This window comes from Faecalimonas umbilicata (assembly GCF_004346095.1).
Classification (GTDB): Bacteria; Bacillota; Clostridia; order Lachnospirales; family Lachnospiraceae; genus Faecalimonas; species Faecalimonas umbilicata.
Genome location: NZ_SLZV01000006.1, coordinates 1 through 115,343, shown reverse-complemented (window position 1 = coordinate 115,343; position 115,343 = coordinate 1). Strand labels below are relative to the sequence as shown.

General features: G+C 41.8%; 108 protein-coding genes, 8 tRNA genes and 1 pseudogene (1 of these 117 running past the window's edge). 14 read left to right on the top strand and 103 right to left on the bottom strand.

The window, feature by feature from the left end:
* The 5 genes from prfA to rho form a co-directional block, all read right to left on the bottom strand.
* Positions 1 to 88, bottom strand: the 5' end (the start) of a protein-coding gene (prfA, locus tag EDD74_RS04365) for a peptide chain release factor 1 (protein ID WP_008974883.1). 983 nt of this gene lie to the left of the window's left edge; the window shows 88 of its 1,071 coding nt (coding positions 1–88); its start codon is at positions 86 to 88; its stop codon lies off the left edge, out of view.
* Between the two features lie 19 nt (positions 89 to 107).
* Positions 108 to 941, bottom strand: coding sequence for a peptide chain release factor N(5)-glutamine methyltransferase (prmC, locus tag EDD74_RS04360; protein ID WP_116441262.1), 834 nt, complete (start codon positions 939 to 941; stop codon positions 108 to 110).
* A gap of 79 nt (positions 942 to 1,020) precedes the next feature.
* The gene (locus EDD74_RS04355) at positions 1,021 to 1,947 is read right to left on the bottom strand and encodes a DUF1385 domain-containing protein (protein ID WP_116441261.1); all 927 of its coding nucleotides are present in this window, start codon (positions 1,945 to 1,947) and stop codon (positions 1,021 to 1,023) included.
* Between the two features lie 127 nt (positions 1,948 to 2,074).
* Positions 2,075 to 2,278: a 50S ribosomal protein L31 gene (gene rpmE / locus EDD74_RS04350; RefSeq protein ID WP_008974880.1), complete on the bottom strand. Its 204-nt coding sequence runs from the start codon at positions 2,276 to 2,278 to the stop codon at positions 2,075 to 2,077.
* A 170-nt stretch (positions 2,279 to 2,448) separates the two neighbouring features.
* Positions 2,449 to 3,774: a transcription termination factor Rho gene (gene rho, locus EDD74_RS04345; protein WP_008974879.1), complete on the bottom strand. Its 1,326-nt coding sequence runs from the start codon at positions 3,772 to 3,774 to the stop codon at positions 2,449 to 2,451.
* Between the two features lie 230 nt (positions 3,775 to 4,004).
* Here rho and EDD74_RS04340 point away from each other — a divergent pair, with 230 nt between their 5' ends.
* From EDD74_RS04340 to EDD74_RS04330, 3 genes are read left to right on the top strand one after another with little or no spacing between them, the layout of a single operon-like run.
* Positions 4,005 to 5,153, top strand: coding sequence for an NAD(P)-dependent malic enzyme (locus EDD74_RS04340; protein WP_116441260.1), 1,149 nt, complete (start codon positions 4,005 to 4,007; stop codon positions 5,151 to 5,153).
* On the top strand, positions 5,153 to 6,079 hold the full coding sequence (mnmL, locus tag EDD74_RS04335) for a tRNA modification radical SAM protein MnmL/YtqA (RefSeq protein ID WP_116441259.1): 927 nt from the start codon (positions 5,153 to 5,155) through the stop codon (positions 6,077 to 6,079). Before EDD74_RS04340 ends, mnmL begins: the two co-directional genes overlap by 1 nt.
* Before the next feature lie 22 nt (positions 6,080 to 6,101).
* Positions 6,102 to 6,614 carry a DUF4364 family protein gene (locus EDD74_RS04330; RefSeq protein ID WP_008974876.1) on the top strand — a complete coding sequence of 171 codons (513 nt, stop codon included), beginning with the start codon at positions 6,102 to 6,104 and terminating at the stop codon, positions 6,612 to 6,614.
* A 174-nt stretch (positions 6,615 to 6,788) separates the two neighbouring features.
* Here EDD74_RS04330 and EDD74_RS04325 read toward each other — a convergent pair whose 3' ends face one another.
* From EDD74_RS04325 to EDD74_RS04305, 5 genes are all read right to left on the bottom strand, one after another.
* The gene (locus EDD74_RS04325; RefSeq protein WP_116441258.1) at positions 6,789 to 8,105 is read right to left on the bottom strand and encodes a replication-associated recombination protein A; all 1,317 of its coding nucleotides are present in this window, start codon (positions 8,103 to 8,105) and stop codon (positions 6,789 to 6,791) included.
* 11 nt (positions 8,106 to 8,116) lie between these two features.
* Positions 8,117 to 8,836 (bottom strand): tRNA threonylcarbamoyladenosine dehydratase, encoded by a 720-nt coding sequence (locus tag EDD74_RS04320; RefSeq protein WP_116441257.1) that lies wholly within the window; start codon positions 8,834 to 8,836, stop codon positions 8,117 to 8,119.
* Positions 8,837 to 8,922: 86 nt separating this feature from the next.
* The gene (locus EDD74_RS04315; protein ID WP_116441256.1) at positions 8,923 to 9,732 is read right to left on the bottom strand and encodes a polysaccharide deacetylase family protein; all 810 of its coding nucleotides are present in this window, start codon (positions 9,730 to 9,732) and stop codon (positions 8,923 to 8,925) included.
* A 17-nt stretch (positions 9,733 to 9,749) separates the two neighbouring features.
* The gene (locus EDD74_RS04310; RefSeq protein ID WP_009262432.1) at positions 9,750 to 10,418 is read right to left on the bottom strand and encodes a flavin reductase family protein; all 669 of its coding nucleotides are present in this window, start codon (positions 10,416 to 10,418) and stop codon (positions 9,750 to 9,752) included.
* Positions 10,419 to 10,430: 12 nt separating this feature from the next.
* Positions 10,431 to 12,086, bottom strand: a complete 1,656-nt coding sequence (locus tag EDD74_RS04305) for a putative manganese-dependent inorganic diphosphatase (RefSeq protein ID WP_008974871.1) — start codon at positions 12,084 to 12,086, stop codon at positions 10,431 to 10,433.
* Positions 12,087 to 12,282: 196 nt separating this feature from the next.
* Here EDD74_RS04305 and EDD74_RS04300 point away from each other — a divergent pair, with 196 nt between their 5' ends.
* A complete protein-coding gene (locus tag EDD74_RS04300; RefSeq protein WP_116441255.1) occupies positions 12,283 to 12,951 on the top strand; it encodes a S1 RNA-binding domain-containing protein in 669 nt (222 codons plus the stop codon).
* A gap of 158 nt (positions 12,952 to 13,109) precedes the next feature.
* On the opposite strand, the gene EDD74_RS04295 is transcribed toward EDD74_RS04300, so the two are convergent.
* The 37 genes from EDD74_RS04295 to EDD74_RS04115 form a co-directional block, all read right to left on the bottom strand.
* On the bottom strand, positions 13,110 to 14,318 hold the full coding sequence (locus EDD74_RS04295) for an ABC transporter permease (protein WP_116441254.1): 1,209 nt from the start codon (positions 14,316 to 14,318) through the stop codon (positions 13,110 to 13,112).
* 3 nt (positions 14,319 to 14,321) lie between these two features.
* A complete protein-coding gene (locus tag EDD74_RS04290; protein ID WP_116441253.1) occupies positions 14,322 to 15,089 on the bottom strand; it encodes an ABC transporter ATP-binding protein in 768 nt (255 codons plus the stop codon).
* A 97-nt stretch (positions 15,090 to 15,186) separates the two neighbouring features.
* A complete protein-coding gene (locus tag EDD74_RS04285; protein WP_243116170.1) occupies positions 15,187 to 18,456 on the bottom strand; it encodes a SpaA isopeptide-forming pilin-related protein in 3,270 nt (1,089 codons plus the stop codon).
* 222 nt (positions 18,457 to 18,678) lie between these two features.
* Positions 18,679 to 20,031, bottom strand: a complete 1,353-nt coding sequence (locus tag EDD74_RS04280; protein WP_116441252.1) for a sensor histidine kinase — start codon at positions 20,029 to 20,031, stop codon at positions 18,679 to 18,681.
* Positions 20,021 to 20,701: a winged helix-turn-helix domain-containing protein gene (locus EDD74_RS04275; protein WP_008974865.1), complete on the bottom strand. Its 681-nt coding sequence runs from the start codon at positions 20,699 to 20,701 to the stop codon at positions 20,021 to 20,023. Before EDD74_RS04275 ends, EDD74_RS04280 begins: the two co-directional genes overlap by 11 nt.
* An 18-nt stretch (positions 20,702 to 20,719) precedes the next feature.
* The gene (gene phoU / locus EDD74_RS04270) at positions 20,720 to 21,382 is read right to left on the bottom strand and encodes a phosphate signaling complex protein PhoU (RefSeq protein WP_116441251.1); all 663 of its coding nucleotides are present in this window, start codon (positions 21,380 to 21,382) and stop codon (positions 20,720 to 20,722) included.
* Positions 21,383 to 21,385: 3 nt separating this feature from the next.
* A complete protein-coding gene (pstB, locus tag EDD74_RS04265; protein WP_008974863.1) occupies positions 21,386 to 22,135 on the bottom strand; it encodes a phosphate ABC transporter ATP-binding protein PstB in 750 nt (249 codons plus the stop codon).
* A complete protein-coding gene (gene pstA, locus EDD74_RS04260; protein WP_008974862.1) occupies positions 22,122 to 22,997 on the bottom strand; it encodes a phosphate ABC transporter permease PstA in 876 nt (291 codons plus the stop codon). Before pstA ends, pstB begins: the two co-directional genes overlap by 14 nt.
* The gene (pstC, locus tag EDD74_RS04255) at positions 22,990 to 23,859 is read right to left on the bottom strand and encodes a phosphate ABC transporter permease subunit PstC (RefSeq protein WP_008974861.1); all 870 of its coding nucleotides are present in this window, start codon (positions 23,857 to 23,859) and stop codon (positions 22,990 to 22,992) included. The genes pstA and pstC overlap by 8 nt, the downstream gene beginning before the upstream one ends.
* A gap of 57 nt (positions 23,860 to 23,916) precedes the next feature.
* Positions 23,917 to 24,834: a substrate-binding domain-containing protein gene (locus tag EDD74_RS04250; RefSeq protein WP_116441250.1), complete on the bottom strand. Its 918-nt coding sequence runs from the start codon at positions 24,832 to 24,834 to the stop codon at positions 23,917 to 23,919.
* A 189-nt stretch (positions 24,835 to 25,023) separates the two neighbouring features.
* Positions 25,024 to 25,905 carry a YitT family protein gene (locus EDD74_RS04245; RefSeq protein WP_008974857.1) on the bottom strand — a complete coding sequence of 294 codons (882 nt, stop codon included), beginning with the start codon at positions 25,903 to 25,905 and terminating at the stop codon, positions 25,024 to 25,026.
* 136 nt (positions 25,906 to 26,041) lie between these two features.
* Complete coding sequence (locus EDD74_RS04240; RefSeq protein WP_009262442.1) at positions 26,042 to 26,698, bottom strand: GTP pyrophosphokinase; 657 nt, start codon at positions 26,696 to 26,698, stop codon at positions 26,042 to 26,044.
* A 166-nt stretch (positions 26,699 to 26,864) separates the two neighbouring features.
* Positions 26,865 to 27,128 (bottom strand): hypothetical protein, encoded by a 264-nt coding sequence (locus EDD74_RS04235; RefSeq protein WP_116441249.1) that lies wholly within the window; start codon positions 27,126 to 27,128, stop codon positions 26,865 to 26,867.
* 28 nt (positions 27,129 to 27,156) lie between these two features.
* On the bottom strand, positions 27,157 to 27,669 hold the full coding sequence (locus tag EDD74_RS04230) for a cysteine hydrolase family protein (protein ID WP_008974854.1): 513 nt from the start codon (positions 27,667 to 27,669) through the stop codon (positions 27,157 to 27,159).
* 159 nt (positions 27,670 to 27,828) lie between these two features.
* The gene (locus EDD74_RS04225; RefSeq protein ID WP_016440891.1) at positions 27,829 to 29,262 is read right to left on the bottom strand and encodes an ABC transporter permease; all 1,434 of its coding nucleotides are present in this window, start codon (positions 29,260 to 29,262) and stop codon (positions 27,829 to 27,831) included.
* Complete coding sequence (locus tag EDD74_RS04220) at positions 29,231 to 30,778, bottom strand: COG1361 S-layer family protein (protein ID WP_116441248.1); 1,548 nt, start codon at positions 30,776 to 30,778, stop codon at positions 29,231 to 29,233. The genes EDD74_RS04225 and EDD74_RS04220 overlap by 32 nt, the downstream gene beginning before the upstream one ends.
* Positions 30,775 to 31,590 (bottom strand): ABC transporter ATP-binding protein, encoded by an 816-nt coding sequence (locus EDD74_RS04215; protein ID WP_008974851.1) that lies wholly within the window; start codon positions 31,588 to 31,590, stop codon positions 30,775 to 30,777. The genes EDD74_RS04220 and EDD74_RS04215 overlap by 4 nt, the downstream gene beginning before the upstream one ends.
* Positions 31,591 to 32,080: 490 nt before the next feature.
* Positions 32,081 to 33,721 (bottom strand): Na/Pi cotransporter family protein, encoded by a 1,641-nt coding sequence (locus tag EDD74_RS04210; protein WP_016440912.1) that lies wholly within the window; start codon positions 33,719 to 33,721, stop codon positions 32,081 to 32,083.
* Between the two features lie 90 nt (positions 33,722 to 33,811).
* A complete protein-coding gene (gene spoVAE / locus EDD74_RS04205; protein ID WP_008974849.1) occupies positions 33,812 to 34,168 on the bottom strand; it encodes a stage V sporulation protein AE in 357 nt (118 codons plus the stop codon).
* 35 nt (positions 34,169 to 34,203) lie between these two features.
* Entirely contained in the window at positions 34,204 to 35,214 is a 1,011-nt protein-coding gene (locus EDD74_RS04200; RefSeq protein WP_116441247.1) for a stage V sporulation protein AD, read from the bottom strand.
* Positions 35,211 to 35,684, bottom strand: coding sequence for a SpoVA/SpoVAEb family sporulation membrane protein (locus EDD74_RS04195; protein WP_008974847.1), 474 nt, complete (start codon positions 35,682 to 35,684; stop codon positions 35,211 to 35,213). The genes EDD74_RS04200 and EDD74_RS04195 overlap by 4 nt, the downstream gene beginning before the upstream one ends.
* A 65-nt stretch (positions 35,685 to 35,749) precedes the next feature.
* On the bottom strand, positions 35,750 to 36,169 hold the full coding sequence (locus EDD74_RS04190) for a stage V sporulation protein AB (protein ID WP_116441246.1): 420 nt from the start codon (positions 36,167 to 36,169) through the stop codon (positions 35,750 to 35,752).
* A 44-nt stretch (positions 36,170 to 36,213) separates the two neighbouring features.
* On the bottom strand, positions 36,214 to 36,849 hold the full coding sequence (locus EDD74_RS04185; RefSeq protein ID WP_116441245.1) for a stage V sporulation protein AA: 636 nt from the start codon (positions 36,847 to 36,849) through the stop codon (positions 36,214 to 36,216).
* On the bottom strand, positions 36,819 to 37,007 hold the full coding sequence (locus tag EDD74_RS04180; protein WP_016440914.1) for a hypothetical protein: 189 nt from the start codon (positions 37,005 to 37,007) through the stop codon (positions 36,819 to 36,821). Before EDD74_RS04180 ends, EDD74_RS04185 begins: the two co-directional genes overlap by 31 nt.
* Positions 37,008 to 37,212: 205 nt before the next feature.
* A complete protein-coding gene (sigF, locus tag EDD74_RS04170; protein WP_008974843.1) occupies positions 37,213 to 37,935 on the bottom strand; it encodes an RNA polymerase sporulation sigma factor SigF in 723 nt (240 codons plus the stop codon).
* On the bottom strand, positions 37,914 to 38,369 hold the full coding sequence (spoIIAB, locus tag EDD74_RS04165; RefSeq protein ID WP_009262453.1) for an anti-sigma F factor: 456 nt from the start codon (positions 38,367 to 38,369) through the stop codon (positions 37,914 to 37,916). Before spoIIAB ends, sigF begins: the two co-directional genes overlap by 22 nt.
* Positions 38,369 to 38,683 carry an STAS domain-containing protein gene (locus tag EDD74_RS04160; protein WP_008974841.1) on the bottom strand — a complete coding sequence of 105 codons (315 nt, stop codon included), beginning with the start codon at positions 38,681 to 38,683 and terminating at the stop codon, positions 38,369 to 38,371. Before EDD74_RS04160 ends, spoIIAB begins: the two co-directional genes overlap by 1 nt.
* Positions 38,684 to 38,771: 88 nt before the next feature.
* On the bottom strand, positions 38,772 to 40,277 hold the full coding sequence (locus EDD74_RS04155) for a tetratricopeptide repeat protein (RefSeq protein WP_116441243.1): 1,506 nt from the start codon (positions 40,275 to 40,277) through the stop codon (positions 38,772 to 38,774).
* Between the two features lie 23 nt (positions 40,278 to 40,300).
* A complete protein-coding gene (locus tag EDD74_RS15470; RefSeq protein ID WP_008974839.1) occupies positions 40,301 to 40,435 on the bottom strand; it encodes a hypothetical protein in 135 nt (44 codons plus the stop codon).
* The gene (locus EDD74_RS04150) at positions 40,429 to 41,727 is read right to left on the bottom strand and encodes a bifunctional folylpolyglutamate synthase/dihydrofolate synthase (RefSeq protein ID WP_116441242.1); all 1,299 of its coding nucleotides are present in this window, start codon (positions 41,725 to 41,727) and stop codon (positions 40,429 to 40,431) included. The genes EDD74_RS15470 and EDD74_RS04150 overlap by 7 nt, the downstream gene beginning before the upstream one ends.
* A gap of 12 nt (positions 41,728 to 41,739) precedes the next feature.
* The gene (locus tag EDD74_RS04145; RefSeq protein WP_116441241.1) at positions 41,740 to 43,992 is read right to left on the bottom strand and encodes an LTA synthase family protein; all 2,253 of its coding nucleotides are present in this window, start codon (positions 43,990 to 43,992) and stop codon (positions 41,740 to 41,742) included.
* A gap of 25 nt (positions 43,993 to 44,017) precedes the next feature.
* Positions 44,018 to 46,666, bottom strand: a complete 2,649-nt coding sequence (locus EDD74_RS04140; RefSeq protein ID WP_116441240.1) for a valine--tRNA ligase — start codon at positions 46,664 to 46,666, stop codon at positions 44,018 to 44,020.
* Entirely contained in the window at positions 46,659 to 46,949 is a 291-nt protein-coding gene (locus EDD74_RS04135) for a hypothetical protein (protein ID WP_116441239.1), read from the bottom strand. The genes EDD74_RS04140 and EDD74_RS04135 overlap by 8 nt, the downstream gene beginning before the upstream one ends.
* Before the next feature lie 202 nt (positions 46,950 to 47,151).
* On the bottom strand, positions 47,152 to 48,858 hold the full coding sequence (locus EDD74_RS04130) for an ABC-ATPase domain-containing protein (RefSeq protein WP_116441238.1): 1,707 nt from the start codon (positions 48,856 to 48,858) through the stop codon (positions 47,152 to 47,154).
* A gap of 77 nt (positions 48,859 to 48,935) precedes the next feature.
* Positions 48,936 to 49,580, bottom strand: a complete 645-nt coding sequence (locus EDD74_RS04125; protein ID WP_008974831.1) for an HAD family hydrolase — start codon at positions 49,578 to 49,580, stop codon at positions 48,936 to 48,938.
* Positions 49,581 to 49,635: 55 nt separating this feature from the next.
* A complete protein-coding gene (locus tag EDD74_RS04120; protein WP_008974830.1) occupies positions 49,636 to 50,643 on the bottom strand; it encodes an asparaginase in 1,008 nt (335 codons plus the stop codon).
* Between the two features lie 34 nt (positions 50,644 to 50,677).
* A complete protein-coding gene (locus tag EDD74_RS04115; protein ID WP_116441237.1) occupies positions 50,678 to 51,217 on the bottom strand; it encodes an HD domain-containing protein in 540 nt (179 codons plus the stop codon).
* A 190-nt stretch (positions 51,218 to 51,407) separates the two neighbouring features.
* Here EDD74_RS04115 and ymfI point away from each other — a divergent pair, with 190 nt between their 5' ends.
* Positions 51,408 to 52,154, top strand: coding sequence for an elongation factor P 5-aminopentanone reductase (gene ymfI / locus EDD74_RS04110; protein WP_116441236.1), 747 nt, complete (start codon positions 51,408 to 51,410; stop codon positions 52,152 to 52,154).
* Positions 52,155 to 52,280: 126 nt separating this feature from the next.
* Here the strand turns inward: ymfI and EDD74_RS04105 are convergent, their stop codons facing one another.
* From EDD74_RS04105 to coaBC, 8 genes are all read right to left on the bottom strand, one after another.
* Positions 52,281 to 53,912 carry a PucR family transcriptional regulator gene (locus tag EDD74_RS04105; protein ID WP_116441235.1) on the bottom strand — a complete coding sequence of 544 codons (1,632 nt, stop codon included), beginning with the start codon at positions 53,910 to 53,912 and terminating at the stop codon, positions 52,281 to 52,283.
* 99 nt (positions 53,913 to 54,011) lie between these two features.
* Positions 54,012 to 55,184, bottom strand: coding sequence for a M20 metallopeptidase family protein (locus tag EDD74_RS04100; protein ID WP_016440925.1), 1,173 nt, complete (start codon positions 55,182 to 55,184; stop codon positions 54,012 to 54,014).
* Between the two features lie 37 nt (positions 55,185 to 55,221).
* Positions 55,222 to 56,586, bottom strand: a complete 1,365-nt coding sequence (locus EDD74_RS04095) for an amidohydrolase (RefSeq protein WP_116441234.1) — start codon at positions 56,584 to 56,586, stop codon at positions 55,222 to 55,224.
* Between the two features lie 33 nt (positions 56,587 to 56,619).
* Positions 56,620 to 57,315 (bottom strand): hypothetical protein, encoded by a 696-nt coding sequence (locus tag EDD74_RS04090; RefSeq protein WP_009262466.1) that lies wholly within the window; start codon positions 57,313 to 57,315, stop codon positions 56,620 to 56,622.
* An 18-nt stretch (positions 57,316 to 57,333) separates the two neighbouring features.
* On the bottom strand, positions 57,334 to 58,077 hold the full coding sequence (locus EDD74_RS04085; RefSeq protein WP_116441233.1) for a DUF5058 family protein: 744 nt from the start codon (positions 58,075 to 58,077) through the stop codon (positions 57,334 to 57,336).
* 165 nt (positions 58,078 to 58,242) lie between these two features.
* A complete protein-coding gene (locus EDD74_RS04080) occupies positions 58,243 to 58,809 on the bottom strand; it encodes a GrpB family protein (protein ID WP_116441232.1) in 567 nt (188 codons plus the stop codon).
* Between the two features lie 12 nt (positions 58,810 to 58,821).
* Positions 58,822 to 59,352, bottom strand: a complete 531-nt coding sequence (locus EDD74_RS04075; RefSeq protein WP_116441231.1) for an isochorismatase family protein — start codon at positions 59,350 to 59,352, stop codon at positions 58,822 to 58,824.
* A gap of 124 nt (positions 59,353 to 59,476) precedes the next feature.
* A complete protein-coding gene (gene coaBC / locus EDD74_RS04070) occupies positions 59,477 to 60,670 on the bottom strand; it encodes a bifunctional phosphopantothenoylcysteine decarboxylase/phosphopantothenate--cysteine ligase CoaBC (protein WP_116441230.1) in 1,194 nt (397 codons plus the stop codon).
* 197 nt (positions 60,671 to 60,867) lie between these two features.
* Between coaBC and EDD74_RS04065 the strand changes: the two genes are divergently transcribed.
* From EDD74_RS04065 to EDD74_RS04050, 4 genes are read left to right on the top strand one after another with little or no spacing between them, the layout of a single operon-like run.
* Entirely contained in the window at positions 60,868 to 61,521 is a 654-nt protein-coding gene (locus tag EDD74_RS04065; RefSeq protein WP_016440931.1) for an ECF transporter S component, read from the top strand.
* Positions 61,522 to 61,544: 23 nt separating this feature from the next.
* Entirely contained in the window at positions 61,545 to 62,318 is a 774-nt protein-coding gene (locus tag EDD74_RS04060) for a type III pantothenate kinase (protein ID WP_116441229.1), read from the top strand.
* Positions 62,319 to 62,331: 13 nt separating this feature from the next.
* Entirely contained in the window at positions 62,332 to 63,051 is a 720-nt protein-coding gene (gene truA, locus EDD74_RS04055; RefSeq protein ID WP_243116169.1) for a tRNA pseudouridine(38-40) synthase TruA, read from the top strand.
* Between the two features lie 49 nt (positions 63,052 to 63,100).
* Positions 63,101 to 63,853: an exodeoxyribonuclease III gene (locus tag EDD74_RS04050; protein WP_008974816.1), complete on the top strand. Its 753-nt coding sequence runs from the start codon at positions 63,101 to 63,103 to the stop codon at positions 63,851 to 63,853.
* 27 nt (positions 63,854 to 63,880) lie between these two features.
* Here EDD74_RS04050 and EDD74_RS04045 read toward each other — a convergent pair whose 3' ends face one another.
* The 8 genes from EDD74_RS04045 to EDD74_RS04010 all read right to left on the bottom strand — a co-directional run bounded on the left by EDD74_RS04045 (position 63,881) and on the right by EDD74_RS04010 (position 70,879).
* Positions 63,881 to 65,215: an alpha-L-fucosidase gene (locus tag EDD74_RS04045; RefSeq protein WP_116441227.1), complete on the bottom strand. Its 1,335-nt coding sequence runs from the start codon at positions 65,213 to 65,215 to the stop codon at positions 63,881 to 63,883.
* A 36-nt stretch (positions 65,216 to 65,251) separates the two neighbouring features.
* Positions 65,252 to 65,704, bottom strand: a complete 453-nt coding sequence (gene nrdR, locus EDD74_RS04040; protein ID WP_035102618.1) for a transcriptional regulator NrdR — start codon at positions 65,702 to 65,704, stop codon at positions 65,252 to 65,254.
* Between the two features lie 58 nt (positions 65,705 to 65,762).
* Positions 65,763 to 66,020, bottom strand: a complete 258-nt coding sequence (locus tag EDD74_RS04035) for a PRC-barrel domain-containing protein (protein WP_008974813.1) — start codon at positions 66,018 to 66,020, stop codon at positions 65,763 to 65,765.
* A 39-nt stretch (positions 66,021 to 66,059) separates the two neighbouring features.
* A complete protein-coding gene (locus tag EDD74_RS04030; RefSeq protein ID WP_116441226.1) occupies positions 66,060 to 66,575 on the bottom strand; it encodes a ferritin-like domain-containing protein in 516 nt (171 codons plus the stop codon).
* 155 nt (positions 66,576 to 66,730) lie between these two features.
* Positions 66,731 to 66,913, bottom strand: a complete 183-nt coding sequence (locus EDD74_RS04025; protein WP_009262478.1) for a ferredoxin — start codon at positions 66,911 to 66,913, stop codon at positions 66,731 to 66,733.
* Positions 66,914 to 67,025: 112 nt separating this feature from the next.
* Complete coding sequence (locus tag EDD74_RS04020) at positions 67,026 to 68,765, bottom strand: ABC transporter ATP-binding protein (RefSeq protein WP_116441225.1); 1,740 nt, start codon at positions 68,763 to 68,765, stop codon at positions 67,026 to 67,028.
* On the bottom strand, positions 68,752 to 70,500 hold the full coding sequence (locus tag EDD74_RS04015) for an ABC transporter ATP-binding protein (protein WP_116441224.1): 1,749 nt from the start codon (positions 70,498 to 70,500) through the stop codon (positions 68,752 to 68,754). Before EDD74_RS04015 ends, EDD74_RS04020 begins: the two co-directional genes overlap by 14 nt.
* 106 nt (positions 70,501 to 70,606) lie before the next feature.
* Complete coding sequence (locus tag EDD74_RS04010; protein WP_242990084.1) at positions 70,607 to 70,879, bottom strand: hypothetical protein; 273 nt, start codon at positions 70,877 to 70,879, stop codon at positions 70,607 to 70,609.
* Positions 70,880 to 71,001: 122 nt separating this feature from the next.
* On the opposite strand from EDD74_RS04010, the gene EDD74_RS04005 reads away from it, so the two are divergent.
* Entirely contained in the window at positions 71,002 to 71,550 is a 549-nt protein-coding gene (locus EDD74_RS04005) for a prolyl-tRNA synthetase associated domain-containing protein (protein WP_116441223.1), read from the top strand.
* A gap of 59 nt (positions 71,551 to 71,609) precedes the next feature.
* On the opposite strand, the gene nrdG is transcribed toward EDD74_RS04005, so the two are convergent.
* From nrdG to EDD74_RS03965, 9 genes are all read right to left on the bottom strand, one after another.
* Positions 71,610 to 72,140 carry an anaerobic ribonucleoside-triphosphate reductase activating protein gene (nrdG, locus tag EDD74_RS04000; RefSeq protein WP_116441222.1) on the bottom strand — a complete coding sequence of 177 codons (531 nt, stop codon included), beginning with the start codon at positions 72,138 to 72,140 and terminating at the stop codon, positions 71,610 to 71,612.
* Positions 72,124 to 72,270, bottom strand: a complete 147-nt coding sequence (gene nrdD, locus EDD74_RS03995; protein ID WP_009262487.1) for an anaerobic ribonucleoside-triphosphate reductase — start codon at positions 72,268 to 72,270, stop codon at positions 72,124 to 72,126. The genes nrdG and nrdD overlap by 17 nt, the downstream gene beginning before the upstream one ends.
* Positions 72,271 to 72,347: 77 nt before the next feature.
* Positions 72,348 to 74,633: an anaerobic ribonucleoside triphosphate reductase gene (locus tag EDD74_RS03990; RefSeq protein WP_039861145.1), complete on the bottom strand. Its 2,286-nt coding sequence runs from the start codon at positions 74,631 to 74,633 to the stop codon at positions 72,348 to 72,350.
* Positions 74,634 to 74,950: 317 nt separating this feature from the next.
* A complete protein-coding gene (locus tag EDD74_RS14995; protein WP_165851563.1) occupies positions 74,951 to 75,097 on the bottom strand; it encodes a hypothetical protein in 147 nt (48 codons plus the stop codon).
* A 216-nt stretch (positions 75,098 to 75,313) separates the two neighbouring features.
* A complete protein-coding gene (locus tag EDD74_RS03985) occupies positions 75,314 to 78,814 on the bottom strand; it encodes an SIR2 family NAD-dependent protein deacylase (protein ID WP_116441221.1) in 3,501 nt (1,166 codons plus the stop codon).
* Between the two features lie 98 nt (positions 78,815 to 78,912).
* Positions 78,913 to 80,463 carry a recombinase family protein gene (locus EDD74_RS03980; protein WP_116441220.1) on the bottom strand — a complete coding sequence of 517 codons (1,551 nt, stop codon included), beginning with the start codon at positions 80,461 to 80,463 and terminating at the stop codon, positions 78,913 to 78,915.
* A 4-nt stretch (positions 80,464 to 80,467) separates the two neighbouring features.
* Complete coding sequence (locus tag EDD74_RS03975) at positions 80,468 to 82,117, bottom strand: recombinase family protein (RefSeq protein WP_116441219.1); 1,650 nt, start codon at positions 82,115 to 82,117, stop codon at positions 80,468 to 80,470.
* Positions 82,118 to 83,776, bottom strand: a complete 1,659-nt coding sequence (locus tag EDD74_RS03970) for a recombinase family protein (RefSeq protein ID WP_116441218.1) — start codon at positions 83,774 to 83,776, stop codon at positions 82,118 to 82,120.
* A gap of 148 nt (positions 83,777 to 83,924) precedes the next feature.
* Positions 83,925 to 84,194: a DUF6870 family protein gene (locus EDD74_RS03965; RefSeq protein ID WP_116441217.1), complete on the bottom strand. Its 270-nt coding sequence runs from the start codon at positions 84,192 to 84,194 to the stop codon at positions 83,925 to 83,927.
* A gap of 397 nt (positions 84,195 to 84,591) precedes the next feature.
* Between EDD74_RS03965 and EDD74_RS03955 the strand changes: the two are divergent.
* Positions 84,592 to 84,981: pseudogene (locus tag EDD74_RS03955) on the top strand (DUF6290 family protein); the annotation flags it as partial.
* 323 nt (positions 84,982 to 85,304) lie between these two features.
* On the opposite strand, the gene EDD74_RS03950 reads toward EDD74_RS03955, so the two are convergent.
* From EDD74_RS03950 to EDD74_RS03910, 9 genes are all read right to left on the bottom strand, one after another.
* Positions 85,305 to 85,808, bottom strand: a complete 504-nt coding sequence (locus tag EDD74_RS03950) for a hypothetical protein (RefSeq protein ID WP_116441215.1) — start codon at positions 85,806 to 85,808, stop codon at positions 85,305 to 85,307.
* A 161-nt stretch (positions 85,809 to 85,969) separates the two neighbouring features.
* Positions 85,970 to 88,630 (bottom strand): ABC transporter permease, encoded by a 2,661-nt coding sequence (locus EDD74_RS03945; RefSeq protein WP_116441214.1) that lies wholly within the window; start codon positions 88,628 to 88,630, stop codon positions 85,970 to 85,972.
* On the bottom strand, positions 88,624 to 89,334 hold the full coding sequence (locus tag EDD74_RS03940; RefSeq protein ID WP_116441213.1) for an ABC transporter ATP-binding protein: 711 nt from the start codon (positions 89,332 to 89,334) through the stop codon (positions 88,624 to 88,626). The genes EDD74_RS03945 and EDD74_RS03940 overlap by 7 nt, the downstream gene beginning before the upstream one ends.
* Before the next feature lie 73 nt (positions 89,335 to 89,407).
* Positions 89,408 to 90,313: a sensor histidine kinase gene (locus EDD74_RS03935; RefSeq protein ID WP_116441404.1), complete on the bottom strand. Its 906-nt coding sequence runs from the start codon at positions 90,311 to 90,313 to the stop codon at positions 89,408 to 89,410.
* A gap of 4 nt (positions 90,314 to 90,317) precedes the next feature.
* Positions 90,318 to 90,992 carry a response regulator transcription factor gene (locus tag EDD74_RS03930; protein ID WP_174704834.1) on the bottom strand — a complete coding sequence of 225 codons (675 nt, stop codon included), beginning with the start codon at positions 90,990 to 90,992 and terminating at the stop codon, positions 90,318 to 90,320.
* A gap of 128 nt (positions 90,993 to 91,120) precedes the next feature.
* A complete protein-coding gene (locus EDD74_RS03925; protein ID WP_116441211.1) occupies positions 91,121 to 91,495 on the bottom strand; it encodes a TnpV protein in 375 nt (124 codons plus the stop codon).
* A gap of 294 nt (positions 91,496 to 91,789) precedes the next feature.
* Complete coding sequence (locus EDD74_RS03920) at positions 91,790 to 93,376, bottom strand: S8 family peptidase (protein WP_242990083.1); 1,587 nt, start codon at positions 93,374 to 93,376, stop codon at positions 91,790 to 91,792.
* 69 nt (positions 93,377 to 93,445) lie between these two features.
* On the bottom strand, positions 93,446 to 94,069 hold the full coding sequence (gene rbr, locus EDD74_RS03915; RefSeq protein WP_116441210.1) for a rubrerythrin: 624 nt from the start codon (positions 94,067 to 94,069) through the stop codon (positions 93,446 to 93,448).
* A gap of 166 nt (positions 94,070 to 94,235) precedes the next feature.
* Positions 94,236 to 95,252 carry a glycosyltransferase family 2 protein gene (locus EDD74_RS03910; RefSeq protein WP_009262493.1) on the bottom strand — a complete coding sequence of 339 codons (1,017 nt, stop codon included), beginning with the start codon at positions 95,250 to 95,252 and terminating at the stop codon, positions 94,236 to 94,238.
* A gap of 131 nt (positions 95,253 to 95,383) precedes the next feature.
* On the opposite strand from EDD74_RS03910, the gene EDD74_RS03905 reads away from it, so the two are divergent.
* On the top strand, positions 95,384 to 96,604 hold the full coding sequence (locus EDD74_RS03905; RefSeq protein ID WP_116441209.1) for a 6-phosphofructokinase: 1,221 nt from the start codon (positions 95,384 to 95,386) through the stop codon (positions 96,602 to 96,604).
* Positions 96,605 to 96,844: 240 nt separating this feature from the next.
* On the opposite strand, the gene EDD74_RS03900 is transcribed toward EDD74_RS03905, so the two are convergent.
* Together EDD74_RS03900 and EDD74_RS03895 are read right to left on the bottom strand one after the other, a co-directional pair.
* Positions 96,845 to 97,960, bottom strand: coding sequence for a protein kinase family protein (locus tag EDD74_RS03900; protein ID WP_242990081.1), 1,116 nt, complete (start codon positions 97,958 to 97,960; stop codon positions 96,845 to 96,847).
* 232 nt (positions 97,961 to 98,192) lie between these two features.
* Positions 98,193 to 99,431, bottom strand: a complete 1,239-nt coding sequence (locus EDD74_RS03895; protein ID WP_008974793.1) for a 6-phosphofructokinase — start codon at positions 99,429 to 99,431, stop codon at positions 98,193 to 98,195.
* 294 nt (positions 99,432 to 99,725) lie between these two features.
* Here EDD74_RS03895 and EDD74_RS03890 point away from each other — a divergent pair, with 294 nt between their 5' ends.
* A complete protein-coding gene (locus EDD74_RS03890; RefSeq protein WP_116441206.1) occupies positions 99,726 to 100,277 on the top strand; it encodes a GNAT family N-acetyltransferase in 552 nt (183 codons plus the stop codon).
* An 86-nt stretch (positions 100,278 to 100,363) separates the two neighbouring features.
* Here EDD74_RS03890 and EDD74_RS03885 read toward each other — a convergent pair whose 3' ends face one another.
* From EDD74_RS03885 to EDD74_RS03840, 10 genes are read right to left on the bottom strand one after another with little or no spacing between them, the layout of a single operon-like run.
* Positions 100,364 to 100,777 (bottom strand): cytidine deaminase, encoded by a 414-nt coding sequence (locus EDD74_RS03885; RefSeq protein WP_008974791.1) that lies wholly within the window; start codon positions 100,775 to 100,777, stop codon positions 100,364 to 100,366.
* Entirely contained in the window at positions 100,778 to 101,608 is an 831-nt protein-coding gene (locus tag EDD74_RS03880; RefSeq protein WP_008974790.1) for a purine-nucleoside phosphorylase, read from the bottom strand.
* Between the two features lie 4 nt (positions 101,609 to 101,612).
* Positions 101,613 to 102,338, bottom strand: a complete 726-nt coding sequence (locus EDD74_RS03875) for a Crp/Fnr family transcriptional regulator (RefSeq protein ID WP_008974789.1) — start codon at positions 102,336 to 102,338, stop codon at positions 101,613 to 101,615.
* A gap of 4 nt (positions 102,339 to 102,342) precedes the next feature.
* Entirely contained in the window at positions 102,343 to 103,458 is a 1,116-nt protein-coding gene (locus EDD74_RS03870; RefSeq protein WP_008974788.1) for a BMP family lipoprotein, read from the bottom strand.
* Between the two features lie 21 nt (positions 103,459 to 103,479).
* Entirely contained in the window at positions 103,480 to 104,145 is a 666-nt protein-coding gene (gene deoC / locus EDD74_RS03865; RefSeq protein ID WP_008974787.1) for a deoxyribose-phosphate aldolase, read from the bottom strand.
* 35 nt (positions 104,146 to 104,180) lie between these two features.
* Complete coding sequence (locus EDD74_RS03860; protein WP_016440949.1) at positions 104,181 to 105,506, bottom strand: pyrimidine-nucleoside phosphorylase; 1,326 nt, start codon at positions 105,504 to 105,506, stop codon at positions 104,181 to 104,183.
* A 21-nt stretch (positions 105,507 to 105,527) separates the two neighbouring features.
* Positions 105,528 to 106,481 carry an ABC transporter permease gene (locus EDD74_RS03855; RefSeq protein ID WP_008974785.1) on the bottom strand — a complete coding sequence of 318 codons (954 nt, stop codon included), beginning with the start codon at positions 106,479 to 106,481 and terminating at the stop codon, positions 105,528 to 105,530.
* A complete protein-coding gene (locus tag EDD74_RS03850; protein WP_008974784.1) occupies positions 106,481 to 107,590 on the bottom strand; it encodes an ABC transporter permease in 1,110 nt (369 codons plus the stop codon). Before EDD74_RS03850 ends, EDD74_RS03855 begins: the two co-directional genes overlap by 1 nt.
* Complete coding sequence (locus EDD74_RS03845) at positions 107,580 to 109,112, bottom strand: ABC transporter ATP-binding protein (protein ID WP_008974783.1); 1,533 nt, start codon at positions 109,110 to 109,112, stop codon at positions 107,580 to 107,582. Before EDD74_RS03845 ends, EDD74_RS03850 begins: the two co-directional genes overlap by 11 nt.
* A gap of 47 nt (positions 109,113 to 109,159) precedes the next feature.
* Positions 109,160 to 110,332 carry a phosphopentomutase gene (locus EDD74_RS03840; RefSeq protein WP_008974782.1) on the bottom strand — a complete coding sequence of 391 codons (1,173 nt, stop codon included), beginning with the start codon at positions 110,330 to 110,332 and terminating at the stop codon, positions 109,160 to 109,162.
* 423 nt (positions 110,333 to 110,755) lie between these two features.
* Between EDD74_RS03840 and EDD74_RS03835 the strand changes: the two genes are divergently transcribed.
* The gene (locus tag EDD74_RS03835; RefSeq protein WP_008974781.1) at positions 110,756 to 111,919 is read left to right on the top strand and encodes an FprA family A-type flavoprotein; all 1,164 of its coding nucleotides are present in this window, start codon (positions 110,756 to 110,758) and stop codon (positions 111,917 to 111,919) included.
* A gap of 66 nt (positions 111,920 to 111,985) precedes the next feature.
* On the opposite strand, the gene EDD74_RS03830 is transcribed toward EDD74_RS03835, so the two are convergent.
* From EDD74_RS03830 to EDD74_RS03785, 10 genes are all read right to left on the bottom strand, one after another.
* On the bottom strand, positions 111,986 to 113,359 hold the full coding sequence (locus EDD74_RS03830; RefSeq protein WP_116441205.1) for an MATE family efflux transporter: 1,374 nt from the start codon (positions 113,357 to 113,359) through the stop codon (positions 111,986 to 111,988).
* Between the two features lie 176 nt (positions 113,360 to 113,535).
* Positions 113,536 to 114,165 (bottom strand): cytidylate kinase-like family protein, encoded by a 630-nt coding sequence (locus EDD74_RS03825; protein WP_016440951.1) that lies wholly within the window; start codon positions 114,163 to 114,165, stop codon positions 113,536 to 113,538.
* 187 nt (positions 114,166 to 114,352) lie between these two features.
* Positions 114,353 to 114,426 (bottom strand) — tRNA-Arg (locus EDD74_RS03820).
* Positions 114,427 to 114,458: 32 nt separating this feature from the next.
* Positions 114,459 to 114,545, bottom strand: a tRNA-Leu gene (locus tag EDD74_RS03815).
* A gap of 22 nt (positions 114,546 to 114,567) precedes the next feature.
* Positions 114,568 to 114,640 (bottom strand) — tRNA-Val (locus EDD74_RS03810).
* Between the two features lie 34 nt (positions 114,641 to 114,674).
* A tRNA-Asp gene (locus tag EDD74_RS03805) sits at positions 114,675 to 114,748 on the bottom strand.
* A gap of 19 nt (positions 114,749 to 114,767) precedes the next feature.
* Positions 114,768 to 114,841 (bottom strand) — tRNA-Ile (locus EDD74_RS03800).
* 50 nt (positions 114,842 to 114,891) lie between these two features.
* Positions 114,892 to 114,964: transfer RNA gene (locus EDD74_RS03795), tRNA-Thr, on the bottom strand.
* A gap of 36 nt (positions 114,965 to 115,000) precedes the next feature.
* Positions 115,001 to 115,072: transfer RNA gene (locus EDD74_RS03790), tRNA-Glu, on the bottom strand.
* A gap of 39 nt (positions 115,073 to 115,111) precedes the next feature.
* Positions 115,112 to 115,184, bottom strand: a tRNA-Asn gene (locus tag EDD74_RS03785).
* Positions 115,185 to 115,343 lie beyond the last annotated feature (159 nt).

Sequence of the window (115,343 nt, the reverse complement as noted above, 5' to 3'; positions counted from 1 at the left end):
GTTCCTGGTCATTTGCAACATCCGGTTCCTGAAGTTCGCCCATGATTTCCTCATAGCGGATCAACAGATCTTCTAATTTATCAAACATATCTATTCCTCCATTTCTCTCATCTATTGTACATGCCGGATACCACACGGTCAAGTCCCGCCAGATCCTTTTTTACCGTTACCTCTGTAAACCCGGCTTTCTCCATCATCTTTGCAACATCCTCTCCTTGATCATACCCGATTTCAAAGAGAAGCCAACCACCCTGCTTCAAATGTTTCCGGCTTTTTTCTGTAATCTTTTTATAAAAATATAATCCATCTTCTTTTCCGTCCAATGCAATCATCGGATCATGCAGTCTTACTTCCTCTTCCAGTTCCTCAATTGCTTTTGTTCGGATATACGGCGGATTGGACACGATCAGATCATATCTCTCAGCAACTTGTTCAAACAGATCGCTTTTCAGAAACGTGACATCAGCATTTAGGCTCTCTGCATTTCTTTTCGCCACCTGAAGCGCTTCATCCGAAATATCTGCCCCAACTGCCCGGATCCCTTTCCGGTAATGTTCCAGACTGATCAAAATACAGCCGGAACCGGTACACATATCCAGCACTTGTTCGTTTCCACTCAAATGAGACAATGCTTCCTCTACAAGTATCTCTGTATCCTGTCGCGGGATTAACACATGTTCATTGACAATAAATGGCAATCCCATAAATTCCTGCTCCCCAGTAATATGCTGAAGCGGAATCCTCTGCGCCCGCCTGCTGATACAGTCAAAATATCTTTCCGCCGCTTGCTCTTCTGCAGTCTCCCCTTGCTTCAGATAATACATCGTCCTGCTGATTCCTGTCACATATTCGAGCAGATACCAGGCATCCAGTTCTGCCTCCGCGATTCTTGCCTGCTTCAGACGAAAAATTCCTTCTTTATATAGTTCCTGTATCGTCATACTGATCCCCTTTTACCAATCCCGTTAGATTTTGTCATCTCTTTTGCAATCTTCTCATTGATTTTGTCCACATCCTGTTCTATGGCTCTTCCGGGAAATTTTCCTTTTGGTATTTCTTCCAGTCAAAGACTGCTTCTACCGAACAGATTGCCACTTCGATCATATCATCATCCGGCTCTTTCGTCGTCAGATTCTGAAGCGCTAGCCCCGGCTTGCTTAACAATTCCACAACTGGATGCTCTGTGTTTCCTGCAAGCCGGATGATTTCATAAGAAATTCCCGCGATTACCGGAAGCAGTGCAATCCGCAGCAACACTCTTAATACCGGAGACTCTGTTGTAATAAAAAAGCAGACGATAATACTGACAAACAGTACGAAAAACAGAAAACTCGTCCCACACCGCTTGTGCTGTTTGGAACTTTTTCTTACGTTCTCCACAGTCAGATCCATCCCATGCTCAATACAATTGATACACTTATGTTCTGCTCCATGATACATAAACACGCGCTGAATATCCTTCATCTTTGAGATCAGCAGGATATATGAGATAAACAGAACAATCCTCACGATTCCCTCTATAACAGTCCTGGCAAATCTGCCCGGCACAAACGGTTTCAAAAGATTTGACAGCAAGTAAGGAAGAACCATAAAGATTGCAACCGCGATCACTATCGAACATGCCATTGTGATCCCCATAATCAAATTTTCCTGCTTCTCCTTTTTCTCCGCTTCCTTCTCGGTTAGTTCTTCTTCCTCTTCTTCCTCGAAGAAACTTGCCGAATAAGAGAGTGTCTTCATTCCCAGCACGAGAGAATCTACAAAACTGAAGATTCCTCGCACAAATGGAATCTTTGTCAGTTTCTTCCATTTGACAATCCCGTCATATACTTCCTTCTGAAGCGCAATCTCTCCGTCCGGTTTTCTGACCGCTACTGCATACTGATCCCCATTCTTCATCATCACACCTTCCAGAACCGCCTGCCCGCCAATATTTGATGACTTCATAGATTCGCTCTCCTTCTATTTTTCAGACAGATTTCCATCAATTCTTTCCCTCTGTCATATCTGTACAATTCTCTACAATGTTAAAAAAGGTTGAGATTTGCACCTCAACCTATTCTCGTCATTCTGATTATTCCTGAATTCCGTATTTCTTGTTAAATTTATCAACACGTCCACGAGCCTGAGCAGCTTTCTGCTGTCCTGTGTAGAATGGATGACATTTAGAACAGATTTCTACGTGGATATCTTCTTTTGTAGATCCTGTTACGAATGTGTTTCCACAGTTACATGTTACTGTTGCCTGATGATAAACTGGATGTATTCCTTCTTTCATGATTTTCACCTCTTCATTTTTATTTCGTGAGGTTATATCGCCCTCACAGCGAATATCTTTGCAATCATCCTACTATCGTAATGACAGAGGAACGCTTGCTTATTATTTGTTAAACAGCTTTTTTATTGTATCATACTTATTTTCACATTGCAAGTTATTTGTAAAAATCATTAGATAATTTTTGTCTTCTTTACCATCTGGATAAACTCTTCGTTATTTTTCGTGCGAGAAAACATATTTAAAATATTATCGACTGCCTCCTCGCTCTTCATTCCATTTAAGGCGCGGCGCAGAGAATATACTGCTTCCTGTTCTTCTGCACTTAACAGAAGATCTTCTCTTCTTGTTCCCGATTTTGGAATATCGATTGCCGGGAACACTCTTTTTTCCTGAAGCTTTCTGTCGAGGACAAGTTCCATATTTCCAGTTCCTTTAAATTCTTCGTAAATGACATCATCCATCTTGCTTCCAGTGTCTACAAGTGCACTTGCGAGAATTGTTAAGCTGCCGCCCTCTCTCATATTTCTAGCTGCACCAAAAATCCGCTTCGGCATATAAAGCGCAGCCGGATCCAGACCACCAGATAGCGTTCTTCCACTTGGCGGAACGGTCAGGTTGTATGCTCTTGCAAGGCGTGTGATACTGTCAAGTAAGATCATCACATCTTTTTTATGTTCTACCAAACGCTTTGCACGCTCAATCACCATCTCCGACACTCTCCTATGATGTTCAGGAAGTTCGTCAAACGTAGAGTAAATGACTTCTACATTTTTCCCGGTGATCGCTTCCCTAATATCTGTCACTTCCTCTGGCCGCTCGTCGATCAAAAGAATCAGGATGTGCATCTCTGGATTGTTTCTCAAAACTGACAACGCCACTTCCTTGATCAAAGTTGTCTTACCAGCCTTCGGAGGAGAAACGATCATTCCTCTCTGTCCTTTTCCGATTGGAGAAAGCAAATCTACAATCCGCATCGCCGTAGAGCTTTTTGGATGTTCCAGGCGAAGTCTTTCGTTAGGAAAAATTGGTGTCATATCTTCAAAATTTGTCCGTCTCGCCGCCTCTGCCGGACGCATTCCATTGACTGTCGTCAAATATAAGAGTGCACTGAATTTCTCCGACTGTGTCTTGATTCTCGTATTTCCAGTCAGGATATCTCCAGTTTTCAGATTAAATCTGCGAATCTGTGACGGTGATACATAGACGTCATTCTCTCCCGGAAGATAGTTATCGCTCCGGATAAATCCATATCCATCCGGAAGCACTTCAAGAATCCCCTGCGCCGTAATTCCGCTGTCCAGCTCTTCAATATCAATGACCCCTGTTTTCTCGCTTTTTACCTCTTCTTTTGCTTCTTCTGCTTTATCCTGCTCGTCTTTTTTCAGCATTAATTCGATGATATCTGCTTTTTTCATTGTCGATACCCCTTTTAATCCTCGCGCTTTTGCGATTTCCTTCAAAGACGTCAACGGTAATGATTCATATTTTTCTCTCATTATCCTACTTCCTTTCGCTATTCATTTGTCTATCCTAATTATTTTAATTATTAATAAGTATCTGCGGGAATATTCGTCTGACATGACTTCTCTTAAGATATACGCATTATACACTATTTTTAGGGAAAAAGAAAGTATTTTTTCAGCAATCCTTGTTGATTTGATTTCACCGGAATGTTATCATAACTTTAGAAGTTTCAAAAATATGAAAAAGAAAAGGTGTGAATAATATGACAACAAACGAAAAGGCATTACAAATGCATGAACAATGGAATGGGAAATTAGAAATCAGTGCAAAAGCCAAAGTAAATTCCAGAGAAGACCTTGCAATTGCATATACACCAGGTGTCGCAGAGCCTTGCAAGGTGATTGCCCAGGACCAGGAAGCTGCTTACAAATATACGATGAAAGCCAATACGATCGCTGTTATCTCGGATGGAAGCGCTGTTCTCGGTCTTGGAAATATCGGCGCTTATGCAGCAATGCCTGTTATGGAAGGAAAAGCCGTTTTATTCAAGGAATTCGGTGGAGTCAATGCAGTTCCGATCTGCCTTGATACTCAGGATACCGAGGAGATCATTCGCACAATCGTCAACATTGCTCCGGCATTTGGAGGCATCAATCTGGAAGATATCTCTGCTCCGAGATGTTTTGAAATTGAGGAGCGTTTAAAAGAACTTCTTGATATCCCGGTATTTCACGATGACCAGCATGGAACTGCCATTGTTGTCCTTGCCGGCATCATCAATGCGCTGAAAGTAACCGGTAAGAAAAAGGAAGCATGTCGGATTGTTGTAAATGGTGCAGGTTCTGCCGGAATCGCCATCACAAAGCTTCTTCTTACTTACGGTTTCTGCCATGTTACCATGTGTGATATCAATGGAATCATTTCCAAAGATTCCCCGAATTTAAACTGGATGCAAAAAAAGATGACAGAAGTCACCAATCTGGACGGGAAGAAGGGAACACTTGCAGATGCATTGCAAGGAGCTGACATCTTTGTCGGAGTATCCGCACCGAATATTGTCACAAAAGAGATGGTTGCTTCCATGAATAAAGATTCTATCTTATTTGCGATGGCAAACCCTGTTCCTGAAATCATGCCGGATCTTGCAAAAGAAGGTGGCGCACGTGTCATTGGAACTGGACGTTCTGACTTTCCAAATCAAGTCAATAATGTTGTCGCATTCCCTGGCATTTTCAAAGGTGCACTGGAAGGACGTGCCACACAGATTACGGAAGAGATGAAACTTGCCGCTGCTGAGGCAATCGCAAGTCTCGTTTCGGATGAAGATTTAAGCGATACCAATATCCTCCCGGAAGCATTTGACCCACGTGTTGCCGATGTCGTAAGCAAGGCGATTAAGGATCTGATCTAATGAAACGCTGGGGCGAAAAGAGATACCACTCTCTTGATTATCACTTAAAACATACTTACGGTGAAAAGCTCTATAAACTTGCTTTAAACGGCGGAATGACTTGCCCAAACCGTGACGGTACACTCGGAGACCGGGGCTGCATTTTCTGCAGCGCCGGAGGCTCCGGTGATTTCGCAGGAAATCCTCGCGAATCTATCCGGCAACAAATTGCATCCGGCAAAGAGCAAATAAAGAAAAAGACCGATGCAGTCTCTTATATTGCCTATTTTCAGGCATACACAAACACTTATGCCGAAGTCAGTTATCTGGAGAAGATTTTTACAGAGGCAATCTCCTGTCCTGAAGTCAAGATTCTCTCCATTGCCACCAGACCAGACTGTCTGAATGACGAAATTCTCACACTTTTAGCACGTCTGAATCGGATCAAACCCGTATGGGTAGAGCTTGGTCTTCAGACAATCCATGAACAGAGCGCCCGGTTTATCCGGCGCGGATACTCGCTTTCCGTCTTTGAAGAAGCTGTCAGAAATCTCCGGCAGATTGGTGTGGAAGTGATTGTCCATACGATTTTATATCTCCCTGGTGAGACGGAGCTGATGATGCAGGAGACGATTTCTTATCTAAATACAATGGATATTCAAGGAATCAAGCTCCAGCTTCTTCATATTCTACATGGAACTGATCTCGCCGACTATTATGAAACTTCCCCTTTCTTCGTCCCGACAATGGAGGAATACATTGCATTTCTTGGAAAATGTATTACACAGTTGCGTCCAGATATCGTCATCCACCGCCTGACCGGCGATGGGCCAAAAGAACTGTTGATTGCTCCACGCTGGACCGGACACAAGCGTCTTGTCCTCAACAAAATGAATCAATATTTCAAGGAACAGGATCTTTGGCAGGGGAAGAACTATAAACTATGATTTTAGAAAGGATTTGCGTACAATGTCAGACTCATTTACTTTGTACAAATTAATTGTTTTATATATGCTTCAGAAAGTGGATTTCCCTCTGACGAACTCACAAATCTCCGAATTTGTCCTCGACAAGGAATACACGAATTATTTCACACTCCAGCAGGCACTCTCGGAAATGGAAAATGCCAATCTGATCCGTCTGGAGAAAGAACACAGCCGCACCTTCTATCATCTGACAGAAGAAGGCGCTGAGACGATCCAGTTTTTTCAAAACAAGATTTCTCCTACTATTCAGGATGAGATCGACACCTTTCTTCAGGAAAAGCATTACGAACTGAAGAACGCTGTCGCTGTGCGCGCAGACTACTATCGAAATGATAATCATGAGTTTTCTGTTCGCTGCCAAGTCACGGAAAATCACGGTTCTCTGATTGACTTGACTATCACAGTACCGACCGAGCAGGAAGCAAAAACTGTCGTCCACCACTGGAAACAGAAAAATCAGGAAATCTATGCCTTCGTGATGCAGAATCTATTATAGATTGTTTCTCCACGTTTTTGATGTGTTGTAACAGCTTATATCTGCTGCGAAAATTTATCACATACTTTTAACAAAAAATCTGTCTTGACAGGCAACTTCAGCCATTCAAGACAGATTTTTTATTTTATAGCTTTTTCTTTTTACATGCTTTGTATTCTTTCACCCAAAAACTATTTAGTACCCTTTGATCCTTCGGAAATGCTCCTGAATCTCCTTTTCATATCCCATATCCGAAGGCTCATAAAATTGCATGTCTTTGATTTCCTCTGGAAGATACTGCTGCTCTACATAGTGATTTGGATAGTCATGCGCGTATTTATATCCAGTTCCTCTTCCCAGGTTTGCAGAACCTTTGTAATGCGCATCCTGCAGATGAGACGGTACTGTAGTCTTATGTGCCCGCACCGCTGCATTTGCAGCCATGATCGCATTGACTGCCGAATTACTCTTAGGCGCTGTCGCCACATATAGTACCGCCTGCGACAAGATGATCTGGGCTTCCGGCATTCCGACACGCTCCACCGCCTGCGCCGCGGCTACCGCCACAGAAATCGCCATCGGATCTGCATTCCCTACATCTTCTGATGCACAGATCATAATCCTTCTGGCAATAAACTTCACATCTTCCCCTGCATACAACATTTTTGCAAGATAAAAGACTGCGGCATCCGGATCGGATCCTCGCATACTTTTGATAAACGCGGAAATGGTATCATAGTGGTTATCCCCTCCCTTATCATAGCGCACAACTCTCTTCTGGATACACTCTGATACAACATCGATCGTAATGTGGATTTTTCCATCCTCCGACCGCTCCGTCGTCAGTACCCCGAGCTCTATCGCATTCAGAGCATTTCTTGCATCCCCACCACAGATATCTGCAAGAAATTCCAGAGCATCCTCATCGATGATTGCATGATAACTTCCCATTCCACACTCTTCATCTGTCAGCGCCCGCATGATCAATTTACGGATATCTTCTTTTTCCAGCGGCTTTAATTCAAAAATACTGGAGCGGGAAATCAGCGCGCCGTTGACTTCAAAATATGGATTTTCCGTAGTCGCTCCAATCAGGATGAGCGTACCATCTTCTACAAATGGGAGCAGATAGTCCTGCTGTCCTTTGTTAAACCGATGGATCTCATCGACAAACAAGATTGTCTTCTTCCCATACATTCCCTGATTGTCTTTTGCCTGCCTGACAACCTCCTCCATATCTTTCTTGCCCGCAACTGTCGCATTGATCTGAGTGAAATTGGCACTAGTTGTATTGGCGATCACCTTTGCCAGTGTTGTCTTCCCAGTTCCCGGAGGTCCATAAAAAATAATAGAACTCAGCTTGTCCGCCTTGATTGCCCGATAAAGCAGCTTATCTTTTCCAATTATATGCTGCTGTCCTACCACTTCCTCCAGAGTCTTCGGACGCAGACGCGATGCAAGCGGAGACTCTTTTTTCTTTGTCGTTTCTCTCATATAATCAAACAGATCCATATCTTTTCCTCCTATGAAATTCCTACCAGATCACGGATAACCTCCCCGGCAATGATCAGGCCTGCCACCGGCGGTACAAAGGAAATACTTCCCGGCAGTGAACGCTTATTTCCTTTTTCTTCTTCCGTAATATTTTTTGAGACATCGACCGGCTTTTCTTTTGAGTAGAGTACTTTTAAATGTGCTACTCCCCGGTTCTTTAATTCCTTTCTCATCACCTTACAGAGCGGGCAGACAGATGTCTTTGTAATATCTGTAATTTCAAATAATTCCGGATGAAGCTTATTTCCCGTTCCCATACTGCTGATCATCGGAATCCCTCTCTGATCGGCAATCTGAGCAATCGCAAGTTTTGCTGTCACTGTGTCGATCGCATCGACGATATAATCGATATTCCCATCCAAAAGCTCCGCTGCATTCTCCTCAAGAACGAATGTTTCATGGACTGTCACTTCTGTTTTTGGGCAAATATCCTGAATTCTTTCTTTCATCACCCTCGTCTTGTATTGTCCGATCGTACTGTGATAAGCAATCGATTGCCGATTGATATTGGTCAATGATACGGTGTCATTATCCACCAGGATCAAATGACCGATACCACTTCTTGCCAGCGCCTCAATACAGTGTGATCCAACTCCTCCCACACCGAATACAAGTACTGTCTTCTCCTTCAAACTTTCTACACAATCTTTTCCAATCAGTAACTCCATTCTGGAAAATTCATTTATCATCTTGTTACTCCTTTATCTATAATTGTTCTCTCTTCTGTTATTCGCCTGCATCTCCGGCAGATTCACCATTTTCCTCTCCAATCATTCTATGGGAGGATCAACTCTTCCACTGTCACAAATTCATAACCACTCTCTTTTAAAATATCCACAATTCTGAGAGCCGCATTCACAGAACTTTCATAACAGTCATGCATTAAAATAATATCATTTTCTTTGACTTCCGTCACTACCTTGTTCACAATTTCATCCGCATTTTTCGTCGTCCAATCAAGCGTATCCACAGACCAGTTTACTGGCAAAACCTGCATCTCTTTTTCCAGACCTTTCTGCCATGCCCCAAACGGCGGGCGCATAAACGACACCGGCTCACCGGTAATTGCAGAAATTTTTTCGTTGGTCATCCGAATCTCTTCCGTCGCCTTTTCATCTGACAGTTTTGTCATCTCTACATGATGAAACGTATGATTTCCAACGATATGTCCATTTTCGTACATTTCCTTTACAACAGTCTCATTTCCGTCTATATTGGATCCGATCAGAAAAAATGTTGCCAAAACCTCCCTCTCTTTTAATCCTTCCAAAAGTTTCGGCGTCCATACCGGATGCGGACCATCATCAAATGTAATCGCTATCTTTGGCTTCTCCACTCCCGCCGTAATAGCTCCATCAGCCTCCTCAGCCTCCCGACCACTTCCCGCCTTCAAAATCAGGCATACTAAATATAACATCCCAAGAAATTGCAGTATAGATTTTCTATGCAAACCGCTTTCCCTCCCCCTCTTGCTCATATCATATATATGAACCACAATAAAAAAGAATGTGTCCCCGCTCCATGTCATACACATTCTGACATTTCCTTGAAACACACTCTTTCTTTTTGGACTTCCAGCAGACATTTTTTGTCCTGTTTCTTCTATCTATCTTTCCGGGCACGCTGTGTCCTGTTTTCACTTTTCTTTGAAGGATTCTGCGCCTTCTTTTTATTTTTCTTTGAAGGATTCTGTGCCTTGCTTTTATTCTTCTTTCGGATACTGTAACCAAATGTCCCCAGTTCTCTCCCGGTTTCTAAATAGGAACCATGCGAATACGCAAGAAGTTCTGCCTGATTCAGTTCAAACTTCCCACCTGCAGACATATAGGTTCCATCGACCTGTACTGCCTCCACCGTCGCAAGAAACATATGATGAGATCCAAGTTCCTTTACCTCTGTCACTTTACACTCGATATTGACAGGGCTTTCTACGATTGTCGGTGCATAGCGAAGTTTTTCCGCTTTTCCTCTTGTAAGCCGAGTCTCTTTCCACTTATCCACATCCCTGCCGGATTTTACTCCACAATAATCTGTCGCATGCACAAGATCTTTTGTCGTCAGATTGATTACAAACTCTCCTGAGCTGCGAATCATTTCATAGGAATAGCGTTCTGGTCTCACAGAAATATATGCCATCGCTGGATTCGTACAGATTGTCCCTGTCCATGCAACTGTGATAATATTGGTATTGCCATCGGCATCCCCGACACTCACCATCACTGCCGGCAGTGGATAGATCATATTTCCCGGTTTCCATAATTGTTTCTCCATATCCTGTCCCTTCTATTGCTGCAACGCAATTACGAAATTCGGAATTAACTGTTTCTTTCTGGAAACAACTCCCTTTAAGATAATATCTTCCGTATCTTCTCTCAAATCAAACGCATCAAATACCTGCTCCCTTGCACCTGCACCGTCACACAAAAGCTCTGTGGACTCTTCAATAATATTCGTTAACATAAAGAAAATGCGATCCAATCCCTGACTGTACATTGCCTCCTTCAGATAAGGAATCAACTTTTCCTTGATGTCATGCAGTTCATCTTTGTTCATTGAATTGATCTGCCCAACACCGAACTCCACATCTCCAATATTAAATTTCTTAAAGTCCTGGAAACATATTTCCTCCGCAGTCTTATTCTTCAGATTGCTTCCCGCATTAAACATCTCTCTTGCAAGGCTCTCAATATCAATATCTGCGATCTTCGCAAGTGACTCCGCCGCTCTTCGATCCACATCAGTGCACGTAGGCGAACGGAACATCAGTGTATCGGAAATAATTGCAGAACACAGAAGGGATGCGATCATCCTATCGATCATAACCCCCTGTTCCTCATACATCTGATAAACAATCGTTGCAGTACATCCAACCGGCTGGTTTCTGAAATATACCGGTCCGATCGTCTCAATGCTTCCAAGTCTGTGATGATCTATGATCTCCTGGATATCTGCCTCTTCGATTCCATCCACAGCCTGAGATTTTTCATTGTGATCCACTAAAATCAGCTGTTTTTTTCTTGCATCGATCAAAAGCCTTCTCGAAATCAATCCGACAAATCTTCCTTTTCTGTCTACAACCGGGAAATCACGGAATCTCTTCTTTGTCATCACATCTTTGATATCTTCCACATAATCACTCATCTTAAATGTCGTCAGATTTTCCTTACTCATAAAATGCTTTACCGGAATACTCTGATTAATCAATCTGGCTACAGTAAATGTATCATGCGGCGTACTGATCACAACACACTGTCTTTCTTCTGCCAGCTTTTTAATCGTCTTTGACACTTCTGATCCCTGGCAGACAACAATACAGCTTGCCTCCATCTCAAGAGCACACAGCTGTGATTCATAACGATTCCCCAAAACTACCAAGTCATCTTTCTCAATAAAGTTCTCGAGAAGTTCCGGGCTGGATGCTGCGATCACAACCTTCCCTTTCACAAAATATCCATGTTCATTTCCTGTCACAATCGTACCATCTAAAGTCTGGACGATATTTCGATACTGCGTACGCGCTTTCGCAAGAATATGACTGTCATACACATCCATATAAGAAGTCGCAATATCTCCGATCGTGATCAGACCTTCTAACATATTCTCCTTTGTGATCGGCATCGTCTTCGTATTCGATTCCTTCATCTGCCGCCACGCTTCTTTGATCGACACATGACCTTCAATTCCTGATACCCTGCTAATATCGAGATCCTTAACTTGAATCTGCACGTTCGACAGAAGTCCCGGTTCTTCTACTCCAAATCTGTCTAAAATATACTGTGTCTCTTCATTAACCTGGCCGGCTCTTTTTGCAACATATTCCTGGCCGGTTACTTTCCTCTTCAAATTTGCATAAGCAAGTGCAGAACAGATAGAGTCCGTATCCGGATTCTTATGCCCTACAACATACACTTTTCTATTCTTCTTCTTTTCTGATGTCATAATCCAATCCCTCATCAACAATTCATTTATACTATATAGTAAGCCATTTTTTCTTCTGTTCGTCAACCTTATTTTTTCAAGGAATTGTTTTTTTTGCATACAGCCTGTTATTTTTTTGCCAAAATTTTTCTTTTCTGTTTTTCCGAAAGAATCTATGCTATAATAGAAGAAAATTATGAAAATTGAGGTGTAGAGCATGAGTGAAGAACAATTTACAACAGAAACTATGGCTGACTACGAAGGACAATTTGACAATGCAGATCCATGGCATATCGTTTCAAAATATATGGAACAACAGACCGATCTTCCAGTCAAAATTGAAGGAATCGTAAATGGAGGGGCTATTGCCTATATCGAAGGACTCCGTGGATTTATCCCTGCCTCCAAGCTTTCTCTCTCCTATATCGAAGATCTTGAGACTTATCTGCTCAAAGAGATTAAGGTTCGTGTCATTGATATCGATCCTGCTGAGAACCGCCTCGTTCTCTCTGCCCGCGAGATTTTAAAAGAAGAGCAGGCTGCAGAGCGCGCAAAAAAGGTCCAGGAGATTCCTGTCGGAAGTGTCCTCTCCGGAACAGTGGACTCTCTCCAGTCTTACGGCGCATTTATTCTCTTAGAAAACGGACTGTCTGGTCTGGTACATGTATCACAGATTTGTGAAAAAAGAATCAAATCTCCGGCAGACGTTCTCAAAACAGGGGAAGAAGTTCAAGTGAAAGTAATCGGAATCAAAGATGGTAAGATCAGTCTCAGTATGAAGGCATTGTTAGAAGAACCAGAAGAGGAAGAAGAAGCGGTCGAGATCCCAAAATCAGAGGAAATCGGAACAAATCTTGGCGATTTGTTTAAAAACATTCAATTATAATCCCTTTCTGAGTAAGATAAAGAAAGTGCTGTCAGCAATGGTACTCTGTTTTCATAAAACAGCTCCCATTCTGACAGCACTTTCTTTTTATGCCACTGTATTGTCTCTCACAATTTTTCACATTACATATGCACAGTGCACCTCTTTTTCAACTCATGCTACGATGCCATGACTTTTTCACTCTCAAATGCCTTCACGATCACACCGGTCAGAATTACTCCCATCCCAAATGTCATCAACAGTGTGATCACATAATGTAGTATCGTCACTTCCTGTGTCAAAATCTCTTTTAATACAACTGAACTGTTATAAACTGGAATCCAGTAAGAACTTTCCGGCGTATTTCCAAATGAAAACATCGTTGACAGTCCGATAACAAGAATCAACATGTACATCGGCATAATATAGCTGCTTGCCTCTTTCATTGATTTTGCAAAAACAGATACCAAAGCAATTAATGTAGAATATAAGAAAGATAATGCGATCAACAGCGCGCCCAACATGATAATCTGTTTCACATCCATGCTGATCTTGAACCCATCTCCGATATTGCCTCCCATCGTCTTTGCCATGATCGGCATGCAGGCAACCATCGCCGCCACATAAATGACTGAAGAAATTCCTGTCAGTGCCATCAGTGCAAATACCTTCCCGAGCACAATCGAACTTCGCTTCACCGGTGTCACAAGCAGGCTCGCCATCGTTCCCCGCTCTTTCTCCCCTGTGATCATGTCAACTCCAAGTCCCATAGCACCTGCAAACAGTAAGATGGTAATAAAATATGGAAGCATCATGCCAAGTACTTTGCCGTTTACTTTATCTTCATCTTTAATCTGGATTGCTTCGCTTTCTCTATCTACTTTAAAAATCTCAATCTGCTCCAGATTTCCGACTCTCTGTCCCAAAAGTACCTGTCTGTACGTCTCCAGTAATGTCCCTCCAACTGTATCGAATGCTTCTTTGGAATAGTCTTCACCTGGATTATAATATGGAAGAATCTCCGGGATCTCATCTCCCGTCTGATATTCTGCAATCTTGTGATCCATATTTTCCGGGAAAGAAAGAAGTAAATCTACATCTCCTTTCAGAATCTTCTCTTTTACTTTCTCTACCTCCCCTTCTTTGACAGGTTTCACCTTGATTTCTGCCGCCTCACGAAACTGTTGAAAGCTTTCCGGTTCATTTTCCACATAGACAATCGGGGTATGCCCTTCTATATTTGACAACATCCGTCTCTGAAATGTTCCGGTGACCATCAAAATTCCAATCATAATCGCCACCGGCAGAATAAATACCGAGAACACCATTTTTTTATCCCGAAAGATACGTGCCATTTCTTTTTGAAAAATCTGTTTGATTCCATTCATCTTTTATTCCCTCCTCAACTTATAAAACTCAAAAAATGCATCTTCCAGATCCTGCGCATTCGTCTGTTGAAGAAGTTCTTCCAGCGTTCCTTCCGCAACCTTCGTCCCATCGATAATAATTCCTATGCGGTCACAGAGTTTTTCCGCTTCCGACATAATATGTGTCGACACAATCACCAGTTTCCCTTCGTCTCTCAGCTTTCTCAAATAGTCTGTAACATTTCTCGCTGTGATAATATCAAGCCCATTGGTCGGCTCATCAAAGATCACCACTTCCGGATCGTGTACAAGGCTAACTGCGATTGCTGCTTTCTGCTTCATACCCGTGGAAAGTTCTTTGATCTGTTTATGTGCAAAATCTTTGATTTCAAAATACTCAAACAACTCTTCTTTTCTTCTTTTCAGGTTTTCCTCCGGAACATTGTGAAGTCTTCCGAAAAAGTCAAACAGATAATCTGTTGTGAACTGCGGATCAAGCTTGATATCACTTGTAAGAAATCCAATCTTTTTGCGGACTTCCTCGGGCTCTTCCTGCACTTCATGTCCTGACACATAAATCTCACCTTTTGTCGGTTTGAGGATTGTCGCAATGCAGCGAAGTGTCGTCGTCTTTCCTGCTCCATTCGGTCCAAGCAATCCGTAGATTTCTCCCTTCTTTGCTCGCAGGCTCACATCATCGACTGCAACTTTCCGGCTGCTCTTTGTCTTTGATTCTTTCATCTGCTTCTTATTCAGCTTATAGATCTTCGTAAGATTTTTAATCTCTATCATCTCTCACCCTCCATATCTCATACACATTCATCGGCATCTTTTTGTACTAATATATTAGTACAATACTATATGGTGGGTGCTTTGTCAATTCTTTTTTCTACCTCTTTCGATCTCGCTTTCTGTAATAAATCAATCCAAGTAACAGAGAAGCTCCAAGCAACGCCACAATGAGCTTTGCGACTGTCGCTGTATCTCCGGTTTTTGGTGTATCCTTCTTTCCTGTACGCTCCTCTGGAAGCTTCTCTTTCTCTGCTTTCCTATTATAAAGTGTAATCTTTTGCACTTCTTTTCTAGGTTCCACACGAAACTTCATTTTTTCTGCCTTCTGATATCCGAATGGTGCCTCTGCTTCCACCAGTACATATTCTCCCTCCGGCAACTTTTCAATCTGTTTTGGTTCTTTTTCTGTTTTCCATTTTTCGACAATTACCTTTCCCTGTAAATCTTCAATCTGAAGTACGGCGCCCTCTACCGGTTTTTTCGTATCCGCATCCAGTTTTTCCACTTCTATATTGGTATGTTCATTTTCCAGTTTCAGGCAAAGTCTTTGCTTCCCTTCGCTGTATCCCTCTTCATCTACTGTAAATTCAGTAATCTGCTCAGACAGAAGGTACCCCGGAAGTGTCTTTTTCTCCTGGATGCAATATGTGCCAGGCTTTAGATATTCCAAAAGAATCTTTCCATCTTGATCTGTCACATACATTTTCTTTTCAAACTTCGGCAGTTTCTCGTCCTCCTTCTTCCAAACCGAAAACGAAACGCCTTCCAGTGGTTTTCCGCTCTTTTTGTCTGTCTTAATAAGTTCTGTCGTCACTGGCACATTCGCAACTGTCAGCTCCTCTATCACAATTTCTGTCACTTGATCTTTGTATTTTAATTCAACTTCATACTCCTTTTTCGGACGGACATATCCTTCCGGCTGTTTTTTCTCCTTTACAACATACTTCCCGAGATACAGATTTTGGGAACATCCCCCTTTTTCCGAAACTTCCACCGTATCAACCAGTTCTCCTTTTTCTGCATGTACTGTCTGGTCAGCTGTCACAATATCTTCTGCAGCAAAGATTTCAAAGACAGCGCCTGCAAGAGTCTCCTTCGTTTTTTGATCTATTTTCTGAAGCACAATCTTTCCTTTGGCACTTCGGTTGCTGTAACGAATCACCTGTGCCTCCGCCCACGTTGCTCCTTCTTTCACTTCAAACGGAAGTAATTCCCCCTTCAGATATCCCTCCGGCGCTTTTACTTCCTCTAGATAATACTGTCCCTTTTTCAATTTCTGTGGAAAAGTAAATTGTCCTTTCTTATCTGTCTTAAAAATAGAAGTCTTCATATGCTCTGGATAATACACTTCCATTTCAATTGGTTTTTTTCTGCTGTCCAGCAGCCTAAATTCCACCCCTGCTGCCTGAATCTGCTTCCCGGTCTCCTGATCCACTTTTACAACGGTGATCGGAGATGTGATCAGTTTATCTTCCTTGTAAATTCCTCGCAGCACTACTTTTTCCTCCTTGATCGTAATTTCAAATGGTCTGACCGGACGATACCCCTCTGGTGTCTTCGTTTCTTTCACAACATAAGTCCCGAAAATCAACCTTCCCCTTGGATATTCTTTAGATACTGTAGTCGCAAACCCACGCTCATCTGTCACCAGCTTTATGACTTCTTTTCCACTTGTTTTTTCATAGACAGTAAATTCTGCGCCTGCAAGTCCCTGAAGGGTATCTTCATCCTCATTTTCATTTTCTGCTAATTTCATGATCTCAAAATCCCCGCGGATGATTTCCTCCTTCGAAGAAACCGATTGATAAAAAATTTCTGCTGTCTCTTCTCCCGGCAACAGCTCTACTTGATAGATCGTCGGATCGATATTGTATCCTTCCGGCGCCTTCGTCTCCTTCACCTGATACTTTCCGGTTAAAAGTGGTTTGCTTTCTGCCTTGCCCTCATCATCTGTGACAAGCGTCTGAAGAACTGTACCTTCTTTGCTGCTCACCGTGTATTCTGCACCTTTTAAAGATGCATATGGGGACTTTTTCTCCTGCTCTGCCTCCTTGTCTGCTTTCTGAAGACGAATGATCCCTTTCTGCGGCTTTTCCTCAGATACAACGACAATCTCCACTTCCTGCAGTTGCACACTTTGATCAATCGCAACTGTATAACCAAATGGTGCCTTGACTTCCCGTATCGTGTAAATCCCATAGGGGAGCAGCTTTGAAACCGCCTCTCCCTTTTTATCTGTCGTAAGCGTATCCTGCTTCTTACCGTTCCTGTCGAAAATTTCATAGACCGCCCCATCAAAGGATCCCTCCCCCTGAGGTTTTCCCTGCTGTGTCTCTGCGTCAATTTTCTTCAATCTGATTTTTCCTGTAGGAACCCACTGCACATTGAGCTGAACTGGTGCTGTCGGTGTCACTGCATAGCTGCCCACTCCCATAATCTGAGTATCTTCTCCGGTTCCGATGATCAAGGAGCGCCATTCATTGGTAATACTTCCGTAAATTTCCCCGCTCTGATAGGTTTCTTTCATATCTATCGGTGCTCTCAAATAAAACTGTTCGCCTCCGGAAATATGACCGATTCCAGTCTCTTCCGTCCCTCTGCTTTCATTTACAAGCACCATTTTTTCCCGCAGAGGAAGCGCAATCTCATTTCCCGGATCTCCTGACAGAACCAGACTTTCTGTGCGCTGTCCTTCACTGTCTATATAGGCCGTCACATCAGAATCCGAAAAAGATAATGCTGCTTCCGGCACTTTCAACCCTTTGATGTGCTCCAATTTCCATTGAAAATCTTTCTTTAAGTCTTCATAAAATACTTCGTTTTCCAGACCTGTTCCGTGAAACGCGGCATCAAAATCATAATCTGCAAAAATCCATGAGAGGAACATGTGGGAATATGCATAGCGCTCATCCCACGACACAACTCCAGATATTTCCGGATCCGGAATCTGCCAGAATCCTTCTCCTACAACCGCTTCCCCCGGCTGCCCCGTTGAAAAATAAATGGCTTTTGCAAGCACTTCATTGTTTTGCAGAACTTCTCCTGCATAAATCCCATCTGCCGGCGTCTCCTTTGCTGGCTGCAGACAATATCCTACATTGCCATTAATATAAAATAAATTTGTGGAATACTGATGATAATAAATCTCTCTTCCTGTTTCAATCGTTACTTGCTCCGTCTGTGCTTTTGCCTCCTTCGGAAAACACAGGGCAGTACAAAAAAGCATTGCCGCAATACATAGCAACACCATCTGTCTTCCTTTTCTCATAAATGATTCCTTTCTCTTTTCAAATTTTCTTCCGATCACTCTGTCTAAAATAGAATCGTACAAAAACTCTATCCATCCGTCGATTCTATCTGTTTCCAACAAGCATAGGCATCACACTTCTTTCATCATCAAATTAAAAACGTACTGGAATAACTGGCAGAACTGCCTGATCCATGTAAAAAGGGAAAGAATCTCCCTTAGAATTACTCTTTCAGTGTAACATATCTATTCCGAAAGTCAATATCTACTTCAACAAAAAAAACAATCTATGGCAGCTATCATTTTCTTCGACTACCGCCATAGATTGTTTTCATTTCTCTCTCATCTGTCGTTTTCGCTATCTGTCTCTTTTCTGGAATCCCCGCCGAAAATCAACTCAATCTTTGTCCCTTTGCCTAGATTACTGCTGATCTGAATCTTTGCATCGTGGAGAAGCGCACCGTGTTTTACGATAGAAAGTCCAAGTCCAGTTCCTCCGTTTTCCCGGGAGTGACTCTTATCCACTCGATAAAACCGCTCAAAAACACGTTCTTTTTCTTCCTCCGGAATACCAATTCCAGTGTCTTCCACAATGACTTTTGGGCCTTCCAGTGTATTTCCTGTCCACACACTGACTTTTCCGCCTTTGACATTATACTTTACTGCATTTTCACAGAGGTTATAAATCATCTCATCAAGGATCTGACGGATTCCATTATAAGAAACATGTTCTCCTGACACTTCAAATCGTATGCTCTTCTTTTCCGCCTGCGGAGCAAGCCTTGTGCATATCTCTCTTACAAGCAGATAGAGATCTACCTCTTGCTTCTCCAGCTCAATGCTCTTCTCATCTAACTTGGAAATCTTGATAATGTCTTCCACAAGTGTGATCAGACGGCTCGCCTCATTGTAAATCCGCTCTGAAAATCCCTTCATATCTTCCGGCCGCACCAGCCCATTTTTCATAATCTCCGCATATCCTGAAATAGATGTCAACGGCGTCTTCAATTCATGGGAAACATTTGCAGAAAATTCTTTCCGCATCTCAGCCGCCTTTTCCTTTTCCCGGTTCTGCACATCGATTCCCTGCAAAAGTGGTGTCAATTCTTCATACACATCATTCTCGAGCGGATGTTCCAGATCCAAATGATTGATTGGATCGATCAGACGCTTTGTCTGCCATTTTGCCAGCAGATAAGCTCCCGCCACCATCAAAAGAAAGATCCCAATGATGTATGGAAGAAGCTTCCGAATTGTTGGAAGCACATTATCAATAGTCTGGGAGGCACGAAGAACCGTCCCATCCTGCAGTCGGATCGCATAATAAAACGTCTTTTGTCCAAGTGTATCGGACGTTCTTACTGCTTCCCCTCTCCCGTTTTCCATCGCTCCTTTGATTTCTTTTCGGTTTTTATGATTTTCTAACGTCGTATCGTCTTGTACAGAGTCATAGAGTACTGTACCATCCTGCCCGACTAGTGTAAGCCTGGTGCTTTTTTGCACATTGTCCATGACATTCAGATATTCTTCTCCAGCAATATCGACTGCCGCCTGAATATATTCCGCCTCCTGCCTGAGTTCTGCGGTTTTATTCATAACTGTCTGCTGATAAACTGCCGCAACGGTCAGGATTCCCGAGATTAAAAGTGCAAGAAACGCAACTAGACACATGCTTCTTTGTATCTTACGTCTCATCCTGTCCTCCCATCCGATATCCTACTCCACGCACAGTCTCAATCAAATCTCCTGCACTCTTTAACTTCTGTCTAAGTGTACGGATATGAACATCGATCGTCCTTGTCTCCCCATCAAAATCATATCCCCATACTTCCTCCAAAAGTCTGTCTCTTGACAACACAATATTTTTATTTCGGATCAGAAGCTCCAAAAGTTCAAATTCCTTCAACGTCAATGTGACAGGGATTCCATCCACTCTCACTTCATGTTTTTTCTGATCCAGCATAAGATTTCTGATCTCATACTGTGTGCTTTTCTCTTCCCGCTTCGTCCTTCTTAACACCGCTTTCACGCGCGAGATCAGCTCCATCATCCCAAACGGCTTCGTCACATAGTCATCTGCGCCGCTGTCCAACCCGATCACTTTGTCATACTCTGCCCCTTTTGCTGTAACCATGATCACCGGGATATCCTTCGTCTTTGCTGAACTTTTGAGCTTCTTCAAAAGGGAAATCCCGTCCTCTCCCGGAAGCATGATATCAAGCAGAACGAGCTCTGGCGTCTCAAATGCCAAAGCTTTCATAAATGCAGTCCCATCTGGAAATCCACAGGCTTTCATCCCTGTGGACTCCAGCGTATATACGACCAATTCCCGGATGTTACTGTCGTCTTCCACGCAATAAATCATCTTCGTTCTCTCCTTTATCTATCTCTCCACAAGCTGTCCGTCTTTGTGCACGCCTGTGATAGAGAATTCTACCCATTCTGCAATATTTGTTGCATGGTCTCCAATACGCTCGAGATACTTCGTGATCATAATCAAATCAATCGCTTTCTCACCCTGCTTTCCGCCATCCTTCAGAATCAATTCTACCAGTTTCGCCTTTACAAGTTCAAACATTCTGTCCACTTCATCATCGGCAAGCATAACCTTCTGCGCCATCTCCAAATCTTTATTGACATAGGCAAGGATACTGTCATGAACCATCTTGCTCGTTGCTTCTGCCATCGTCCCGATTATCGAAATGTCTCTCGCTTCTGACATTCCAGCAGAAATGATAATCTCCGCGATATCTGATGTCTGATCTCCGATCCGCTCCATATCTGTGATCATTTTCAGCGCCGCAGAAATCTGGCGCAGATCTCTTGCCACCGGCTGCTGCTGAAGCAGAAGTTTTAAACACAGTCTCTCGATATCTTTCTCAATCTGATCAATCTCTTCATCTTCGCTCATGACGAGCTTTGCAAGTTCCAAATCTCCATTTCTCAGAGCCTTTGTCGCATTTGCAATTGCTTTCTCACAAAGGCTTCCCATAAAAATAAGCTGTTCACTGAGTCGTTCCAGCTGCATATCAAACTTATTGCGCATCTCTTATCCAAACCTCCCTGTAATATAATCTTCCGTTCTCTTATCTGACGGAATCGAGAACAATTTTTCTGTATTGTTATATTCAATCATCTCACCAAGAAGGAAAAACGCGGTATTGTCCGACACGCGCACTGCCTGTTGCATATTGTGTGTAACCATGACAATAGTATAGTCTTTTTTTAGTTCCATGGCAAGGTCCTCAATCTTCGATGTTGAGATTGGATCCAATGCAGATGTCGGCTCATCCATCAAAAGCACTTCTGGCTGCACTGCAAGCGCTCTTGCAATACAAAGTCTCTGCTGCTGTCCGCCGGACATTCCAAGTGCACTTTTCTTCAAACGGTCCTTTGTTTCCTCCCAAATTGCTGCCTGCCGAAGCGATTTTTCCACAATATCATCTAACTTTGCCTTAGAATGGATCCCATGTGTACGCGGTCCAAATGCAATGTTGTCATAAATACTCATTGGAAATGGATTTGGCTTTTGAAATACCATTCCGACACGTTTTCTGAGAAGATTCACATCCATCCTTCCATAAATGTCCTCTTGATCCAGTAAAATCTGTCCGTCGATCCGACATCCTTCCACAAGATCATTCATCCGGTTGATCGACTTTAACAAAGTAGATTTTCCACATCCGCTCGGCCCAATAAATGCAGTGATCTTGTTTGCCTCGATTTCCATATTAATATTTTTCAGCGCCTTAAAGTCGCCATAATATAAATCTAGGTTCTTTACACTAATTTTCCCCATTTCCATTTCCTTTCGTAATCTTTTTCGCAATATATCCGGACAGGCAATTAATTCCGACAACAAGTACAAGAAGTACGACCGCCGTCGCATAAGCCTGATCCATGTAAAGTCCTTCACTGGACAGATTGTACATATGTACGGCAAGAGTTCGCCCAGATCCCATCACACTTTTCGGCACTGCCGGAACAGTTCCCGCTGTATAGATCAGCGCTGCCGTTTCCCCAACAATTCTTCCGACCGCCAGAATTACACCTGCAAGAATTCCCGGTACTGCCGATGGCAGAACTACACAAAAAACTGTCCGAAGTTTTCCTGCTCCTAACCCAAAGCTTCCCTCACGGAAACTGTCTGGAACTGATTTTAATGCTTCCTCTGTCGTTCGGATGATCAGTGGAAGAATCATGATTGCCAATGTAAATGCCCCCGCAAGTAGAGAATATCCCCAGCCGAGTGTTGTTACGAAGAACAACAATCCGAATAATCCGTAAACAATCGACGGGATTCCCGACAACGTTTCCGTCGTAAGTCGGATGATTTCCACAAATTTGTTTCCTCTCTTTGCATATTCTACAAGAAAGATTGCGGCAAAAATCCCAAGCGGTACTGCAATTACAAGCGATAACGCAGTCATTCCGATTGTATTTAACAGTGCCGGCATCAAAGATGCATTTTCTGAAGTATATTTTAATGCAAACAGATCTGGTGTCAGATGCGGAAGTCCTTTGATCAAAATGTATGCAATCAAAAATAAGAGGACTGCAAAAGTTGCCACTGCTGACAACATCACAAGGAGCATCAAGATCAACGATCCAGGTCTCCGTCTGTAAGCACGAAGTTTTTGTCCAATTGTCTGCTTATTCATGTTGTGCCCTCCTGTTCAACAATGATACGGAAAGATTGATCAACAGGATAAAGACAAATAAAACAACGGCGGTTGCAATCAGTGCCTCTCTGTGAAGTCCTGCTGCATATCCCATCTCCAGCACAATATTTGCCGTAAGAGTACGGACACCTCTCACAATCCCCGCAGGCATTCTTGCCTGGTTTCCTGCTACCATGATCACTGCCATCGTCTCTCCGATCGCACGTCCGATCCCCAGTACAATTCCTGCTACAACACCTGATTTTGCTGCCGGGAGAACAACTGAAAAGATACTTCGCTCATGTGTCGCCCCCAGTGCAAGTGCACCCTCATAATAATGCGCCGGCACAGAACGGATCGCTGACTCTGTGACACCGATAATCGTCGGAAGAATCATCATTCCAAGTAAGATAGATGCAGTCAGAATGCTACTTCCATTTCCACCCCAGTGAAATTTCTGGCAGATGTCTCTGATCAATGGCACAAGTACGACCAATCCAAAAAATCCATATACAACGGACGGGATTCCTGCCAAAAGTTCGGTAGCACCTTTCAGCACCGGATAGATTTTCTTTGGACAATATTTTGCCATAAATACCGATGTCAGAATTCCGATCGGAACTCCTAAAATAATTGCTCCCGCAGTGACATAGATACTTCCCATGATCATCGGGAGGATTCCGAAGATTTCATTGGTCGGCTTCCATCTCTCTCCGGTCAAAAATTCCATAAATCCAATTTCCTTCATTGCAGGAATTCCATTTGCGAATAAAAATACACAAATGAGAGCCACCGCCAGCACCGAAGTACAGGCGGCGATGAAAAACACTCCCTGCATGAACTTTTCTTTCCATGCTTTCATATTGTTTTTTTCCCTCTTATCCATCTTTCTCAGGCTGTTTTGCAAGCAATTCCTGAATTAGTTTAACTCATCCCAAGCAAGCACTTCACCTGTATAGATTTCTTTTATCTGATCACTTGTGAGCTCATCCATCGGATTTGCTTTATTTACGATTACTGCAATTCCATCTGTCGCGATCACAGTTGCTTTTAACTGCTCTTTCTCTTCATCCTTCAACTCTCTGGACGCCATTCCAATATCACAGATTCCATCGATTGCAGAAGTCATACCTGTTGTGGAATCACTTGTCTGAATCTCAATCTCCGCACTTGTGTTCACTTTTAAATAAGCTTCTTTTAACTTCTCCATCACCGGTGAAATAGAAGAAGATCCTGCGATAACAATCTTTCCTTCTGGCTTGCTGCCCGCATATGGCTTCACATCGTCAAGAGAAATATATCCATTATCAGATACGATTTCCTGTCCCTCTTCACTCAGAATGTAATCGATGAAATCTTGTGTCACTTCGCTTACGTCTTCCTTTGTAGCAATGTTAAATGGTCTTGCCACTTTGTAGGAACCATCTTTGATATTATCTTCTGTCGCTTCCGCTCCATCTACTTTCACAGCTTTTACACTGTCATCAAGAGATCCCAGAGAAATATAACCGATCGCATACTCATTGCCTGCTACTGTTGACATCATAACAGATGTACTGTTTGTAATATTTGCCTCTTCTGTTGTATTGTCTATTTTATTTCCTTCATCGTCTTTCTCTTCAATTCCCAGTAGCTCGATGAATGCTCCTCTTGTTCCTGAACCATCTTCTCTTGATGTCACGGAAATATCATTTGCAGAGTCAAATGAAGCATCAGTTTCTCCACTTGCTTCCGTCGTTTCTGCTTTTCCTTCTTCTTCACTGCTTCCACAACCTGCTGCCATTGCTGCTGTCATAGATACCACTGCCATTACTGCTAAAAACTTTTTCATTTTCATACGATTTACTCTCCTTCAATCCGTCTTATTTTTCATTCTGCTTTCGTTTACAAGTGATACTATACTTGGCGATTGTTAAATTTAAAAACAGCCTTTTGTTAAATCTGTGTAAAATTATTTTACAAAAAAAGAAGCATGTCTTTTTACGGACATGCTCCTCTCATCATATCAAAACATATTCTTTTTTGATTAAGAAAGTCTCTTTTCAAAGTTTCCGACTGCCTTCGCACCTTCTGTAAAGATCATAAATGCATTCGGATCGATCTCTGAGACAATTCTTGTGATCTCATTCTGTTCGTATTTCGAAATCATAACAACAAATACTTTGGAATCTTCCTTCGTGTAGGAACCTTTTCCTTCCCACTCCGTCACACCACGGCGCATCTCATTCATAATCGCCTGATCAACCCCATCCTTCTTTGTAAAGATCATCACACTGAGACTAATGTTCTGCACATGCACCCGGTCACACGTCATTGCCATGACGGTCGCATAGATCAACGAGTAAACTGTAATTTCTATATCAAATATCATAAAACAGATTCCATACACGAAAATATTCATAAGAATACTTACTTTTCCAACACTGAATGACGGGTATTTCTTCGCACATACCATTCCCAGTGTATCCTGTCCTCCTCCGGAGCTTCCCCCTCTCAGGATCATTCCTGTTCCGACACCAGCAACAAGCCCTCCGATAATACACGCCGTCAGATAGTCTTCAATGATCGGTGTATTGGGAATCGGAATAAATGTCATAAACAACGTCTCAATTGTTGTCGTGTAGACAGACAACCAGAAAAATCCCCTTCCAAGTACTTTCCATGCCATGAAAAACAACGGTACATTTAATAACCAGAAAATAATACCGTCAAGATTGATACCGCTAAGCGCAGCAATCTTCAGATAGTCTACAAGAAATGTACGGATCAACTGAGCAATACCTAAGAAAGTTCCATTATATAAATGCAGCGGTAAAATAATAATATTAACGCCCGCAGCAAACAGAAGACTTCCAAATGTTGCCCAGAGAAGACGTACAGCCATTTTCTTGTTCTTCAATTTCTCCATTCCTTTTTTCCTCCTAACGTACTCTTAGAGCGTGCCGGGAAGTGCTCTGACGAACTCCTCTCTGACACGCTCTAAGTTATTTTATCATTTCCAGGAACGATTGCCAACTCCTATTTGCTATTCTTTTCAGATTCTATTACGATTCCTTCTCCCGCTCCGATTCCTGCAGGCACGCTTTGATTGCTTCATTGAGCGATAACATCTTCTCATCAAGCGCCGAGACCATATCCGCACATTCTCTTAAGTCTCTGCTGATATATTCCGGTGCGTTCCCTTCAAATTTATAATAAATCTTATGCTCAAGACTTGCCCAAAAATCCATCGCGATCGTACGGATCTGAATCTCAACCTTCGTATCGACAACACTGTCCGATAAAAAGATCGGTACGGAAACAAGCATATGATAACTCTTATATCCGCTCTCCTTCGGATTCTTGATATAGTCCTTGATCGACAGCACTTTCAAATCGCTTTGATTCCCGATCATACCTGCCAACCGATAAATATCTGATGTAAAAGAGCAGATCAGTCTGACCCCCGCAATGTCATTGACATACTTAACCATATTTTCAATGGATGTCTCATGTCCATAGCGCTTCAACTTCTTTACAATACTCTCCGGTGACTTGATTCTAGATTTAATATGCTCAATTGGATTATACTTGTGTACATGCTGAAACTCATCATTTAATATTTCCAGTTTCGTTCCTACTTCTTTCATTGCGGCATTGTACAAAAACATGACAGTCTTCCAACTATCCACATCCTCGTAATTTTTTACCACTGTTCTCATCACGTTCCTTCTCTCCTTGTATCCGAAAAATCATTTGATACAATTATTATAACATAGGATGATTTAATTGTCTTAAATTTCACAATTTTTTAATATTCTTTATACTTTTTCGTATGTTGTCCCATTTTCTCCATAGAAGAAAGATAAGCACACCCTGTCCTTTTCTTTACTCCTCAATAATATGAATTTCCAGATAGTCAAAGTCGATGGAGTCCACAAAATTATCCTGATAAAATCTTGCCTTGTCATGTCTCTGAAATTCACTGATTGTATGATTCAGCCAAATTGGTTTACTCAGATCAAATTCGTAACAGATTTCATCTAATGCACGGAAAATTTTATGTGTCCTCGTATCTTTCTCCTCAATACAGATGACTGTATCGCGCACCATCCGGTTGTCTTTAAATATCTTTCCCCATAATCGAAACATCTCTTTCATCTCCTGCCATCAAAAACTGTTATAGTATCTGGATCTGACACATCTGCATCGTAGACAGCGCCGCCTCGTGGCTCTCCGGAGTTACTCCTGCACAGCAGCTTCGATCCACAACAATGTCTGTCTCCGGAAGACGTGCTTTTAGGAGAAGCGCATTTGACACAACACAAATATCTGTGCAGAGACCGACAAGCTCAATGGATTCATACCCTTGCTCGGCAACATAATCAGCCAGAGCAATGCTTCCAAAAGTCTCCTTGTCAAAAATTCTGTCAGCATAAGGCTTCAGGCAGTCTATAATCTCCCAGCCTTCTGTTTCTTTGACACAGTGGATAACCGGAAGCGATTTTCCCTCTTTTGTCTGAAGGTAATCTTCTCCATGGGTATCTCTTGTGAAAAGAATTTCTGTCCCCATTTCCCGGGCAGCTTTTACTTTCTTCTCCACTGCTACTACGATTTCCTGTGCCTCTTTTGTTCCAAGACTTCCATCTACAAAATCATTTTGCATATCCACAACGATCAATGCCTTTTTCATATTCATTCCTCATTTCAATTTTTTATTTTTCTCAGCCATTTTTCTTCCCTCTTATTTTGAGATAAACCGCTGGAAAATACAAGCCTTTTCTAATGGAAACAACAAATTTTGTACATACCTAAAAACAGAGAGGCTTTTTACACCTCTCTTCCAGTTTTTCTATTCGTTACGGATTGCCGCAAGCGGACTTAACCTCATAGCACGCAGCGCCGGGAAATATCCTGCTGCCATCCCGACCAAAATTGCAAATCCAAGGGAAGCCAGAATAAGCCAAATTGGAATATATGAAATGTCTCCTTCAAATCCCATCGCACTTCCCATGCTTCCGGCAATTGTATTGATTCCAAATGACAGGAGCATACTCAAAATATTTCCGATCACACCTCCCAACAACCCGATGAAACCAGCCTCGATCAGAAACATCTGTTTGATATTTTTCAGACTGCACCCAAGTACTTTGATGACACCGATCTCCTTAGTCCTCTCATAGATTGACATCATCATCGTATTGGCAATTCCAATTGCTGCTACAAGAAGTGATACTGCACCAATTCCTCCAAGTACAGCCTGAATGATCGCAAACTGACTCTGCATGCTTTTTAAATATTCTGCATTGCTGTTCGCGGTATATCCCATTTCTCGGATTTTGGCTGACACTTCCTCCACATAATCAATATCATCTACCTGCACACAGGCGGACGAGTATACAAATTCCTTATATGGCTTTCCAGACTTTGTCGTCGGCTGCCCGGGAATCGGCTTCGTTCCATACTCTTTTTTCAAAGAAGCAATCAGCGTATCCAGATCACAATATACATAATAAGAATGTGAATTATAGGTGTTTAAGTCTCCCTTCACCATCCCACTGGCATGGACAACATATTTTTTTGGCGCTTTTGCGCTTGCCTGGTTTCCTCCCTGCCCTTCATTCTTACCAAGTGACTGTTCCAAAGAACTTGTTCCATTCTGTTTGGAAGCCAAATATGCATCCGAATCTAAGATTAAGAACAAAGAATCCTTCATGTAATCGATTTCTGGCAGTTTTCCGGTTTCCCAATATCCTTTTCCTGTATTTTTTTCATAAAGCATCTCAGGAATCAAATTACCGATGATCAGCTCCAAATTGGATGTCTTTGTCTCTGGAAGACGACTCCCCTCTATCAGTGGAATATTTTGCTCCTCCAATGCTTCCGGACGCATTCCTCTCAAATCAATGTATCCCTCATAATTCCCTTTGAGAATCATCGCTGACATTGACAACACCGGAGACGCCATTTTCACATGTTCTATCTTGCTCAGCTCTTTGATGGCCTCATCTGTAATGTATTTTTCCGACTCCTGATCCTGATGCATCATATCACTGCTGACAATGACACCGCCTCCCCCATTATTCTTCCCAGTGACATCAATATTTGTAATCCCACCAGATTCCTCCACTTGCTTATACATGGATTTCTGCATGCCAAGTCCGAGTGAAATCATCACGACAATGGAAGCTGTACCGATTACCACACCGAGAACAGTCAGAAAAGTCCTGAGTTTTCTGCGCTTTAAATTTCCACTACTCATCCTCAGTAAGTCTATCAAACTCATCTGCCAAGCTCTCCTCCTCTTCTTGAAGCTTTCTTTGTTTTTTCTTCTTTACGATGATAACCGCAGCAATCCCTCCCGCAAGTATCACTACTGCAATCCCAACTGGCAGAATCGGAAACCCTTTCTTTTCCGGCTCTGTTTCAGGGCTAAATACCATTCCTGCATCTTCCTGTTTTGGAGTCACAAGAAGCTGGAATTCCTGTTCTGTCGAATATGGAGCTCCTGCCTCATCTTCATAAGTCACGATCATCTTCATTCTGCCATCTCCGGTCGTCTCTTTCTCCCCAGTTACCATTCCATCAATAGCCGCAGAAGATCCCGATTCCACATGACCTACAAATACTTCTTTTCCTTTGATTCCTTCCCCTTCGAATTTCGCCTTTACATTATAAAGTTTAGTACGTCCAAGATTATAGATATTGCACATAATATTCGCTTCATCACCGACTGCGATTTCCGGCGAGCTGACTTCCACCTCACTGAACTCAAATCTCGCCGCCTGCTTGATCGGAATTGCAAGCGCCGCATGTCCCTCATACTGTGTTGCATTGCCATCCTGATATTTCATGGACAATTCAATACTGTATGGCTTTTGAAGCAAATCTGCCCGTGCATTCAGAGCAATCGCAATATCTTTCGTCCCTCCTGCCGGAATATGATCCAAATAGACAGAGCTGGATCCGGAAACCGGAAGAAATGCCGGGGCTGCTCCGCTTGACTCCGCGCCTTCCGCCGGAGCATTGAATTCAAAGAGCATATTGGAAACAGCCGTATCCTGAGAGGTATTCTGTAAATGTACAATCAGATTAAAGTTACTTCCCGCAGGAATCTCTGCCGGATCTGTATTAAATCCGGACACGATAACACGTGGCACTCCTGTCTTTGTCTCACCTCCGCCAGATACAACCTCTCCTCCATTATATACTCCGCCTGCATCGTACGGATAAGAAACAGAGCCATTTTGTTCACCACTCCCCTGGTCTTGCGGGTCAGGATTTTGCTGCCCTGGATCTTGCTGATTCTGGTTTTCCTCTTTGACATCCGTTTTCAAAAAGACACTTTGTTCCGAAATCGTACCTTCCGCGCATGTCAGATCAAATTTCAATTTGTAGTAGCGAGATACTACATCCTGCCGTGCAGTAAATGCATAAGATACCGACTTTGTCTCTCCAGGTGCGATTGCATCCACTGTCTGTGTATAATTTTTGTTTTCAATCTCAAACGGCCACGCGTCTGTATTTGCTTTTACTCTCGGAGTCACGTTGACACAAGTCAACGGTGTATTTCCTGTGTTTGTGAAATTTAATAATAAATTTTTTGTCTCCCCCGCCCGGTAGAGAAGGACATCGCTTTCATTTCCTTCAATCTGGGATGTCATCTCCAGACCAATCTGCGTTTGTCCCTCTTCCGTTGTCATCATTTCCTTTTCTGTATTCAGTTCCTTTGCATACACTTCCGCAGGCAACACCATTGCTGCACAGAGAAGGAATGCTGCCCATCTCTTTTTGCTTCTCATTGCTTTCTTTCCTTTCCACTCTCTTCTGATTCTTCTTTCCCTTGTTCCCGATTATCAACGATCTTTACAATCTCCCCGTCAATAATATGGAACACTCTGTCTGCATACTCTGCAAGATGATTGTCATGCGTGACCATTACCAGTGTCTTCTTCTGCTCCTTAACTACTTTCTGCATCAAACGCATCACCTCTTCTGACGTATGCGAATCCAGATTTCCTGTCGGTTCATCTGCAAAAATAATCTTCGGATCCACTACAAGAGCTCTTGCCACTCCGACTCGCTGCTGCTGTCCGCCCGACATTTGATTCGGCAGATGCTTTTTATGCTTTTTCAAATTGACAAGATCAAGCATCTCATTGGCAATCTTCATCCGCTTACTTTTTGGCACCCCTCGGAAGCTCAGCGGTAATGCCACATTTTCTACTGCATTCATCGTCCCGATCAAATGGAAAGACTGAAATATAAAACCTACGTTCTCCCTGCGGAATTTTACAAGTCCATCTTCATTTAACTTTTCCATATGAACGCCATTGATAATCACCTCACCCTTGGTTGGTTTTTCAAGTCCTGCAAGCATATTTAACAGTGTTGACTTTCCTGAACCGGAAGTCCCGACGATTGCACAAAACTCTCCTTCATAGATACTAAAATTCACGCCATTTAATGCCCGCACGATACTGTCTCCTACACGGTACAGCTTAAACAAGTGTTTCGCCTCAATGATCTTCTTCACTTCACTGCTCCTTTCTCTGCATCGGTCAAATCCATGCGTTTTTTCTTTCACTTCCACACCATATGACCAGCTATCCATGCACTCCCATATCCTAATAATACTCTCAATTCTGTAAAAAAGAAAAAACATTGCACTCACTTGAAATTATGATACCATATCATACAATATTTTTTATTTATAAATATTTAATAATTTCTTAATTTCATATCACGATTTTAGTAGGTTTTCAGGCACTTTTGTTACTAACGTGTTACTAATGCGTTTAATATCTGCCTGTTTCAAAAAAAGAGAGCCTGTTTCCAAGCGCTCTTGATAATATTTTTTCAATTTTCATTGCCCCACTTTTTATACTCTTCCCAGTCTTTTTTATTGAGTATAATTTCAGAATAATAGAACTCCTTATTCGGTATGATTTTTGTAGTATTTTAATTTATTGCTCATATCTTATTATACCACAGATTACGGACTCTTCGGATTTCGTTTTCTGATTTTGTATATTAAAAACGGAGTCACTGCCCCATAGTGATTCCTCATCTATTTTGCAGCAACTCCTATTTGCATTTTATATTTAGTTTTCCGGATTCATAATTTCTTCTGCAATATTTCTTGCATGATCTGAAATTCTCTCCATAGAAACGAGCGTATCCAAATAGAAGATACCCGTCTCTGCATTACACTGATTATTTGCAAGACGTTTGATATGTTTATTTCTCAAACGTACCTCCAGATCATCTGCAAGTGTTTCTTTCTCAATCACCTTCACTGCTTTCTCTGAATTCTTCTCAAAGAATGCCTCCTTTGCGTAAAGATAACTTTCCACACAGACATCCATCATCTGTTTGATCTCTTCTGTCGCAATTTCTGAGAATTCTAACTTCTTATCGCGCATCGCCTCTGCATACTCTGAAATGTTCTCACAGTAGTCACAGATCCGTTCCATATCTGATACGACTTGGAGTAAGTGTGCCACATCTTGATGTTCCTTCTCGCTGACCTGAAGTGCTGTGATCTTAATAGCATAATCTGTAATTCCTGCACTAAGCTTATCTACAACAGACTCTTTCTCCTTGATACTTTTGATCGTCTCTTCACTCTTTGTAAAGAGTACTTCCTTAGATTCTTTCAATGTCTCTGCAACAATATTTCCCATTCTTACAATCTCTGTCACGGTAGACTGTAATGCAATACCTGGTGTCTGAAGCATTCTGTCATCCAGTAATACAACGTCGTCTTCCTGTGTACACTCTTCTACACGGCCAAGTTTCTTTGCCAATGTGATAATCCAGTTGGATACCGGGAAAAGCAATACCGTTGTTCCGATATTAAAGATTGTATGAACAGTACTGATCTCTGTCTGGGTGATCAAATTTTCTCCCAGAGCCGGATTCATAACTGTAAAGAATATAATTGCCACAATACTGAAAATCACAGTACCGATTACATTGAACAGCAAATGCATCAATGCTGCTGTCTTTGCATTTCTCTTTGCTCCAACACTAGAAAGCATTGCTGTCACACATGTACCGATGTTCTGTCCCATAATGATATAAACTGCTGCACTCATCGGAACAAGTCCTGCTGCTGCAAGACTCTGAAGGATTCCGACAGATGCAGAAGAACTCTGGATCACAGCTGTCACAATTGTTCCTGCAAGAATTCCAAGGAATGGATTCTTTCCAAGTGTCACAAAAATATTACAAAATGCTTCTGATTCTTTCAGTGGAGAAACTGCTCCTGACATTGTAGAAATACCGACAAATAAAATACCAAATCCAACAATGATACTTGAAATATCCTTTGTGGAACGTCTCTTTCCTGTCAGCATGATCACCACACCGATAATAATTGCGATTGGTGCCAAATTCGCCGGGCTTAACATCTTTGCCCATTCCACACTCGATACAAGCCATCCTGTGACAGTTGTACCAATGTTGGCTCCCATAATAACTCCCATTGCCTGTGTCAGGTTCATGATTCCCGCATTTACAAAACCAACAACCATAACAGTTGTAGCGGATGAACTCTGAATCACAGCCGTAATAAATGCTCCAAGCAATACCCCAAAAAACTTGTTCTTCGTCAAAACTTCGAGCAAAGATTTCATCTTATTGCCAGCAGCATTTTCCAGTCCCTGTGCCATAATCTGCATACCGTAGATGAACATTCCAAGCCCACCTACAAACGGAATAATAATGCCAGTGTAATCCATAGGCTTCCTCCTCATAACTAATACATTTTAAATTCACCTTTTTACCATAACATTATATTCGACAGAAAACAACATCTTTTTACTATTTTTCTACTTTTTCATTTTCGGCTCAAACACAAGCGAACCAAGGTATCCAAATACAAGTGCCGCCGAAATTCCTGCAGCGCTCGCTGTAAATCCTCCGGTAAAAATGCCGATCAGACCATCCTTTCGGACTGCCTCTTTGACTCCTTTCCATAACAGATTTCCAAATCCGAGCAGCGGAACACTTGCTCCCGCTTTTGCAAAAGAAACAATTGGCTGATAAATATTTAAAAATCCAAGTACCGCGCCAGAGCACACGAGCAATACCATCACTCTCCCCGGCATCAATTTTGTCCGATCAAGTAAAATCTGCACAAGTGCACAGATCAATCCTCCCACCAAAAATGCTTTGACATAATCCACAATGTTTCCTCTCTTTCTCACACATTCCTAATTCATCAACAATGTTCCAGCACGATGCCATGTGCAATGCCCGGGACACTTTCCCCTTCATTGAAGCTGACTGTTGACATGAGTGCTCCTGTCGGTACAAACAACACACGTCTCCATTCTCCGCTCTCAATCTTTGGAAGAATATATGCTGCCAGTGTCACCGCCGCACATCCGCATCCGCTTCCTCCTGCATGCGTGTCCTGCCTTTGCTGATCAAAGATTGTCATTCCACAATCCATATGATTCTGCTTGATATCCTTTCCTTTTTTTCTCACAAGATCAAACAAAATCGTCTGTCCTACATATCCAAGATCTCCGGTAATGATCCGATCATAATCGCTTTCCTGTCTCCCAAAATCTTTTAGATTCTGCAAAATCGTATCACACGCCGCCGGAGCCATACATGCTCCCATATTTTGCGAATCCTTAAGCCCATAGTCAACAATCTTTCCAACGGTTACTCCTGACACTCTCACATGACTCCGTTTCTTTCCTATTAAAAAGGCGCCGCTCCCTGTTACAGTCCAATGGGCAGACAGCGGCCTCTGACTGGCATATGCCAGCGGAAATCGGAATTCTTTCTCTGCACTTCCAAAGTGGCTCGATGTCACCGCAAGCATGTATTCTCCATACCCCGCCGCCACTGCCATAGATCCAAGTGCAAGTGCTTCCCCTGAAGTAGAGCAAGCCCCATAAAGTCCAAACATAGGAATCTGAAGTGCCTCCACTCCCATGGAAGTTGCAATTCCCTGCCGCAGCAAGTCTCCTCCGTATAAATATCGAACCTCTTTGGCATCAATTCCTGCTTTTTCCAATGCCAGAACGCACGCTTCCTTCTGCATTCTGCTCTCCGCTGCTTCCCATGTCTGTTCCCCAAACAGGTTGTCCTCCCCCGACATATCAAACAGGTTTCCGAGCGGTCCTTCAAATTCTTTTTTCCCTACAATCGACCCGGCGCTGATCACATATGGCGCCTCCTGAAAACAGATACTCTGACTTCCTCTTACCATTGTCATACAATCACCCCGACTTTCAATAACAGATAGTAAATCAGCCCCAATCCCCAGGATGTCACAATCCCATATAAAATAACCGGGCCTGCAATCGTAAATATTTTACATCCGATTCCAAATATCTGTCCTTCTTTTTTATATTCGATTGCCGGAGCCGCCACGGAATTGGCAAATCCGGTGATCGGTACGAGCGCCCCTGCGCCTCCCCATTTTGCAATCCCCGGATACAAATTCCATCCGGTGAGAAGTACACTGAGCAAAACTAACATGAGTGATGTCCATGTTCCGCTGATTTCTTCTGTGCATCCTGCATTTTTACAGAAATTCATAAAAAACTGCCCGATCACACAGATGGTTCCGCCTGTCACAAATGCTTTTGCCATATTCAGATAGACGTTGTGCACTGGTGTCTTTGTTTTGACATAATCCTGATATGCCTTTTCCTTCCTTTTTTTCTTTTCTTGTTCGTCCATGTCCTTCCCTTTCTTTTCTTTTTATTCTGAATCTATCTCTTTGTTTTCTTTCTTTTTCTCATCTGTTATCCCCAGCCTTTCCAAAAATAAATCAGCGAACCAATTCCTTTTCCAAATGCTATCCCCGCAATAATATAAGGAATTGCCCGGAGAAGCTTCACTCGTCTGATAAAAATTGGGAAAATATTCAAAATTTCTGCCAAGGTCATTGCCCAGCACCCTACAAAAATCCCCCCAAATACCCCGAAAATCGGAACAAATATCTGCCCATAAGGAATTGTGACCGGAAATAAATAGAACAGATTGCCAAAGATTCCTCCAAGTGCGATGGCTTCTTCGTAAAGAAGCACGCAATCTCCTGTATGTGTACGGTCTGCAAATTCAGATACCACTCCGAGACCTACGATAAATGAAAACAATCCTCCTGCCGCCGCAACTCCTGCGCTAAGTCCAAGTACCACAAGTATCATCTGTTTGATCCACATGACGTTTCTCTCTTTCTTTTTTGTTCCCTCATAGCTTTTCCTACTTACTTAACATCAATTTCTTTTTTCTTTCTCTCATAATTTTGTACCAATGTTGTCTGAATATCATTCTCATAAAGCCTCATTTCCACCTCCATCGGTGTTGGATCGACCGAGAATCTTTTACCGGCAAAATGATTGAAAAACACAAGAATGCCAATAATCAGACCAATGCTGTAACAGACTTCCAACAGTGTAAATCCACTTGACGGTACCCCCGTGAGCTGCTCATAAACCTGCCCAAACATTTTCCCCACATCCACATCATTGTTAAATGCCATAATTGAAAAGGCTGAGCCTAGAAATGTAATCATCACAACTCCCACCGTCTTCAGAAAATGTACCGCCTTTCCCGGAGTCTTTTGCTTTTCATAAGTAACAATAAATTCTGTCTCACCAAGATTTTCAATATCCAATCCCGGATATACCCTGTGAATCTGCTCAATAACCTTTAAAATAGAAAATACAAACCGGTTCTGTCCCTGTTCCGGCATTTTCAGAAGTCGTTCCGTCTTCAATCTTGTCACAATGGTTGGGTCCGTACACTCCATCGAAAGAACATCTCCCAGCGTCACTTCCTGTTTTGTCAATTCAATACTGCGGTCTGCCTTTATATATAATTTTCTGTTTGTTGCTGCCATGTGCTGCCCATCTCCGATCTTTCCATTCTTACAAGCGTTCCTTCCCCAGATAATTCTGTCTCCCGCACATCCGTAACATAATAGCAAAGCCCGACAACTATCGCCACCGCAACAGCGCAGAGCAGACAGATCCAGATTTTCTTTCTTGCATTGTCCATTTTTGCACCACCTTTCTGATACTTCTCTGCCTCACAGAGTTGCTGCTTACCTGTTCTGCCAGAGATTGCTTATTCCTATTATTTCCGCATTTGGCAAACCTATACTCTTCAGGAAAACTTAATGAAAAGAGGAAGCTGCTCTCGTTGTGAGCTGCTCCCTCCTCAAATTTCTTATTTTTTCTCCCGGCATACCAATCGCCCAGACTCATCCTGTCTGTATTTTTGTCCTCATATTTTTTAGAATCTTCTTTTCAAGCCTTGATACCTGCACTTGGGAAATCCCGAGTTTTTTTCCAATCTCTGACTGTGTTTGATTTGCAAAGTACCGCAAATAGATCAACTGTCGTTCCTCTCTATCAAGCTCCTCGAGAAGCTGACGTATCAGCATATGATTCAGTATCGTTTCTTCCTGCCCTTCCTCTTCCTCCAGCTTATCAAGAAGCTGAATCTCATTTCCATCCTTCTGATAAATCGGTTTGTGCAGCGACTCCACTTCCCCGCTCGCATCAAGCGCCATCGCAAGTTCTTCCTTCTCCACCTCCAGCTCCGCTGCCAGTTCTTCCATTGTCGGCTCCCGGTTATATTTTTTCTGAAGACGCTCCCTTGCCAGAAATGCTTTGTATGCAGTCTCCTTTAATGACCGGCTCACTTTAATCATCCCATCATCTCTTAGGAATCTCCGAATCTCCCCTGAAATCATAGGCACTGCATAAGTCGAAAATTTCACATCATAATTCAGATCAAATTTATCAATTGCTTTCAAAAGTCCGATACTTCCAATCTGAAACAAATCTTCACTGTCCGTTCCCCTTCCAAAGAACCGCTTCACAATACACCATACAAGCCCTGTATTTTCCTCCACTAATTGTTCTCTCGCTTTCTCATCTCCATCGTGTGATCTTTGAATTAAAGCGATTGTGTGGTCCATAGTTCCCTGCCTTTCCCGATAGTCTTTTTCATTCGGACCAACGTCCCCTTTCCCAGTTCGGATTCTACATACACATTGTCCATAAAGGCTTCCATAAATGCAAATCCCATTCCTGACCGGTCAAGTTCTGGTCTTGTCGTAAATAACGGTTCCATTGCCTTTTCGACATTTTCAATTCCTTTTCCTTCATCTCTAATTTCTACATAGAGTGTCTGCCCTTCAATCCAGCATCGAATCATAATTTTCTTCACTTTTCCATCATACCCATGGATCAGCGCATTCGTGACTGCCTCTGAGACCGCAGTCTTTACATCTGATACTTCCTCCAAAGTCGGATTGAGCTGTGTCATAAATGCTGCAACAGACACACGCGCAAATCCTTCATTGACCGGTCTGCTGTCAAATACCAGTTCCATTTCATTTGTGTTCTTCATCATTGTTTTTCCTCCTCAAACATCTGGATTATTTTCGTCACACCTGACATTTTTAATATTTTTCTGATCCGCTCATTTGCGTTTACTGCCCAGACTTCGCCGCCAACTAAATAGACTAGCTTATATCTTCCCATAAGGACTCCAATTCCTGAACTATCCATAAAATTCGTGTTCGCAAAGTCAAAAATAACATATTTAATATGGTTATGCTCAATCAGCATATCTGCCCTCTTTCTCACTTGCTCCGCATTGCAGTGGTCTAACTCTGCGGGAAGAAAAATTGTAAGACTGTTTTCTTCAATCTGATACTCCATATAACCCTCCTGTTTTCGTAGTCTATAAATCGAAAAAAAAGGACATACACGCTCTTTGTGTATCTCCTTTTCTTTCGTACTTCTATTTCTATTGATATTCCTCGTAAGTTACATCTCCATAGGATTCTTCTGTTTCCTGATAATTGTCATATACATTCTGATCCCCTTGTCCTTGGTAATCTTCTGTATCACTTCCGGCAGTATCCCCATAAGCACTGCCATAATCATTATACACATCCGCTCCTGACTGTCCGGAATCCACACTCTCTTCCGTACCAGCCCCCTGAGTATTTGCCGGGGTTCCTTTTTGTGCCTCTTCTGCTCTCTTTGCAACATCTGTTTTCGGATATGCCTCGATGATCTGCTTGTATATTGCCTCAGCCTTATCTTTCTCATTGTTCAACAGATAAGAGTCTCCAAGTAACAGCAGTGCCTCTCCATCTTTGTAATGCCCATCCATCCGGATCAGTTCCTCCAAAAGTGTGATCGCTTTTGGATAATCTCCCTGCTGATAGCTTTGCTTTGCACTACTGTAATGTTCTGCACAGATGCTCGGATACACTTCATCGGCAATCGCCTGATACTGAACTTTTCCCTGATCTCCGAGGGAATCTTTCTGCACTTCCAAAAGTTCTTTTGCAAGTGTGGCGTAAGCATACTGCCCGGAGTTATAGTGCTCCTTGACCGTCAAAAGCTTCTCATAGCTGTCTTTTGCCGCCAGTGCAGCAGCCGTTGCCGCCTCGTTCTCATCGGAAGAATTTCTAATGGTCTCTAATTCCTTTTTCATCGCGCTGATCTGCGCATCTTTAGAATTGATCTCCTCTTTAAATGCCAGCACCGATTTGTTGCTTCGATTGGATTTTACTTCATTGACCGCCGGAACAATGAGAAACCATACAACGGCTGCTCCTAGTAAAATTCCTATGACAATATTCAAAATGGTAAGAAATCCTGCATTCTCTTTCAGCGGAGAGACCGCCGGCTGAATGACCGTGTCATTCCCAATCTCATAGGTCTTCTGTTCTCTTCCTTTCGTGCCTTGCGTTTCTCTGAGTTCAGACAACTCATGCATATATTTCAAGGTTGTCTCATTTGTCGTGTCGAGACGATGTGCCCGCTTCAACACCTGTTTTGCTTTCTGGTACTGACCTGTTTTTAAATACAATAGCGCCAAAAGCTGATATGCTTTCAGATAAGACGGATGTATCTGCACCGCCTTCTTCAGTTGAATCACCGCCAGATCTTCCGCACCCTGATCACAGTAAACGAGGCACTGATTATACATCTGCACTGCTCTGTCAATTTCTTCTAATGTTTTTTTATCTTTCTGGATTTCTCTGATAAAGTATCCCGCCAGATTGTCTGATTTTTGAAAATTCTGACTGAGGATCCACTCTACGATTGCCTCCGCAATCTCTCCTCTCTCATAATAAACAAGCCCCAGAAGGTTCCTTGCAGGGATGTTCTCCCTGTTATACTGAAGGCTCCGCTTTAATGACTGAACGGCGCCCGATATGTCCCTTATTTTTGCTTTTCTCAGTCCATCATTATACCAGTAATTTGACTGATGTAATATTTTCTCCGTATACTCCATGCAATTCCACCGTAATCTTTCTGCTATTTCGCCTGACTGAGCATCTCCCGCAGAATATCAGTCATATCAGACAAGTCTTCCTGATACACTGCCTCCTCTATGTCATCTACTTCCAGGCTAGGTTTAAATTTCTTTAATTCCTCTTCATAATCTAACATTCTGGTTCTCCCTTCACAAGCTCTTTGATCATACCTACAAGGTAGAGTGAGCCCAGGCAGTAGGCAATACCGTCTTCTCCTTTTTGTTTCATCATCTCCGCCCATGCCTCTTCTAATTGTTCCCGGACAGTCACTTCACTGTCTGTATATTTCCGAACGATCCGGGCAAGTTCACCCGCATCGACTTTTCGTGTACTTTCCACGGTCGTGATCACATAACTGTCCACTGATAAATTCTGGCATAGTTCTGCGATCATCTTCTCGTACTCTTTCTCTTTGACTGCTGAAAACAGAATCACAGTCCGTCCACCGTGAACAGGTCTTCGCTTCACCGTCTCGACAAACCGCTCTACTGCATTCTCGTTATGTGCTCCGTCTATGTAGACTCCCGGGAGGATTTCCTCCATTCTTCCCGGCCATTTCACATGAAACAGCGTATCCTTCCATAGTTTCAGATGTCTTTTTGGAAGAAGTATCTGCACAGCCTCTAGTGCAAGCAGTGCATTGTCCACCTGATAACATCCGGTATTGGAAAGCCTCCATGTAGTATCTTCATCATACGCACTTCGTTTTGAAAATGCAATATATTTCTCTGTGATTTCCTGAATTTCGTACGCATCTTTCGTGATTTCTCTACAAGGTGCACCACAATTTTCCGCAATTTGTCGGAAAACAGCTGCTGCCTGCACATTATTCCCATCGAATACAAGCGGAACCTGTCTTTTGATGATCCCGCCCTTTTCTGCTGCAATTTTTTCTATCGTATCTCCCAGTATCTCCATATGATCCATTCCGACTGCTGTGATCACAGTCAATACCGGATCATCGATTGCATTCGTGGCATCCAGCCTGCCACCGAGCCCTGTCTCCAGCACAATGTACTCCATGTCTGCCATCGCAAAAGCAGTCATCGCCATTCCAAACAAAAATTCAAAAAAAGTCGGATGTGCCAGCCCGTCTTTTTCCATCTCATCCACAGTAGTTTTTACTTTCTGAAAAACAGCAAGAAATGTTTCATCGTCTATCTCTTCCCCATTTATTCTGATCCGCTCATTGATCTTCACAAGATGAGGAGAACTGAAAAATCCTGTCCTCTTTTTCTCCGCAAGCAAAAGAGCCTGTATGTATGCACATACAGAGCCCTTTCCATTTGTCCCTGCCACATGAATTACTTTCCTACCGACCTGTGGATTTCCAAGTCTTAATAGGAACTCTTTTGTATGTGTCAGATGATTCTTCACTGTGAATTTTGGAATGTCTAAAATATATTTCACACTTTCCTGATAATTCACTTGTCTTCTCCATTATTTCTGCGGTGTTTCAGACGAATCGTCTGCCGCATCTTTTGTTTCTTCTGTCACTGTCTTTACATCTTCTGCCTTTTTTTCTTCCTCTTCCAGCTGAAGCTTCAATTCTTCTGTCAGCTCTTCTATCTTGCCACCGCGGTAAATGTATTCCGCAGAAGTCCGAAAGACCGTATTACTTGATCCCATCTGAATGATCGTGATAATATCTCCTTCCTTCAGCTCTGTCTCCTGCAGTTCGATCCTCGTATTATTCAAAAATTTAGAGCTCTTCTTCTCGCCATTGACATAGACTCTACTATTTTTAGTAAAATTCTCGCCATAGAGGCTATATGTTCCGTCAAGCTGTGTGATCAGATCTGTCAGCACGACATCTTTAATTCCCATCTGCATGTGTCCTTCCGGCACTGGATTTTTCCCTCCGTACACATACTTCTCTCCATAGAGAATATCATACTGCAGCATCTCCAGATCGAGTAAGTAGTTCTTCGTCTGCCTTCTCTTCTGGTGATAATTGAATATCGTTCCGGAATGGATATCCAACTTCTCAAAAACATCCGCCATGATCTGATAAGATGCAATATTTCGATCCTGTTTTTCCAACCCGATATTATCCCATACAACATAGTTTGTATTGTACAGATACCTTCCCTTCAGATCTTCGGATTTCAGTCCGAGTGTTGGCAGATGATCTCCATATAGGACTAGAACGGTTGGTTCCTTTCTATCTTCCAACGCCTGCACAAGATCTCCGATAAACTGATCGACTTCATAGATTTGATTGACATAATATTCCCATGCACTTCTTACTTCTTCATCCTCTATTCCGGTCACTTGAATCCTTGGATTTTCTAAATGCTGTCCATAGTAATCGCCATGACTTTGTACTGTGATCCCAAATACGAAATCCTGCTGTTCTGTCGAATCCATTGCGTTCATGATATGTTCTGTGAGGATATCATCCTTCGCCCACCCATTCTCGGTAAGCTGAAGAATATTCATAAATTCCTTACTCGTGTAACTGTCAAACCCGATATTATTAAATACCGTTGAACGGCTGTAAAAATTTCCTCCGTTGTTGTGAAGCGCATGTGCACCGTAACCAAATCGTTTCAGCGCAGTTGCTGCACTCTCTGCGGTTTCCTTTTTTAATATTGTCTTATACGGATACTCCCCTGGTCCAAAATATCGCAAGTTCATTCCGGTCAGAACTTCAAACTCTGTGTTGGCCGTTCCGGCTCCCACCGATGGCACTTTGAAATACCCTGACGAATATTTCTCAGAAAGCGCTCTGAACGTTGGAAGTGGATCCTGTGATGTCTGCAAAAATTCTACCTCACTTGTATCAAAGAACGATTCCAGCTGGATAAAGAGAATATTTGGCATCTCTTTTCTTCCGGTCTTGGCCTCTGTGATCGCACCGTTCTCACTGATCTGAGCGATCATTTCCTCACTGTAGCCATTCGGCTGTGAAATTCCGGTATTAAACACACTCGACATAAAACAGTATGGAAATCCATAATCTTCATAGGCAAAAGCAATATTTCCAAAATAATTGGAAATCACTCGCTTATCAAGTGCTACATCTGTCACGACAAAAAATAGTCCAAACCAGAATACCACTCCGGTCAGCGCAAGCACTCTTCTCATTTTTCCAGCATACTGTCCGCCACGCTTCCACATGGAAATGACCCATACAACAACCGCTGCCACACCAACGATCACCGCAACAAGTTCAATTCCGTTAAAATAAGAATTGATCAAGGTCACCGCATCACCGGCAACTTTTAAGTCCTGTGCGTTAAACGGAGTGACACGCTTCATAAGCATGTATCCGTTCGTCACCCCAAGACCGATCCAGAATACACTTAAAAGAATTCTGGCAAAAATACGTCTTCTTACGAGATAAACAACAGAAAACGTAATAAAGATCAAAAATGAATTATATAAGAACACTTTTGGTGTCTCAACCATATAATTCCACCCCTGTACAAGCGAATGTCGGGAAATACATTCAATGACCAGGTTCAAAAAGCATGCCAAAAGTGCATGAAATACAAGCGAAAACTGATTCATGAACTTATAACACGGTGCCAGCTTTTTCGCCAGCGGGCTGTTGCGTCTCTTCTCTAAAATCTGTTCCCTTCTCTCTTTTCTCTTCTTCCAATACTTCTTAATGTCTTCCGGCTTTAAATTTTTCACCCTTTGTATGCCACCCTTTATATCGGGGCGTTTGATATGAATCCGTTTCATTGTCACCTCTCACAATCTGATGTGTTTATTTTCTAAGTCCTTTTAATCGTTCCTGTACTTGTTCCATCATCTGTGTATATTTCTCAAGCTTTGCTCTTTCTTCATTGATTTTTGCTTCCGGAGCCTTGCTGATAAATTTCTCATTATTCAGCATGCCATTGACACGGGCAAGTTCTTTTGTCAAGCGTGCTTCCTCTTTTGTCAGACGCTCTAACTCCTGCTCAAAGTCAACAAGCTCTTCCATTGGCAGATATACAACTGCATCTGCAACAACGACAGAAACTGCATCCTCTGCGATTCCGCTCTTGTCGGACTGAATCTGGATTTCATTTGCACTCATCAGCGGCATGGAAGACTCTTTAATCTCCTCAAATCCCTGACAAAGATTTTCATTTTCACAGACAATATATGTCTTCGCCTTACGGCTTGGAGCAACATTCATCTCTGCCCGTACGTTGCGGACACCGCGGATGATCTCTTTCATGTGATCTACAATATTCTCCGCTTCCGGATAGCAGCTGCTCTCTTTGTATTCCGGCCAGGAAGACATCATCAATGATTCTTCTTCTGGAACAAGCGCACCGTAGATTTCTTCTGTCACAAACGGCATAAACGGATGGAGCAGTTTTAATGCATCGCCGAGCACCGTCTTTAATGTATAAAGTGCGCTGTTTGCTGCTGCCGGATCTTCCTCCGCGTGATAAATACGGTATTTTGCAAGCTCGATGTACCAGTCACAGAACTCATCCCAGATAAAGTCATATACTTTTTGTACAGCGATTCCAAGTTCAAATTTGTCCATGTTCTCTGTCACATCTTTTGTCAGTGTATTCATCTTTGAGATGATCCATTGATCCACCGCTGACAAATCACTTTCGTTCGGAACTGTAATCTCTTTTCCTTCCATATTCATAAGGATAAAGCGGGATGCATTCCATACTTTGTTCGCAAAGTTTCTATTTGCCTCTACTCTTTCATCGTAGAAACGCATATCATTTCCAGGTGCATTTCCCGTCACAAGTGTGATACGGAGCGCATCTGCACCATACTTCTCGATAATCTCCAGCGGATCAATTCCGTTTCCAAGAGACTTACTCATCTTTCTTCCTTGAGAGTCACGGATCAATCCATGGAATAATACCGTGTGGAACGGCGCTTTTCCAGTATAAGCATATCCGGAAAATACCATACGGATCACCCAGAAGAAGATGATGTCATATCCGGTTACAAGTACATCGGTTGGATAGAAGTAATCAAGATCTTCCGTCTTCTCCGGCCAGCCAAGTGTTGAGAATGGCCAAAGTGCGGAGCTGAACCATGTATCTAAAGTATCTTCATCCTGCACAAAATGGGTACAGCCACAATCCGGGCATACCTCCGGCATCTCTCTTGCCACAACAACTTTTCCACATTCCTGACAGTAATAAGCCGGGATTCTATGTCCCCACCAGATCTGTCTGGATACACACCAATCACGGATATTGGACAGCCAGTTCATATAAGTCTTGTTCATTCGCTCTGGAATCAGTTTCAGATCTCCGTTGCTGATCGCCTCGATCGCCGGTTTTGCCAGCTCTTCCATACGGACAAACCACTGTTGTTTTACGAGTGGCTCTACCGTTGTTCCACATCTTTCATGTGTTCCGACATTATGAGAATGATCTTCTACTTTCACAAGGAATCCCTGCTCTTCCAGATCGCTTACGATTGCTTTTCTCGCCTCATAGCGCTCCATCCCTGCATATTTCCCACCAAGCTCGTTGATCGTAGCATCATCGTTCATGATGTTGATCTCCGGAAGGTTATGTCTCTTTCCGACTTCAAAGTCATTCGGGTCGTGTGCCGGTGTGATCTTCACCGCTCCGGTTCCAAATTCCTTATCTACATAGTAGTCTGCCACGATTGGAATCTCTCTGTTTACTAATGGAAGTAATACATTCTTTCCGACGATATCTTTGTATCTCTCATCATCTGGATGTACCGCGATTGCTGTATCTCCTAACATTGTCTCCGGACGTGTTGTCGCGATCTCAAGGAAACGGTCTGTTCCTACGATCGGATATTTGATATGCCAGAAATGTCCTGCCTGCTCTTCGTGATCAACCTCTGCATCGGAAAGCGCTGTCTTACATACCGGACACCAGTTAACGATTCTGGATCCTTTATAAATGTATCCTTCCTCATAAAGTTTGATGAATACTTCCTCAACTGCTTTGGAGCATCCCTCATCCATCGTGAATCGTTCTCGATCCCAGTCACAGGAAACACCGAGTTTTTTCAACTGGCCTTCAATCGTTCCTGCATACTCATCCTTCCACTGCCAGGTACGCTCTAAAAATTTCTCTCTTCCAAGTTCCTTCTTATCAATTCCTTCTGCCTTTAACTGCTCTGTAACTTTTACCTCTGTGGCAATCGCCGCATGATCTGTACCCGGAATCCAAAGTGCATTGTATCCCTGCATTCTCTTATAACGGATCAGGATATCCTGAAGTGTATTGTCAAATGCATGCCCCATATGAAGCTTTCCTGTGATATTCGGCGGTGGCATTACAGTTGTAAACGGTTTTTTACTTCTGTCTACTTCTGCGTGAAAATATTTGTTCTCACACCATTTTTCATAAAGTTTCGGCTCAATCTCTTTTGGATTGTAAGTCTTCTCTAAATTCTTACTCATCATTTCCTCCTTTGCAAACCCTCTTTTGCTCTTCATCTTCTTTTAGCTCTATCATGAGTGACCGCTCTTTATCTTTTCCTTTGATATGATTTCCTATGGAATAGAAAACGCCCTCTACATACTGTAAAGGGCGAATGATCGCGGTACCACCTTTGTTATCTCTCTGCTCCATACTCCGTAAATCTCTGTACAAAAGCAGATCGATATCTCTAGCGTCCGGTAACGGGGACGATCCGTGACTACCTACTGCCGGCACTGCTGCCGCTTCAGTCGTCCGGTTCAAAAGCTACTTCCACAATTCCTTCTTGAAATCACCTTTCAGCCCATGAGTGATCCTCTCTTGCAAGGGATCTTTGCGTACTCCTCTTTCTCTCAACCTTTTCTTATTCGATATTCCTTATGATAGTCGGCTAACTGCCATTTGTCAAGAAGTTCATAAATTCTTTAGATTTTCATAAGCTCTTCACAACTTTATTCTCATCTTCTTACAACCGCAGCCCCCGGTAACGATTCAGGCAGGCAAAGATTTCCTGCTTTCTCGGCATTGCAAAATTAACCGGAAGATACGAAGACTCTGCAATGGAAGCAAGTCCATCCCGCTCCATCTTCTGCTCCATCGCATCTACTACCTGCTGGATTGTTTTCTTTCCATCAAACAGATTCTGCTCTGCATACTTCACGAGATAGCCAAGTACATTTGTCTGTTCCGTATCAACAATCTGTTCCACATAGCGAAGTTCGATTGTCTCTCGATTCATCTGGATGCCATCTTTTCCCATCGCCTTGATCTTCACTTTTCCGCGGTCTGCGAATGTCCTGTTTTTTTCTGCGCTTCGGAGCACGGATGGTTTCTTCATCTCCCGCTTTCCTTCCGATACCGGAAGCGGAAATGCCGCTGCCTCTTGCTTTGCGAAAGCTGTAATCTCCGCCGGCTCATACTGTTCCATCTGGATAATCGTATCTGCGATATGGAAATAAGATCCGGAACTTCCCGCTACGATGATCGAGGACACCCCTTCTTTTTCATACAACTCCCTCACTCGGTCAATAAACGGTGTGATCGGTTCTTTTTCCCTTGCCACTACCCGCTGCATCAGTTCATCGCGGATCATAAAGTTTGTGGCACTCGTATCCTCATCGATCAGAAACAATCTGCTGCCTGCCTCGATCGCCTCAACTACATTTGCCGCCTGCGAAGTACTTCCACTTGCATCTTCGGTATAGAATGCCTCTGTATTTTTCTTATTCGGGAGATTGTTGATGAACATAGAAATGTCTGTCTTTTTGATACTCCGTCCATCTTCCGCCCTGAGTTTGACTGCAGTATCATCACTGATCACATACTCTCTTCCATCTCCAGCAATGTGATTATACACACCAACTTCCAGCGCATTTAACAATGTGGATTTCCCGTGATAGCCGCCGCCTACGATCAAAGTAATTCCACATGGAATCCCCATACCGGTAATCTTTCCTCTGTGCGGCAACTCTATCTCCACTTCCATCTCTTTCGGCGAACGGAATGGAACCCCATTCTTCATCGGGCGGGAAGAAATTCCACTCTCTCTCGGCAAAATCGAGCCGTTTGCCACAAATGCACTAAGATTTCGCTTCAGGATCTCTTCCCGGATCACCTGCTGATCTTCCGCCAAAAAAATCGTCTGCTCAATTTTTTTCTGATCTGCACACGGATAGAAAAATGATTCCTTTACACACTCTGGAAGAAACTCAAAGAAAATCTTAATAAGCTCTCCGGAATTAATTGTCCTTCCATTTGCCGGAAATCCTACTTCCATACGCACAAGCACATTACCATTTGCCGGGTCAATCGTGCAGGCTGTCCGCTCCAGAATCTCCTGTCCGCATCTGCTGACAGATAACAAACCACTTTTCCCTGAACCCTTTGCCTTGAAGTTGAAGCGTTCGATCTTCTGATAAAATACTCTTGTCAGATAATCCTGCAGCGCGATCCGCTTATATTTCTTGTCAAATAATTGTTTCGGAAACCTTGCCAGTTGTCCGTCAATCGCAACACTCACTTTCGATGGCGATGCAAATGGATCTCCCTGCACATGATCGATCTGCAAAATATAATCCGCAAACCGATAACTGCCCTTCGTCCCCTTATATGCAGGATAACTCTTCCGATGAATCTCATTTAGTAACTTTCTCAAATCCTGTGCTGACTTCATTTCCTTGCTTCTACCTCTTTCTGTCTCTTTTTATTTTTTCTTTCTCTGCTGTTTTGCCGGCGCGATTTTCCCCTCAGTTACACTAAGGTGTCGTGCAGTTCTTCTACGCTCTCTTTGATCATTGCCGCTCCCGCTTCTTCCAGCTCTTGCCTGTTTCCATAGCCATATAACACTCCGATGCATGGGATGTTCTGCTCCTTTGCCCCAAGCACATCATGCATTCGGTCTCCGACCATGATCACCTTATCTCTGTCTGTAATCTTCTCATGCTCCAGCACATATGCGATAACATCTCCTTTTCTGACACGCTCCCCGCTCAATTCACTTCCTCCAATAAAAGTGAAATACTCTGTCAGGTGAAAATACTCCAAAATCTGTCTTGCATACACCTCTGGCTTGGATGTCGCCAGATAGACCTTCTTTCCTTGTTCTGTCAGTGCTTTTAATAGTTTTTCAATCCCTGGATAGACTTCGTTCTCATATAGTCCCCGCACTGAAAAATATTCTCTATACTTTTCCACTGCTTCCACCGCCTGTTCCCGGTCAAATCCATAATATTCCATAAAGGAATCCGCAAGCGGCGGACCGATAAACTTGCAGAGCGTATCAAGATTCTCCACCTCTATCCCATAAAATTTCAGCGCATGTGCAACTGCGCTTGTAATCCCCACTTTCGGGTCTGTCAGTGTTCCATCTAGATCAAATAAAATATGCTGATACATTTTTCTTCCCCTTTTTCCTTTTTATAATTTGCTAAACACACTTCATTTCACACTGCTACTCATGAAATAAAATGTCATGGTTTACGCTGCTGTAAAATCTTTCTTTCACTTCCGCGTAACTCATCTGTTCCATGGACATGATCCACATTAATTTTGTGATCACTGCCTCCAATGTCATGTCGTATGCTTCAATCAGATCAAAATCCTGTTTGACCTTTTTCCCAACTTCATAGACCGTCATGTTACTTCCTTCGTTTGCCACCTGCGTTGTCATCACCACAATCTTTCCATGGCGCACCCACTCCGTCATCTCTTTATAAAATTCTCCGACAATGCTCTCCGGCAGACCGCCTACACCAAAACTTTCAATTACGACACAATCATAATGTTTAAAAATGTAGGACAATACATCCGGCTTCATACCTGGGATCAGCTTTAATACATAAATACTGTTCTTCATCTCATGATAGAACGTGACCGGCTTCTTATAAGGAATCGCCGGCATATAGCGAAATACTTTCTGATCCTGTATCACTGCCGGATACGGGAAATTAATGCTGGAAAATGCATTGTAACTCTTGGCACGCTCTTTCTTCGCCCTTGTTCCGACAATGACTTTCCCATCGAATACGATCGTCACATCCTGAGATGCATCGTCTGACGCGTAAATAAAGCTGTCTAAAAGATTTGTCTTCGCGTCTGTCACATCCATATTGATCGGCTTTTGCGCTCCGGTGATCACGATCGGCTTCTCAGAATTCTGGATCATATAAGACAGTGCTGCCGCAGTGTATGCCAGCGTGTCCGTACCGTGACAGATGACAAATCCATCATACTCCTCATAGTGTTCCTCGATTGCCCCTGCAATCTTCTTCCAATATTCCGGTGTCACATTCGTACTGTCAATATTGCACACCTGAAGTGTATCCACATCACACACGCTCTCTACCTGCGGAATATAAGATAGGATATCCTCCGAGGAAAGTCCCGGAGCCAGCCCGGCCTCCGTCTGTTTTGATGCAATTGTTCCTCCGGTTCCTATCATTAATATTTTTTTCTTCATACTGTTCTCCTGTCTATTATCTTCCTGTTATTTTCTATTTTCCAAAAATTTTCTCTACAAGACTGCGGTACTCCATATACGCCGGAACTTCCGAGAAAGAATTTCGAAGAGCCTCCTCTACTCCTTTATAGTACCATCCAATCGTCTCTTTGTCTTTCATTCGGAATCGTTGCCACAATTCCTCCCCGCACTCTGGATAATCCCGATCGATATCCCGCATATTGGACAGCTTATCTGCCAGACCGATCATCTGTACTTCCCGCTCTGCTACTTTCAGATGATGGATCGTCGCACCTTTGCGCTCCATCCACGTCTTTGATTTGTCTTCACTTTCTTTCTGCACAAGTTCTGCCACCCGCTTGGAAAACATCTGCTCGATCATCTGCGCCGTCACTCCCTCGCAATCCTCGATCGTATCATGCAGGATTGCTGCACTGATAACCTCCTCATCCTCCGTCATTCTCGCTACGATCACACCCACTTCCAGCGGATGTAAAATATATGGGCGCATCGTCCCTTTCCGCAGTTGCCCGTCATGTGCTTTCGTCGCAAATGCGATTGCCCTTTGGATCATCTCCTCCACCTCCTGTATTTTCTTCTTTCTTTCGATTCCCGCCTAAAACGATATACCAATTTCACCTAGTTTTATTATACCAATCGAACACACTTTTTCAACTCTTCTTTCCGATTTGTTCTGAGCTGTTCTGTCATTTTTCACCAGTTTGTGCTATAGTAACATTATATTTTTTTCACGGAGGTTCTTTATGCATATAACCAATCAAAAACCAGTCGTTCTTGTTACTGGTTCCTCTAGAGGAATCGGAAGAGCGATCGCACTTCAGTTTGCCAAAAATCATTACCATGTCATTTTAAACTGCTCCACTTCTCTCGAACAGTTAGAAAATGTCAAAAAAGAAATCCTTGCACTGCCTGACAGCTCCTGCACTTGCTGCCGCTGCGATGTCAGTGATTCTTCACAAGTCACCGCAATGTTTGAAGAGATTTCCACTACTTGTGGGCAGATCGATGTACTTATCAACAATGCAGGAATTTCTCACATCGGTTTGTTCACAGATATGACCGACGATCTGTGGGATCGCATGATCCAGACAAATCTTTCCTCAGTTTTCTATTGCAGCCGGGCAACCCTGCCCTCTATGATTTCCAGAAAAAAAGGAAAAATCATCAATATTTCCTCGATGTGGGGAACGGTCGGCGCCTCCTGCGAAGCCGCCTATTCCGCCGCCAAATCCGGCATCCACGGACTGACGAGGGCACTGGCAAAAGAACTTGCACCTAGCAATATTCAAGTCAACACCATTGCCTGTGGCGCCATCGATACCGCCATGAACGCACAGCTTAGTCCTGAAGAACGTCTTGCACTGGAAGAAGATATCCCTGCATGCCGATTTGGTACCCCGGAAGAGGTTGCTTCTCTCGCATGGGACTTAGCCCATGCTCCCGCCTATATGACCGGACAGATCATCGGAATAGACGGAGGCTATATTTAAAACCGGCCTTTTTTACTTCTCCAAAAGTAAATCTGCATACGGTCGATGCTCACAGGATTTTTACACATAAGAAATGGGTATAGCCTGCATTTCAGCCATACCCATTTCTTCTATAATTATCGGAATCTACAATTCCAAAAACTGCAATAATATTTCTATTTTTAATCGGGAAATATAGGAGTCCCAATCGATCTGTAGCATTCGGTCTAACTTGTCAATCCTTTTTCGAATGGTATTGATATGTACATACATTTTCTCAGCTGTCACGCTGAAATTCATATTGTTTTCCAGATAAACTTTCAGTGTCCTGAGCAGTTCTACATTTTTCTCGTCTTTCATCATATCCAGATACTCTGAGAGCATCTGTTCCAATTCTTTCTCCGGAATTTGAAGCCATGCAAACGGGCCAATCATCTCATAATCCCAAATTTTCTTCTTTGGACAGAGCTTTTTCCCCATTTTCATTACTTTCCCACACGTTTCCACCGATGATTTTAATTCCGACATTTTCTTGCCTTCTCGCAACACCGCAAACTCCAATTCCATTTTAGGAAATGTTTCAACAATTTTCTGCTCAAAATCAGAAATCATACCTTCCATATCTTTTTGACTATATGACACCGAATCAGACAATTCTGTTAAAACTACCCCTGTATTTTCATCGAGAAATGCTAATTTTGCATTTTTAGAAAGCTGACTGTTTTTGAAAACAGCAATATACTGTTCTCTGGAATTCCGCGCACTCAATTCCTCATTCATCTGGTGAAACAATACACAGGTATATCTTGTATTCATAGAAATCCCCTGCTGTCCCGCCTGATAAAGAAGCCTTTCTTCATCTTCCCCGGTAGAATGCAGCGCAAGCAAAACAAGATTTTCAAATCCGATGTTCCCAATACTTTGTGCAATGACAATTTGTTCGTATACCGATTGTAGCAAAAGGTACGCAATCCGAATGGAATACTCATCGTAATAATCTAAGAATTCTCTTGATTCCATCACAATAAAGTATGCCTGCAGATTGCCTCCAATACTAATCGGCATCAAAATCCAACTGATCCGCGGACCATCCACATTATCTTCATTAAACATTCGGATTCGTGTCATCTGTATATAGTCACATAATGTATAGCGATTGTGTTCCATCGTAGGATTCCAATAATCACTTTCCTGCAATCCATAGGTTTCTGAAATTCGCTTAAAGTTTGCAGAGCTGCAATATCCTTCCTGTTCACCTACATCATATAGAAATGCCGGAAAGCCCATTTCCACTTCTACTGCCTGCAATATTTTTTTAATCTTTTGAACTTTGTATGTTGTCGAACCTAACATCATCGCACCATTCTGATGGATTTGAAAGCGCCGAATGGTCCGATTCATCACGATCGTATTCACCTGTTGCATGACTTCCATATAGCCGATTTCAAATGGCATACTGATCAGCGGTATTTCATATCGTTCAAACAGTTCGATAATCTCTTTCGGAATCATCGGAAGATATCTCCCTCGTTTAATAATCATTCCGGAAGTGATCTGCATCAATCCTTCATCAAAAGACTTTTTGATACAATCCGGTTCCATCAAAATAGAATAACCGGAAGTAATTACAAGTTCCTTTCCTTTCGTCCAACGATAGGCATCCGGAGCATCCATGACCGCAATTCCTTGTACTTCTTTCTGTATCCCTTTAGAACCAGCTACAATATGAAAGTCTTTAAAAAATTCATGTTCCAATAAAGTTTTAATTGAAATTCCCATATTGTCCCTGTCCTTTCTTTGTTCTGCTTGCCATTTCCTACTATCGTTGCAAGTTTATCATCTTCTGTAATTTTCTGTCAAGCTAGGCCCACCTTTTGCCTAACCATGATTTTCCAGCCAATCCATTGCCGCTTTCGCATAAATAGCAGCTGCAGTCGGCAGGCATGTTTCATTGAATTTTGCATGAGGATTATGATGTCCAACCCATTCATCTTGATTGTCCACTCCTGCTCCGATAAAGAAATAACTTGTCGGAATCTTCTCACCAAAGTAAGAAAAATCTTCAGAGCCCATCACGTGAAACGTCGGATATGCTTTTAACTCGGAATCCAGCTCCCTGACAGACTGAATAATCTCTTCATTTAATTTCACATCACATTTTACTGCCGGAACATCGTTAAGCACTTCTAGTTCCACCTCACAACGATATGTGGCAGCTACTCCTTTTGCAACTTCTTTGATCCGGCAGATTATATAGTCTCTGACTTCTGATTTAAATGTCCGAAGAGATCCTTCTAATACTGCGCGATGCGGAATCACATTAAATGCACTTCCCGATTCAAACCGTCCAATCGTCAGCACCGCTTCTTCCATTGCTGAAATTTCTCTTGCAATCAATTCTTGCAGAGCCAAATACAAATGAACTCCTGCATTAATCGGATCAATACCTAGCTCTGGTGCAGATCCATGCGTTCCTTTTCCGGTCAAAAGAATACGGAATCCATAGACGGAGGTCATCGGATATTCTCCATAAATAATCTTCTTATTTTCACTATTCGGTGCTACATGCATTGCAAATGCAGCGTCTACTCTCGGATTTTCTAAAACACCTGCATCCACCGCTGCTTTCGCTCCTTGAAAAGTTTCTTCTGCTGACTGAAATAACAATTTGACAGTCCCTCTCAATTCCCTTTCATGTGATTTCAGCAGTTTTGCAGCCCCCAAAAGTGTTGTTGTGTGCATATCATGTCCACAAGCATGCATACATCCGTTTTCTGATGCAAAAGGTTCTCCTGATTCCTCTCTTACCGGCAGTGCATCCATATCACTGCGAAGCATGAAACATTTTTCTCCACTTCCAATCAAAGCAACAATGCAAGAACTTTCTTCATACACGGTATATGGAATATCCATTTGCTCCAACTCTTTTTTTACAAATGCGACTGTTTTTGGAAGATGTAATCCAATTTCTGGAATTTGATGAAGCGCTCGTCTCCATGCACTTAATTTCTCTTGAAATTCATTTGCCTCTTTTAATAACTGATTCTGCATAATCTCTTTCCCTTTCTACGAATGTGTTGTCCATAATCTATTCTTCATACATTGGTCTATACTCCACTTTTTTTTCTCGAAATTCTTCTAGGATTTTTTCCCGAGTTTCTGAAGATTGGTATAAATCATATGCAATTCCCGCCATAACCCGCGCTGCACTAAGAGCACCTTTTTCTCCAATAGAAGAGCCTGCAGAAGCTGATGCCTGCCATGTATGTGGCGAAACTGCCGCCGGCCAACACACAGTAGAGATCAGACACATCGGCATTATATAACTGACATCTCCGCTATCGGAAGAAGCCGTCAGTGGGTTCCTCTGATACAAATCTCTTATTCCCACTTTCATAGCCAATGGAAGTCCCTCTGTGTCATACAGTTTTCTTGCATTTTCTACCGTTTCCCCTGACAAGGTATCTTCTAATTTTGAAGCAAATGCTAATTCCTCTTCTGTGTAAGATGGTAGTTTGGCTTCTTTTAGATTCTCATATGCCAAATCTGCATATGCATGATTCTCTAAAAGCTCACAACATCCATAATCTATTTTCATTTCCATTGTTGTTTCTGTCATAAGGCAAGCTCCCTCTGCCACTTTTCTTACACGCTCCAAAATCTCTTTTACCTCTGAAATATGAGGTGCCCGAACAAAATACCAGGAACCTGCTCTTGGCGGAACAATATTCGGAGAAAATCCACCGCTATCGGTTGTATAATGAATCCTTGCTTTGGATGTCACATGTTCACGCAAATAGTTCACGCCAACGTTCATTAACTCTACCGCATCCAACGCACTTCTGCCTACTTCCGGCGCAAATGCAGCATGGGAGCTTTTTCCATAGAATTTAAAGTGTGCAGAAGCACTGGCGAGATATCCACTATCATACACCATGTTCGCACTCATTGGATGCCAGCTAATCGCCATATCACAGCCGTCAAACATATGATGATAAGACATTTTCACTTTTCCAGAAAGTAACTCCTCTTCCGGGCATCCGTAGAAACGAATCGTTCCTTCCTGATTTTCCTGCTCCAAAAATCGCTTCACTGCGATCGCTGCAACGGCCGATGCGGCTCCCAATAAATTGTGGCCACATCCATGGCCTGCTGCTCCTTCCTGTACTGCTTCTTTTTGTGCAGATACTGTCTGAGATAATCCTGGAAGCGCATCATATTCTCCTAAGATCGCAATGACAGGAGTTCCCGAACCATATTCTGCATAAAATGCATGTGGCAATTCTGCTTCATTCACAATGACAAAGCCTTCTTCTGATAAGATCTTCCGAAAATAATTTGCACTTTCTTTTTCTTCTCCACCCACTTCCGGATGATCCCATAATCTCTTGCAACTCTTTTGGCACAAGGGCTCCAGACTATCTACAATTTGATGAAGTTCTTTTTTTGTCATCTCTATCTCTCCTTTGCCTATCTTCCTAATTACTTATGCTTCTTTTTTTGCAGTGTTTTTTAAGGTTGCCAATCCAATCGCGATGCTAAGGAATACACATCCCATTGTTCCAAGCCAGTTAGATGCACCAGGAAGCCAATTAAAGACACCCATTCCAATTGCCGTATATAACGCAATCGCAATCAACACCATCACAAGACTATGCTTTTTCATCTTGATTCCAAACTGCACGATCAACGCTCCAAACAATGCCGGGAGCAGATAATTCAATGCAGAAATTACAGAAGCCGGAAGCATTTCCAATACTGAAGTTCCAAGAATGGCACCTACTGTTAATACCGATGTATTGATAATGATAGAAACTGCCATACCAATAGTTGCAATAACAGAACCTTTTTCTGTTCCCGGCTCCACATCGGCTGCTACCTGTGCCATACTTGCACATGGAATACGCATATTAGAAATATTTCCGGAAAGAAATGCCATATAAGTTCCTGCCGGACCAACTACCGGAAAATAGGAAATCGGCTCCACAAACCAAAGCACTCCAAATGCACTCGCACCACTGACAAACGCAGTCAAAAGAGCTGCCGGTTTCGGAAGCAGTCCGTAAACTACCGCAAGCGCAACCGCTGGTAAAAACGCAAGAATCACTCCTACATATCCTGTCATCTTTCCTATTCTATTTATTTTTGGCATATATTCATCTTTATAGAAATTATTGCTCATTCATTCTTCCTCCCATCATTAAATCAAAGCTGTAATGACCATCGCTCCTAAAATAGTAATCGTCAATGACCATTCTCTTAACCAGCCAATATTCTTTTTCTCCGCTACTGTCGAAAGCACATACATGATCACAGCTCCTAAAATACAGGCAATCGCATTTTTATTTGCACCGCTCATAGCTGCTGCATCCGCTTTCTGCATCAGAAAATAAATAGGTTTCGAAAGATGGCTTGCAACCATTGCAGCAAACACACCAATGATCGCTGTTGATGCAATCGTTGTCAAAGTTCCCGCATTTCCTTTCGATAATTTATGTTCAATCTTTTCCATTTTATTTGCAGAAAATGTTCCGAACAATACCCAGCCAACTGAACAAAGGATCATTGTCCAAATTGCCATGGTAAGCGCTTCTTTTGTCATTGGATCTGTTCCTAACGTCACACCAACCGCTGATGTTCCAAGTCCCGCTGCAATAGACTCAAACATAACAGAACCAATCATAGAAAGTCGCATCCAACCAACTGGTCCGCCAACTGTCACCAAAAGTGATAACATACCGCTCAGTACAACAATCGATGGCCCTATCGAAGTCACCGCACTACTTTTAATCGCTTTATTCATTTGTGTTTTCGTAAGCCCGACTTTTTCTCCCGAGCGATAAGCCTCACGCGCAAAGAGAAGTGCCTGTATCATGACGAACACGACCGGAATACCACAAGCGATCCACATAGGTAAACTGTTTGCAAGTTTCATAACATCCATTCTTTTTTCCTCCTTTTTCTTGCCCTACCTCATTTTCCTCCATCATACCTATTTCCCGAAAATAAAAAAATGAAAATATCTTCACTTTTCGACATGTTTTCCCATGTGGTGAAGATATTTTCACTTTTCTATTACTATTTATAAAATTTCTATTAATTTCTCGCCTTAGCCATCTGTCTTTTGACAGTATGTCTTATTTTTCTCTGATACATACATAATTTTTCTCCACTCCAGCGCCTTTCGTTCCAGATCTTTTACAAAAGAATCTTTTCCATCGCAATATCCCTCATTGTCATAGGTAAATTTCTCTGCCAGCTCTGTCTTCAGGGCAGCATACGCCTCCGCATCTTTTTTATGGGTGCGAAGATAGTCTCGTACTGCCAGATGCCGCTCAATCTCTTTCCTGCTCTCCTCCGCAAAAATGTGTACATGATGGGTCCGCAAATCCCCGCCCTTCATAAAAAAACGACGACCTAAGATCCCATACTCTCCTTTACACTCATACCCCAGCGCTTCAAATTCCTCGTTGTGCAGATCCACCGCTTCCAGTTCTTTTACAACCGGCATCAGATCAATGATCGGCTTTGCCCGCAGTCCCTTCACGGAAGTGGAACCAATATGATAGACAGTAATACAGTTTTCTCCTAAAATTTCTTGAATCTTCGCAGCCTCCTGCCGGAATTTTTCTTTCCATTCTGGACAATAATCAACCACTTCTATCTTTCTTGCCATTGTTTTCCTCCGCTATTTTATCAGCCGCTGAATCTGTTTGCTCTGCTCCGTTCCAGCCTCTTTTAGAAGTTCAAAAAGAACTGCCTCATACGTTGTTAAAAAGGCGCCTTCCTTCTCGACCCGCTTTAACGCGATCTTCCTGTCATAAGCTTTTCTGCTGGAGATACAGTCCACAACAAGAATTGGCACATGTCCATGTTCAATCAGGTCGATCACCGTCTGAAGCACACAGATGTGCGCCTCAATGCCACAGAGAATGACAAACCGCTTTCCTTTGACAAACTCTTTGATATCCTCATAGGCGCTGAAGCTGATCTTCTCCACATGTTCCTTGATCCCCGCTGCCTCTATGATCTCTGGTACCGTCTCCCCAAGACCTTTTGTGTACTGCTGTGTCAGACAGATCGGTACTTCCAAAGTCGAAAGCCCTGAGAGCAAAATCCTTGAATTTTCAATCAGCTTTTCCTTTTTATGCATGACCGGAACAAGCTTCTCCTGATAATCAATTCCGATCGCAACCGTCTGTTCTTTCTCAATTCTCATCACAATGACCTCCTTCATAAACATTTCCTAAAATAGACCCATATTTCTTAACACTTCTTCAGCCTTTTCAGTAACAAAAAATGTATTGTATGCGTATATGCAGCTCGCAAAAACAGGTTAGCCGCTAACTGCGATTTTTTAAAATTTGGCTGACAATTGCGTGAGCAGCCTCTTCTTTGGACATCAGTTCTAGTGCAATTTCTTCCTGCGGTGTAATCATAGTCACTACATTTGTGTCCGTCCCAAATCCTGCACCTGCCTGCTTTAAGTTATTTGCAACGATCATGTCGAGATGCTTCTTTTCCAGTTTCTTTCTGGAATTTTCAAGCATATGCTCGGTCTCCATGGAAAATCCACATAGAAACTGTTGTGGATGCTTGTGTTCCCCGAGGTATTTTAAAATATCATCAGTCCGCTCCAATTCGATGGTGAGAGCATCCTCTTTCTTTTTCATCTTTTCTGCGGCAATACTGGCAGGACGATAATCAGCGACAGCAGCCGCTTTGATGATGATATCCTGCGATTCGGCATGTTCTGTGACTGCATCAAACATCTCTTTTGCAGATGTGACAGAAATCACAGTTGTAAATGGCGGCGGGGTCAGTGCACTTTGGCCGCTCACCAGGGTGACATTGGCGCCACGCAACATACAGTCACGCGCAAGGGCATAGCCCATCTTTCCGGTGGAGTGATTGGTAATGTAGCGGACCGGATCGATTGCTTCCTGGGTGGCTCCGGCAGTCACAAGGACATTTACCCCTTTCATATCTTTCTCCATTGCAATCTCTTTTAAAATGTAATTGAGCAGTGTCTGCTCATCCGGAAGTTTGCCTTCTCCGATATCTTTGCAGGCAAGCATTCCAGTCGCCGGAGCGATCACCTCAAAATCAAATTGTGTAAGCCGTTTTAAGTTATCCTGCGTGATCGCATTGCGGTACATATTGGTATTCATTGCCGGCGCAACGATTTTTTTGCATGTGCAGGCGAGGGTTGTCGTTGTGAGCATGTCATCGGCAAGACCGTATGCCAGTTTTGCAATGACATTGGCTGTTGCCGGAGCGATCAGAACAACATCTGCCCGTTTGGCAAGAGAGACATGTTCCACATTATATTGAAAATTCCGGTCAAATGTATCGACAATGCATTTGTTGTTGGTCAGTGTCTCGAAGGTGATCGGGTGAATAAAGTTCATCGCATTCTGTGTCATCAGTACATGCACATCGCAGTGAAGCTTTGTGAGCATACTGGCGAGATTGGCAATCTTGTATGCGGCAATACTGCCGGTTACTCCGAGTATGACTGTCTTTCCTTTTAACATAAATGATTCCTCCAATCTGGTACATTTCTGAACATGATTGTATCATATCACAGCGCAGACTGCACGCGCAAATCTATGTTTTTCTTTTCAAACATCATTGCTTTTCAGAGAGCGACATGCTACAATAGCGCCGTAATTGTATTGTATCCCCAAAAAGCATAAGGCTTACCGGGGAATAATAACAAGGAGGAAGAAAAATGAATAACGAAACAACTAACACAACGTCACAGGTAAGAGGACTTGTACAGGCTGCACTTTTCGCGGCACTGATCATTCTGATGGCTATGGTCCCGTTTTTAGGGTATATCCCGCTCGGATTCACACGGGCAACGATCATCCACATTCCTGTGATACTTGGCGCATTGGTGCTTGGCCCAAAGAAAGGAGCTTTTCTCGGCTTGATCTTTGGATTGACCAGTCTGATCAACAATACGATGAATCCGACAGTCACATCTTTTGTATTCTCACCATTTTATTCACTGGGAGAAATTCAGGGGGGATTTGCAAGTATTTTAATTTGTTTTGTGCCGAGAATTCTGACAGGGGTTGTTCCCTACTATGTATATCATGGAGTCAGAAAGGTGACGACAAAATGGAAAGCATCCCAAAATACAGCACTTTTTGTGGCCGGAATCAGCGGAGCGCTCACAAACACATTGCTTGTTATGAATATGATCTATTTCTTTTTTAAAGATGATTATGCACAGGTCAATCAAGTGTCGGTGGATGCGGTATATGGATTTATTATGACGATCATTGGAATCAACGGAGTGCCGGAGGCAATTGTCGCCGCAATCTTAACGATGGTGATCGGACGTATTTTGTTAAAATTGAAAGAAAGATTACATTAAAAAATATCAGAAGGATAGTATTTATGATTTTAGCGATTGATATTGGAAATACAAATCTTACGATAGGATGTTTTGAAGGAGAGCAGATCTATTTTGCAGAGAGGCTCTCGACGGATCTGACAAGAACCGATTTAGAATATGCAGTCAGCATCAAAACTATACTGGAACTGTATGGAATCAAGGAAAGCAGGATTCGGGGAGGAATCATCTCCTCGGTCGTGCCACCGCTTACTAAGGTGATAGCGCAGGCAGCGAAAAAGGTCATTCACAGACAGATAAAAGTTGTGGGACCCGGAGTGAAAACAGGATTAAATATTCATATGGATCAGCCGGCTCAAGTCGGAAGCGACCGGATCGTCAATGCGGTTGCGGCGATTGAAGCGTATGAAGCGCCGATCATCGTTGTGGATCTTGGAACCGCAACAACCATTTCTTTGATTGATGAAAAGAAAAATTATGCCGGAGGGATGATCCTGCCAGGAGTGGCAACAGCTTTGGAGGCATTGACTGAGAAGACTTCTCAGCTTCCAAAGATTAGTATCGAACAACCGCGGAAGGCGATTGGAAAAAATACAGTAGATTGTATGAAGAGTGGCATTATCTATGGAAGCGCAGCTTGTATCGATGGGATGATCGACCGGATTGAGGATGAGATTGGACAAAAGGCTTCACTTGTAGCTACCGGTGGACTGGCAGGCACAATCATTCCACATTGTAAAAAGGAAATTCCGATTGATGAAACACTCCTTTTAAAAGGACTTCAGTTGATTTATAATAGAAATGATGAAAAAAATTAAGAAGAATTATAAGATGACGATCGCCTATGATGGGGGCGGTTATAAAGGATGGCAGAGGCTGACAAATGAGCCTGGAACCATACAGGGAACGATTGAACGTATGCTCAGTGAAATTGAAGGAAGTCCTGTAAAAATAAGCGGCTCCGGAAGAACGGATGCAGGTGTACATGCCAAAGGACAGGTGGCTCATGTGTTTCTGAAAACAAACGAGGATCCGGAGTTGCTTCGGCAAGAATTGAACCGAATGCTCCCGGAGGATATCAGAATCTGTCGCGTCGAGAGTGTTTCCCAGTCGTTCCACAGCAGGTACAGTGCAGTATCTAAAGTGTATGAATACCGGATCGATCAGAGATCACGTGCAGATGTATTTACAAGAAAATACTGTTATCACAGACCGGTGCATCTTGATCTGGATCGTATGCGCCAAGCAGCCGATCACTTGACGGGCACACATGATTTTGGGAGTTTTACCGACAATAAAGAGGCTGATTCTGTGCGGACGATTTTTTCCATCGATATAAAGAAAGAGAACGAGAAGCTTGTGCTGGCATTCTGCGGAGATGGATTTCTATATCATATGGTTCGAATCCTCGCGGGAACACTTTTAGAGGTCGGAGAAGGAATCCGCACACCGGAGAGCGTTCTGGAAGCATTTCACCACAGAGATAGAAGTCTTACTGGATTTCTTGCACCGGCGCATGGGTTATGTCTGCGGGAAGTGAATTATAAATAAAAAATACTATTCATAAAAATAGCAGAAGAAATTATGAGGAGGCGGATAGATGAAATTTATTTCATGGAATGTCAATGGGATACGTGCCTGTGTCCAGAAAGGGTTTTTAGACTTTTTCAAGGAAGCAGATGCGGATATTTTTTGTATACAAGAAAGTAAAATGCAGGAAGGGCAGCTTAAGTTGGAGCTGGAAGGGTATCATCAGTTCTGGAACTATGCAGAGCGAAAAGGGTACTCGGGGACAGCAATTTTTACGAAACAAGAGCCGCTTTCAGTTGCTTACGGAATTGGAATGGAAGAACATGACAAGGAAGGGCGTGTCATCACACTGGAATTTGAGGAGTTCTATTTTGTGACAGTCTATACGCCAAACTCACAGAACGAACTTGCAAGATTAGATTACCGGATGCAGTGGGAGACGGAATTTTTGAAATACCTAAAGAAGCTGGAAGCGAAAAAGCCGGTGATCTTCTGTGGAGACTTAAATGTTGCACACAGAGAAATCGACTTAAAAAATCCAAAGACAAACCGGAAAAATGCCGGATTTACAGATGAGGAGAGAGGAAAGTTCACAGAACTGCTTTCGGCAGGATTTATTGATACATTCCGCTATTTCTATCCGGAACAGGAGGGGATTTACTCCTGGTGGTCCTACCGTTTTAGTGCAAGAGCAAAGAATGCAGGATGGAGAATTGACTATTTCTGTGTGTCAGAATGTTTAAAAGACCGCCTCAGAGATGCAAAAATTCTCACAGATGTGATGGGATCAGATCACTGTCCGGTAGAACTGGATTTTGAATAAAATAGTTTTGCCAAAAAAGGCGGCAGGCTAGTCCATTCCCGGACACAGCCTGCTGCCTTTTTTTATCTTGATCTTCAAAACAGTGTCAATCGGATCCGGCAGCGGATAAGTAAACACCGGATTTGCTCCGAGCGACACAAATGCAACATCTTGGAATAACACTGTGTTCCATGCTTCCCCGCGTGTCATCTCACTTCCATCTGCAAGATAATACACCTTTTCCAACCGATCCGGTGCAATTCCATATAGGGGAAGTGCTCCGAGCGGCGCCTCATAAACATGTGCATAAATCGTATCCGCATTCTGCGTGTACCTTCCCCACTCCGGTTTTGGAATTTCAGAGATTCCGCAGCCATAGATACTCTCTCCATTTCGCTCCATCCATGCTCCGATCTCCTCAAGAATCTGCACACTTTCTTTCGGAATTCTTCCTTTCGCATCTGGTCCCACATTCAGAATCATGTTTCCGCCTTTGCTCGTACATTCTACAAGCTTTCGGATCAGCATATCTGCCGGTTTATATTCATGATCAAAATTGCAGTATCCCCAATGATTATTCATAGTTGCACAAAGTTCCCATGGAATGTGCTCCCCGTTTTCATCTATGATCCCTTCCGGCGGGATGATCTGCTCCGGGCTTGCAAAATCTCCGCTACAGATCAGAGGTTCCACAGTTGCAATACTTCCATGATTTTCCCCAGACCCCTCCAGTCTGTTGTCGATCACGACATCCGGCTGATATTTTCTTACCATCTGAATCAATTCTGTCGCACGCCATGTTTCTCCTCTCATGTTATCGTAAGAAAAGTCAAACCATAACAGGTCCAGTTTTCCGTAGTTTGTGACAAGTTCCTTTACTTGACCGTGCATAAAATCAAGGTATCTGTCAAAGTCTATCTGTGCATCCTTGTATCTCTCCTGATTTCTCATCGGGTGATGGCGATCTCCGTACTTCGGAAAATCTGGATGGTGCCAGTCGATCAACGAAAAATACAGTCCAACCCGAATCCCTTCTGCCCGGAACGCATCTAGAAATTCTCTGACAAGATCTCTTCCTGCCTTTGTATTTGTCGCCTTATAATCTGTCAGTGCCGAATCAAACAGACAAAATCCATCGTGATGCTTTGCCGTAAGGACCGCATATTTCATCCCAGCGCGTTTTGCCAGCTTTGCCCACTCTTTCGGATCATAAGCAGTCGGATCAAACTCTTGGAAATACTGTTCATACTCCTCATTCGTCATTTCCCTCTGGGACATCACCCACTCACCGCATGCCGGAATTGCATAGATTCCCCAATGAATAAACATCCCAAATCTTGCATCCATAAACCACTTCGTTCTCTCTCTGATTGCCTGATTCATTTTCTCACTCCGTTCTCTTTTGTCATGGAAACCCTCTTACTTATCAAGAATTGATTTTAACTCTTCCACAAAAGTATTGACATCCTTAAATTCGCGATACACAGAAGCAAATCTTACATAGGCAACTGCATCTAACTCTTTCAGCTTGTCCATCACGATTTCTCCAATCACCTTGCTCGGAATCTCTTTCTCTTCTCTGCTGAAAATCTCTGTCTCTACTTCCTCCATAAACTTCTGGATCTGATCTGCCGAAACAGGTCTTTTGTAGCAGGCACTCAGCACCCCAGATTCAATCTTTCTTCTGTCATACTGCTCTCTGTTGTCATCTTTTTTAATTACGATCAACGGAATCGTCTCAACTTTTTCATAAGTTGTAAACCGCTTTCCACACTCATCACAGGCACGGCGACGACGGATCGAGCTTCCATCGTCTGCCGGTCTGGAATCGATTACCTTTGTATCTGGATTATTACAATAAGGACACTTCATGTTCTGTTCCCCTTCCACATTTTTCTTTAGTATATCGGTAATGGAAATCAATGTCAAATCATTTGCATGGAACAAGGTATTTTTCTTCACAGATTTCCACAAAAATGATATCTTCCCCTATTTTTTTAATGCAGGAAAATGGAATCACATACTCACTGTCCGATCCTAGAAAACCACAGATTTTTCCCGGCCCCGGAATGACGATTGCCTCGATACAGCCACTGCACGCATCAAATACAAGATCCACCGGGTTTCCCAGCCTTTTACAGTTACAGACATTGATCACTTCCTTTTCCCTCAACTCACATACCCGCATTTTCTCCCCCTTTATTTCTTCTATTTCGTTTTCTATGTTTTAATGGACATATCTGTCACACAGCTGCTTAAATATTTTTACATGACACTGTTCATCTAAGATGATCCGCTCCAAAATTTTCCTGATATGACAATCCTGTATCCATTCTTTCTGTCTGCGGTATTTTGCAATGGTCTGTTGCTCCCCGCGAAGTGCATTCTGAAGAATGTCACCGATGTTTCTGGAATATTGATTGCAAGCCCCTGACCAGTAACGATATCGTCCTCTCTCGACACTCCACATGCGTGGATCTGCTCCAAGTAGATTCGCAAGTGTCGCAAAAGTGTGTAAATGATGCATCTCCACAATACTGATCTTATGAAAACATTCCGAGATTTCTTCAAATTTCCCCTCCGCAATCACGCCATTGTAAAAGTAAAGACTGACTGCCGACATTTCAGAGTCACACGCTCCTACATTGCCAAGCATTGCTGCCGCATACTGTCTGTTTTTCTCCTGCACACAGACTTCTGGGTATTCTGATTTGTCCGCATAAATATATTTTGTTTCTTCCATTAAAAAAAGCCTCCCTGATCCGTTCTACCATACAATCTATGGCAGTCCCGGATAAAGAAGACCTCTTTTCTATTTTCTTTTTTACTTTTTCACAACAGGATGATCGGCCGCTCTCTTCTTGCTTCTCAGAAAGCGCCGCCTCTCTTTTTCCGCCACTAACGGATATCGATAACAGACACCGGACAGCTGTCTCTTGCCGCTTTTGCTTCCTCTTCATTTTCTGCTGTGACTTCCGCATATGCCTCCGCCAGCCCGTCATCTCCGAACCGGAACACTTCCGGACATTCTCCAACGCATGCGCCACAGGAAATACATCCTTCTTCTACAATCGCTTTCATGCAATGCCTCCCTACTCAGATTTTAACTGTTTTTTCAGCGGATACCCGCTTTTCTTTCTCTGAGAGTATTCCCGATCTCTGTTCTTTTCATACACTTTCACTATAACTTATTCTATTCTGCAAACTGGCTTTGGTACAACTCTGCATAGAATCCATTTCTTGCAAGCAGTGTTTTATGATCCCCCTGCTCAATAATATTTCCATCTTTCATCACAAGGATCACATCTGCTTCCCGGATCGTGGAAAGTCTGTGCGCCACAATAAAGCTTGTCCGCCCCTGCATCATTTTCTGGAATGCTTTCTGAATCTGTATTTCTGTTCTTGTATCAATGGACGATGTTGCCTCATCAAGAATCAACATCGGCGGAAGTTTCAGCATCACTCTTGCAATACACAAAAGTTGCTTTTGTCCTTGTGACAAATTTCCTCCATCCTCGGTAATAACCGTATCATATCCTTCCGGCATACGTTTGATAAATCCATGGGCATGCGCCGCCTTCGCTGCCGCAATAACCTCTTCTCTTGTCGCACCCGGATTTCCATATGCAATATTTTCTGCGATACTTCCAGATTTCAGCCAGGTTTCCTGAAGAACCATTCCAAAGCTTGCACGCAGGCTGTCTTTTGTTACTTTTGAAACAGCATTTCCATCCAGCAATATTTGTCCGCCATCCAAATCGTAGAATCGCATCAGCAGGTTGATCAAAGTCGTCTTCCCACATCCTGTCGGACCTACGATCGCAATCTTCTGTCCCGGCTTCACAGTAAGATTAAGATGCTCCAACAATGGTACCTCAGGCTGATAGGAGAACGATACATCCACAAGTTTTACTTCTCCTTGTACCTGACTTAAGACGACTGCATCTTTCTGATCCACCGTCTCCGTTTCCTCTTCAATAAAATCAAACACGCGCCTTGCGCAGGCAAGCGCATTCTGCAGTTCTGTGATCACACTGGAAATTTCATTGAACGGCTTTGTATACTGATTAGCATAAGTCAGAAAACAGGACAGCTGTCCGACAGAAATCGCTCCTCGCATCGCAAAGACTGCGCCGGTAATCCCAACTCCCGCATACACGAGTCCATTGACAAACCGTGTGCTTGGATTTGTGATGGAAGAAAAAAAGATTGCTTTGAGACTGCATGTCTGCAAGTTCCGATTGATTGCATCGAACCGCTTTAACGCTTCCTCCCCATAACCGAATGCCTGCACTGTTTTCTGATTTCCAATCATTTCCTCCACAAGCGAAGTCATCTCAGCTCTTGTCTCTGACTGCTTCTGAAACATCGTATACGTTCTTTTTGCAATAAAGCTTGCTACAAACAAAGATACCGGTGTGATCAAGATCACGACCAACGCAATCTGTACATGAATACCAAGCATAAAGACAAGCGTTCCTAAAATCGTAACAATCCCGGTGAAAAACTGGGAAAATCCCATTAACAATCCGTCTGAAAACTGTTCCACATCGGTGATGATCCGGCTGATCGTCTCCCCCTGCGGGTGGCTGTCCACATACTTTAAGGGCAGCACCTGAAGTCTTGCAAATGCCTTTATCCTCACATCCTTCACAACACGGTAGGTGATCCGGTTGTTGCACAGATTCATCAGCCACTGCGCCACACAAGTCAGCACAATGACAACTGCAAGTTTTTTCAAAATTGCAAAAACCTCCGGAAAATTTACCTGTCCTTTTCCAATAAGAACATCCACACCGTCCCCGATCAAAATTGGTGCATATAGTGTCAGAGCGACAGAAATCATCGCAAATACAAGTGACAACAATAAAAGATATTTATAAGGTCCGATCAGTTTTAATACTTTCCCCACCGTTCCTTTATTCTTTTTCATATTGCTCCACCTCCTCTTTGGAAAGCTGGGAATAACAGATTTCCCGATAGACCTCACATGTTTTTAACAGTTGCTGATGCGTACCGATCCCTGCAACCATACCATCATCCATAACAATAATCTTATCCGCATGGAGAATGGATGCCGCTCTCTGCGATACAAGAAAGACTGTCATATCCTTTGTCCTCTCCGCAATGGCTTTCCGAAGCTTTGCATCTGTCGCAAAGTCCAGTGCCGATGCGCTGTCATCAAGAATCAATACTTCCGGCTTCCGCACAAGCGCACGGGCAATCGTCAGTCGCTGTCTTTGCCCTCCGGACAGATTTTTCCCGCCCTGACTGATCATCGTATCAAGTGCCTTCGGTTTTTCCTGAACAAACTCTTTTGCCTGTGCGATCTCCAGTGCTTCATAGATCTTCTCATCGGTGGCATCCTGTTTCCCCCACTGGATATTTGCACGAATCGTCCCCCGGAATAAAGTCGCTTTCTGCGGAACTATTCCGATTTTTCCACGCAGCTTCTCCATCGGATACGCTTTGACATCTGCACCATCAAAAAGTACACGTCCTTCTGATGCATCATAAAATCTCGGGATCAAATTGACCAAAGTTGATTTGCCTGATCCGGTTCCTCCGATAATTCCAACCGTTTCTCCTTTGCTTACAGAAAATGTTACATCCGAAAGCGCAGGTTCTTTTGATCCGTGATACCGGAATTGCACATGATCAAACAAAACTGCTTCACACTTTTTATCAGATACTTTTTCCATTCTGCTTTTCGGAGATTCCATCGTTGTACAAATAGCAAACACCTCGTTGATTCTTCCCGCAGATGCAAGCGCCTTTGTGAAAGATACGATCAGATTCGCAAGTGCCACAAGTGCGATCAGAATCTGTGTCATATAGCTGACAAGCGCGATCATCTCCCCCTGTGACACCTTTCCTGTATTCACTTCAAAAGCTCCGGCCCACACAAGTACAATGATCGCTCCATTGACGATCAGATAGGTCAGTGGATTCATCAGTGCTGAGATCCAGCCGACTCTCAACTGATCCTGCATCAATGTATGACTTTCCTTTTCAAATGCTTTCTGCTCCTCTTTCTGTGTCCGAAATGCGCGGATCACGCGGATTCCTGCAAGATTTTCCCTCGTCGTCAAAAGAATCTGATCAAGCCCTTTTTGTACTTTCTTATAGATTGGAATTGTAATCATCATAATTCCATAGATGACAATGGAAAGAAGCGGTACTGCAACAACAAAGATCCATGCCAGTCTGAAGTTGACTGTAAATGCCATGACAACCGCCCCGACAACGATAAACGGTGATCTCAGGAACAGTCGGAGTACAAGATTGACTCCGGACTGCACCTGATTGATATCACTTGTCATTCTTGTTACAAGCGTTGCACTTCCAACTTGATCAATCTCCTGGTAGGACAGCGTGCTGATATGGCGAAACAGATCATGGCGCAGCTCCGTCCCAAACCCAACTGCTGCCTTTGCCGCAAAGTACTGCGCCGTCAGCGAACATGCGAGACCAATCACACCTAACAGTATTAAAACTCCTCCCATTTTCAAAATGTACGGCATATCCCGGTTCTCAATTCCTACATCGATGATCTTTGCCATCACAAGTGGAACAATCAGTTCAAAACATGCCTCTAAAAGCTTAAAGAGCGGACCGATCACACTCTCTTTTTTATATCCTTTCAGATATGGAATCAGTTGAAACATCTTTTCCCATCTCCTCCTTCTAATGATTCTTTCTCATTATAGCGATTTCCGCCCGGAATGACAAGAAAAAGGAACACTGAAAAATGTATTTTACAATGGAGTCCCTTTAGACATACCACCCGAGCGGAAATAAATATTTTATATAGTCTACAGCAGGCAAGTAAGCGGAGATATTGATCAATACCGGACAAAGCACCAGAAACAATTCTATCACCACTCCTCTGCTCTCTCCGACAGCCATAACCACACCAATCCCTGTGACTGACGGAATTGTTACAGCTGCAAGATATCCGAGATATTCAAATCTCTTCCGTCTTTTCCGGTCTAAAGCTAGACAGATTCCTCTGCCATTCCCTTCAAACCTCCGTCCGAATGTCATCCAGAGCAAAACAAATAAAACTGTCTTTTACATTTTTTTACAAATACTCCGATAAAGTGCTATAATATTCTAACATTCGATCATGATATTTTCTAATGTTATCTTTGGAAGGAGAATTTGAAATGAATATAAGCAACATCAGCGATCAGCTTTATACAACCGCACCGGATAAAACAGGACGGCTCCCAAAGGAAATGGCCGTCTATTCTCTTCTAGATGAACTTTCCATCCCTTACGAACGCGTAGATCACGCAGTCACCGAGACAATGGAAGCCTGCGAGAACATCGACATGCTTCTCGACGTGTCCATGTGCAAAAACTTATTTTTAAGAAACCGGCAGAAAACTGCTTTTTACCTTCTGATGATGCCTGGCAAAAAAAAGTTTAAGACGAAAGATGTCTCAAAACAGCTTGGCACCTCCCGCCTTTCTTTCGCCGAGGCAGAATATATGGAACAATATCTGAACATCACACCGGGATCTGTCAGCGTTCTGGGACTGATGAACGACAGCAACCACGCCGTACATCTGGTCATCGATAAAGAATTACTGGACAACGAATATATCGGCTGCCACCCTTGCATCAACACATCCAGTCTGAAAATACGTACAGAAGATATACTGAATATATTTTTAAAACATACCGGGCATACATGGACGACTGTGGACTGATCCTAAAAAAATACGCCTTGTAAGAGAATTCACTTTTTCTCTCTGCAAGACGTATTTTCCTAATATTCTCCCTGCCATCTCCCCGAAACAATTTCCTTGATCTCTCCGGTTCTGAGACTTGCAGGAACATCTATGATCCTCTGATTTCTACTCCCCCGGTATGCAAGTGAAAGGCTTCTTTGCTCTTCGATATACGGTCCATCAATCAGCACATCCAGTTTCTCTAAAAGCATCCGCTGCTCTCGGGATCCCCGCAAAAGTTCTTCCATAGTAAATCCCGAATAACTCGCCACTTCGTATCCCCGGTTCTTTAATTTTCCTGCAAGCTCTGCAAATGCCTCCGCCTGGCTAAACGGCTCCCCGCCAGAAAATGTAACTCCCTTGACAAGGGGATTTTCCTCAATTACCTTGACAAGATCGTCTGTCGTCCACCAGGTTCCTCCGTCAAATTCCCACGTTTCCGGATTATGACATCCTTGACAGTGATGGGGGCATCCCTGTGCGAACAATGTCATGCGGATTCCGGGTCCATCTACAATACTGTCCCCGGCGATTCCCGCAAGCCTTAGTTTTCTATTGTCCCAGTCCATGTTTTACTCTGTCTCTCTCTTCTGCTTTTTTTGCATCATTCCACTTGTCCATTGTTCCCACAAGATATCCCGTAATTCTTCTGATTCTCTCAAATTTTACATCTTTTCCAATCGTACATCTTTCTTCCATACTAAATCCTTCCTTTCACTAACCTATCTATTGTCAAAATATCTGCTGCCTTTTCCTGAAAATATTCTCTTTTCGTACTATCTGCATCCGCAAAATTGCGGCATTTCCGGATATAGCTTTCTCAGTTCTTTTAGCTTTTCGTCACTGATCGGCTCTCCTTCCCTCCGTCCGCATCTTGGGCACACATCATCGATCACACCTACATATCCACAGGCTGGATCACGGTCTACCGGATGATTGACACTTCCATAACCAATTCCGGCATCGTGCATACAGCGGATCACGCTCTCGAATGCCTCCACATTTTTTGCAGTATCTCCGTCCAGTTCTACATAACTGATATGACCGCCATTGGACAGTGCATGATAAGGAGCTTCTTTTCTGATCTTCTCGTACGCGGAAATCGGATACCAGACCGGAATATGGAAACTATTTGTATAATACTCTCTGTCTGTCACCCCCGGTATCTTCCCATAACGTTTCTGATCCATCCGGAGAAATCTTCCGGACAAGCCTTCTGCCGGTGTCGCAAGCAACGTATAATTCATCTTAGTTTCTTTTGCTTTCGCATCCGTAAATGCCCGCATATGACCGATAATCTCAAGCCCCTTCTGCTGCATCTCTTCACTTTCCCCATGATGCTTTCCATACAGTGCCGTCAAAGTCTCTGCCAGACCGATGTAGCCAATCGATAGTGTCCCATGTTTTAACACTTCCCGGACTTCCTCGTTTGGTCCTAGTTTTTCCGAATCCAGCCACACACCTTGTCCCATAAGGAATGGATAATTATATACACATTTCTTTGCCTGAATCTCAAAACGATCCATCAACTGTCTCGCAACTAGTTCCAACATTGCATCCAATTTCTGATAAAACACTTTCTCGTCTCCTTTGCTCTCAATTGCAAGACGAGGCAGATTAATCGAAGTAAAGGAAAGATTTCCTCTTGAATACGCAATCTCATGCTCTGGATCGTATACGTTCCCCATCACACGAGTACGGCAGCCCATGGTAGCAACTTCCGTCTCCGGATGGCCTGGTTTGTAATACTGAAGATTAAATGGTGAATCAAGAAATACAAAATTCGGGAACAGCCTTTTTGCACTTACCTTGCAGCTTAATCGGAATAGGTCATAGTTTGGATCTCCCTCATTATAATTGACCCCTTCTTTCACCTTAAAAATATGAATTGGGAAAATGCATGTCTCCCCATTTCCCAGCCCTGCATCTGTTGCAAGCAGTACATTCCGGATGATCATTCTTCCTTCCGGGCTTGTATCTGTCCCGTAGTTGATAGAAGAAAACGGGGTCTGCGCCCCTGCACGACTATGCATCGTATTCAGATTATGTACAAATCCTTCCATCGCTTGATAAGTGTCGCGCTCCGTATATTTCTCGGTACGCTTTCTGACTTTCTCAGTAATGTGTGCTGCCTTTTCTTCTGTAAAATGATATCGTTCGCAAAGCTTCTGCTGTACCGCACGATCAAATACTTCTTCCTCCTGTTTTAGCCGTGGAAACAGTTCTTTTGTCTGCTTTAGTTCATCTAACATCTGCGTAATCTGTACTTCTTCATCCTCAAGATCAGCCAGATCCTCCACCGCTTCTGTAAGCTGCTTTTTATAAATTTTTTGGAATGACTTTGCCACTCCCTTCGCCAGTCCGTAATCAAAGTTTGGAATGCTCTGTCCTCCGTGTTGATCGTTTTGGTTTGACTGGATCGCAATCGCCGCCAACGCCGCATAACTTTGAATACACTGTGGTTCCCGGATCACTCCGTGTCCGGTAGAAAATCCCCCCTGAAATAGTTTCTCAATATCTATCTGGGTACAAGTAGTTGTCAGTGAATAAAAGTCAAAATCATGGATGTGAATATCTCCCTCCCGGTACGCCTTCGCCTGTTCCGGTGTCAGCAAATATGCCTCATTATAATTTTTCGCTCCTGCCGCTCCAATCTGGAGCATGCTTCCCATAGAAGTATTTCCGTCAATATTCGCATTATCACGCTTCATATCGCTCTCGCGCGCATCTATATTCGTAATCTCATCGATTGTTTTCATCAGGCTTGTGTTTGCTTCTCGGATATGTGTTCTCTGTGCCCGGTACAAAATAAATTTCTTCGCCGACTCCTCAAACCCTTTCTTCATCAGAGCCCGCTCTACCGTATCCTGCACCTGCTCGATCTGAGGAGGCATATCTTCCGGCAACTTTTCAAGCTTACTCTGTACATCGTTTGCCACATTTGCAGCATCTGTCGCATCTCCTTCACCTGCTGCCTCCATCGCCTTTAAAATAGCCGATGCAATCTTGCTTTCGTCATACAGTACCACGCGGCCATCCCTTTTGATAATACTTCTAATCATCCTGTCTATCGCCCTTTCTCTACAATATGTTGTGTCTATTCAGTATTATGATACTAAATATCCACAAAGTCAATACCTATATCATGTACCACACCATACCGGATACCATATTCGACATTGCTGTTTCCCAGCATTTCATCCACGGTTCGTACTGCAAAAACAAAGGAGAAATCCACTGTTTTCAAGGGAAAATATTAAATAAAGAAGTGGGAAAATTTCATTGCTAGGGGAGATGGATGAGCAGGTTATTTTGGGAAATTTTGTCGATGAAATTTATACGAGAACCTTTTTTCTCTTCAGCAATTCGATGGCTGTTTCTAGAGCGGCAGACTATCTCTCAGACACAATGCCCCATATCCCACCTGCGGATTTGGATATTCTGTAAATCCTGGCAATGGTCTTGCGCCTCTCCTGAGATAAGCCTTTACTTTTTCTCCATATAAATATGGATCATTCCCCCTCACGATTCCCTCTTGTGTCAAGTAGTTGCAGAAAAGTTTTTGAAGATTTTTTAGTGTATTTATGAGATTTCAAGCTATGAATAGTTCAAAAATGGTAGGGTGAGTTAATTTATTGCTAAAAAAACAAAACTTCTTTGTTAAATCATTGCAAAGTGCTCTTAATTCTTATAGCAACATGCACACTCAGCTTGCTCACTGAATGTGTATGTTACAATTGCCCTAATCATTCTCCTTAAAATCAAAGTCAATATTTCTTATCTCAATAAATTCATCCTTATCCTCACTAATTTGTTTCCATTCATCTATACATTCAGATTTTATCCCTTTTGCATAAAGCTCTTTTGCAATTTGGCACGCCATTATCCTACATCTCAACTTATACAAAGCCTCTTGTTCAGAATCTGCATCTTCTATTGTTGTCTCGTCACGAAGCTTTGATAATCCTGCAAACAAAATCAGCAACTCCTTATCTAGTTCAAGATTGCTCTTCACCAATATGTTGCATACCTTTAATACAGGTATACTTTGTACCACTTCACAACAGGTCATTCTACATATTGAAACCTCCGCTACAATATTAGTACACTCTAATAGCATATCATCATTTTTCACGTCAAAACAATTCACATAAAGCATATCATAAAAATCTTTAAGTAAATTCAGTTCTTGCTCATCGCATAACCAAATGTTTTTCCGGAAATCTTCTATATCAATATCTACTTTTTTCACAAAGCAAGCTTGAATCATTTCAATTGTGACGGAATTTCCATATACCTCTTTCAATGCATCAAAATATGCAAGCACATTTTCCATTACCGTGTTAGATAAAACCTTACCGTTCTTAACCCATAATATAATTATTCCAATAGCAATCAAAAATGTCTGGCGAATTCTTTCCTCTGCTTCTGGTTGTTCGTTTTCCCTCCAATATTTATTGGTCAAAACTAAGTTTTTCATTACTTCAAAGGTTTCTTCTAAACATATTCCACATATCCCTATCTCTTTAAGATTCTTTATTAAATCCCTATAGTTATTTCCTCCCGAAGAAAATATTTTGGTATCTGAATCCCTTTTCATTCTCTCTAACGTATTATCAAATATCTGTTTTAAGTTTTTCGCATATGTTTGTTTATCTAACATATACAATAAATCTTTATTTTCTAATGTTTCATCTTCTTCCAAAATATCACATAAATATTTTTTATCTGTTTCATTTAATACGACAATTTGCGCAAGAATGACTAAACGATTAATTGCAACCTCTCTCTCCTCTTTATTACCTTCATTTATCATCTGCTTTATTTTAAAAAGAGTACTATTATATAAATCAACACCAAGAATATATTTTTCTTTAGGTTTATTTATATACAAAATAGGATCACAATAATCACTCATTCGATCCATCTCCATTGGAAATTGTAACACTTTCTCAATTCGCTCTTTTTGCTCCTGTATGGTAAACGCTTTAAACAAACCCTTAAAAATTTTGTTAATTCCTTTAAAATTTGTTCTAATATTACGCAAACACAAATCAAGAACCATATTAAAAATTTCATCTAACACATCACTTGAGCATTTATAACAAAATCTAGCGATAATTTCTGGAAGTACAATTGCCGCCTGCTCATATATTGATTTTGCCCAAAAACAGTTCTCAGGATTAACATTTTTCATTACAATCTGAAATATTTGTAAATATTCTTTTGCAATACTATCAACTTCCTCTTGTGATAAATTAGCTAACTCAACTCTTCCAAATAATAAATCTAAATGTTTTTTATCTTGTGATATAAGAATCTGCATAAAACACCAATGCGGATAATATGGCACAACCCTTTTTATCGTTCCATATAAACCTTTAGTATTCGTTACATTCCGCAATCTAAATGGATGCCCTGTTTGTTCCAAAAATCTCAAATACTCTAATGCATAGAATACATCTGAATTATCTATCCCCATGTGCATTGTATATGTAGATGACAAATCAAAATTATGTTTTGTTTCAAAAGTTTTTTTATTTTTCTCATCTGCATTCAAATATAAGCAATACTTATCATTTTCACTCCACCATGACACATCACTTTCATGAATACACTCCTCTGTACTCTCTATCCTATTTCCTCCTATAGTTCCCTGACGAATAAAGTTAATCAATGAAACAATACTCTCTTCTATAGAAGATAAATACTCATTTCCACTTGCCTTTACTAATTGCTTTCGAACCAAAATAAGTGTATCTAACAAAATTCCATCTGCCTTTGATACTTCTCCAACAAGAGCATATATACTTGCTTTCACTAACGGCCAGTATACATCCCCCTCGGCCACCTCCCACGACTCCAACTCACTTCTTAATTCTTCGTCCTGAAACCTATAGAGGTATCTCCAACAATCACAAGCGGATAAAAACTGTTTGCTATCATAATCTAAAATAGTTGTATCAATTTTTTTATGACATATATCATATTTTTCCCAGTCTGCTAATTCCCTAAATGAACGTAAGAGATGTAAATATATTACCTGCTTTTTATATTTTAACTTATCATTTAAACCATTTTCTATTTTCTTTTCGTCGCTTTTCACTAACACTTCCCAGAATTGATTCACAACCTGTGCTAAAATTGGTCGTCCCGCAATCTCTAGTAACTTTACATACTCATACATATAATTTACTTGTTCTTCAAAAATAACATCTTCAAATTTGTTTAAATACTCAAGTTTATCTAAGATAAATTTAACCTTATTTTTCATCTTCCAAGGAAGAAAAATCCATCCCGGATATGATTCATTCAACTTGTTCATTATTTCTGTCTTTTGGGAAAAGTCAGTAGTATGATGCAAATCAATTTTTCCATAATCAAACCAATTATCTTTCCTGTTTTTTTCTTCTACCCTTAATTTCAACTCTTCAAAAAAAGCACTTAATCTAGCGGAAACACTTTTGGTTGGCCATAATTCTTGTAAGTCAACAACAATTATATTACGTTCAAAAAGTAATTTGCGCTTTGCCTCTGCAATATGTGAAACTGATATCATATACATTTTTTGAGAACTACTTTTACCTAAATTATCATGTATCCATCCAATCCAATTTATAAAATTAGGATCTTCACATGAAAATCCTATCATACAAAATACATTCTCTAACAGCGCTTGTTGAACTGTATTAACCATCGCCGCAAATTTAATCGGATAAGTTCTATAATCCTCTTCTGTTATAATAAAGGGACGATAAGAAGGAAATGATCCATGTAATTTTAGTATTCTCGGTGCATCATTGCTATTCACTAAATCATTTTGACTTATGACAACATTATACCTACGTTTTGTAACTTTATCAGCAGCTCGCTCTAATAAGGTATCGTAATTTGTAGTAAATACATCTTTCCATGGCATTCCCATCATCTTCATATATAATTCAGATGGTGCATAGTCTAAATCTGGCACCGCTTCTCTTATTAATTTTTCCAACTTAGGACGCCCTACTGTTACTTCTACTTCTTGAGCCAATCTTAATGAACTATTATATTCCTTTCCCGGTCCTCCATTTTCATCATAAATAGTTTCATAAAATAAATCTGAAAGCTCATTCCAATTCAAAAATTTCTTATCTGTAACAGCTACCTTCTCTGCATTCTTCGAAAACCCAGCGCCTACCATTAATACCGCATGATTATCCGATAAAGCTTCTGCAATTTCTTTTATATAATTCATATTCATATATTTTCTCCCCACGTCTCCAAATATCTTATATTATGTTTCATTTTACCACAAAAGATAGAATCTTGTTGCTACAAGTTTCTCCCTCTTCTAAACTTTTATAATACACTATTTCCTTTAAACCTCCACTCTATCTCTACTTCCTTCTCATCCCACACTACAACCTTCTCCACAAACGTATCCACCACATCCTGATCTAACTCTATAATATCACATCCTTCCCACACATACCCTCCTTCTCCTGCAATCTCTGAAATCTTATTTTTTATCTTCTCTAGTTTATCTTCTAACCTTCCCTTCTCTCTAATCAATTTTTCCTCTTTCTTCCTCAAGCCATCCAGGATCTCCCTATATTCATCCACTAAAATTTCTTTCCCTCTGTACTTCTCATACCCCTCCATTTTCCCTTCTTCTATCTGCTTTACTTCTGCATCAATCCCATTGATCTTCTGTATAACACTTTTATATCTCTCCCTCAGTTGCATAGCACAATCCTGCTGCCATTTTGATACCTCTTCCTGTTTCAATATCTCCTGCTGCAACATATACAAAATCATCTGTTCTATAAACATCACATTTACTTTCTTCACGCATTCCGGTGAATCGGTTTTATATCTGGTTGCACAGAAAAAATATGGATTCAATGAATGTTCAATCTTCAGATTTTTACCGCAGCACCCGCAGACAATCTTTCCCGTCAACGGATGCTTTTCCCTCTTTTGCACAGACTTTTTTCTTCCTCTGCTTTGCTGTACCATTTTAAATGTCTCCCGATCTATAATTGCCTCATGATGATTATAATATATTTTCCATTCACTTCTCGGCTTTAATCTTGCTTTTCCACCAACCGCATTGGTTTCATATTTTCCATACACCCAATTTCCTGCATAAAAATCATTCCGTAACATTTGGCAAATCGTAGAACCATCCCACAGAAATCTATTTCCTTTGGGTTTCATCATAGTAATTCCACGCTTTATTTTATATTCCATCGGCGTCATAACACCTTCCTCATTAAATAGTTTTGCTATTTTACTGGAAGAATCCCCTTCCAATGTCATTTGAAATATTCTTCTGATGATCCCCGCCTCCGGTTCTACTGGCTCAAGCAAATGACAATCCTCTTTAGACTTCATATATCCAAAAGGTGTGCTTCCATTGGCATAGATTCCCTTTTCACGTTTCATTTCCAATGTTGATTTTACTTTTACAGAAATGTCTTTCGCATATAAATCATTAACCAAATACTTAAAGGATGTATCCATACCTGCTGATTTTCCAATATAATCATTACTGTCATAATGATCATTCACAGAAATAAATCTTATACCTAGAAAGGGAAATATCTGCTCCAAGTACGCCCCCATCTCTATGTAATCTCTGGAAAATCTGGAAAAATCTTTCACTATAATGCAATCTATCTTTGCCTCTTTCGCATTCTCCAATAATTCCTTAACGGAAGGACGATCAAAATTCGTTCCCGAATATCCATCATCCACAAATTCCATGACTTCAGTTTTAACATCCACAAACTTGTCTAGTACAAATCTTCTCAGCAAAAGTCTTTGATTTAATATGCTATTGCTTTCTTCCTCGTTTTCCTTATCTTCCATAGATAATCTCATATACAGTGCAATTCTCACTTCCATTACATTACCTATCCCCTTTCTTCTCCTGCAATAATTCAGACTTTTGGAAATAAAACTGTACCTCCAGCCGAGCATCTGCATAAACATCAATTCGTTTTATCAGGGTATGAATTAAATCATAATTCAACGCCTCCCCCTCTTTACATCTCACTAAAGCACGAATAATTTTATTTTCACGCTCTGATCTCTCATCAATTTGATTCTGTCTCTCCTGTATTTCAAGTATTGATTTCTCTAAAGCACTCCTTACACCTTCCGTTTTCTCTTTATAGTTCAGAAATTGTTCCTTAGAAATTTTCTTCTGCCGATATTCCATATAAGTCCTGCTCAAATCTAAGCTAATGCCTTCCATCTGTTCCTCTGCGCTTTTCTGTTCTTGAAAAAGTTGTAGCTTTTTCTTCTGTGCAATTTCATTATTATGTGAAGTGTAATCCTTTGCTCGAAAAGAACTAAGCATATATTCTTTTTTCAAAACCTGTAAAACAATTTCCTCTATCGTTTTCATAGGAATATAATGGCTATCGCATCTATCCCCATCAATCCTGCCAATGTTAGTGCATCCATACACATATCTTCGTAATACCTGTTTATAAGATTGCTTTTTAGAGGTACAAATTCTTCTTAACTTATGCCCACACTCTCCGCAATACAGGATATCTCGAAAAATATCTGGTTCCTGCAACTCTTTCGTATAAAAAATCTTTTTCTCTGATTTTCTTTCTTCAAAAGATGTATTCACACGATAAAATAACTCTTTCGATACGATTCCCTCATGTGCGTTTTCAATAATAATAGGCTCTTTTACCTTCCCACCTTTTTGAATCAGAGTTCCAATATAAATTGGATTTGTCAACATTGCTGTCAAAGTCACTTCTGACCATTGTTTTAAAGTTTCTCCGTTTTGGCAATAGACATGTTTCGTTTTCTGATATTCTGTCGGTCTATGAACTTTCAATTCATATAAAAACTTTATAATTTCTGAAATTCTTTTTCCCGAATCATACATTTCATATACTCTCTGAACAATCGTACTGGTTTCCTTCTCTTTAAACAGTACATACTTATCCTGAATCTTATGCTTTTCATATCCATAAGCAGGGATGCCTCCGATGTAGCTTCCATTTTCCAACTTTGCCCTTTTAGAACTTTCAACACGCTGTGAAATATCTTTAGCATACAACTCATTAACAATATTTTTCAGATTGATTTTCATTTTCCCATTACCATCTACTGGGTTCTCACTATCGTAATGATCCGTCACGGAAATAAATCTCACTCCCATAAATGGGAAAATTCTTTCTAAGTAATTCCCAGTTTCAATATAATCACGAGCAAATCTCGAAAAATCTTTTACCACCACACAGTTTATTTTCTTTTTCCGAATATCTTGCAGCATCCTCTGAAAATCAGGTCTATCAAAATTTGTACCTGTTGTTCCCAAATCAGAATATACTTCTACGATTATCATATTGGGTAAACTCTCAATATGCTTTCGTGCAATTTCTATCTGGCTTTCAATGGATTCATTTTTCTTTTCCGTACTATCCACTGACAGCCTTGCATAAATCCCCACCCGAAAAACTTTTCCAGCTTTGTTTTCAGTTATATTTTGATATTCCAAATTCTCTTTTTTTCTCTTAGATGTTCTTGCCATTTAGACCACCTCTTTCACAATTTCTGATTGAGATGAAAGAAATTCTGACAACACCAACATCTTTTTCATTTCTTCCTGACAGCAAAACTGTACCGATACTTTTTTCTCCTCGTACACTTCTATCCTGCCTACAAAGGCTAATAGGGTATCCCTGTCTAATGTGGTAATCTGCATGGTCTCTTTCAAGCGTTCCAACTTTACACCTGATTGTATCCCTTTATAAAACAGTCTGTTTAACATCTCTTCCTGTTTCTCAAGCGCCTGCTCTGTCTCCATGTATTGCTTTTCATAAATCGCACTAAAGTTCTTAAAGTCTGCCTGCGTAATTACTCCCCTCTTCAAATCTTCATAAAGTCCCGCCCGCAGCTCCAGATATTTTTCCTGCTCATTCCTTAATCGAGTAATCTCTTTATCAAATCCGACCACATCCTCAAAGTTCATTTCCTTTGTCTGGAGATACTGCATCTGCCGATTTACATCAATCAGAAGTTCAACCTGCGACTGTATGATCCGGAATACCACTTTTTTCAAATCTGCTTCTGAAATACTGTGCCTGCTGCACCCCTCACTCCGATTTCTCGTCGAACAGATATAATATATTTTTTCCGTTCCCTTATATCGGTTTATTCGACGAACCATCGGCTCTTTACAATCTCCGCAAAACAGAAGTCCCGAAAACATGTGCGCTTTTTCTTTTCCCTTCCCGGCTCTGGTATCGACTTTTAAAAGCCGCTGTACATTTTGGTAATCCTCTTTGGAAATGATTGCCTCATGTGTGCCTTCCACCTTAAACCACTCAGACTCTGGCTTTTCTAAAATCTTATCTACCTTATAATTGACTTTCTCCCGTTTTCCCTGTACCATCGTTCCGGTGTAAATTTCATTCGTCAAAATACGCTTTACCGCCACCGCAGACCATTTGGATACGATTCCTGCATGAAACCCTGTGGCATAATGCTCTCCGTGGGATTTCTTATATTCCAATGGAGAGAAGATTCCATTCTCATTCAAGCGTTTTGCAATGGCAAGGTTGCTCATGCCGTCCAGTTTCCATGTAAAAATATTTTTCACAATCTTTGCCGCATATTCATCTATGACCAGCTTATTTTTATCTTCATAGTCTTTCTGATATCCATAGACTGCAAATGCCCCGATAAATTTCCCTTTCTCCCGTTTTATTTTCTGATGTGATTTTACCTTTTCTGAAATATCCTGACAGTAGGAATCATTCACAAAGTTTTTGACCGGAATCACAAGAGATGTGGTACTCTGGTCCGCAGTCAGACTATCATAATGATCTGTGATCGCAATAAAACGCACAGAAAAAGCCGGGAAGGTCTTTTGAATGAACCGCCCGGCTTCAATATAATCTCGTCCAAATCTGGATAAATCTTTTACAACGACACAATTTACATTTCCATTTTCAATGTCCGCCATCATTCTTTTAAAATCTGGTCGGTCAAAGTTGGCTCCCGAATATCCGTCATCAATATAAATATCGAATAACTCCATATCCGGCTGTTCTCTTACAAAGGAACGTGCTAGCTCACGTTGGGATGAAATACTGTCGCTTTCTCGTTTTGCGCTGCCATCAATATCTTCATCATCCCTCGACAAACGAAGATAGATTGCAGTATGATAACATACATTTTTCTGCATTTTGCTTCCTCCTAATTTTACTATTTTGATTTCAGTCAGTCGAACCTGTCCTACGAGATTCTTTCTTATAGTAATTTCAGGATTTCACTGTTTTGTCCTGCATCTAAATTACCATGACATCCTGATATTGTAAAGAGCAAATTCAACTTTAATATTTCGTTTCTGCAATTTTTGAAATATACTGTTTCATCCGATCATTCAGCGTCTCTTTACATTCAGAATATCCAATCTTCACAACATACTCGCCCACCCGGACAAGATAAGGGTTATGTACCTGTTCCACATACTCTTTCACTCTTTTTTGTACTGACTGTTTCATATCAATCCCAATTTCACTAATATCCACAAGCTCATCTGGATTTACTTCTTTTATATTTACACGCTTCAATTCCTGCAAAGTTTTCCCATCCAAAAGCATAACCCCCTTCCTATTTGAGATTCTATGCGTCCAGAAACTTGTCTCATTCTAAAAAACATTTTTCTTTTTTCAAGGTTCATCTTTACATAACCCCAATCCCAGCGCATGAAAAAAACAAGCATCAAAAAGATTTTCTTTTTTCTGCTTGTTTCTTAACCTCTCCCAAACAGAGTTATTGAAGGGGAAAAACATTTCAGAGCAAGATTCGCCTATGTCCGACAATAACCCGTTTCCCGGTTTTTGCAGACTTGGCATTTCTTGATGGGGATTTCGCTCCCCATTCCCTCGATATAAACCTGCACTTAAAATTTGCAGGTTGGCTCTCACAAAAAGTTGTGTTCGCAGCGCAATACCGAGGTATTGACGATGTGCATACGCACGAAGAAGAAAGAAGGCTTCCTATGGCAAGACCAAAAAAACAATCTCCCGTCCGTATCGTATCACAGTCCGTTTTACAGATATGGAATATGGGTTAATAACAGATGCGGCTGAAGAAACTGGACTTACCTTATCCGAGTACATCCGCAAAATGGTGTTGGAAGGAAAAATAGCGATTCGCTATGAAGTAGTTGCTGATATCCCGGAATTACAAAAACTGACCGCTGAGTTTGGAAAAATCGGAAGTAACTTAAATCAGATTGCCCGCTATTTTCATACAGGCGGCGTCCGATCTAAAACCATGCAGGATGAAATTCAATCCTGTATCGCTGGTATTTGGAATTTAAGAAATGAGGTAGTAAAAATGGCTTGGAATTTCCTCGACAAAGCCGAACACGAACAGAAATAGACTCCTGATTAAATTTTCCCAGACCTGTCATTTTGACATTTCTAGAAGTGTCGTTTTAACATCTCTAGACATGTCAAAACGACACGCTAATAATACTGATATAAATAATACTGATATTATTAAGACTGATTCTATCTTATCGTATCAAGGAATATACGATAGGATTCGATTTTTACAAAATAGCAAATGATGGGATACTAGCACCAAGAATAAATTTGTTATATAATACAACAAACCACTTCCCTTGTTATCCTTCATTTGCTTTTATACTTTCCCTTGAAAAAAGAATCTGTATGCTTGCCAATGAACATTGCAATTTTCTATTATTTTTCTGTTTTATCTTCTTTCTTCAAACTATTAATCCAACCGTATTTTTCGCTTTTGAAACGTTCTACAAATTCATTTCTATTATTATAATGATGTCCTATAAGATTAGGTCGAATATCATCACGAACTGCAAGGAGTAAATCTTTCGGTGCATCGTTATCTGCCAAAGACATCATGGCAAGAGCGTATCCAACATACATACCATCTAAATAGCCTGTTTGATGTAAATTATCTATCAATAAATTCTCAGGTAACCCCGCGTAACCATGTGGGAGAAGCCCTTTTTCTACAAGCCGAGTTGACCACAGATTTAATAACTCTTTTTCGTTTTTCTTACTAAACAACTCGTCAATATTAATTCCTTGAATTTTATCCTTTGCATATTGGGAAATAACACCTATTAGTATATTACCCACATCTGATAATCCTTGATTAATGCTTTGTTTTAAATCATCAGCTACACCTTCACCTAATCGTACACTATTTTTATTATCAGCCATTTTAAAATCCCTCCATTCCTAAGAATTTTTCTATACACAATAACTTCTATTTTTCTCTTTATTTGTAATTATACATTATATCCCTTTATTGTAAAGCGAAAAGCAAGCCATTTTCAGACTTGCTTTCCGCTTCACCTTATTACTCATTTCCAATCACGAATCTATCTTCTAATCTCACTTATAATATTCTCTCTTCCCATCTTCCAAGCCGGGAACATTACTGCCACTACTGCAATCAGCACATTCAGCACCATAATTCCGATCAAAACCAGATTGGGAACATTAGAAGTCAGATGTAAGAATTGAAGCACATGAGCCATATAGTAATCCATTAACCTTCTAAGAACTAAATTATAAAGCAGGAAGATAAACACATCCGCCAACACTCCATACAGAATACCTGTCTGCAAAATCATCTTATAAAACCCACTGTTCGTGATTCCCATTGCACGTATGATACCGTATTCTCTTCTTCTGGCAAGAATCGTATGATTCATGCTGTTTATGATATGGAACAGACTGATAATCAACAGGATTACTGCAATACTGGAAAAGAATATCTGCTGTTGCTTAAGATAATCTTTCTGTGTTTCGATTGCAGAAGTATAATCCTGCAATACTGCCTTGGGAACATCTCGGATTACTTGCAATAACTGATTGCTCACGCTCTCTGCATCTGCGCCATCAGCTGGCGATGCATTGATAAAACTGTAATCTGTAATTCCAAAGTTCTCTTCCATCTGTTCGCCAGTCATAATCACACTCTGAGTATTTTTCCAGACTTCTGTATTCAAAAAATCTTTCTCCTGCGCCAATGGTCTGTTTACGATTGCCGTAATTTCAAACTCTTTCTCGATATAGTTTTCTTTGCCGCTTTGGAATTTTAACAGTTCATCTGTATAGTTTTCTGTCTTTGGTACACGAAGTGTAATCTTATCTCCCGGCTTCTTTCCGTAAAAATAGTAATTTCCCTGACCGTCCATATTCGCCGTCACGATCACCTGATTGTTATTTTTCATTGTTTCCGGCTGGAGCTCTCCCTCCAGAATAAAATCCTGAAGCTGTTCTATCATCGCTTCATCGTAGCCATACACATTATATTTGATCCGGTAATTTCCATCTTCCTGCTGATTACAGATCCCATCATATCTCTGGATAAAATACGGCTCCTGATTTTGATATTTGAAATAATCACGCCAATCTTCCTCTGCCAAAAACTCATTTCTGGAAAGCTGCAATTCTCCCATCGTATACTTTGTCGCATATACATTCTCTGTTTCCGGCATGTTTTTAATCTTATCTGCTACCGTCTCTGGAATCGTATCCTTCAGCGAATCAGATTTCAAAGAAATACGGTATTCCGAACCAAGCCCGTCATCCGACATCAACGAAAGTTCTGCGTGAACCTTCAAATTTTCAACCATATAAGTCGTACATAAGAAAATACAACCACCGATAGACAAGGATAATAAAATTCCAAGCACTTTCCGCTTATTGGCAAACATAAATTTCCGTACTACTACATTCGCCATATTTACATTTCGCAGCGCATATATTTTCCTTCTTTTTGTAAAAGAAATATCTCCACTCATTACTGCTTTTAACGAATATTTCCGAAGCGAACGAACCACGATAAAAGCAACTAGCGCCAATGAAATCAGCAGAAATAGAAATCCAAATACCATTGCATCCACGGAAACAAAAAACTTCGCTGCATTTGCTCCTTCTGCCAACGTATGGTCAGCGATGGATAGACCAGTCTCTGCGCCGCCAATTCCTTTTCCACCGAATACACCACTAAGCTTTTGATACATAAGGCTTAATATACCATTTCCTAAGAAACATCCTAACGGATACCCAATTAAAAATAACATCCAAAGTTCCAAAAGTAATGTACCGCCAATCTGCGCTTCACTGATACCTAATGTCTGCAATATTCCATACTCAGAAGTTCTCTTCGATACAGAAATGCTAAATACACTATATACTACAAAAAGGCTGAACAGACATAGCAGGAAGATCATCCCGTTATAAGCCAGATTATAGTCACTCTGCAATTTCAAAACGATATAGGTGAAGTTTCCTTCTTCATTGGTCAGACCAAACTTCACAATTTCATAGATGCTGCTTGGTGCTTCTCCGCCAAGATACTGTATTACTTCATCATTTCCGACTACTGCTTCAGATGATAATTTTTGTTCCTGTAAAAAAGCATCCAACTGTTTATATAACTTCTCATCTTCATTAAATCTGAGATATAAAAACGTCTGACTTCCTCGACCTTTAAATGAATCACTTACAAAAACTTCCATTTCACTGGAACTTGCCGCCCATTCACTTTTTAAAATACCAGTGACGATATACTCTTTTTCTCCAATACGAAGAGAATCTCCCAGATTCCCTGAAAATCCGAGATTGCTAAGCACAAATCCGTCCGCTGCAATTTCATTTTCTTTCTCTGGAAATGTTCCCTCCAACAAGTCTCTGTGTGCCATTTGACGATAAGTTTCATCGGCATGGATAAAACAGATCATAAATTCCTCTGCCACTACGTCACGGATTTCCATCTTTCCACACTGTTCCAGTGCATATCCTTTCCCTTTCTCACCGCTTTCTACAGAATCGAAAAGTTCCTTGTCCGTTTCTATATAATAATGCCAGTCTCCGTAAATCGTCTTGCTGTTCGCCAGATCACTTTTCTGACTGCTGTAAATCAAAGAAGAAATCCCGGAAAGCAATGACGCTGTTAATAAAATACTCGCAAAAATTGCAAACGTCTGGCTCTTGTAATACCGCATATATTTCCACGCCAGCTTTAACATACGACATCACCGCCTTTTGCCGGAAATCTTCTCTTTCCCGTAACAATCTGACCATCTTCGATATGAATTACTCTGTCGCAAGTCTGTGCAATGGCTTCATTATGCGTTACCATGAGAATCGTTTGATTGTACTTGCGACAACTCGCTTTTAATAATCCCATAACTTCAATGGTTGTAGCTGAGTCCAAATTACCTGTCGGTTCATCGCAAAGCAGGATGCTCGGCTTATTTGCCAAAGCTCTTGCGATTGCAACTCTTTGCTGCTGACCGCCGGATAATTCGTTTGGATATTTCTTACGCTTTTCCCAAATACCCAGTTCACGTAACAATTCTTCGATATATTTACGATTGATATGTTTTCCACGGTCAAATGTTACCGGTAATGCCACGTTATCATACACATTCAACACAGGCATTAAACTATAATTCTGGAATACAAACCCTATATTTCTTCTACGGAAAATCGTCAGTTCTTTTCTTGAAAGAGAACCAATCTCTTTATTCTTTATAAAAATCTGTCCACTTGTCGGATTATCCAGACCACCGATTAAATTAAGACAAGTAGATTTGCCTGAACCAGATGTGCCTACAATGGCAACAAACTCGCCTTCTTCTACTTTTAGATTGATATTCCGTAGTGCCTTTACCTGATTATCTTTTTCTCCATATATTTTCTCAACATTTCGTAATTCTAAAATACTCATCCGTCATCACTCCTCTTTTCTTGATACATCCAGTATAACTGCCGTATCTTGCAATTTCTTTACAAACGGATGATTAGTTCTTACAGTTTTGTAAGAATACAGAAAAACAACTTCCCTTTCCGTACTCGGAATCCACTGTCATATATCCTTTCTCTTTCCCCAAAATCAGATTAGAGAGATATAAACCAATCCCGGAACCTTCCAGGTTCTCAACTTCTGGACTTCTATAAAATCGTTTGAATATATCGGTCATTTCCTCCTGCCGGATACCACGCCCATTATCTGCAATCTGAATCTCAGTGTATAAATCATAACTTTTTACGCAAATGGAAATGGTTCCTCCTCTATCGGTGTACTTAACAGCATTTTCCAACAAATTTACAAATACTTCTGCTGTCCATTTACGATTATGATACAATAATCTGTCCTCAAATGGTTCCAATGTAAAGTTGATTTCCTTTTTCTCCAGTTTCTCATATACCGTATCTACTGCGTCTAAGATCGTCTGCTTGATTCCTATTGCTTTCCCTTCGAAGCCATCAATATTTTGCTCCAACTTTACCATCTTCGATAAAGACTCTACAATCCAGCTCAGTTTATCAACCTGCCGTTGCATTTTTTCAGAAAACACTGTTTTCTGTTCTGGCGTAATTTCCTCTTTACCTAAAATTTCTGCATAAAGAGAAATATTCGCCAGGGGAGTTTTTAATTGATGAGACATATTGGATACCAAACTTTTCACCTGCTCTTTTTCTTGTTCCGCACTGCTCGCATGGTTGCCAAGCACTTCCTGTATCTGCTTGATTTTGCTGACAAGGGCAGAATATTCTCCTTCTTCCAGATCAGAAGCTACAATCATTTCCCGGCTTAACACACGATCCAACAAACGGTCAATTAAGCGATACGTTTTTCTCTTTTGATATATGGTATATCCAATCGACAAACACAAAAGCATTGCTAAAATTAGCGTAATCCACATCTTTTTATTCCTTCCAGATATATCCAATCCCATGAACTGTTTGGATCCATTTGGGTTTCGATATATCATCCTCTATCTTTGTACGAAGTCTGCTGATATTTACAGACACCGTATTGTTATCTACATACTTCCCATCACTATCCCATATTTTCTCTAAAATCTGCTCTTTAGAAAGGATATGATTCTTATTCTCAACCAAATACAATAACAGACGGTATTCCAATTTGCTAAGTGAAATCTCTTCGTCTCGTTTATATACTTTGCAGACACTCTGATCTATGCTTAATTCTCCTGAGATAATTTTTGTACTTTCCGATTTTTCCTGAAGGATCCGCTTCATTCTTGCCTTTAATACTCCAAGAGAAAATGGTTTTGACAAGTAATCATTTACTCCTAATTCTAAAGCCTTTATCTCATCCAGCTCTGTATCACGAGCTGTCAGCATAATAATCGGAATATTGCTGTAACTGCGAACCTCTTTGCAAAGTTCAAACCCTGTTCCATCCGGTAAGTTACAGTCAAGAAGAACCAGATCACAGCCACCTTTCTTTATTTCCTGTAAACCTTCCTTTTTGGTTTCTGTCTCCAGAACATCATACCCATCACTTGAAAAAGAGAAGGAAAGACCTTCTCTTAAATCACTATCATCTTCAACTATCAAAATTTTATACTTTCCCATCATATATTTCCTTTATTACTTCACACTAAATAACTTTTTTACTTTACATATAATTATACAACAACCACCTTCATTGTAAAGCAAAAAGCAAGCCGTCTTCAGACTTGCTTTCCATCATACTCCTTTCCTTATTGATAAATTATATCATTATCTACGATCTCCCTCGCACATGCTTGTATATTGTTCATTCTCCCTATCCACTCTAAGGTATCGTCTGCCTTTAACTGTTCTGTAATCCCCTGTGCCTGTTCCATTTGCTCTACAACCCTTTCAAAACGTTCCTGTGCCTGTTCTTCTATATCAGCTAAATAATCATTTAACTTTCCACTTGTAATCAGATTCAGATATATGCCCCTGCGGTACTCCTTCAAATACCGCAAATGTTTTTGCCACCATACACCGATAAATCTCTGTTTTTCCTCCGGCAGGGTAAGACATGGGATAAGATAATCCCCATACCTAATATATGCTCCACCCATTTTTTCATAGATCGTCTTTTTCAAATTCTATGCCACCTTTCTTTCGTTTTGCCTCGCAAATATAACTCTCAACATTGCTACATAAATACATCATTCTTCCGGGCGGGAAAAAAACTGCATTACATAATCACCTATCAAATTTATACTCTGACTACCTTGAGTTATATTATTGCAAACCTCCTTTTCACCACTCAATTTTGACTCTGATACCGGTACTCATCATCAAAATTATCATGGTATTTCTCATTTTTTCGTAGGACAAAAGTCAGTGAAACCCTTATATTTACTGGGTTCTTTCTAACTTAACAATATAATAACTCATTCCCCCCACTCCATCATAAGTGCCGCCGCTCCGGAAACAAATGGTGTAGCAAACGATGTTCCGGTGAATGTCTGATAAATTCCGGACGGTGTCGGCGCTGTAATATCTACTCCTGGCGCCACAAGATCCGGTTTACTTTCTCCTTCAAGTCCTCCTCTTCCCGAAAAATCTGCATAGGCAAACGTCAATGAATCGTATGCTCCTACACTGATCACTCTCTGTGAAGTCGACGGAATCGTCAATGTCCCCCTCTCGGTCGGGTAGCGGAATGCAGTTCCCCTGTTCAAGACATTCTCACTCGGAAGCCATAAGTCATATTCCCCTGTCACAATTTTTCTTGGAGTCAGAACAAACTGCCATATGCCCGGCGTAATATACGAATCTTTTGGAAGAAACTCGATAAAAATCTCCTGTGAGACATGAAACGGACTTGGCTCTCCATAATACAGCAGAATTTCCGTATCTCCGACCACAAAACGTTGTGTACCGATTACCTCTGGTATCGGTCCGATCTGCACACCTGCCGGAGAAATCAGAGAGATATCAACAATGTCATGGTATCTTTTCCAAATCTGCACATTGATTACCGTCTCCTTCATCTGTACCGCAAGCGGAATCCGCTCTTCCGTATTCTCTTTAAGGATTCCTGCAGTATGCCCCGCACTTGCACCTTCATTTCCCATGCCGATACAGATCACGCTCTTCCACAAGTTTGCAATATCCGCAATAAATCGCTCCAACAAACTTGTGCCGGTGTGTGAACCATATGTATTTCCAAAACTGATATTGATTGCGACAGGTCTTCCTGCTCTCTGAGCCTTCTTTACCACATAGTCAATTGCCTGCATCAGTTCGGTCGTTCTTGGGAATCCTTCCTCCCTCGGTGTACCGAGCTTGACGACAAGAATCCCGCTCTCAGATGCAACTCCCTGATAGCGGGCTCCTTGACTTCCTCTTCCATTTCCTGCTGCAATTCCCGCCACAGCGGTTCCATGCCCAGATCGATCTTCACTTGGTACAATTTTCATTCGTTCTGTCCGGTTCTCCTGCTGCAGCGCCTCATTGATCTTCTCCTGCGTGTATTCTGTTCCCTGCACATAGCCTTCCGGTGGATTTCCGGGAATTGTCTGATCCCAGAGTGCATAAATTCTTGTCGTTCCATCTGCATTCCGGAAATCCAGATTTGCATAATCAATCCCTGAATCAATGATTGCCACAAGCACACCGGCCCCATAAAGTTTTGGCGGTCGGATCTGCACCGAAGTCATACAAGACACTCTTCTTCCATTTTCCACTTGAAAAAACAATCGCTTGGGCTTCTCTATATACTCTACCGCCTCAATCCCCGACAGCGCTTCCAGACGATCTTCCCGGACAGTCACAATAGCAAACTCATTACTCAATTCCACAACACTCTCTGCAATTTCTCTAACCTGCCCAAGCGTTCCCGAATATTTTATAATCACTTCCCATGTTCGTGCAATCGGGTAGTATCCCACATCCAACTCCAAAGATTTTTCTCGTTCTTCTTCACTTGCACTCAGTGCCAGATTCAATAAATTTTCAATTTTCTGGTCTGCCATATGATCACCCCATCACACTTTATTCAGATAGGATGGCAAAAATACCTTTGCTTTTTTAATTCTTCTGTTTTATTCTTCCATTTCACTTCCTGTCAACGCTCCTGTATACGGTGCAAGTGACAGTGGGATAAAATATCCTCTCTCATGCCTGCACAACGGACAGATTCCCGGAACTTGTTTTCCGGAGTGGATATGCCCACAGTTCAGACACATCCATTTTCCTTCTTTTGCCGCCTGAAAATAAGAACCATCCTCCAAAAGTCTTGCCACTTTGGCAAATCTTCTCCCGTGAAGTTTTTCTACCTCTGCAATCTGAAAGAACGCAGAAGCAACCTCTAAAAATCCTTCTTCCTTTGCAGTCTCTCCAAAAGCCTGATACACATCATCTGCTTCCTCGAATTCATTATGTTGAGCCGCCTTCAAAGCCCCAAAAATCTGTTCGTTGTCGTCAATCGGATAAGTCCCCTGAATTTCGATCGTCTCCCCTGTCATCTCTTTCAACAGCTCATAGAAACGCTCTGCATGTGCCCGTTCCTGCTCCGCTGTAAATAAGAATATCTTTTCGACTGCATATAGTCCCTGCCTGCGCGCAAGCTCTGCTCCAAAGGTATAGCGATTTCTGGCTTGACTCTCTCCCGCAAATGCTTTCATCAAATTTTCCTTTGTTCTACTGTTTTTCAAACTCTGTGCCATAGTTTCCTACCTCTTTCTTCTCACAATTTCACGATTCTCCCATCGTTACACTCAGAAGTATGTTACCAGACACCGTCTTTTATACATTCTTTTCCATTTTCTTCTCTGATGCTCTTTGCACAACGAATATATTTCCAACACAGCAAGAAATAAAAATGACCGTACGTTAATTAAATCCGATGATCCTTCTCGCCACCTCATACGCAAGCACCGATACTTTTCTTCCGGAATTTCCCGGAAGATTCATCGTCTGTCCAAGAATACTGTACCGAATCTTCCAATATACCCGATAATCTACTTCTTTCAGATACTTCCAGAGCGCCTTTTTCTTCTCCAGATTTTCCTCTGTCTTAGAGCGGATCAGAATAATCGAAGATACTGTCATCATAATCGCAAGATAGTTGATCATGTAATTTCTCAGCTTCCTGCTGGAAATTTTCCGCATAGAATACATGTCGATCATAGTCCTTGTCACATAAAGCTGCTGATCAATACGTTTGATCATATTTTTCTCATTGACTGACTGATCCTCTCTTCCGATAAAGTACCGGTAAAAATCAACATCAAGATAATATAGTGATGTAACATGCGGCAAAGGATAGTACACATAAATGTTATCCACATAAAATGTATGCTTTGGCAGCTTCAATCCACAATTACGCAATAATTCTGTCCGGTAAATCACAGAATGCATCAAAATATACTGCGACAGACGAAATCTTCCGATATCCCCCCATGTCATGATGCGATCCTGCGGAAGTACATTCCGGTAATGAATCACTTTCTTATTCTTCACTCCAACCTTTTCATATACATAATTAGAGATGAGCATGTCCGTCAGACTTCCCTGCTGATACCATCCCTTCAATACATCCAGAATCTTCTCAAGCGCCGTCTCTTCTACCCAGTCGTCGCTGTCTACCACTTTAAAATACATACCGGAGGCATGGTTCAGCCCTTCATTCACTGCATCCCCGTGGCCTCCGTTTTCTTTGTCCACCACTTTTACAATGGTCGGATATTCTTTTTCATACCTTCTTGCAATCTCTAATGTGTGGTCTGTCGATCCGTCATTTACAATAATAATCTCCACATCTTCTCCCCCCGGAAGAAGAGACTGTATTGCCCGGTCCATATAATCCTCCGAATTGTAACATGGAATCGCAATGGATAAATATTTCATTTCGTTCACCTCATCTATTTTCAATCTTTCCATAGTATAATCCATTTCCTGACATTTTCCAACAGCTATATTGTAAATTCCTGATATTTCCGATATAGTAGAAGCATAATCATTTTTTGGAGGTAATTTACATGAAAAATATAATTGTAGGACAGTCCGGCGGACCAACCGCTGTAATCAATGGAAGCCTTTACGGTGTTGTAACGGAAGGACTCCGTCAGACAGATGCCATCGAGACAGTCTTTGGAATGATCAATGGGATTGAAGGATTTTTAAACGATCAGGTGATTGACATGCGTCCACTTTCAGAAAACGGGGAATTAGAGCGAATCCGCACAACACCGGGAGCATACTTGGGTTCCTGCCGCTATAAGCTGCCGGAAGATCTTACAGATGCTGTTTATCCTCAATTGTTTGAGAAATTTTCTGACAGAAACATTGGCTGCTTCTTCTATATTGGTGGAAATGACTCCATGGACACTGTCAGCAAGCTTTCCCGCTATGCCGCCTCTATCCAGAGTGATATCCGTTTCATCGGGATTCCAAAAACGATTGATAATGACCTTGTGGAAACCGACCACACACCTGGCTTTGGAAGCGCTGCAAAATATGTAGCTTCTACTGTCCGTGAAATTGCCATCGACGCTTCGGTCTACGACAATAAAAAATCCGTCACAATCGTGGAAATCATGGGGCGCCACGCCGGATGGCTGACTGCTGCCAGTGTCCTTGCCCGCAAATTTGAAAAAGATAACCCGGTTTTGATCTACCTTCCAGAAGTCGCTTTTGACCAGGATGCTTTCATCGAAAAAGTATCAACGGCACTCGAGACAACACCAAACCTTGTTGTATGTATCTCCGAAGGAATCAACGACGGTAATGGTACATTTGTGTGTGAATATGCAAGCGATGTCGGAGTGGACAACTTCGGTCACAAGATGCTCACGGGTTCTGGAAAATATCTTGAAAACCTCGTAAAAGAACGTCTTGGTATTAAAGTTCGCTCTGTAGAACTCAATGTCAGCCAGAGATGCTCTTCTGCTTGTCTCTCTGCTGCCGACCTAGATGAGGCTGTCTGCGCAGGAACTTATGGTGTACAGGCTGCACTTCTAGGGGAAACAGGAAAAATGGTATCTTTCCAGAGAACAAATGACAATCCTTATAAACTTACCTACACAACCGCCGATGTAAACAACATCTGCAACAAAGAAAAAGGAGTTCCTCTTTCCTGGATCACAAACGATGGTTCTGACATCAGTGAAGATTTTATCCGCTATGCACTGCCACTGATTCAGGGAAACGTTGAGGTTCCATTTGAAAACGGACTCCCGGCATTTGCTTTCCGTCGATAACTTGTTGCCATTCACATTTTGTTCATATTTCTTTCAAATTTTTTTCATTTGATTCACACGGTTTCTTCATTTCTATGTCATATACTAAGACTATCAAATGAAACAACATTTGAAACAGACGTTAACAGTATTCACATACTTTTAGAAAAACTTTTTCATAATACATGCCAGATGCGTTTTATACCATCTGGCATCCTCCCTTTTTAGGGAGTTTTTATGTCTTTGTCCTGAAAATAAAATTTAGAATCCGTATGCTCTTTTCAATATTTTAAACTGTTCTTGTTCCTGAATTTCTGGTAGTTCCGTTAGGATCCCCTTTGTCACCTGTGCTTTCATCTCAAGCTCCAATCCCTCCACATTCCATAAAATCTCCAAATATGTAAGCGCAAGCAACTTTGACTGTGGAAGTACCTTTCTGCCTCTCCTGCAGATCTCCGCTGCATCATCTATCCGATCATTCTCCTCATACCGCTGTGCCAGACAGAGAAATGCCTCTTCCTTTTCCGCTCCCCTACCACTCTCCTTTAAATAAATTTCTAACGCAAGTACCTGTCCATCTATTGTTTGCTCCCGCTCTGAAATTTTCCAAACAACCTCTTCTAGTTTCTCTGTATATCCGAAATTTTCTAAGGTCGCTCCCTCTTGCTCCCTTGTCTCATCTGCCTGTATGATTTTTCCCTTCTCTTTTGACTGATCTGTCATCCTTTTTCCAACCGCGCTTCCAAAGATGACCATCACTGCACAACCAAGGGCAACCACTGGCATTTTCTTTTCTATTTCTCTTTTTCGCCTGGATCTTAATTTCGGGAAATGCTTCTCCACCATAGAAAAAGTAATATATCCCTTCTCTCCATCTGCCTTCAGACAATTCTGGATCAGCTTTGCCAACTGATATTCTTCCTTTTTTGTCAATGGAGGATCCGGCTCACTTTGGGACAACATATATTGAAGTGTTCTGCCAAAACTATAAATATCTACTGCCTCACAGATTCCTTTCTGCTTGTAAATTTCGGGATTTGAGAAGTATTTCCGCACCGTCCGGCTTTGAATCTGACGTACCGTTTCTCTGCTTCCTTCGGCCTCCAGATCCAAAAGATAAATCTCTTCGTCCTCCTTTACAATGACGCTGTATGGACTTAAGTAACCATAAGTTTGTTTTTCTCCGTATTTATGAAACCATGTGATCTGCAGAAGCATCTTTCGCATAAGATTCCACAATTCCTCTTTCGCTGTCTGCGGGTGATATTTCAGCCAATAGATCAACGTCTGTCCGAAAATTGTATCCTGGATCCGCTCACAATATTTTCCATGCTGTACTATTTTAATAATATCGTATTCCTTCTTCTCCAAACACATGCCTCCTTTTCTCTCCAGTACACAGAATGTTTCCTATGCCCATGTAATTTATATTCCTTTGTTTTCTTTATGATTTCTATTGGATTTTTCAGAATTTGTCGAATTGTATTTTGAAATCTGTTTTTTACAGAACGGTCGATCATCACGAAAGTGATGGAAAAAATGAATGATTTTATTTCAATATCCTTATAGGAGTCTCCCACCAGGAGAGACTCCATTGCTTTGTTTCTCACTAATCAATCGGTCGATACAGATGTCTCGGAATTCCATCTACCATAACCGGAGATACATCCCCCTGAATCAGCGGCCGTACATAAGTGATAAACTCATCTGTCACATAAGTGCCTTCCTTATTTACCCATTCTCTTGGAACAAGACGCTCATCGTTCGCAATCTTGTGCACATCTTTTACCTCGGTTGTACATTGATATGGATCATCGGATAACCGAAGCATGACAACCATTTTCCCGCTGTCTCCTTCATCTCCGGCTTTCACTGCCGCACCACCTACCTGACTCGCTTCAAGGATATCCACTCTCGAAGCAGAATGCGATGCTGCTCTCTGCAACGTGCTAAGTTCTACAGCTCTTGTCTTGCATCCGATCTCTCCTGCGATCAGCGATGCCAGATAGTTTGCAGTTCCAGTCAGCTGCTTATGTCCAAATGCATCTACAAAATCTACATTAGAACCGAGTTCGCACACATATTTCCCATCTGCGGTCTTGATTCCCTCGGAAACTGCCACAACAACTGAATATTTCTTCTCCAAAAGCTTCCTCACTTTTGCAACAAACTTGTCCACATCAAATACAAGTTCCGGCAGATAGATTAAATCCGGCCCTTCACAGTCCTCTCCTTTTGCCAGTGCAGCTGCACCTGTCAGCCAACCTGCATTTCTTCCCATAATCTCTACGATGGTAACAAGTCCGTGTTCATAGCGCAGGCTATGTCCGTCACGGATAATTTCTTTTACCGATGTTCCGATATATTTTGCTGCACTTCCATATCCCGGTGTATGGTCGGTCAGTGCCAGATCATTGTCGATTGTCTTCGGCACCCCAAGAAAATTCGTATGTCCACGCCCCGTTACCATGGAATAATCGTAAAGCTTCTTGATTGTATCCATCGAATCATTTCCGCCAATATAAATAAAGCATTCAATATCTAATTCTTCAAGAATATCAAAAATCTTCTCATAAACTTCCTGATTCTCATGAATCTCTGGAAGTTTATATCTGCAAGAACCTAAAAATGCCGCCGGTGTTCTTCTCAATAGTTCTACATCCAGATCACTTCTGATAAAATCCGAAAGATCCACATACTTGCCTTCCATCAATCCCTGAATGCCATGCAGCATCCCATACACTTTCTTTGCCCCACGCTCTCTTGCAGTGCAGTAAACACCAGCAAGGCTCGAATTAATTGCCGCTGTCGGACCTCCTGACTGTCCTACGATCACATTCCCTTTCATCATATCCCTCCAGTTCGTTTGTCAATATCCTTATATTAGTATATTTTGCACTTATTGTAAAGAAAAACTTCGTTTCTTTTGTTTATTTTTACTTGTTTTTGATATTTTTCATTTCTTTTTGATATTTTTTATCATTATTTTATCTATTTTTCATGATTTTCTAGATCTATTTTTATCAATATTTCTATTTCCGGGATTTCATCTGAAAAATCTTCTGTAAATTTGCATTGCACATTTATCTCCCTAGGATTATAATTCAAATACTTTCAAATGACAGACAAGGAGGAATGTTGTATGAGAATAACCCCCATCGAAAAAGAAGATAAGACCGGAAGGATCATCACACTCAGAAATGCCGAGATTTCAGATGCCGAGAATCTAATCACTTATATGAAGATCACCAGTTTTGAAACTCCTTTTCTGCTCCGGGAGCCCGATGAATTTCATCTCACCTCAGAGCAGGAAGAATGCTTTATTCAGAATACGATCGATAATCCCCGGGAACTGATGCTCCTCGCAACAGCGGACGGCTGCCATATCGGAAACTGCTCTCTTTCCGGCGCTGGTCCATTTAAAAGGTATCAGCATCGCTGTCAGATCGCAATCGCACTGTATCAAAAATATTGGGGCTGCGGGATCGGACAGATGATGCTAAGTACGATACTTTCTGTCGCCAGAGAACTGGGATACGAGCAGGCGGAACTGGAAGTAGCCGCAAATAACACCTCCGCTGTCGCGCTCTACAAAAAATTAGGTTTTCAGACCTACGGCACATTCCCTGATAACATGAAATATGCCGACGGTTCTTACACAGATATGCTTTGGATGATGAAAAAGCTTATCTGATCAAAAAATATTTCCAAAAACAGAAAGAGATACAAGCATGAAATTCTTGTACCTCTTTCTGTTTTATTTTTCTTTGATTCTGTTTTCTATCGGAGATTCTCCGGTCCAAATCCAAGTGGAAGTAATTCTTTCAGCAAATATTTGTTCCATCCGCCTTTCCCATCTTCCAGCACAATGTAAAATTCATCCGGTCTGCAAAATTCCTGCATGACCTGCCTGCACACTCCACACGGTGCACATACATTTCCGCTGCGCCCTGTTCCTTTGCCTCCGACAATCGCAATCCCTTCAAATTCCCGCTCACCTTCTGAGACCGCTTTGAAAAATGCGGTTCGTTCCGCGCAGTTTGTCGGCGTGTAAGATGCGCTCTCAATGTTACAGCCATAATATAACTTGCCTGACTTTGTAAGAAGCGCAGCCCCTACGCGAAAATCTGAGTATGGGGTATATGCATACTCTCTCGCTCTGTATGCATGTTCGATCAGTTCTCGTTCATCCATCTATTGTTCTCCTATCAGACGAATCGTCTCGGTCACAAGTGCCTTAAATTCTTTTGCCACTCGATCTGCTGTCTCTTGCACTTCTTTGTGATTCAAAGGCTGGTTGGACATTCCCGCTGCCATATTTGTGATGCAGGAGATTCCACATACTTTCAATCCCATATGTCTTGCTGCCATAGCCTCACATGCAGTGCTCATTCCGGCTGCATCCGCACCGAGCGCACGACACATTCTGATCTCTGCCGGAGTCTCATAGCTTGGTCCAGTAAACTGCATATACACACCACTCTGAATAGAAACTTTTACATTTCTTGCAGCCTGTTTAATGATCTCACGAAGTCCCTTATCATACACTTCACTCATATCCGGGAATCTCGGTCCCAGTTCATCAAGATTTGCACCGATCAGCGGACTCGGCACTGCGGTCGTAATCTGATCTGTGATCATCATCAGGTCACCCGGCTGGAAGTTAAAGTTCACACCACCTGCTGCGTTTGTCAAAATAACGGTCTTTGCTCCAAGCAATCCCATCAGGCGCACCGGAAGTACTACATCTGACATCGGATACCCTTCATAGAAATGTACTCTTCCCTGCATTGCGACTACCGGAACCCCTTCTACATATCCGAAAAGAAATCTTCCCTGATGTCCTGCAACTGTGGAAACTGGGAATCCTTCAATCTCAGAATACTCAATCGACTCCTCCACCTGCATTTCTTTTGCATAATCACCAAGACCTGATCCGAGAATCAGAGCCACCTCTGGTTGAAATTTTACTTTACTTTTTACTGCATTGCTGCAATTTAACAATTTTTCATAAATCTGATTCATACTTCTACCTCTCTATCAGTTCCGATACGACTGCATTCATTTTCCGGTACTGTTCACTGTCTATATAGAACTTACTTCCTTTTCTCGTGATCCATCCATTCTCCTCGAATTTCTTTACCGCCCTGTTGATTGTCTTCACACAGAGCCCGGAAGATTCCGAAAGTTCCTGACGGGTACTGTCCACATACAAAATGCCATTTTTTGCATATTTTGTATAAGTTTCCACAAGATAGAATGCCAGCCGGTCTGCTCCTTGTAAAAATAAAAATGCCCGACTGTTCTTGCCCTGTTCAAACAGGTAATGTCCCATGATCTTCGCTTCCAGCTTCAGAGCACGGATATCGGAATTCAGCCAGCGGGCATATTTTTCTTTTGCTATTTTTACGATAGTGCAAGGGGTAACCGTCTCAAGTGTTGTACAATAACGGTCTAGATCCATGATAACCTCCATCCCGCCCATCGCATAGACTCCCTCAAATCTCATAAAGTCATAAGTGATCCCATAGATTCGGTAATCTGTCGCCTTGATCATTCCACGACCAATGATATAGATGGTATCAACCGGCGTGTTCTCTTTGACAAAGACCACGCCGGCATCCAGTTCTACAATCTGAAAAGAATCCATCAGCCACACCGGTGCACTGTAAAAATACTCTTCAAACCGCTCCCGTTTCTTTTTGTCAATCTCATTCAGAAACGGAAGCACCTGATATAAATATTTGCATTCCATATGCTTATTTGATCAGCTCTACCTTTACGATCTCTGCCGGAACACCTGTTGCATCTTCTGCAACAGTATCATTTTCTACTTTGATAGATCCATCTTTTAATTTTCCATACAGTTCATCGTATTTTTCCTGTGTAAATTTTGTAAATTTAGAAGTTTCCATTGGAAGCTGAATTCCGTCATCTTTTGCACTTAAGTTCAGAGTTGTTCCACCTGCAAAGTTTCCATCATAGTAGCTTGCAACTGCATCATATACAGAATCTCCAAGATTCTTCATAGCAGAAGTGATTACTGTATCAGACTCTACTGACTGGTCTACATCGACACCGATTACTACTTTTCCTGCTGTCTCTGCTGCTTTCATAACAGAGTTACCAACTCCACCGCCACATGCGAAGATACATTCTGTTCCTTCATTGTACCATGCTGCTGCTTTTGCATTGTTTTCCGGAGAAGCATCAAAGTTTCCTACATAAGTGTATTTCACTGAAACATCACCTGCTGCAAGACCTAAATCTTTTGCTGCTGCATCTGCTCCCTGAACAAATCCATATCCGTAACGGATAACCGCTGGCACTGCGATTCCACCCATAAATCCAAGATTTCTGTAACCTTCTGTTACTGCTGCATAACCTGCAAGATATCCTGCCTGCTCTTCTGCATAGAAAATAGAAAGTACATTGTCTTCGAGTTTTGCTTCCCCATCTTTTACCGGCTGTGCATCGATGATGATGAAAGATACATCCGGGTATTTTGTCTGTGCTTCGTATACAGGCACCTCGAAGAGGAATCCTGGTGTTGCAACCACTTTTGCTCCACCTTTGACAGCAAGATCGATCGCATTTAAACATGCCTCATCAGATTTTTCTGCTGGTTTGTAATATTTGTAAGTGATATCATGCTCTTTCGCATATTTTTCCAGACCTTCCCATGATCCCTGGTTGAAAGATTTATCATCGATTGTTCCTACGTCTGTGATCAGCGCCAGCTCATAACCTCCCTTGGAATCTTTCTTGTCACCGTCCTTTGCAGTATCCTCTGCACCCGGTTTTTTTACTGCACATGCAGCCATGCTCATAACCATGACTCCTGCTAAGATCAGACTTAAAATCTTCTTTTTCATAATAAGTTCTCCTTTTCTTTTTTAATATTCATTCGTCTTATGACCTTGAATCAATTTTACCGCGGAACTTGTTCCGATTCTATCGCAGCCTTCCTGAAGAAATGCTTCCAGATCTTCTACCGTCTTCACTCCTCCGGCTGCTTTCATCTTCACATGCTCACCAATATTTTCTTTGAACAGACGAATATCCGAAATAGTCGCTCCTGCTGTTCCAAATCCAGTAGAAGTTTTGATGTAATCTGCACCTGCCGCTGTTACTGCTTTACACATTGCAATTTTCTCTTCTTCTGTCAGATAGCATGTTTCGATGATCACTTTTAAGATCTTATCTCCAACAACTTCCTTCAATGCTGCAATTTCTTTTTCTACCGCCGCATAATCACCATTTTTCACATCTGAAATATTGATGACCATGTCAATCTCAGACGCACCGTCCTCCAGCGCCTTCTTTGTCTCTGCGATCTTCGCCTCTGTCACACTGTAACCGAGTGGAAAACCTACGACCGTACAGATATTGATCTGTTCTCCGTATGCCTCCTTCACTCTCTGAATGTAGCATGGCGGAATACATACCGAAGCAGTCTGATATTCCACTGCCTCATCGCACAGTTTCTTAATGTCTTCCCATGTGGCAAATGCTTTCAGCTGTGTGTGATCCACATGTCTCATGATTTCCTTTTCTGTCATCACGTTCTCCTTTCTTAATTTTTTTATACACATTGCTATGCAAGGCGTTCTACCTGATCCTTGGTTACTCTCGCATATACAAGCGGAGTCTCGTTTGCTTTCTCATCTTCAATCGTCACAGCTGCCTGATATCTCAGTTCTGCTGCTGCAAATAATTCTTCCTTATCTGCATAGAAGACCGCCATAGGCTCTCCTGCCTCCACGTAATCTCCAACTTTTTTCTTTAAGATGATTCCTGCTGCAAAATCAATCTGGCTGTCTTTTGTCTCACGGCCTGCCCCCAACATAGCAGAGGCAATCCCACAGCTTTCTGTATCCATAAATGTAATGTATCCGCTTTTCTTTGCGAGTACTTCATGTTGATATGCCGCTTTTTCAAACTTATCTGTATCAAAGATCACAGAGCTGTCTCCGCCTTGTGCTTCCACCATTGCTGCAAGTCTTTTTAACGCCTCACCATTTGCGATTACTTCCCGCACAAGTGATCTGCATTCTTCCAGCGTTCCTTTTCCTGCAAGGAAAAGCATGTTCGATGCAAGATGTACACAGACTTCTGTCAGATCCTCCGGACCATTTCCTTTTAATGTCTCTACCGCCTCAATCACTTCCAGACTGTTTCCGATATTATGTCCAAGTGGAATATCCATATCTGTGATCAGTGCCACAGTCTTTCTTCCAGCATTCTCTCCGATCGCTACCATTTCTTTTGCAAGTGCGATAGAATCATCAATACTCTTCATAAATGCACCACTTCCAGTTTTTACATCAAGAAGGATACAGTCATTTCCTGCTGCAAGTTTCTTACTCATGATCGATACTGCAATCAGTGGAATACTGTCCACTGTCGCTGTTACATCCCGGAGCGCGTACAGTTTTTTATCTGCCGGAGCGAGATTTCCTGACTGTCCGATCACACTCAATCCGGTCTGATTCACTACGTTGAAAAAGTCTTCTCTGGAAAGAGATGTCTGAAGTCCCGGAATGGATTCCAGTTTATCCACTGTTCCACCTGTATGTCCAAGTCCTCTTCCGGACATTTTTGCAACCTTCACACCGCAAGCCGCAACAATCGGAGCAATGATCATAGTTGTCTTGTCCCCGACACCTCCTGTGGAATGCTTATCCACTTTCACGCCCTCGATTCCGGATAAATCTACCATCTCTCCAGAATGCGCCACAGCCTGTGTCATCGCAAGTGTCTCTTCCTCGGTCATTCCTTTGAAATAAACCGCCATCAAAAACGCTGACATCTGATAATCCGGAATTTCTCCTGCTACATACTCGCGGATCATATACTGAATCTCCTGCTCTGTCAGTGCTTCACCATTTCTTTTCTTCATGATCAGATCATACATTCTCATGGTGTCTGCCACTCCTTTCTATTATCTGCTTCCCTTATCGTATGGGATTCCCTCTGCTCTTGGAGCCTGAGAGTTCTTAGATGAAAACGCTAATACGATCAATGTCGCAATGTACGGAATCATCTTATATACTTCGTTTGGAATTGGCAACGATTTCAAAAATGGAATTGCAGAGTATGCACTTGCCAATGTCTTCATGATTCCAAAGAAAAATGCTGCCATTAAAATTTTGTTACTTCTCCACTGTCCAAAAATCAACACTGCAATTGCAAGGAAACCATATCCGGCAACACTTGCATTAAAGTTTGTAGAAGTCGGAATAACAAAGATCAACCCACCGATTCCAGCCAGTACACCAGAGATGATAACCCCGGCATAACGAATCTTCGCCACATTTACACCGACAGAATCTGCTGCTCCCGGATGCTCTCCACAGGCGCGGAGACGAAGACCGAATCTTGTATTTTTAATCACATAAGCTGCCACAAGAAAGATTCCGATTCCGATGTATGTTGTAATATAACAATTCTGGAAAAACATATCCCCGATCACCGGAATATCTCCAAGTACCGGAACTTTATCAATGTGAAATGTATCTGTAAACTGTATCTGCTGTACCCCCTGGATCATACGCGCTGTAAAAATCGCAAATGCCGGAGCAAATAAGTTTAATGCAGTACCACTGATCGTCTGGTCTGCTTTCATATTAATAGAAGCAAACGCATGAAGCAGAGAAAACAATCCTCCGGCAACTGCTACGATCAAGATTGCCAGCAATAATAATTTCTGTCCACTCATTCTGTCCTGGAAAATATTGATGAAGAAAATTCCAACAAAAGCTCCCATGACCATAATACCTTCCATTGCGATGTTGATGACACCGCTTCGCTCAGAATACATTGCCCCGATTGCTACAATAAGAAGCGGGATCGCAAAATACATCGTCTGTTGAATAACAAAATATACTACACTCATTATTTGCCCTCCTTCTTATTCTTTTTCGCAGATTTTCTCATGCGAATCTTGTAGATCAGATTTTTAAATAACAGCGACAGTGCTCCACAGTAAATAATCGCAGAAATAATAATATCGATAACCTCCGGCGCAAAATCAAATAGCTGCATGTTGTAACCGCCAACTGTGATATGTCCGATAAACAGTCCCGCAAATAAGATTCCAATTGGATTGGAAAGTCCGAGCAGTGCAACCGAAATTCCGGAAAATCCTTCCGGTGCGATTACATCAAGTACCTGCATGTATTTTCCGGAATCTGCCAAGTATAACAATGCTCCGCCAAGCCCTGCGAGCGCACCTGCGATCACCATTGAAAGAACAATACTCTTTTTTGCATTGATTCCGGCATACTTACTTGCGTTCGGATTTTTTCCGCACGCTTTCAATTCATAACCAAATGTCGTCTTATTCAAAATAATATAAATCAGAATCACACATAAAATTGCGATCAGAATACCGATATTGATATTGGTACCCGGGAACAATTTGTCTAACCCTGCTTTCGGAAGGTTTGCCCCGTCTGCAACGGCCATAGTCTGGTTCTTTACCTGATCGTATACTGTTCTCTGAATCATCATATTTACAAGATACATTCCGATATAGTTCATCATAATTGAGGAGATTACCTCATTTACATTGAAAAATGCTTTCAACAAGCCCGGTACCAATCCCCAGATGGCTCCGGCAAGGATTGCTGCAAGAAGCGCTGCAAGACAATGCAGTCCCGGTGGAAGAAATGTAAACTTCACGCCGACAAATACTGCTGCAAAAGCTCCTGCGGTAAACTGTCCGGATGCTCCAATGTTAAAAAGTCCTGTCTTAAATGCAAATCCGACAGAAAGTCCTGTCATAATGATCGGGGTTGCCAGATAAAGCATCTGCCCAATCCCCTGAATTCCGTCTGTAAATCCTCCCTGAAGGATCATCATAAATCCATAGTATGCCTGCTGCGGATTGCTGGACAGCAGAATAATAAATCCAAATAATAATCCACAGACAATCGCCAGAATGGAAGAACTAAAATTGACGATTCCGTCTCCGCGCCAGATATTTTTCCATTTATTTTTCATTCTTCACACTCCTTTTCGCACCCGCCATATAAAGACCAAGTTCCTCTACCGTAATTTCCTTTGGATTGACATCTGCAACAATCTCACCTTCATACATTACGATGATACGGTCGCTGATATCCATTACTTCATCCAATTCCAGTGACACTAACAGCACTGCTTTTCCTTCATTTCTCTGCTCCACAAGCTGTTTGTGAATATATTCAATCGCACCAACATCCAGACCACGTACCGGCTGCACTGCAATAACGATCTCTGGATCTCTGTCAAGCTCTCTTGCGATGATTGCTTTCTGCTGATTTCCTCCAGACATTCCCCGGACAATGCTGTCTTCTCCCTGACCGGAACGGATATCAAATTTCTCGATCAGTCCTTTTGCATATTTCCGAATTGCATCAAATTTTAAAAAACCATGTTTCTGAAACCGTTCCGTGTAGTAACTCTGCAATACAAGGTTTTCCTGAAGCGAAAAGTCAAGCACCAGACCATCTTTATGTCTGTCTTCCGGAATATGAGCCATTCCATCCAGACACTTACGCCGGATGCTCTCTTTTGTGATGTCTTTTCCGTTTAAAATAATCTGTCCTTTTTCAATCGGAGTCAATCCTGTAATTCCATATACTAACTCGGATTGTCCATTTCCATCAATCCCCGCAACACAGAGAATCTCTCCCTTACGCACCGCAAAAGACACATCTTTTACTGCATGCTGCCCTTCATGCTTGGAGGCAATGGTCAGATTCTTTACTTCCAATACCGGCTCTCCCGGCGTTTTCTCCGGCTTGTCCACATGGAAATTAACTTTTCGTCCTACCATCATCTCTGACATTGCTTCCTTTGAAGTCTCTGCCACATCGATCGTGCCGATATATTTCCCTTTTCTTAGTACACTGCACCGGTTTGCCACTTCCTTGATCTCATTCAGCTTATGCGTAATGAATATAATGGATTTTCCTTCTGCCACAAGCTGTTTCATCACTTTCATCAGCTCATGGATCTCCTGCGGTGTCAATACTGCTGTCGGCTCATCGAAGATCAAAATATCATTATCACAGTAAAGCATCTTTAAAATCTCCACTCTCTGCTGCATTCCAACTGTAATGTCAGAGATATAGGCATCTGGATCGATCTTAAATTTATACTTTTCACTAAGCTCCATCACTTTTTTTCTTGCGGCATCCATCTTTAATGTGCCAAATTTTGTAGTCTCTCTTCCAAGGACAATACTTTCAAGGACTGTAAAATTGTGCACCAATTTAAAATGCTGATGTACCATTCCGATTCCAAGATCGTTGGCATCATTTGGATTATTGATCTTAACTGCCTTCCCATTGATCTTGATTTCTCCCTCTTCCGGCTGGTACAGGCCGAAAAGAACGCTCATCAGTGTGGATTTTCCCGCCCCGTTCTCACCTAACAGTGCATGGATTTCTCCCTTTTTTACTTGCAGGGTGATATCGTCATTCGCTTTAAAATTCCCGAACTGTTTGGTGATATGGTTCATCTCGATTACATACTCCACGCTCCTACCTCCGTTTCTTTTTTCTTTCTCCTACTGTTTCCCTGTTACTATTTTATAATAAGTTCCTTCATGCTCGTTCCGTCTGTATTATTTTCCACATGAAGAAGATCCAATACTGTTGCAGCAATGTCCGCAAATGTCTCTCTTGTCCCAAGATTTACATTTTCTTTGATATCTTCCCCGCAGATCAAAAGCGGTGTATGCTCTCTGGAGTGGTCTGTTCCTCTAAATCCCGGATCACATCCATGGTCTGCTGTGATCATCAGAATATCCTCAGGTCTCATGCGCTCCAGGAATGTTTTTAACTGTCTGTCAAATACTGTTGCAGCATTTGCATATCCCTCAATATCATTGCGGTGGCCATACATCATATCAAAATCAACAAGATTTACAAAACAGAGTCCTTTAAAGTCCTTCTCCTGCATCTCAAGTGTCTTCTCCATGCCGTCCACATTATTCTGGATTCTCTGTGTGTGTGCAATCCCCTTACCTGCGAAAATATCATAAATTTTTCCGATTCCGTAAGTGTCATATCCTGCCTCTAAGATTGCATCAAGCATTGTATCTCTCGGCGGAAGCAGTGAGAAATCATGACGGTTTGCAGTTCGCTGAAAGTTCGGCGCTTCTCCGATAAACGGACGTGCGATCACACGCCCTACCCCATGCTCACCACATAAGATTTCCCTTGCGATCTCACAGTATCTATAAAGTTCCTCTACAGGAACAATCTCTTCATGCGCAGCAATCTGGAATACACTGTCTGCGGATGTGTAGACAATCAAAGCTCCTGTTTTCATATGCTCCTCGCCATAGTCCCGAATGACATCGGTTCCTGAATATGGCAGATTACAAAGCACTTCTCTTCCGGTTGCCTCCCGGAACTTCTCTAAAATCTCTTCTGGAAATCCATTCGGATATACCGGAAGTGGTTTTGGAGATACAACTCCGGCAATCTCCCAGTGTCCGATCGTCGTATCTTTTCCCCGAGAGCGCTCTTTCATCCTTCCATACGCTCCAGCAGGACTCTCTTCCTTTTTCATCCAGTCCACACCATCAATGTTAAACAAGCCGAGTTTCTTCATATTCGGTGTATCATAGGCTTTGGAAGCTGTAATCGTCTTTAATGTATTGCTTCCTTCATCCCCGAAATCTGCTGCATCCGGCAGTGCTCCGATCCCATAACTATCCAGTACGATTAAAAAAATTCTCCTATTTTCCATTCTTTTTCCGTCCTTATTTGTTGATATTTAATAACTCTTTTTGTATCATATCGAAATAACATTAGCTCGAAAAGGACTAAAGTCCTTTTTCGTTCTACTTATTTTAAGTTTGTCATTTTTTCGCTAATTTGTCTACTGTTTTTTGTAAAAAATTCATAAGTTTTTCCAACTGCTTTTTCGTTATTCTGCATAGAACTTTTGTTTTCTTCCATGAGAATCCATCCGAAATAAATATTTTACATTTATTTGTGGAAATCTAACGATATCTGTTATATAATTTATTATTGTATACAAGATATTCATTTAGTTTCTGCAGCGTAATTCTATAAGGGATAGATTGCGGCAGATCTTTTTGAATACACCTATTTCAAACAGATACGATAGCTTATAATACAGATCACATAGTTTTGTAGGAGGAATATTATGAAAGATACAAAGATTTCAGATTCTGTTATTTACATTGGTGCAGATGATAAAACATTAGACCTTTTTGAAAGTCAGTATGTCATTCCGAATGGTGTTTCATACAATTCTTATCTGATTTTGGATGAGAAAGTTACCGTTATGGATACTGTGGATGCACGCGCGACAGACGAATGGCTTCAAAATCTTGACACCGCCCTCGATGGAAAAAAAGTAGATTACCTTGTTGTTTCCCACATGGAACCAGACCATGCAGCCAACGTTGCAACTCTGATTGAAAAATTCCCAGAACTCCAGGTAATCGGGAATGCAAAGACCTTCAATATGATCGCTCAATTTTTTGATTTAGATCTCTCTAGCCGTTCCATTATTGTGAAAGAAGGAGACACGATTTCTCTTGGTACCCACACATTACAATTTTTTATGGCACCGATGGTTCACTGGCCGGAAGTCATGGTTACTTATGAGCAGAGTGAGAAAATTCTCTTCTCCGCAGATGGATTTGGAAAATTTGGGGCGCTGGACACAGAGGAAGACTGGGCTGAGGAAGCAAGACGCTATTATCTAAATATTGTCGGAAAATATGGCATGCAGGTACAGGCGCTCTTAAAGAAAGCTTCTGCACTTGACATTCAGATGATCTGCCCGCTTCACGGACCGATTTTAAAAGAAAACTTAGGATATTACATTGAAAAGTATAACACTTGGAGCAGCTATGAGCCTGAGGAGGATGGTGTTTTGATCGCCTATGCTTCCATCCATGGCAATACAAGAAAAGCAGCGGAATTATTAAAAAAAGATCTGGAAGAAAAAGGTGCGAAAAATGTTGTCCTGACTGATCTTTCTCGTGATGATATGTCCAAAGCACTGGCAGATGCATTCCGTTTCACTAAACTTGTTGTCGCATGTGCGACTTATGATGGTGGACTGTTCCCATGTATGGAGGATTTCTTACATCACCTCAAGGCAAAGAACTACCAGAAACGTACTGTTGCTCTGATTGAAAATGGTTCTTGGGCTCCAATGGCCGCAAAACAGATGAAAGCATTCTTTGAGACATTGAAAAATATCTCCATTTGTGAGAACGTTATTACTGTAAAATCAACTGTAAAACCAGAAACAGAGGTTGCTCTTGCATCACTTGCGGATACCTTGCTTGCATAAATCCAATTTTTACTTTTATAAAAATGCGTCATGAAATGATTCACTTATCATTTCATGACGCATTTTTTATGCACTATATTTTTCTTTCTTTTCCCCGAGATGAAGCCAGTCCACTCTCCACATATAGATGATCACACCCAGTGCGGCTGCACTCCATGAGACCGGGTATCCCCACAGAACAGTGGAAAGCTTCGGAATGATCGAAGTCATAATTCCTACCCAAAGCATTCGGATCCCTACCATACTTCCCACCATCAGAAGCATTGCGGCCATAGACCGCCCGGCACCTCTCAAAACTCCTGTATACACCTGTGCGATTGCAAGTAAAAAGTAAAATGGCATCACCGTCTTCAACATCAGATGCCCGTTTGCATTTACCTGCGGATCTGAAGAGAATATCGTTAAAAGCTGTTTCCCAAATATCAGTAAAACCGAACATGCTAAAATAGAGTAAATCTCACTGATCAATAGCGTTCGATGCTGACCTTTCTTTACCCGATCAAATTTCCCTGCTCCGATATTCTGTCCCGTAAATGTCATTGCAGCCATACCAAAACTCATGATCGGCAAAATTACGAATCCGTCAATCTTCATATAAGAGCTTGTTCCCGCCATCGCATTTGCTCCAAAACTATTAATATTGGACTGTACGATCACATTGGAAAAAGAAATGATTGCCGACTGTAGCCCACTTGGAATCCCCATTGCCAGGATTCTCTTCATCATTCTCACATCTATCCGAAGTTTTCTAAAATACATACGGTAAATATCATCATCCCTGCACAAGGTCCAGACAACAAGTACTGACGAAATAACCTGTGAAATAACCGTGGCAATCGCTGTCCCTTTTACGCCCATCCTTAAAACTACAACAAACAAAATATCCAGCAAAATATTGACCGCTGACGTAATGCAGAGATAATAGAGTGGACGCTTAGAATCTCCGACACCTCTTAAAATCCCTGCCCCCATGTTGTATGTAATATTAAAAAGAGAACCCATAAAATAAATTCTAAGATAAATTACAGATTGTTCCATTACTTCCGGAGGAGTTCCCATCGCCTTTAGAATCTGCGGCGATAAAAATACTCCGATAAATGTCAGGAGAACCCCTCCGATAATGCTGAGCATCATCGATGTGTGAACTGCCCATTGCATTTTTTCTTTATCTTTTGCCCCATAATATTGTGCAATGATCACACCTGCTCCCGTAGATATGCCAATAAATAACCCAATGATCAAATTGATCAAGGAATTGCTTGATCCTACCGCTGCCAGCGCTTCTTTCCCAATAAAGTTTCCCGCAATGACGGAATCTGCTGTATTATACAGTTGCTGGAACAAGTTTCCAATTAAAAGTGGAATCGAAAATAGCATAATACTTTTAATAATACTTCCTTCTATCATCGTTAATTTTTTCTCTCTTTTTCTCTTCTCCATACTTTCACCTTTACTATTGTTTATGTTTATTCTCAAAAGCTGTTCGCTCAAAGAAAGAAACCAGCAAACTGCCGGTTTCCTCTTAAATTTTGTAAAATTCTTTTTATGTATTCTTTTTCACTTCTACTTTGAATGGAACTGTTCTATCTATCCCATTACTCCTTTATACAGCAATATTATTCTTCCTGCTGTTCATTATACAAAGCTGCCAGATATTCTACAATTTTTTCTTTTCCCAGAAGACTGCTGTTCATAAGAATCTGATGAGACTGAATGCTGCCCCATTCCTTTCCGGAATAGGTCTCATAGTAATACTTTCTCTCTCGATCAATTTTCTTCATCTTTTCCGCTGCTTTTCTTTCTGATAAATGATACTTGTCCATGACACGGTTTTTCCGGTCTTCTTTAGAAGCACAAATAAATACATTAATACATCCCGGATAATCCTTTAACACATAATCTGCACATCTTCCAACAATCACACAGGATCCCTTCTGTGCAAGCTTCTTGATAATCGCAGACTGTACCGCATAGAGATCTCTTCCAACAGGTGCATAAAACTCAGCGTTTGCCATAAAATCGTTATATCCGCCCATTGCCAGATTGTAGTTCGATACAATACTCATCAATTTTTTCTCGTCTTCCAGTTCCGCCTGCTCTTCTGTAATATGGAGCTCTTCTGCCGCCATTTTCACAAGATTTCTGTCATAAAATGGAATTCCCAGTTTCTTTGCAAGCAGTTCTCCAATCTCATGACCTCCGCTTCCAAACTGTCTGCCAATTGTAATAATCGTGTTCTTCGTCATAAAAATCACCGCCTTTTAATGACTGATTAATTATCTGATTCTTGTATCTATTATACTATATTTGTTGTATTTTTTCCATATATTTTTTATTTTTGTCTATTTCTAATGCTATAATCTAAATCTTCTGTTTCATTCAAACATCAGCATATAAAAGACCCCTTATCGATACTTCAATAAGGGATTTAAGCGTGGGCGAGAAGATTCGAACTCCCGACCTTTTGGTCCGTAGCCAAACGCTCTATCCAGCTGAGCTACGCCCACACAATATTTAATTATTACACCTTTTGGTGTAATGCCGGCGACCGGAATCGAACCGGTACGGGAGTATAAGTCCCGCAGGATTTTAAGTCCTGTGCGTCTGCCTGTTCCGCCACGCCGGCATTTCAGCAGTTATCTGCTAAGTGGGACCAATAGGGCTCGAACCTATGACCCTCTGCTTGTAAGGCAGATGCTCTCCCAGCTGAGCTATGATCCCATGGGATATGAAATTATGTATCTTTTGATACAAGCGACCCGGAAGGGACTCGAACCCTCGACCTCCGCCGTGACAGGGCGGCGCTCTAACCAACTGAGCCACCGGGCCATATGAAATTATCTTAAAGTGGACCTTCAGGGACTCGAACCCGGGACCGATCGGTTATGAGCCGATTGCTCTGACCAACTGAGCTAAAGGTCCAAAACATTTTGTCTTTACCTAAAAGACCGCTTACTATTTGCATAAGCAAAAGCCGACAATCGGACTTGAACCGATAACCTGCTGATTACAAATCAGCTGCTCTGCCAATTGAGCCATGTCGGCATATTCTTTTGTCTTACAGCTATTATTAACTGTGAATGACTCCTACGGGAATCGAACCCGTGTTACCGCCGTGAAAGGGCGATGTCTTAACCGCTTGACCAAGGAGCCTTATTCGTCTTTTCACTTTTAGAAATAATCATTTCTAAACTCCCCAAGTTGGACTCGAACCAACGACAACTCGGTTAACAGCCGAGTGCTCTACCGACTGAGCTATTGAGGATTAACCTGAAGATATTATACCTTCAAAATCACATACAGTCAACTACTTTTCTAAGTTTTTCTCTTCCATCCATTCTCCTATCACCACTTGGTTATGCCCTCGACCGATTAGTAACAGTCAGCTCCATACATTACTGCACTTCCACCTCTGTCCTATCTA

What these genes read in the sequence shown, in the direction of transcription:
- prmC (WP_116441262.1), bottom strand. Translation starts at nt 941, where the DNA reads ATGACGATACAGGAACTATATAAAGAAGGAATTTTTCGTCTGAAGCAG.
- EDD74_RS04355 (WP_116441261.1), bottom strand. Translation starts at nt 1,947, where the DNA reads ATGAAGTCATCAAATATTGGCGGGCAGGCGGTTCTGGAAGGTGTGATG.
- rpmE (WP_008974880.1), bottom strand. Translation starts at nt 2,278, where the DNA reads ATGAAAGAAGGAATACATCCAGTTTATCATCAGGCAACAGTAACATGT.
- rho (WP_008974879.1), bottom strand. Translation starts at nt 3,774, where the DNA reads ATGAGAGAAAAATATGAATCATTACCGTTGACGTCTTTGAAGGAAATC.
- EDD74_RS04340 (WP_116441260.1), top strand. Translation starts at nt 4,005, where the DNA reads ATGACAACAAACGAAAAGGCATTACAAATGCATGAACAATGGAATGGG.
- mnmL (WP_116441259.1), top strand. Translation starts at nt 5,153, where the DNA reads ATGAAACGCTGGGGCGAAAAGAGATACCACTCTCTTGATTATCACTTA.
- EDD74_RS04330 (WP_008974876.1), top strand. Translation starts at nt 6,102, where the DNA reads ATGTCAGACTCATTTACTTTGTACAAATTAATTGTTTTATATATGCTT.
- EDD74_RS04325 (WP_116441258.1), bottom strand. Translation starts at nt 8,105, where the DNA reads ATGGATCTGTTTGATTATATGAGAGAAACGACAAAGAAAAAAGAGTCT.
- EDD74_RS04320 (WP_116441257.1), bottom strand. Translation starts at nt 8,836, where the DNA reads ATGATAAATGAATTTTCCAGAATGGAGTTACTGATTGGAAAAGATTGT.
- EDD74_RS04315 (WP_116441256.1), bottom strand. Translation starts at nt 9,732, where the DNA reads ATGTCTGCTGGAAGTCCAAAAAGAAAGAGTGTGTTTCAAGGAAATGTC.
- EDD74_RS04310 (WP_009262432.1), bottom strand. Translation starts at nt 10,418, where the DNA reads ATGGAGAAACAATTATGGAAACCGGGAAATATGATCTATCCACTGCCG.
- EDD74_RS04305 (WP_008974871.1), bottom strand. Translation starts at nt 12,086, where the DNA reads ATGACATCAGAAAAGAAGAAGAATAGAAAAGTGTATGTTGTAGGGCAT.
- EDD74_RS04300 (WP_116441255.1), top strand. Translation starts at nt 12,283, where the DNA reads ATGAGTGAAGAACAATTTACAACAGAAACTATGGCTGACTACGAAGGA.
- EDD74_RS04295 (WP_116441254.1), bottom strand. Translation starts at nt 14,318, where the DNA reads ATGAATGGAATCAAACAGATTTTTCAAAAAGAAATGGCACGTATCTTT.
- EDD74_RS04290 (WP_116441253.1), bottom strand. Translation starts at nt 15,089, where the DNA reads ATGATAGAGATTAAAAATCTTACGAAGATCTATAAGCTGAATAAGAAG.
- EDD74_RS04280 (WP_116441252.1), bottom strand. Translation starts at nt 20,031, where the DNA reads ATGAGACGTAAGATACAAAGAAGCATGTGTCTAGTTGCGTTTCTTGCA.
- EDD74_RS04275 (WP_008974865.1), bottom strand. Translation starts at nt 20,701, where the DNA reads ATGATTTATTGCGTGGAAGACGACAGTAACATCCGGGAATTGGTCGTA.
- phoU (WP_116441251.1), bottom strand. Translation starts at nt 21,382, where the DNA reads ATGCGCAATAAGTTTGATATGCAGCTGGAACGACTCAGTGAACAGCTT.
- pstB (WP_008974863.1), bottom strand. Translation starts at nt 22,135, where the DNA reads ATGGGGAAAATTAGTGTAAAGAACCTAGATTTATATTATGGCGACTTT.
- pstA (WP_008974862.1), bottom strand. Translation starts at nt 22,997, where the DNA reads ATGAATAAGCAGACAATTGGACAAAAACTTCGTGCTTACAGACGGAGA.
- pstC (WP_008974861.1), bottom strand. Translation starts at nt 23,859, where the DNA reads ATGAAAGCATGGAAAGAAAAGTTCATGCAGGGAGTGTTTTTCATCGCC.
- EDD74_RS04250 (WP_116441250.1), bottom strand. Translation starts at nt 24,834, where the DNA reads ATGAAAATGAAAAAGTTTTTAGCAGTAATGGCAGTGGTATCTATGACA.
- EDD74_RS04245 (WP_008974857.1), bottom strand. Translation starts at nt 25,905, where the DNA reads ATGGAGAAATTGAAGAACAAGAAAATGGCTGTACGTCTTCTCTGGGCA.
- EDD74_RS04240 (WP_009262442.1), bottom strand. Translation starts at nt 26,698, where the DNA reads ATGAGAACAGTGGTAAAAAATTACGAGGATGTGGATAGTTGGAAGACT.
- EDD74_RS04235 (WP_116441249.1), bottom strand. Translation starts at nt 27,128, where the DNA reads ATGTTTCGATTATGGGGAAAGATATTTAAAGACAACCGGATGGTGCGC.
- EDD74_RS04230 (WP_008974854.1), bottom strand. Translation starts at nt 27,669, where the DNA reads ATGAAAAAGGCATTGATCGTTGTGGATATGCAAAATGATTTTGTAGAT.
- EDD74_RS04225 (WP_016440891.1), bottom strand. Translation starts at nt 29,262, where the DNA reads ATGAGTTTGATAGACTTACTGAGGATGAGTAGTGGAAATTTAAAGCGC.
- EDD74_RS04220 (WP_116441248.1), bottom strand. Translation starts at nt 30,778, where the DNA reads ATGAGAAGCAAAAAGAGATGGGCAGCATTCCTTCTCTGTGCAGCAATG.
- EDD74_RS04215 (WP_008974851.1), bottom strand. Translation starts at nt 31,590, where the DNA reads ATGGATAGCTGGTCATATGGTGTGGAAGTGAAAGAAAAAACGCATGGA.
- EDD74_RS04210 (WP_016440912.1), bottom strand. Translation starts at nt 33,721, where the DNA reads ATGGATTACACTGGCATTATTATTCCGTTTGTAGGTGGGCTTGGAATG.
- EDD74_RS04200 (WP_116441247.1), bottom strand. Translation starts at nt 35,214, where the DNA reads ATGACAATGGTAAGAGGAAGTCAGAGTATCTGTTTTCAGGAGGCGCCA.
- EDD74_RS04195 (WP_008974847.1), bottom strand. Translation starts at nt 35,684, where the DNA reads ATGGACGAACAAGAAAAGAAAAAAAGGAAGGAAAAGGCATATCAGGAT.
- EDD74_RS04190 (WP_116441246.1), bottom strand. Translation starts at nt 36,169, where the DNA reads ATGTGGATCAAACAGATGATACTTGTGGTACTTGGACTTAGCGCAGGA.
- EDD74_RS04185 (WP_116441245.1), bottom strand. Translation starts at nt 36,849, where the DNA reads ATGGCAGCAACAAACAGAAAATTATATATAAAGGCAGACCGCAGTATT.
- EDD74_RS04180 (WP_016440914.1), bottom strand. Translation starts at nt 37,007, where the DNA reads ATGGACAATGCAAGAAAGAAAATCTGGATCTGTCTGCTCTGCGCTGTT.
- sigF (WP_008974843.1), bottom strand. Translation starts at nt 37,935, where the DNA reads ATGGACCACACAATCGCTTTAATTCAAAGATCACACGATGGAGATGAG.
- spoIIAB (WP_009262453.1), bottom strand. Translation starts at nt 38,369, where the DNA reads ATGAAGAACACAAATGAAATGGAACTGGTATTTGACAGCAGACCGGTC.
- EDD74_RS04160 (WP_008974841.1), bottom strand. Translation starts at nt 38,683, where the DNA reads ATGGAGTATCAGATTGAAGAAAACAGTCTTACAATTTTTCTTCCCGCA.
- EDD74_RS04155 (WP_116441243.1), bottom strand. Translation starts at nt 40,277, where the DNA reads ATGGAGTATACGGAGAAAATATTACATCAGTCAAATTACTGGTATAAT.
- EDD74_RS15470 (WP_008974839.1), bottom strand. Translation starts at nt 40,435, where the DNA reads ATGTTAGATTATGAAGAGGAATTAAAGAAATTTAAACCTAGCCTGGAA.
- EDD74_RS04145 (WP_116441241.1), bottom strand. Translation starts at nt 43,992, where the DNA reads ATGAAACGGATTCATATCAAACGCCCCGATATAAAGGGTGGCATACAA.
- EDD74_RS04140 (WP_116441240.1), bottom strand. Translation starts at nt 46,666, where the DNA reads ATGAGTAAGAATTTAGAGAAGACTTACAATCCAAAAGAGATTGAGCCG.
- EDD74_RS04130 (WP_116441238.1), bottom strand. Translation starts at nt 48,858, where the DNA reads ATGAAGTCAGCACAGGATTTGAGAAAGTTACTAAATGAGATTCATCGG.
- EDD74_RS04125 (WP_008974831.1), bottom strand. Translation starts at nt 49,580, where the DNA reads ATGTATCAGCATATTTTATTTGATCTAGATGGAACACTGACAGACCCG.
- EDD74_RS04120 (WP_008974830.1), bottom strand. Translation starts at nt 50,643, where the DNA reads ATGAAGAAAAAAATATTAATGATAGGAACCGGAGGAACAATTGCATCA.
- EDD74_RS04115 (WP_116441237.1), bottom strand. Translation starts at nt 51,217, where the DNA reads ATGATCCAAAGGGCAATCGCATTTGCGACGAAAGCACATGACGGGCAA.
- ymfI (WP_116441236.1), top strand. Translation starts at nt 51,408, where the DNA reads ATGCATATAACCAATCAAAAACCAGTCGTTCTTGTTACTGGTTCCTCT.
- EDD74_RS04105 (WP_116441235.1), bottom strand. Translation starts at nt 53,912, where the DNA reads ATGGGAATTTCAATTAAAACTTTATTGGAACATGAATTTTTTAAAGAC.
- EDD74_RS04100 (WP_016440925.1), bottom strand. Translation starts at nt 55,184, where the DNA reads ATGCAGAATCAGTTATTAAAAGAGGCAAATGAATTTCAAGAGAAATTA.
- EDD74_RS04095 (WP_116441234.1), bottom strand. Translation starts at nt 56,586, where the DNA reads ATGACAAAAAAAGAACTTCATCAAATTGTAGATAGTCTGGAGCCCTTG.
- EDD74_RS04090 (WP_009262466.1), bottom strand. Translation starts at nt 57,315, where the DNA reads ATGAGCAATAATTTCTATAAAGATGAATATATGCCAAAAATAAATAGA.
- EDD74_RS04085 (WP_116441233.1), bottom strand. Translation starts at nt 58,077, where the DNA reads ATGGATGTTATGAAACTTGCAAACAGTTTACCTATGTGGATCGCTTGT.
- EDD74_RS04080 (WP_116441232.1), bottom strand. Translation starts at nt 58,809, where the DNA reads ATGGCAAGAAAGATAGAAGTGGTTGATTATTGTCCAGAATGGAAAGAA.
- EDD74_RS04075 (WP_116441231.1), bottom strand. Translation starts at nt 59,352, where the DNA reads ATGAGAATTGAGAAAGAACAGACGGTTGCGATCGGAATTGATTATCAG.
- coaBC (WP_116441230.1), bottom strand. Translation starts at nt 60,670, where the DNA reads ATGTTAAAAGGAAAGACAGTCATACTCGGAGTAACCGGCAGTATTGCC.
- EDD74_RS04065 (WP_016440931.1), top strand. Translation starts at nt 60,868, where the DNA reads ATGAATAACGAAACAACTAACACAACGTCACAGGTAAGAGGACTTGTA.
- EDD74_RS04060 (WP_116441229.1), top strand. Translation starts at nt 61,545, where the DNA reads ATGATTTTAGCGATTGATATTGGAAATACAAATCTTACGATAGGATGT.
- truA (WP_243116169.1), top strand. Translation starts at nt 62,332, where the DNA reads ATGACGATCGCCTATGATGGGGGCGGTTATAAAGGATGGCAGAGGCTG.
- EDD74_RS04050 (WP_008974816.1), top strand. Translation starts at nt 63,101, where the DNA reads ATGAAATTTATTTCATGGAATGTCAATGGGATACGTGCCTGTGTCCAG.
- EDD74_RS04045 (WP_116441227.1), bottom strand. Translation starts at nt 65,215, where the DNA reads ATGAATCAGGCAATCAGAGAGAGAACGAAGTGGTTTATGGATGCAAGA.
- nrdR (WP_035102618.1), bottom strand. Translation starts at nt 65,704, where the DNA reads ATGAAGTGTCCTTATTGTAATAATCCAGATACAAAGGTAATCGATTCC.
- EDD74_RS04035 (WP_008974813.1), bottom strand. Translation starts at nt 66,020, where the DNA reads ATGCGGGTATGTGAGTTGAGGGAAAAGGAAGTGATCAATGTCTGTAAC.
- EDD74_RS04030 (WP_116441226.1), bottom strand. Translation starts at nt 66,575, where the DNA reads ATGGAAGAAACAAAATATATTTATGCGGACAAATCAGAATACCCAGAA.
- EDD74_RS04025 (WP_009262478.1), bottom strand. Translation starts at nt 66,913, where the DNA reads ATGAAAGCGATTGTAGAAGAAGGATGTATTTCCTGTGGCGCATGCGTT.
- EDD74_RS04020 (WP_116441225.1), bottom strand. Translation starts at nt 68,765, where the DNA reads ATGAAAAAGAATAAAGGAACGGTGGGGAAAGTATTAAAACTGATCGGA.
- EDD74_RS04015 (WP_116441224.1), bottom strand. Translation starts at nt 70,500, where the DNA reads ATGTTTCAACTGATTCCATATCTGAAAGGATATAAAAAAGAGAGTGTG.
- EDD74_RS04010 (WP_242990084.1), bottom strand. Translation starts at nt 70,879, where the DNA reads ATGACATTCGGACGGAGGTTTGAAGGGAATGGCAGAGGAATCTGTCTA.
- EDD74_RS04005 (WP_116441223.1), top strand. Translation starts at nt 71,002, where the DNA reads ATGAATATAAGCAACATCAGCGATCAGCTTTATACAACCGCACCGGAT.
- nrdG (WP_116441222.1), bottom strand. Translation starts at nt 72,140, where the DNA reads ATGGACTGGGACAATAGAAAACTAAGGCTTGCGGGAATCGCCGGGGAC.
- nrdD (WP_009262487.1), bottom strand. Translation starts at nt 72,270, where the DNA reads ATGGAAGAAAGATGTACGATTGGAAAAGATGTAAAATTTGAGAGAATC.
- EDD74_RS03990 (WP_039861145.1), bottom strand. Translation starts at nt 74,633, where the DNA reads ATGATTAGAAGTATTATCAAAAGGGATGGCCGCGTGGTACTGTATGAC.
- EDD74_RS03985 (WP_116441221.1), bottom strand. Translation starts at nt 78,814, where the DNA reads ATGAATATGAATTATATAAAAGAAATTGCAGAAGCTTTATCGGATAAT.
- EDD74_RS03980 (WP_116441220.1), bottom strand. Translation starts at nt 80,463, where the DNA reads ATGGAAGTGAGAATTGCACTGTATATGAGATTATCTATGGAAGATAAG.
- EDD74_RS03975 (WP_116441219.1), bottom strand. Translation starts at nt 82,117, where the DNA reads ATGGCAAGAACATCTAAGAGAAAAAAAGAGAATTTGGAATATCAAAAT.
- EDD74_RS03970 (WP_116441218.1), bottom strand. Translation starts at nt 83,776, where the DNA reads ATGCAGAAAAATGTATGTTATCATACTGCAATCTATCTTCGTTTGTCG.
- EDD74_RS03965 (WP_116441217.1), bottom strand. Translation starts at nt 84,194, where the DNA reads ATGCTTTTGGATGGGAAAACTTTGCAGGAATTGAAGCGTGTAAATATA.
- EDD74_RS03950 (WP_116441215.1), bottom strand. Translation starts at nt 85,808, where the DNA reads ATGGCTGATAATAAAAATAGTGTACGATTAGGTGAAGGTGTAGCTGAT.
- EDD74_RS03945 (WP_116441214.1), bottom strand. Translation starts at nt 88,630, where the DNA reads ATGTTAAAGCTGGCGTGGAAATATATGCGGTATTACAAGAGCCAGACG.
- EDD74_RS03940 (WP_116441213.1), bottom strand. Translation starts at nt 89,334, where the DNA reads ATGAGTATTTTAGAATTACGAAATGTTGAGAAAATATATGGAGAAAAA.
- EDD74_RS03935 (WP_116441404.1), bottom strand. Translation starts at nt 90,313, where the DNA reads ATGTGGATTACGCTAATTTTAGCAATGCTTTTGTGTTTGTCGATTGGA.
- EDD74_RS03930 (WP_174704834.1), bottom strand. Translation starts at nt 90,992, where the DNA reads ATGGGAAAGTATAAAATTTTGATAGTTGAAGATGATAGTGATTTAAGA.
- EDD74_RS03920 (WP_242990083.1), bottom strand. Translation starts at nt 93,376, where the DNA reads ATGGCAGACCAGAAAATTGAAAATTTATTGAATCTGGCACTGAGTGCA.
- rbr (WP_116441210.1), bottom strand. Translation starts at nt 94,069, where the DNA reads ATGGCACAGAGTTTGAAAAACAGTAGAACAAAGGAAAATTTGATGAAA.
- EDD74_RS03910 (WP_009262493.1), bottom strand. Translation starts at nt 95,252, where the DNA reads ATGAAATATTTATCCATTGCGATTCCATGTTACAATTCGGAGGATTAT.
- EDD74_RS03905 (WP_116441209.1), top strand. Translation starts at nt 95,384, where the DNA reads ATGAAAAATATAATTGTAGGACAGTCCGGCGGACCAACCGCTGTAATC.
- EDD74_RS03900 (WP_242990081.1), bottom strand. Translation starts at nt 97,960, where the DNA reads ATGTGTTTGGAGAAGAAGGAATACGATATTATTAAAATAGTACAGCAT.
- EDD74_RS03895 (WP_008974793.1), bottom strand. Translation starts at nt 99,431, where the DNA reads ATGAAAGGGAATGTGATCGTAGGACAGTCAGGAGGTCCGACAGCGGCA.
- EDD74_RS03890 (WP_116441206.1), top strand. Translation starts at nt 99,726, where the DNA reads ATGAGAATAACCCCCATCGAAAAAGAAGATAAGACCGGAAGGATCATC.
- EDD74_RS03885 (WP_008974791.1), bottom strand. Translation starts at nt 100,777, where the DNA reads ATGGATGAACGAGAACTGATCGAACATGCATACAGAGCGAGAGAGTAT.
- EDD74_RS03880 (WP_008974790.1), bottom strand. Translation starts at nt 101,608, where the DNA reads ATGAATCAGATTTATGAAAAATTGTTAAATTGCAGCAATGCAGTAAAA.
- EDD74_RS03875 (WP_008974789.1), bottom strand. Translation starts at nt 102,338, where the DNA reads ATGGAATGCAAATATTTATATCAGGTGCTTCCGTTTCTGAATGAGATT.
- EDD74_RS03870 (WP_008974788.1), bottom strand. Translation starts at nt 103,458, where the DNA reads ATGAAAAAGAAGATTTTAAGTCTGATCTTAGCAGGAGTCATGGTTATG.
- deoC (WP_008974787.1), bottom strand. Translation starts at nt 104,145, where the DNA reads ATGACAGAAAAGGAAATCATGAGACATGTGGATCACACACAGCTGAAA.
- EDD74_RS03860 (WP_016440949.1), bottom strand. Translation starts at nt 105,506, where the DNA reads ATGAGAATGTATGATCTGATCATGAAGAAAAGAAATGGTGAAGCACTG.
- EDD74_RS03855 (WP_008974785.1), bottom strand. Translation starts at nt 106,481, where the DNA reads ATGAGTGTAGTATATTTTGTTATTCAACAGACGATGTATTTTGCGATC.
- EDD74_RS03850 (WP_008974784.1), bottom strand. Translation starts at nt 107,590, where the DNA reads ATGAAAAATAAATGGAAAAATATCTGGCGCGGAGACGGAATCGTCAAT.
- EDD74_RS03840 (WP_008974782.1), bottom strand. Translation starts at nt 110,332, where the DNA reads ATGGAAAATAGGAGAATTTTTTTAATCGTACTGGATAGTTATGGGATC.
- EDD74_RS03835 (WP_008974781.1), top strand. Translation starts at nt 110,756, where the DNA reads ATGAAAGATACAAAGATTTCAGATTCTGTTATTTACATTGGTGCAGAT.
- EDD74_RS03830 (WP_116441205.1), bottom strand. Translation starts at nt 113,359, where the DNA reads ATGGAGAAGAGAAAAAGAGAGAAAAAATTAACGATGATAGAAGGAAGT.
- EDD74_RS03825 (WP_016440951.1), bottom strand. Translation starts at nt 114,165, where the DNA reads ATGACGAAGAACACGATTATTACAATTGGCAGACAGTTTGGAAGCGGA.